The sequence below is a fragment of the Gordonia sp. G4 genome, assembly GCF_057770005.1.
The window spans coordinates 2,639,817-2,755,159 of sequence record NZ_CM173442.1 but is presented as its reverse complement, the minus strand read 5'-3'; the positions used below and the strand labels follow the sequence as shown (position 1 = coordinate 2,755,159).

General features: G+C 68.3%; 90 protein-coding genes, 4 tRNA genes, 1 pseudogene and 1 riboswitch (2 of these 96 cut by a window edge). Of the genes and pseudogenes, 39 read left to right on the top strand and 56 right to left on the bottom strand.

All coding sequences use genetic code 11. The annotated features are described in order from the left end of the window. On the top strand, positions 1-745 hold the 3' portion of the coding sequence (locus AC3B5T_RS12290; RefSeq protein WP_277242508.1) for an alpha/beta fold hydrolase. It extends 236 nt beyond the left edge of the window; the window shows 745 of its 981 coding nt (coding positions 237-981); its start codon lies beyond the left edge, outside the window; the stop codon is at positions 743-745. Positions 746-805: 60 nt separating this feature from the next. Here the strand turns inward: AC3B5T_RS12290 and AC3B5T_RS12285 are convergent, their stop codons facing one another. The 15 genes from AC3B5T_RS12285 to rplJ all read right to left on the bottom strand — a co-directional run bounded on the left by AC3B5T_RS12285 (position 806) and on the right by rplJ (position 22,207). Continuing rightward, complete coding sequence (locus AC3B5T_RS12285) at positions 806-4,762, bottom strand: DNA-directed RNA polymerase subunit beta' (protein ID WP_065629271.1); 3,957 nt, start codon at positions 4,760-4,762, stop codon at positions 806-808. Between the two features lie 64 nt (positions 4,763-4,826). Then, complete coding sequence (gene rpoB, locus AC3B5T_RS12280; RefSeq protein ID WP_247451586.1) at positions 4,827-8,333, bottom strand: DNA-directed RNA polymerase subunit beta; 3,507 nt, start codon at positions 8,331-8,333, stop codon at positions 4,827-4,829. Between the two features lie 342 nt (positions 8,334-8,675). After that, positions 8,676-9,587 carry a hypothetical protein gene (locus tag AC3B5T_RS12275; protein WP_488358733.1) on the bottom strand — a complete coding sequence of 304 codons (912 nt, stop codon included), beginning with the start codon at positions 9,585-9,587 and terminating at the stop codon, positions 8,676-8,678. Continuing rightward, positions 9,587-10,222 carry a lipase chaperone gene (locus AC3B5T_RS12270; protein WP_014925630.1) on the bottom strand — a complete coding sequence of 212 codons (636 nt, stop codon included), beginning with the start codon at positions 10,220-10,222 and terminating at the stop codon, positions 9,587-9,589. Before AC3B5T_RS12270 ends, AC3B5T_RS12275 begins: the two co-directional genes overlap by 1 nt. Positions 10,223-10,321: 99 nt before the next feature. Beyond that, on the bottom strand, positions 10,322-11,563 hold the full coding sequence (locus AC3B5T_RS12265; RefSeq protein WP_010844669.1) for an MCE family protein: 1,242 nt from the start codon (positions 11,561-11,563) through the stop codon (positions 10,322-10,324). Continuing rightward, positions 11,560-12,891 (bottom strand): MCE family protein, encoded by a 1,332-nt coding sequence (locus tag AC3B5T_RS12260; RefSeq protein ID WP_010844670.1) that lies wholly within the window; start codon positions 12,889-12,891, stop codon positions 11,560-11,562. The genes AC3B5T_RS12265 and AC3B5T_RS12260 overlap by 4 nt, the downstream gene beginning before the upstream one ends. Then, positions 12,891-14,219: an MCE family protein gene (locus AC3B5T_RS12255; RefSeq protein ID WP_488358732.1), complete on the bottom strand. Its 1,329-nt coding sequence runs from the start codon at positions 14,217-14,219 to the stop codon at positions 12,891-12,893. The genes AC3B5T_RS12260 and AC3B5T_RS12255 overlap by 1 nt, the downstream gene beginning before the upstream one ends. Then, on the bottom strand, positions 14,219-15,322 hold the full coding sequence (locus AC3B5T_RS12250) for an MCE family protein (protein WP_488358731.1): 1,104 nt from the start codon (positions 15,320-15,322) through the stop codon (positions 14,219-14,221). Before AC3B5T_RS12250 ends, AC3B5T_RS12255 begins: the two co-directional genes overlap by 1 nt. Positions 15,323-15,327: 5 nt before the next feature. Next, positions 15,328-16,410 carry an MCE family protein gene (locus tag AC3B5T_RS12245; protein ID WP_488358730.1) on the bottom strand — a complete coding sequence of 361 codons (1,083 nt, stop codon included), beginning with the start codon at positions 16,408-16,410 and terminating at the stop codon, positions 15,328-15,330. After that, the gene (locus tag AC3B5T_RS12240; RefSeq protein ID WP_055477133.1) at positions 16,407-17,777 is read right to left on the bottom strand and encodes an MCE family protein; all 1,371 of its coding nucleotides are present in this window, start codon (positions 17,775-17,777) and stop codon (positions 16,407-16,409) included. The genes AC3B5T_RS12245 and AC3B5T_RS12240 overlap by 4 nt, the downstream gene beginning before the upstream one ends. A gap of 1 nt (position 17,778) precedes the next feature. Then, positions 17,779-18,606: an MlaE family ABC transporter permease gene (locus AC3B5T_RS12235; protein WP_044507639.1), complete on the bottom strand. Its 828-nt coding sequence runs from the start codon at positions 18,604-18,606 to the stop codon at positions 17,779-17,781. A gap of 56 nt (positions 18,607-18,662) precedes the next feature. Next, on the bottom strand, positions 18,663-19,469 hold the full coding sequence (locus AC3B5T_RS12230) for an MlaE family ABC transporter permease (RefSeq protein ID WP_004023366.1): 807 nt from the start codon (positions 19,467-19,469) through the stop codon (positions 18,663-18,665). Between the two features lie 2 nt (positions 19,470-19,471). Continuing rightward, entirely contained in the window at positions 19,472-20,728 is a 1,257-nt protein-coding gene (locus tag AC3B5T_RS12225) for an ABC transporter ATP-binding protein (RefSeq protein ID WP_044506025.1), read from the bottom strand. A 469-nt stretch (positions 20,729-21,197) separates the two neighbouring features. Then, positions 21,198-21,587 (bottom strand): 50S ribosomal protein L7/L12, encoded by a 390-nt coding sequence (gene rplL, locus AC3B5T_RS12220; protein ID WP_010844580.1) that lies wholly within the window; start codon positions 21,585-21,587, stop codon positions 21,198-21,200. Between the two features lie 89 nt (positions 21,588-21,676). After that, on the bottom strand, positions 21,677-22,207 hold the full coding sequence (rplJ, locus tag AC3B5T_RS12215; protein WP_010844579.1) for a 50S ribosomal protein L10: 531 nt from the start codon (positions 22,205-22,207) through the stop codon (positions 21,677-21,679). A 278-nt stretch (positions 22,208-22,485) separates the two neighbouring features. On the opposite strand from rplJ, the gene AC3B5T_RS12210 reads away from it, so the two are divergent. The 3 genes from AC3B5T_RS12210 (at position 22,486) to AC3B5T_RS12200 (ending at position 27,141) form a co-directional block, all read left to right on the top strand. Then, positions 22,486-23,685, top strand: a complete 1,200-nt coding sequence (locus AC3B5T_RS12210; protein WP_055477034.1) for a glycoside hydrolase family 76 protein — start codon at positions 22,486-22,488, stop codon at positions 23,683-23,685. 214 nt (positions 23,686-23,899) lie between these two features. After that, positions 23,900-25,927 carry a CocE/NonD family hydrolase gene (locus AC3B5T_RS12205; RefSeq protein WP_055477027.1) on the top strand — a complete coding sequence of 676 codons (2,028 nt, stop codon included), beginning with the start codon at positions 23,900-23,902 and terminating at the stop codon, positions 25,925-25,927. 95 nt (positions 25,928-26,022) lie between these two features. Next, positions 26,023-27,141, top strand: a complete 1,119-nt coding sequence (locus tag AC3B5T_RS12200; protein ID WP_055477026.1) for a transporter substrate-binding protein — start codon at positions 26,023-26,025, stop codon at positions 27,139-27,141. Here the strand turns inward: AC3B5T_RS12200 and AC3B5T_RS12195 are convergent. Further along, on the bottom strand, positions 27,082-28,614 hold the full coding sequence (locus AC3B5T_RS12195) for a PucR family transcriptional regulator (protein WP_055477025.1): 1,533 nt from the start codon (positions 28,612-28,614) through the stop codon (positions 27,082-27,084). The two genes, AC3B5T_RS12200 and AC3B5T_RS12195, sit on opposite strands and share 60 nt — an antisense overlap. A gap of 307 nt (positions 28,615-28,921) precedes the next feature. Here AC3B5T_RS12195 and AC3B5T_RS12190 point away from each other — a divergent pair, with 307 nt between their 5' ends. The 4 genes from AC3B5T_RS12190 (at position 28,922) to AC3B5T_RS12175 (ending at position 35,988) form a co-directional block, all read left to right on the top strand. Continuing rightward, positions 28,922-30,973, top strand: coding sequence for a hydantoinase/oxoprolinase family protein (locus AC3B5T_RS12190; protein ID WP_084817342.1), 2,052 nt, complete (start codon positions 28,922-28,924; stop codon positions 30,971-30,973). A 38-nt stretch (positions 30,974-31,011) separates the two neighbouring features. Then, entirely contained in the window at positions 31,012-33,024 is a 2,013-nt protein-coding gene (locus AC3B5T_RS12185) for a hydantoinase B/oxoprolinase family protein (RefSeq protein WP_055477023.1), read from the top strand. A gap of 115 nt (positions 33,025-33,139) precedes the next feature. Then, positions 33,140-34,780, top strand: coding sequence for a purine-cytosine permease family protein (locus tag AC3B5T_RS12180; RefSeq protein ID WP_055477022.1), 1,641 nt, complete (start codon positions 33,140-33,142; stop codon positions 34,778-34,780). Between the two features lie 221 nt (positions 34,781-35,001). Then, positions 35,002-35,988, top strand: coding sequence for an ABC transporter substrate-binding protein (locus AC3B5T_RS12175; RefSeq protein ID WP_055477021.1), 987 nt, complete (start codon positions 35,002-35,004; stop codon positions 35,986-35,988). On the opposite strand, the gene AC3B5T_RS12170 is transcribed toward AC3B5T_RS12175, so the two are convergent. Together AC3B5T_RS12170 and AC3B5T_RS12165 are read right to left on the bottom strand one after the other, a co-directional pair. Further along, positions 35,969-37,204 carry an MFS transporter gene (locus tag AC3B5T_RS12170; RefSeq protein ID WP_231632815.1) on the bottom strand — a complete coding sequence of 412 codons (1,236 nt, stop codon included), beginning with the start codon at positions 37,202-37,204 and terminating at the stop codon, positions 35,969-35,971. The two genes, AC3B5T_RS12175 and AC3B5T_RS12170, sit on opposite strands and share 20 nt — an antisense overlap. 260 nt (positions 37,205-37,464) lie before the next feature. Beyond that, on the bottom strand, positions 37,465-37,983 hold the full coding sequence (locus AC3B5T_RS12165; protein WP_055477032.1) for a TIGR04338 family metallohydrolase: 519 nt from the start codon (positions 37,981-37,983) through the stop codon (positions 37,465-37,467). A gap of 44 nt (positions 37,984-38,027) precedes the next feature. Between AC3B5T_RS12165 and AC3B5T_RS12160 the strand changes: the two genes are divergently transcribed. The 6 genes from AC3B5T_RS12160 to AC3B5T_RS12135 all read left to right on the top strand — a co-directional run bounded on the left by AC3B5T_RS12160 (position 38,028) and on the right by AC3B5T_RS12135 (position 44,330). Beyond that, the gene (locus tag AC3B5T_RS12160; RefSeq protein WP_488358729.1) at positions 38,028-38,996 is read left to right on the top strand and encodes a YhjD/YihY/BrkB family envelope integrity protein; all 969 of its coding nucleotides are present in this window, start codon (positions 38,028-38,030) and stop codon (positions 38,994-38,996) included. A 126-nt stretch (positions 38,997-39,122) separates the two neighbouring features. Further along, positions 39,123-40,250, top strand: coding sequence for an ABC transporter ATP-binding protein (locus AC3B5T_RS12155; protein ID WP_488358728.1), 1,128 nt, complete (start codon positions 39,123-39,125; stop codon positions 40,248-40,250). Continuing rightward, positions 40,247-41,629: an ABC transporter substrate-binding protein gene (locus AC3B5T_RS12150; RefSeq protein WP_488358727.1), complete on the top strand. Its 1,383-nt coding sequence runs from the start codon at positions 40,247-40,249 to the stop codon at positions 41,627-41,629. Before AC3B5T_RS12155 ends, AC3B5T_RS12150 begins: the two co-directional genes overlap by 4 nt. Then, a complete protein-coding gene (locus AC3B5T_RS12145; RefSeq protein ID WP_488358726.1) occupies positions 41,626-42,483 on the top strand; it encodes a metallophosphoesterase in 858 nt (285 codons plus the stop codon). Before AC3B5T_RS12150 ends, AC3B5T_RS12145 begins: the two co-directional genes overlap by 4 nt. A 1-nt stretch (position 42,484) precedes the next feature. Next, positions 42,485-43,462 (top strand): carbohydrate ABC transporter permease, encoded by a 978-nt coding sequence (locus tag AC3B5T_RS12140; RefSeq protein ID WP_488358725.1) that lies wholly within the window; start codon positions 42,485-42,487, stop codon positions 43,460-43,462. Positions 43,463-43,601: 139 nt separating this feature from the next. Continuing rightward, positions 43,602-44,330: a carbohydrate ABC transporter permease gene (locus tag AC3B5T_RS12135; RefSeq protein WP_010844563.1), complete on the top strand. Its 729-nt coding sequence runs from the start codon at positions 43,602-43,604 to the stop codon at positions 44,328-44,330. Between the two features lie 153 nt (positions 44,331-44,483). On the opposite strand, the pseudogene AC3B5T_RS12130 reads toward AC3B5T_RS12135, so the two are convergent. The 6 genes and pseudogenes from AC3B5T_RS12130 to AC3B5T_RS12105 form a co-directional block, all read right to left on the bottom strand. Further along, positions 44,484-45,305, bottom strand: a pseudogene (locus AC3B5T_RS12130) (LysR family transcriptional regulator); the annotation flags it as partial. Between the two features lie 115 nt (positions 45,306-45,420). Beyond that, complete coding sequence (locus AC3B5T_RS12125; protein ID WP_488358724.1) at positions 45,421-46,251, bottom strand: DUF2786 domain-containing protein; 831 nt, start codon at positions 46,249-46,251, stop codon at positions 45,421-45,423. A gap of 10 nt (positions 46,252-46,261) precedes the next feature. Beyond that, on the bottom strand, positions 46,262-46,960 hold the full coding sequence (locus AC3B5T_RS12120) for a YoaK family protein (RefSeq protein WP_488358723.1): 699 nt from the start codon (positions 46,958-46,960) through the stop codon (positions 46,262-46,264). Between the two features lie 52 nt (positions 46,961-47,012). Then, positions 47,013-47,471, bottom strand: coding sequence for a VOC family protein (locus tag AC3B5T_RS12115; protein WP_488358722.1), 459 nt, complete (start codon positions 47,469-47,471; stop codon positions 47,013-47,015). Beyond that, positions 47,468-47,944: a helix-turn-helix domain-containing protein gene (locus AC3B5T_RS12110; RefSeq protein WP_488358721.1), complete on the bottom strand. Its 477-nt coding sequence runs from the start codon at positions 47,942-47,944 to the stop codon at positions 47,468-47,470. Before AC3B5T_RS12110 ends, AC3B5T_RS12115 begins: the two co-directional genes overlap by 4 nt. A 38-nt stretch (positions 47,945-47,982) precedes the next feature. Next, a complete protein-coding gene (locus AC3B5T_RS12105; RefSeq protein ID WP_488358720.1) occupies positions 47,983-48,255 on the bottom strand; it encodes an excalibur calcium-binding domain-containing protein in 273 nt (90 codons plus the stop codon). Between the two features lie 185 nt (positions 48,256-48,440). Here AC3B5T_RS12105 and AC3B5T_RS12100 point away from each other — a divergent pair, with 185 nt between their 5' ends. Continuing rightward, complete coding sequence (locus AC3B5T_RS12100; RefSeq protein WP_488358719.1) at positions 48,441-49,325, top strand: alpha/beta hydrolase; 885 nt, start codon at positions 48,441-48,443, stop codon at positions 49,323-49,325. Between the two features lie 3 nt (positions 49,326-49,328). Here AC3B5T_RS12100 and AC3B5T_RS12095 read toward each other — a convergent pair whose 3' ends face one another. Beyond that, positions 49,329-50,282, bottom strand: coding sequence for an L-lactate dehydrogenase (locus AC3B5T_RS12095; RefSeq protein ID WP_488358718.1), 954 nt, complete (start codon positions 50,280-50,282; stop codon positions 49,329-49,331). 119 nt (positions 50,283-50,401) lie between these two features. Beyond that, a riboswitch (cobalamin riboswitch) is annotated at positions 50,402-50,583 on the top strand. 47 nt (positions 50,584-50,630) lie between these two features. Here AC3B5T_RS12095 and AC3B5T_RS12090 point away from each other — a divergent pair. From AC3B5T_RS12090 to AC3B5T_RS12075, 4 genes are all read left to right on the top strand, one after another. Further along, the gene (locus tag AC3B5T_RS12090; protein ID WP_035718205.1) at positions 50,631-51,710 is read left to right on the top strand and encodes a FecCD family ABC transporter permease; all 1,080 of its coding nucleotides are present in this window, start codon (positions 50,631-50,633) and stop codon (positions 51,708-51,710) included. Next, on the top strand, positions 51,707-52,537 hold the full coding sequence (locus AC3B5T_RS12085; RefSeq protein ID WP_488358717.1) for an ABC transporter ATP-binding protein: 831 nt from the start codon (positions 51,707-51,709) through the stop codon (positions 52,535-52,537). Before AC3B5T_RS12090 ends, AC3B5T_RS12085 begins: the two co-directional genes overlap by 4 nt. Positions 52,538-52,619: 82 nt before the next feature. Then, complete coding sequence (locus tag AC3B5T_RS12080) at positions 52,620-53,645, top strand: ABC transporter substrate-binding protein (protein ID WP_488358767.1); 1,026 nt, start codon at positions 52,620-52,622, stop codon at positions 53,643-53,645. Positions 53,646-53,844: 199 nt separating this feature from the next. After that, positions 53,845-55,500 carry an HNH endonuclease signature motif containing protein gene (locus AC3B5T_RS12075; protein WP_488358716.1) on the top strand — a complete coding sequence of 552 codons (1,656 nt, stop codon included), beginning with the start codon at positions 53,845-53,847 and terminating at the stop codon, positions 55,498-55,500. Between the two features lie 100 nt (positions 55,501-55,600). On the opposite strand, the gene rplA is transcribed toward AC3B5T_RS12075, so the two are convergent. The 10 genes from rplA to AC3B5T_RS12025 all read right to left on the bottom strand — a co-directional run bounded on the left by rplA (position 55,601) and on the right by AC3B5T_RS12025 (position 60,571). Beyond that, complete coding sequence (rplA, locus tag AC3B5T_RS12070; RefSeq protein WP_010841971.1) at positions 55,601-56,317, bottom strand: 50S ribosomal protein L1; 717 nt, start codon at positions 56,315-56,317, stop codon at positions 55,601-55,603. 83 nt (positions 56,318-56,400) lie between these two features. After that, on the bottom strand, positions 56,401-56,835 hold the full coding sequence (gene rplK / locus AC3B5T_RS12065; RefSeq protein WP_004021736.1) for a 50S ribosomal protein L11: 435 nt from the start codon (positions 56,833-56,835) through the stop codon (positions 56,401-56,403). Positions 56,836-56,981: 146 nt separating this feature from the next. Continuing rightward, entirely contained in the window at positions 56,982-57,851 is an 870-nt protein-coding gene (nusG, locus tag AC3B5T_RS12060; RefSeq protein ID WP_488358715.1) for a transcription termination/antitermination protein NusG, read from the bottom strand. 70 nt (positions 57,852-57,921) lie between these two features. Continuing rightward, a complete protein-coding gene (secE, locus tag AC3B5T_RS12055; protein WP_010841973.1) occupies positions 57,922-58,395 on the bottom strand; it encodes a preprotein translocase subunit SecE in 474 nt (157 codons plus the stop codon). Positions 58,396-58,434: 39 nt separating this feature from the next. Next, positions 58,435-58,507: transfer RNA gene (locus AC3B5T_RS12050), tRNA-Trp, on the bottom strand. Positions 58,508-58,749: 242 nt separating this feature from the next. Beyond that, entirely contained in the window at positions 58,750-59,847 is a 1,098-nt protein-coding gene (locus AC3B5T_RS12045; protein ID WP_488358714.1) for a fused (3R)-hydroxyacyl-ACP dehydratase subunits HadA/HadB, read from the bottom strand. A gap of 97 nt (positions 59,848-59,944) precedes the next feature. Continuing rightward, complete coding sequence (gene rpmG / locus AC3B5T_RS12040) at positions 59,945-60,112, bottom strand: 50S ribosomal protein L33 (protein WP_003929651.1); 168 nt, start codon at positions 60,110-60,112, stop codon at positions 59,945-59,947. A 93-nt stretch (positions 60,113-60,205) separates the two neighbouring features. Further along, positions 60,206-60,279: transfer RNA gene (locus AC3B5T_RS12035), tRNA-Met, on the bottom strand. A 21-nt stretch (positions 60,280-60,300) separates the two neighbouring features. After that, positions 60,301-60,373: transfer RNA gene (locus tag AC3B5T_RS12030), tRNA-Thr, on the bottom strand. Positions 60,374-60,490: 117 nt separating this feature from the next. Continuing rightward, a tRNA-Tyr gene (locus AC3B5T_RS12025) sits at positions 60,491-60,571 on the bottom strand. A gap of 127 nt (positions 60,572-60,698) precedes the next feature. Here AC3B5T_RS12025 and AC3B5T_RS12020 point away from each other — a divergent pair. After that, positions 60,699-61,190, top strand: a complete 492-nt coding sequence (locus AC3B5T_RS12020; RefSeq protein WP_044505993.1) for a YajQ family cyclic di-GMP-binding protein — start codon at positions 60,699-60,701, stop codon at positions 61,188-61,190. Positions 61,191-61,349: 159 nt separating this feature from the next. After that, positions 61,350-62,216: a zinc metalloprotease HtpX gene (gene htpX / locus AC3B5T_RS12015; protein ID WP_010841976.1), complete on the top strand. Its 867-nt coding sequence runs from the start codon at positions 61,350-61,352 to the stop codon at positions 62,214-62,216. A gap of 78 nt (positions 62,217-62,294) precedes the next feature. Here the strand turns inward: htpX and AC3B5T_RS12010 are convergent, their stop codons facing one another. After that, positions 62,295-63,311: a polyprenyl synthetase family protein gene (locus AC3B5T_RS12010; protein ID WP_014925596.1), complete on the bottom strand. Its 1,017-nt coding sequence runs from the start codon at positions 63,309-63,311 to the stop codon at positions 62,295-62,297. A gap of 118 nt (positions 63,312-63,429) precedes the next feature. On the opposite strand from AC3B5T_RS12010, the gene AC3B5T_RS12005 reads away from it, so the two are divergent. Next, a complete protein-coding gene (locus tag AC3B5T_RS12005; RefSeq protein WP_488358713.1) occupies positions 63,430-64,689 on the top strand; it encodes a geranylgeranyl reductase family protein in 1,260 nt (419 codons plus the stop codon). Positions 64,690-64,812: 123 nt separating this feature from the next. After that, complete coding sequence (locus AC3B5T_RS12000; RefSeq protein ID WP_488358712.1) at positions 64,813-65,784, top strand: oxygenase MpaB family protein; 972 nt, start codon at positions 64,813-64,815, stop codon at positions 65,782-65,784. On the opposite strand, the gene AC3B5T_RS11995 is transcribed toward AC3B5T_RS12000, so the two are convergent. Beyond that, positions 65,781-66,503, bottom strand: coding sequence for a demethylmenaquinone methyltransferase (locus AC3B5T_RS11995; RefSeq protein WP_035717152.1), 723 nt, complete (start codon positions 66,501-66,503; stop codon positions 65,781-65,783). The genes AC3B5T_RS12000 and AC3B5T_RS11995 overlap by 4 nt on opposite strands. 72 nt (positions 66,504-66,575) lie before the next feature. After that, the gene (locus tag AC3B5T_RS11990) at positions 66,576-67,736 is read right to left on the bottom strand and encodes a glycosyltransferase family 4 protein (protein ID WP_488358711.1); all 1,161 of its coding nucleotides are present in this window, start codon (positions 67,734-67,736) and stop codon (positions 66,576-66,578) included. A gap of 109 nt (positions 67,737-67,845) precedes the next feature. Here AC3B5T_RS11990 and AC3B5T_RS11985 point away from each other — a divergent pair, with 109 nt between their 5' ends. Continuing rightward, a complete protein-coding gene (locus AC3B5T_RS11985) occupies positions 67,846-68,466 on the top strand; it encodes a Type 1 glutamine amidotransferase-like domain-containing protein (protein WP_488358710.1) in 621 nt (206 codons plus the stop codon). Here the strand turns inward: AC3B5T_RS11985 and AC3B5T_RS11980 are convergent. Both AC3B5T_RS11980 and menD read right to left on the bottom strand, forming a co-directional pair. Then, complete coding sequence (locus AC3B5T_RS11980; protein WP_488358709.1) at positions 68,447-68,953, bottom strand: hypothetical protein; 507 nt, start codon at positions 68,951-68,953, stop codon at positions 68,447-68,449. The genes AC3B5T_RS11985 and AC3B5T_RS11980 overlap by 20 nt on opposite strands. Positions 68,954-69,025: 72 nt before the next feature. Continuing rightward, the gene (menD, locus tag AC3B5T_RS11975) at positions 69,026-70,729 is read right to left on the bottom strand and encodes a 2-succinyl-5-enolpyruvyl-6-hydroxy-3-cyclohexene-1-carboxylic-acid synthase (protein WP_488358708.1); all 1,704 of its coding nucleotides are present in this window, start codon (positions 70,727-70,729) and stop codon (positions 69,026-69,028) included. Positions 70,730-70,850: 121 nt separating this feature from the next. Between menD and AC3B5T_RS11970 the strand changes: the two genes are divergently transcribed. From AC3B5T_RS11970 to AC3B5T_RS11955, 4 genes are all read left to right on the top strand, one after another. Continuing rightward, positions 70,851-71,468, top strand: coding sequence for a class I SAM-dependent methyltransferase (locus tag AC3B5T_RS11970; protein ID WP_055475171.1), 618 nt, complete (start codon positions 70,851-70,853; stop codon positions 71,466-71,468). Positions 71,469-71,522: 54 nt separating this feature from the next. Further along, complete coding sequence (locus tag AC3B5T_RS11965; protein ID WP_055475256.1) at positions 71,523-72,608, top strand: AbrB family transcriptional regulator; 1,086 nt, start codon at positions 71,523-71,525, stop codon at positions 72,606-72,608. A gap of 57 nt (positions 72,609-72,665) precedes the next feature. Continuing rightward, positions 72,666-73,973: a saccharopine dehydrogenase family protein gene (locus tag AC3B5T_RS11960; protein WP_055475172.1), complete on the top strand. Its 1,308-nt coding sequence runs from the start codon at positions 72,666-72,668 to the stop codon at positions 73,971-73,973. Between the two features lie 257 nt (positions 73,974-74,230). After that, the gene (locus tag AC3B5T_RS11955; protein WP_055475173.1) at positions 74,231-74,677 is read left to right on the top strand and encodes an Hsp20/alpha crystallin family protein; all 447 of its coding nucleotides are present in this window, start codon (positions 74,231-74,233) and stop codon (positions 74,675-74,677) included. A 123-nt stretch (positions 74,678-74,800) separates the two neighbouring features. Here the strand turns inward: AC3B5T_RS11955 and AC3B5T_RS11950 are convergent, their stop codons facing one another. Further along, a complete protein-coding gene (locus AC3B5T_RS11950; protein ID WP_055475174.1) occupies positions 74,801-76,006 on the bottom strand; it encodes an EAL domain-containing protein in 1,206 nt (401 codons plus the stop codon). Positions 76,007-76,465: 459 nt separating this feature from the next. Between AC3B5T_RS11950 and AC3B5T_RS11945 the strand changes: the two genes are divergently transcribed. After that, a complete protein-coding gene (locus tag AC3B5T_RS11945; protein ID WP_231632658.1) occupies positions 76,466-77,671 on the top strand; it encodes a GGDEF domain-containing protein in 1,206 nt (401 codons plus the stop codon). On the opposite strand, the gene AC3B5T_RS11940 is transcribed toward AC3B5T_RS11945, so the two are convergent. Continuing rightward, complete coding sequence (locus AC3B5T_RS11940) at positions 77,617-78,375, bottom strand: hypothetical protein (protein WP_156354189.1); 759 nt, start codon at positions 78,373-78,375, stop codon at positions 77,617-77,619. The two genes, AC3B5T_RS11945 and AC3B5T_RS11940, sit on opposite strands and share 55 nt — an antisense overlap. Before the next feature lie 170 nt (positions 78,376-78,545). Between AC3B5T_RS11940 and AC3B5T_RS11935 the strand changes: the two genes are divergently transcribed. After that, positions 78,546-80,672: an Rv1355c family protein gene (locus AC3B5T_RS11935; protein ID WP_055475175.1), complete on the top strand. Its 2,127-nt coding sequence runs from the start codon at positions 78,546-78,548 to the stop codon at positions 80,670-80,672. A gap of 10 nt (positions 80,673-80,682) precedes the next feature. Here the strand turns inward: AC3B5T_RS11935 and AC3B5T_RS11930 are convergent, their stop codons facing one another. Further along, positions 80,683-81,333, bottom strand: a complete 651-nt coding sequence (locus tag AC3B5T_RS11930; RefSeq protein WP_010841993.1) for a PaaI family thioesterase — start codon at positions 81,331-81,333, stop codon at positions 80,683-80,685. A 34-nt stretch (positions 81,334-81,367) separates the two neighbouring features. Next, entirely contained in the window at positions 81,368-81,625 is a 258-nt protein-coding gene (locus tag AC3B5T_RS11925) for a hypothetical protein (protein WP_197282752.1), read from the bottom strand. 180 nt (positions 81,626-81,805) lie between these two features. Between AC3B5T_RS11925 and AC3B5T_RS11920 the strand changes: the two genes are divergently transcribed. Beyond that, a complete protein-coding gene (locus AC3B5T_RS11920) occupies positions 81,806-82,780 on the top strand; it encodes a 1,4-dihydroxy-2-naphthoyl-CoA synthase (protein ID WP_010841995.1) in 975 nt (324 codons plus the stop codon). A 21-nt stretch (positions 82,781-82,801) separates the two neighbouring features. On the opposite strand, the gene AC3B5T_RS11915 is transcribed toward AC3B5T_RS11920, so the two are convergent. The 4 genes from AC3B5T_RS11915 to AC3B5T_RS11900 all read right to left on the bottom strand — a co-directional run bounded on the left by AC3B5T_RS11915 (position 82,802) and on the right by AC3B5T_RS11900 (position 101,888). After that, the gene (locus AC3B5T_RS11915; RefSeq protein ID WP_055475176.1) at positions 82,802-84,562 is read right to left on the bottom strand and encodes a DUF4012 domain-containing protein; all 1,761 of its coding nucleotides are present in this window, start codon (positions 84,560-84,562) and stop codon (positions 82,802-82,804) included. Continuing rightward, a complete protein-coding gene (locus AC3B5T_RS11910; RefSeq protein ID WP_055475177.1) occupies positions 84,559-85,146 on the bottom strand; it encodes an arsenate reductase/protein-tyrosine-phosphatase family protein in 588 nt (195 codons plus the stop codon). Before AC3B5T_RS11910 ends, AC3B5T_RS11915 begins: the two co-directional genes overlap by 4 nt. Beyond that, positions 85,140-100,157, bottom strand: a complete 15,018-nt coding sequence (locus AC3B5T_RS11905; protein WP_488358707.1) for an amino acid adenylation domain-containing protein — start codon at positions 100,155-100,157, stop codon at positions 85,140-85,142. Before AC3B5T_RS11905 ends, AC3B5T_RS11910 begins: the two co-directional genes overlap by 7 nt. A gap of 666 nt (positions 100,158-100,823) precedes the next feature. Then, complete coding sequence (locus tag AC3B5T_RS11900; RefSeq protein ID WP_014925574.1) at positions 100,824-101,888, bottom strand: LLM class F420-dependent oxidoreductase; 1,065 nt, start codon at positions 101,886-101,888, stop codon at positions 100,824-100,826. 141 nt (positions 101,889-102,029) lie between these two features. Between AC3B5T_RS11900 and AC3B5T_RS11895 the strand changes: the two genes are divergently transcribed. From AC3B5T_RS11895 to menE, 4 genes are read left to right on the top strand one after another with little or no spacing between them, the layout of a single operon-like run. Beyond that, the gene (locus AC3B5T_RS11895) at positions 102,030-103,325 is read left to right on the top strand and encodes an inorganic phosphate transporter (RefSeq protein WP_488358706.1); all 1,296 of its coding nucleotides are present in this window, start codon (positions 102,030-102,032) and stop codon (positions 103,323-103,325) included. Positions 103,326-103,327: 2 nt separating this feature from the next. Continuing rightward, positions 103,328-103,609 (top strand): hypothetical protein, encoded by a 282-nt coding sequence (locus tag AC3B5T_RS11890; protein WP_488358705.1) that lies wholly within the window; start codon positions 103,328-103,330, stop codon positions 103,607-103,609. A gap of 29 nt (positions 103,610-103,638) precedes the next feature. After that, the gene (locus AC3B5T_RS11885; protein WP_488358704.1) at positions 103,639-104,007 is read left to right on the top strand and encodes a DUF3349 domain-containing protein; all 369 of its coding nucleotides are present in this window, start codon (positions 103,639-103,641) and stop codon (positions 104,005-104,007) included. Continuing rightward, complete coding sequence (gene menE, locus AC3B5T_RS11880; RefSeq protein WP_488358766.1) at positions 104,004-105,170, top strand: o-succinylbenzoate--CoA ligase; 1,167 nt, start codon at positions 104,004-104,006, stop codon at positions 105,168-105,170. Before AC3B5T_RS11885 ends, menE begins: the two co-directional genes overlap by 4 nt. Positions 105,171-105,220: 50 nt before the next feature. Here menE and AC3B5T_RS11875 read toward each other — a convergent pair whose 3' ends face one another. Continuing rightward, on the bottom strand, positions 105,221-106,147 hold the full coding sequence (locus AC3B5T_RS11875) for a DUF559 domain-containing protein (protein WP_488358703.1): 927 nt from the start codon (positions 106,145-106,147) through the stop codon (positions 105,221-105,223). Between the two features lie 74 nt (positions 106,148-106,221). Here AC3B5T_RS11875 and AC3B5T_RS11870 point away from each other — a divergent pair, with 74 nt between their 5' ends. After that, complete coding sequence (locus AC3B5T_RS11870) at positions 106,222-107,091, top strand: 1,4-dihydroxy-2-naphthoate polyprenyltransferase (protein WP_488358765.1); 870 nt, start codon at positions 106,222-106,224, stop codon at positions 107,089-107,091. 18 nt (positions 107,092-107,109) lie between these two features. Here the strand turns inward: AC3B5T_RS11870 and AC3B5T_RS11865 are convergent, their stop codons facing one another. The 6 genes from AC3B5T_RS11865 to AC3B5T_RS11840 form a co-directional block, all read right to left on the bottom strand. Beyond that, complete coding sequence (locus AC3B5T_RS11865; protein ID WP_055475181.1) at positions 107,110-107,991, bottom strand: Clp protease N-terminal domain-containing protein; 882 nt, start codon at positions 107,989-107,991, stop codon at positions 107,110-107,112. Next, positions 107,984-108,265: a hypothetical protein gene (locus AC3B5T_RS11860; protein WP_014925567.1), complete on the bottom strand. Its 282-nt coding sequence runs from the start codon at positions 108,263-108,265 to the stop codon at positions 107,984-107,986. The genes AC3B5T_RS11865 and AC3B5T_RS11860 overlap by 8 nt, the downstream gene beginning before the upstream one ends. A gap of 93 nt (positions 108,266-108,358) precedes the next feature. After that, positions 108,359-110,944 carry an FtsX-like permease family protein gene (locus AC3B5T_RS11855; RefSeq protein WP_084817224.1) on the bottom strand — a complete coding sequence of 862 codons (2,586 nt, stop codon included), beginning with the start codon at positions 110,942-110,944 and terminating at the stop codon, positions 108,359-108,361. Between the two features lie 26 nt (positions 110,945-110,970). Then, positions 110,971-111,672 (bottom strand): ABC transporter ATP-binding protein, encoded by a 702-nt coding sequence (locus AC3B5T_RS11850; protein ID WP_014925565.1) that lies wholly within the window; start codon positions 111,670-111,672, stop codon positions 110,971-110,973. Positions 111,673-111,717: 45 nt separating this feature from the next. After that, the gene (gene cds1 / locus AC3B5T_RS11845) at positions 111,718-112,881 is read right to left on the bottom strand and encodes an L-cysteine desulfhydrase Cds1 (RefSeq protein WP_055475182.1); all 1,164 of its coding nucleotides are present in this window, start codon (positions 112,879-112,881) and stop codon (positions 111,718-111,720) included. Then, the gene (locus tag AC3B5T_RS11840; RefSeq protein ID WP_055475183.1) at positions 112,878-113,291 is read right to left on the bottom strand and encodes a DUF4229 domain-containing protein; all 414 of its coding nucleotides are present in this window, start codon (positions 113,289-113,291) and stop codon (positions 112,878-112,880) included. The genes cds1 and AC3B5T_RS11840 overlap by 4 nt, the downstream gene beginning before the upstream one ends. A 188-nt stretch (positions 113,292-113,479) precedes the next feature. On the opposite strand from AC3B5T_RS11840, the gene AC3B5T_RS11835 reads away from it, so the two are divergent. The 3 genes from AC3B5T_RS11835 (at position 113,480) to AC3B5T_RS11825 (ending at position 114,663) form a co-directional block, all read left to right on the top strand. Beyond that, positions 113,480-113,704 (top strand): BldC family transcriptional regulator, encoded by a 225-nt coding sequence (locus AC3B5T_RS11835; RefSeq protein WP_010842012.1) that lies wholly within the window; start codon positions 113,480-113,482, stop codon positions 113,702-113,704. Positions 113,705-113,844: 140 nt separating this feature from the next. Beyond that, a complete protein-coding gene (locus tag AC3B5T_RS11830; protein ID WP_010842013.1) occupies positions 113,845-114,063 on the top strand; it encodes a hypothetical protein in 219 nt (72 codons plus the stop codon). 123 nt (positions 114,064-114,186) lie between these two features. After that, positions 114,187-114,663, top strand: a complete 477-nt coding sequence (locus AC3B5T_RS11825) for a helix-turn-helix domain-containing protein (RefSeq protein ID WP_010842014.1) — start codon at positions 114,187-114,189, stop codon at positions 114,661-114,663. Between the two features lie 10 nt (positions 114,664-114,673). On the opposite strand, the gene ccsB is transcribed toward AC3B5T_RS11825, so the two are convergent. Beyond that, a protein-coding gene (ccsB, locus tag AC3B5T_RS11820; RefSeq protein WP_055475184.1) for a c-type cytochrome biogenesis protein CcsB crosses the window boundary here: on the bottom strand, positions 114,674-115,343 show its 3' portion. 350 nt of this gene lie beyond the right edge of the window; 670 of the gene's 1,020 nt are visible here — the last part of the coding sequence; the start codon falls outside the window, past its right edge; the stop codon is at positions 114,674-114,676.

Genomic DNA, 115,343 nt, shown 5'->3' with positions numbered 1-115,343 from the left:
CGCATTGGCCCGCGCGTATGCGAAAGCCGGGTTCCTCGTCGTGAGCCCGACGCTGGACTCCGTCAACCTCGGCGGGTGTGCCGTCGCCTACAACATCGCCGACAACGCCGCGTTCGCAAGGACCATCGGCGGGGTCTTCGGTTCCGGCCGGGACACCGGCAGTCCGCTCGCGACAAGCCTTCGCAAAGCACGCGATTCCGCCCACCGCCCCGACGTGACGATGCCGTATCGGATGATCTTCTCCGGACACTCGGCCGGCGGCGAGTTCGTCGTCGTGGCGGCCGACGCACTCCGCCGCGCCGACCCCGTCGCCTACCGACGCCTGGCCGGCCTCATGCTGTTCGACCCCGTCAACTCGTTCTTCGGCGTCAACTTCGCCACCGCCGCAGCATCTCTCGCCGCCGCCGAGCTACCGATCCGGGTCATCGCGTCGCAACCGTCGGTATCCAACAACTTCGGGCAAGGCGTGTCCGTCCTCCAGGAGACAACGCGGCAGGAGTTTGTCGGCTCGCGCCTGGTGACCGGAATCCACATCGACGCCGAAGGCGAGTCGACCGACCTGATCGGCGAACTGTCCGAGCTCGCCGTGCCGCGTCCCCGCAACGGGCGGGTCATCCGCACGCTGGCCACCGGCTGGTCGTCGGACATGGTGGCCGACACCGCGACCCCGACCTACTACCCCGGCGGCCGTTACTACGACCTGCTGCTCGAAACCCGCACCGTCACAACACTGCCCGTTCCCTAGAAACGACGCGGCCCCCGCACTCGCGATGAGTGCGGGGGCCGCGTCGTCTTGTCCTAGCGCCTACCGGTAGTCGTTGGAGAACCCGTAGTCGTCCAGCGGCACCGCAGCGCCGGCCGGAGCACCGAAGGTGCCGTCCGGGCTGTAGTAGGTGTCGTCGTAGGACGGCACCGCGTACGCCGCGGCACGAGCTTCCTCGGTCGGCTGAACCTGGATGTTGCGGTAGCGGTTGATACCGGTACCGGCCGGGATCAACTTACCGATGATCACGTTCTCCTTCAGACCGATCAGCTTGTCGCTGCGGCTGTTGATCGCCGCGTCGGTCAGGACACGCGTGGTCTCCTGGAACGACGCCGCCGACAGCCACGACTCGGTCGCCAGCGAGGCCTTGGTGATACCCATCAGCACCGGACGTCCGGCTGCGGGCTCGCCACCCTCGGTCACGACCTGACGGTTGGCCGCCTCGAACTCGGCACGCTCGACGAGCGAACCGGGCAGGAACTCGGTCGAACCGTGATCGATGATCGTCACGCGACGCAGCATCTGACGCACGATGGTCTCGATGTGCTTGTCGTGGATCGACACACCCTGGCTGCGGTAGACCTCCTGGACCTCGTTGACCAGGTGGATCTGCACCTGACGGGGACCCATGACGCGGAGCACCTCGTGCGGGTTGGCCGAGCCCTCCATGAGCTGCTGGCCGACCTCGACGTGGTCACCGTCGGCGAGGAGCCGCTCGGAACCGTCGTCGTGCTTGAACACGCGCAGACGCTGACGCTTCGAGATCTTGTCGATGACAACCTCTTCCGAACCATCGTCCGGGATGAGAGTGATCTTGTAGAAGCGGTCGTCGTCCTCGAGGCGCACCCGGCCGGAGACCTCCGCGATCGGCGCCACGCCCTTGGGGACGCGGGCCTCGAAGAGCTCCTGGACACGCGGCAGACCACCGGTGATGTCGTCACCGACGCCACCCTGGTGGAACGTACGCATCGTCAGCTGGGTACCGGGCTCACCGATCGACTGGGCCGCGATGATACCGACGGCCTCGCCGATGTCGACGAGCTTGCCGGTGGCCATCGAACGGCCGTAGCACATCGCACACACACCGGTGCCGGTCCCACAGGTCAGGACCGAACGGACCTTCACCTGCGTGATGCCGGCGGCGAGCAGGGCCTCGATGGCCGGGTCGCCCAGGTCGTGACCGCGCTCGACGATGACGTTGCCGTCGGCGTCGACCGCGTCCTGCGCCAGCGTGCGGGCGTAGGTCGAGGTCTCGACGTGCGCGTCACGGATGAGCGTGCCGTCGGCCTGCTTCTCGGCGATGGTCGTGGTGATGCCACGCTCGGTGCCACAGTCGGTCTCGCGCACGATGACGTCCTGCGACACGTCCACCAGACGACGGGTCAGGTAACCCGAGTCGGCGGTACGAAGCGCGGTGTCGGCCAGACCCTTTCGGGCACCGTGCGTGTTGATGAAGTACTCGGCCACGGTCAGGCCCTCGCGGAACGAGGACTTGATCGGACGCGGGATGAACTCACCCTTCGGGTTGGTCACCAGACCCTTCATGCCCGCCAGCGAGCGGATCTGGGTCATGTTGCCCGCCGCACCCGACTTCACGATCATCGGGATCGGGTTGTCGTCCGGGTAGTGCGCCTCCATGGCCGCGCCGACCTCTTCGGTCGCCTGCTTCCAGATCTCCACGAGGGAGTCACGACGCTCGTCCGGGGTGAGGGCACCGCGCTGGAACTTGCGCTCCAGACCGTCGGCCCGCTCCTCGTACTTGTCGAGGATCTCCGCCTTCTGCGGCGGCACCAGCACGTCGGCCATCGAGACCGTGACACCCGAACGGGTGGCCCAGTAGAAGCCGACGTCCTTCAGCTTGTCGACGGTCTGGGCGACCACGATCATCGGGTAGCGCTCGGCGAGATCGTTGATGATCACGGCCTGACGCTTCTTCGGCATCTGCTCGTTGACGAACGGGTACTCGATCGGCAACAGCTCGTTGAACAGCACCCGGCCCAGCGTGGTCTCGATGTCCCACGGCGAGCCGTACTTCCAGCCGTCGGGGAACTGCTCGGCCTCGATGTCGGCCGGCGGACGCTGGTCGGTCAGACGCACCTTGATGCGCGACTGCACGGTCAGCACACCGCGGTCGACGGCCATGATGGCCTCGGCCGGGGTCGAGTACACGCCGCGCTCGACGTCGTCGCCGTTGGCCGCGGTGTACTCGCCTGCCGCACCCTCCTTGAGGGTGGTCAGGTAGTACAGACCGGTCACCATGTCCAGACGCGGCATGGCGAGCGGACGGCCCGACGCCGGCGACAGGATGTTGTTCGACGACAGCATCAGGATGCGCGCCTCGGCCTGCGCCTCCGCCGACAGCGGGAGGTGCACGGCCATCTGGTCACCGTCGAAGTCGGCGTTGAAGGCCTCACACACCAGCGGGTGGAGCTGAATGGCCTTGCCCTCCACCAGCTGCGGCTCGAAGGCCTGGATGCCGAGGCGGTGCAGCGTCGGTGCACGGTTCAGCAGCACCGGATGCTCGGCGATGACCTCTTCGAGGACGTCCCACACCGCGGGGCGCTGACGCTCGACCATGCGCTTGGCCGACTTGATGTTCTGCGCCTGGTTCAGGTCGACCAGACGCTTCATCACGAACGGCTTGAACAGCTCGAGAGCCATCAACTTCGGCAGACCACACTGGTGCAGCTTGAGCTGCGGACCGACGACGATGACCGAACGGCCCGAGTAGTCGACGCGCTTGCCGAGCAGGTTCTGACGGAAACGACCCTGCTTGCCCTTGAGCAGATCGCTCAACGACTTCAGCGGGCGGTTGCCCGGCCCGGTGACCGGACGGCCACGACGACCGTTGTCGAACAGGGCGTCGACCGACTCCTGCAGCATCCGCTTCTCGTTGTTGACGATGATCTCGGGCGCACCCAGATCGATCAGTCGCTTGAGGCGGTTGTTGCGGTTGATGACGCGGCGGTACAGGTCGTTCAGGTCGGAGGTCGCGAAGCGGCCACCGTCAAGCTGAACCATCGGACGCAGCTCCGGCGGGATCACCGGAACGGCGTCGAGAACCATGCCCAGCGGCGAGTTGCCCGACTGCTGGAACGCCGCGACGACCTTGAGCCGCTTGAGCGCGCGCAGCTTCTTCTGGCCCTTGCCGCTGCGGATGGTCTCGCGCAGCGACTCGGCCTCGGCGTCGATGTCGAAGGTCTCCAGGAGCTTCTTGATCGCCTCGGCGCCCATCGAACCCTGGAAGTACTCGCCGTAGCGCTCTTCGAGCTGACGGTAGAGCTTCTCGTCGATGATGAGGTCGCCCGGGGCGAGCTTGACGAACTTGTCCCAGATCTCCTCGAGACCGTCGAGCTCACGCTGAGCGGCGTCGCGCATACGACGCATCTCGCGGTCGGCACCGTCGCGCACCTTGCGGCGCACGTCGGCCTTGGCACCCTCGGCCTCCAGCTCGGCGAGATCCTGCTCGAGCTTCTGCTGACGCTCGTTGAGGTCGACGTCGCGCTGATCGGCGACAGCCTTCTTCTCGACCTCCATCTCGGCCTCGAGCGTCGAGAGCTCGTTGTGACGGAGCTCGTCGTCGACCGCTGTGATCACGTAGGCGGCGAAGTAGATGATCTTCTCGAGATCCTTCGGCGCCAGGTCGAGCAGGTAGCCCAGCCGGCTCGGCACACCCTTGAAGTACCAGATGTGCGTGACCGGGGCGGCCAGCTCGATGTGGCCCATGCGCTCACGGCGCACCTTGGCCTTGGTCACCTCGACGCCGCAGCGCTCACAGATGATGCCCTTGAAGCGGACGCGCTTGTACTTGCCGCAGTAGCACTCCCAGTCGCGGGTCGGGCCGAAGATCTTCTCGCAGAACAGGCCGTCCTTCTCCGGCTTGAGCGTGCGGTAGTTGATCGTCTCCGGCTTCTTGACCTCACCGTATGACCAGTTGTGGATGTCGTCGGCCGTGGCCAGGCCGATCTTCAGTTCGTCGAAAAAGTTGACGTCGAGCACTTGTTACCTTTCCAGAGCTCTGTTGTCAGTGGCCGGGGCGAAACCCGGCCGGGTGAGGGTCAGATCAGTTGGCGAGATCGTCGACGGTGGCCGACTCGTTGCGCGACAGGTTGATGCCGAGGTTGGCAGCGGCGCGCTCCAGGTCCTCGTCGTCGGTGTCGTGCATCTCGATGGCGGCACCGTCGGAGCTGAGCACCTCGACGTTCAGGCACAGCGACTGAAGCTCCTTCAGCAGCACCTTGAACGACTCGGGGATACCCGGCTCCGGGATGTTCTCGCCCTTGACGATCGCCTCGTAGACCTTGACGCGGCCCACCACGTCGTCCGACTTGATGGTCAGCAGTTCCTGCAGCGTGTACGCCGCACCGTAGGCCTGCATGGCCCAGCACTCCATCTCACCGAAGCGCTGACCACCGAACTGCGCCTTACCACCCAGCGGCTGCTGGGTGATCATCGAGTACGGGCCGGTCGAACGAGCGTGGATCTTGTCGTCGACCAGGTGGTGCAGCTTGATGATGTACATGTAGCCGACCGACACCGGGTACGGGAACGGCTCGCCGGAACGACCGTCGAACAGCGTCGCCTTGCCGTCGCCGTTGACCATGACCTCACCGTCGCGGTTCGGCAGCGTCGAGGACAGCAGTCCGGTCAGCTCCTCCTCGCGGGCGCCGTCGAACACCGGGGTGGCGGTGTTGGTGTCGGGCTCGGCCGAGTACATGTCCTCGGGCAGACGCGACGCCCACTCCGGCACACCCTCGGCGACGTTGATGTTCCAGCCGGCCTTGGCCACCCACCCGAGGTGGGTCTCCAGGATCTGGCCGATGTTCATACGCCGCGGCACACCGTGGGTGTTGAGGATGATGTCGACGGGGGTGCCATCGGGCAGGAACGGCATGTCCTCCTGCGGGAGGATCTTGCCGATGACGCCCTTGTTGCCGTGACGACCGGCGAGCTTGTCGCCGTCCTGGATCTTGCGCTTCTGGGCCACGTACACGCGGACCAGCTCGTTGACGCCGGGAGCCAGGTCGTCGTCGTCCTCGCGGCTGAACACGCGCACGCCGATGACCTTGCCGGTCTCGCCGTGCGGCACCTTCAGCGACGTGTCGCGGACCTCACGGGCCTTCTCACCGAAGATGGCACGCAGCAGACGCTCTTCCGGGGTCAGCTCGGTCTCGCCCTTCGGGGTGACCTTGCCGACCAGGATGTCGCCGTCGCGGACCTCGGCACCGATGCGCACGATGCCGCGCTCGTCGAGATCGGCGAGGACCTCGTCGGAGACGTTCGGGATGTCCCGGGTGATCTCCTCGGCACCGAGCTTGGTGTCGCGGGCGTCGATCTCGTGCTCCTCGATGTGGATCGAGGTGAGCACGTCCTCCTCCACGAGCCGCTGGCTCAGGATGATCGCGTCCTCGTAGTTGTGGCCCTCCCACGGCATGATCGCCACGAGCAGGTTCTTGCCGAGCGCCATCTCACCGTTCTCGGTGCAGGGGCCGTCGGCGAGGACCTGGCCGGACTCCACGCGCTGACCCTCGTCCACGATCGGACGCTGGTTGGCGCAGGTGCCGTGGTTGGAGCGCGCGAACTTGCGCATCCGGTACGTGTCGCGGGTGCCGTCGTCGGACATGACGGTGATGTAGTCGGCCGAGACCTCTTCCACCACACCGGTCTTCGACGACACGATGACGTCACCGGCGTCGACGGCGGCACGCAGCTCCATGCCGGTACCGACCAGCGGCGACTCGTTGCGCACCAGCGGCACGGCCTGACGCTGCATGTTCGCACCCATCAGGGCGCGGTTGGCGTCATCGTGCTCGAGGAACGGGATCATCGCGGTCGCGACGGACACCATCTGACGCGGCGAGACGTCGAGGTACTCGACATCGGTCGCGCCGACGAACTCCACCTCGGAGCCCTTCTTGCGCACCAGGACACGCTCGTCGGTGATGCGTCCGCTGCCGTCGAAGTTGGTGTTCGCCTGACCGATGAGGAAGCGGTCCTCCTCGTCGGCGGTCATGTACTCGATGTCATCGGAGACGACGCCGTCGACGACCTTGCGGTACGGGGTCTCGATGAATCCGAACGGGTTGACCCGCGCGTACACCGAGAGCGAACCGATCAGACCGATGTTCGGACCCTCAGGGGTCTCGATCGGGCACATGCGGCCATAGTGCGACGGGTGCACGTCGCGCACCTCGAGGCCGGCACGCTCACGGCTCAGACCACCCGGGCCCAGCGCCGACAGACGACGCTTGTGGGTCAGACCCGACAGCGGGTTGTTCTGGTCCATGAACTGCGACAGCTGGCTGGTCCCGAAGAACTCCTTGATCGCCGCCACGACCGGACGGATGTTGATCAGGGTCTGCGGGGTGATCGCCTCGACGTCCTGGGTGGTCATACGCTCACGCACGACACGCTCCATACGCGAGAGGCCCACGCGGATCTGGTTCTGGATCAGCTCGCCGACGGTACGCAGGCGACGGTTGCCGAAGTGGTCGATGTCGTCGACCTCGACGGGCACCTCGACGCCACCGGGGACGGTCATGTAGGTGGTGGTGTGCGGGTCGGCCTCGTGCAGACGCACCAGGTACTCGACGGTCGCGATGATGTCCTCGCGGGTCAGCGTGGACTCGCCCACCATCGGGTTGCCCGTCAGGCCCAGCTTCTTGTTGACCTTGTAGCGGCCCACGCGGGCGAGGTCGTAACGCTTGTCCTTGAAGAACAGGTTCTCCAGGAGGTTCTCCGCGGACTCCTTGGTCGGCGGCTCACCCGGGCGCAGCTTGCGGTAGACCTCCAGCAGCGCCTCGTCCTGGCTGCCGGTGTTGTCCTTCTCCAGCGTCGACATCATGATCTCGGAGAAACCGAAACGCTCGGTGATCTCCTCGGCGGTGAAGCCCAGCGCCTTGAGCAGCACGGTGACCGGCTGACGGCGCTTGCGGTCGATACGCACACCGACGGTGTCGCGCTTGTCGACGTCGAACTCCAGCCACGCACCGCGACCCGGGATCACCTTGACGGTGTGCAGGGTCTTCTCGGTGGTCTTGTCGATCGAGGCGTCGAAGTACACGCCCGGGCTACGGACCAGCTGGCTCACCACGACACGCTCGGTGCCGTTGATGATGAAGCTGCCCTTTTCGGTCATGATCGGGAAGTCGCCCATGAAGACGGTCTGCGACTTGATCTCGCCGGTGTTGTTGTTGATGAACTCCGCGGTGACGAACAACGGCGCCGCGTAGGTCATGTCCTTGTCCTTGCACTCCTCGACGGAGGCCTTGACCTCGTCGAAGTGCGGCTCGGAGAACGACAGGGACATGGAACCGGAGAAGTCCTCGATCGGGGACAGCTCGTGGAGGATGTCCTCGAGCCCGCCGGTCGGGTTCTCGTCACCGCGGGCGATCGCCTTGGCGCGCCACTCCGGCGAACCGACGAGCCATTCGAATGAATCGAGTTGGAGGTCGAGGAGGCCGGGGACCTCCAGCGGCTCGCTGATCTTTGCAAACGACGCGCGATGCGGCGCGCCGGGGATTGTTGAGGTGGACTGGCGGTTGACTGCCAAGATGCGTCCTTCCAACACGACGTTATTCACAACCTAGATGTGCAGTACGTGGCTTGATGGGCCGTTCGCTGGTGACACCCTGGGATCGGCGATCACCGCAGCACACACGTCTAAGGAGTGGCCGAAGAAGGATCGATAGATGGACAGGAGGCAGCCAGCGCAACGTCCAACTGTAGCAGAAAATAGACGCACTTTGTCAAGCCGTCTGGAAACGATTTCGCGCGGGTGGCTGCCTGCACGTCGATCGCTGGTCACAGCGTGGCCCGACATCGCCTCCACGTCAAGCGCTACGCGCGAAATTCGTGAAGTTGGGTTTTGCCACCGCTGCCGACCTGGTGATCTGCGTGCGCGAGAGGCCGATCAGAAGGGCTCGACAGCCCGAATCCGCCACTGATCACCCTCACGCACCATCGCGAACTGTGCGCGCGGCGCACCGCTGTTGGTGGCCATGCTGTTCTGGGTCTCGCTCACGACGAGGTTCGCGATGACGGTCGCCGTCGCGCCGTCGTCGGCTCCGCTGAGGTCCCGCACGCCGATCGCGTCGACACGACACTCCGCACCCGTCTTGGTCTGCGTGATCAGCTCACGCTGCGCCTTCAGGGTCTCGTCGAACTCGGTACGCGCCTGACCGGTGAGGGCGTCCTGGGCACGCTTCTGCCACTCGTCGAGTTCGGTGTGGTCGTACCCGAACACCGCGCAGATCCGCTCCTGGGCCTGCGAGGTCAGCTGCGCCGTCGACTCCTGGTCCACGAACGCCTTGTTGGGGCCGATCTCGGCACCGGGATGAAACGCCAGGACCGCCGCGACGACGAACAGCCCGACCGCGACCGCGGCGAGCACGCCCGTGCGGATGCCGAGGAAGTTGCGCGCACCGCTCCCCCGCCGGCCCGACCGCTTGCCGGGGCGCCGGCCCGCTGGCCCGTCGGTCGTGCCCGTGCTCGGGGTCCCCGATGCCGCGTCGCCCCGGCGCAGGGTCGAGACCCGCGCGACGGGCTTGGCCTTGGGCTTGGTGAGGTCGGGCTTGGTGGGGTCGGGATTGGTGGGGTCGGGATTGGTGGGGGTCTCGGGCTCGGCCGACTCTGCGTTGGCCGTGGTTGCGTCGCGAGGCTCGTCGCCGGGCCCTTCGAGGCTCGTCGACTTCGACTCGCTGCGCTCGCTCAGCCCGGCGGCTTTCGCTCCTCGCACCTCAGGGGGCAACGAGGTCCGGCCGGCTACCTTCGGGGTCGGACGGCGCTTCGGGGTGGGCTTCTTCTTCGGGCGATCGGTGGCCATCAGTTGCCCCCCTCCGGAGCCGGGGCCGCGGGAGCGGGCGCACCGCCGGCGTCGGTGTAGGCGATGCCCTCGAGTCCGAGGATGTTCTCGGCCTTCCAGGCGTCGCCGTCCTTGGTCATGCTGACGTCGAAGCCGCGCGTCTCGTCGATGCCGGGCTGGCCGGGACGTTCGAGTGTCGTCACGACATAGACCAGCACCTTGGCCTTGTCCTCGTCGGCGTCGACCTCGCTCGGTGCGCTGCGCAGCAGTCGCGCGCTCAACTTGGCGGTGTTGGGACCGGCCGTCCCGAGCATGTCGAGGACGCTGCCGTCCTTGCCGCCGAGCACCTCGGTCTTGGCCTTGCCGGTCAGCGAGGCCTCGGCACGTTCCCGGAAGCCGTCCAGATCGGCCGGGTCGATCGTCGTGATGTTGAGGACGGCCTGCTCGGCCGCCTGCGTCGCGGCGTCACGGGTCTCTTGTGCGGGGTACTCGTCGAAGTAGACGTTGTAGGCGCGCACACCGAACACGGCCACGAGCACCACGCCGACCACGACCGCCACTGCGGCCAGTGCAACCGGTGCGTACTTCGCCGCCCGGCGCACGGCGGGGCGGATGCCGCTGGGCTTCTTCTCTGTCGGTTCTGGGGTGCCAGTCATCGGGAACACACTGTATATATCGCTCCTGAGCGCAAGCCAAGGCCACGAGCCAGACCATGCGGCCTGATCGCGACGGCGTCGCTCGTCGGGTGGTCGGGTCTACCGCGGCCGGACACCGAGCAGCGCTGCGAGCTGCCGGGCGAGCGGGTTGAGGTTGAGCTTGTCGGGATCTTTCTTGGGGGTGTTGTCCCACGGCTGCGGGTAGGCGGGGTTGGCGTATTGGGCGCGTTCGGCGCTGCGCACACCGGTCGGGTTGCCGAACGGCACCGTGCACTTGGCCTCGGTGTTGAACGCGAAGTCGTCGTAGCGCGGATCGAAGTCCGGATTCTGTCGGCGTGCTTCCGCCAGCACCAGATCCGTGCTCTCGTAACCGCGGGTACACGCCGCGGGATTGTTGGTCTCGAGGACGACGCCGAAGTGGATCTGACCGTCGCCCGGAGCGGGTGCGTGGCTACCCGCCGACAACGCGGACAGCATGGCGAACGTCGTCGACGTCGTGTAGGTGGCCGGCTCGATCGTGCGGGCCACCTCGGCGAGATCCTTCACGACCTTGGAGAGGTCGTTGCCGTTCTTCTGGATCAGCTCCGAGATCTGGGTCGCCGACAAGGTGCCCGTCGTCAGCAGTCGCCGAAGGTCGGGATCGGCCGAGGCCAGCGTCGCGGTGACCAGATTCAGGTTGCGCGACCACGTGAGGATCGCGTCGGACTGATCGGCCTGGGTGCCGAGCACGACGTTCGAGTTCTGGATGAGCGCGACGGTCTCACTCAGGTTGTCCACGCCGGCCCGCGACAGCTTGCCGAGCGAGTCGACGAGGCGGGTGAGGTTCTCACCCTGCCCGTTGAATGCGCGGCCGAGTTCGGTGATGACGGTGTTCAGGTCGTCGACCGGGATCGAATCGGTGAAGTCGATCGCCGAGGCGACCACATCTTCGAGCGGCTCGGGAAGCGAGTACTTGGTGATCGTGTCGCCGCCCTTCAGGTACGGCCCTTCCGACGACGTCGGTTGCAGGTCGACGAACTGCTCGCCGATCGCGGACCGGTTCGCGACGACCGCGGTCGCCGACGCCGGGATCTCCGGCCCACCCGAGTCGATGTCGAGCGCGACGTCGACTCCCTCGGACGTGAGCGTCAGCTTGCCGACGCGACCCACGGGCACACCCTGGTAGGTGACCTCGGCGTTGGTGAAGATGCCGCCCGAATCGGGCAGCTTGGCGGTGACCGTGTACATCCCGACGCCGGCGAGCTTGTCCAGGCGGGCGTACTTCGCGCCCACGTACACCAGCGCCACCAGACCGACGATCACGAACACGATCAGCTGTATCTTGACGAGCTTGCCGATCATCGTCCTGCTCCTGACGGGTTCTGGGTGGGCGCCGCCGGTGCGAGTCCCATCGCGGCCAGCGGGCCGTCGAGGATGCCCTGACCCGGGGTCGCGGGAGTCGGCATCGGGCCGGCGCCCTCTGCCGGCCGGGAGAAGGACGCGGGATAGCGCCCACCCGACGGCGGGGTGTTCGGTCCCGGACGCCAGTTCGGACCCGGCGGAAGCAAGGTGATGGTCGGCCACCCGTAGCGCGGTCCGTTGCCGCGGTAGTACGGATTGCGCGGGTCGACCGGCACGCTCACGCGAGCAGGCGGCGAGTACTTCGGGGTCCCCTGGCCGACGCCGAGCGCCTCGAGCTGATTGAGCACGCGGAGGTCGAGCGTCATGAACAGGTTGGTCGAGTCACCGCGGACACCCGGCAACAGCCAGTCCGGGAACGGGTGGGTGAGCATCAACGGCGCCGCGGTGATGAGATCGGGAGCCGCGGCGGCGAGCTGGGTGAGCACCGGCCGCAACGCCTTCAGATCGTTGATCAGCGCCGTGCGCGACTTGCCCAGCACATCGGTACCGACCTGACCGAGCTGATCGAGCTTGGTCAGCAGCTCGACGAACTGGGGTCGCTGCTCCTCCAGCACCTCGACGCCCGCGGGCAGCTGCTTGAGGATGCGGTCGATCTGCGCGGTCTGCGCGGCCGTGCGCGTCGACAACTCGGCCAGACCGTCGATGGCGGTGATGATGTCGTCACGCTGCCGGTTCAGCCCGGCGATGAGGTCCTCGGTCTCGCCGATCAGGTTGCGGACCTTGTCGGTCCGGCCGTCGAGCGCCTTGTTCAGCTCGGTGACGATCGGCTGCAGCTGATTGAGACCACCGCCGTTGAGCAGCAGGGCCAGTGCGCCGAGAACCTGCTCGATGTCGGTGGCGGTGCGTGTCCGCGACACCGGGATCGGCTGGTCGGGGTTCTGGCGCGGCGCGTCGGCACTGCCGTCCGGTTCGGTCAACGCCACGAACTTCTCGCCGAGCAGCGAGGTCTGCTGCACGCTCGCCTCGGCCTCGTCGGAGAGATCGACGTTGTTCTGCACCTCGACGGTGACCTGGGCGAACCACTGGTCGTTCGGCACCTCGACCTTGGTCACGCGCCCGACCGGGATGCCGTCGCGCTTGACCGTCGACTGGGGGACGAGGTCGAGCACGTCGTCGAACTGGATCTTGTACGTGCGCGCGTTGTCCCCGGTGTTCACGCCACCGGGCAGCGGGATCGACTGGATGCCGTTGGACATGCAGCCGGTCACCAGCAGGGTCAGCGACAGTGCTGCGCCGGCCATCGCCGTACGCATCGACGAGCGGTTCATCAGTTGCCTCCCCGGGGTCGCGGGGTGGACGACGGGGCCGGCGACCTCGAGGGCGACGGGTTGCCGATCTCGGGGTCGGGGTTGCCCGGGACGGTGCCCGGCACCGGCGCGCGCTGCAGCTTGTTGTTGCTCATGATGCCGAACGGCAGCACGGGCAGCAGCGGCTCGAGCACACCCTTCTGGATCTGGTCACCGATCTCCTCGCACTGGCTGATCAGCGGACGCAACGTGTCGCTGAACTGATCGGCCGCGGGGTTGCCCGGCAGCAGCTGCCCGAGGTCGAGCAGGCGACACTGCGCTCCGATCAGGTCCTGCAGGTCCGGGATCGTCAGCCGCATGGCCAGCGTGCCCGACTCGGCGTCGTAGGCGTTGATCAGGTTGTTCACCGTGATCGGCAGCACGGTCAGGACCTCTTTGAGGTTGTTCTTCTGGTCGAGCAGCGCCTGGGTCGTCGGCTGCAGGTCCTTCACCGTCTCGCCGATCTGCTCGCGATTGTCGGCGAGGAAGGTCGCCACGTCGCCGAGAGCGATCGACAGCTTGTTCAGCGCGGCGGCGAGCTGCTCGCGCTCACCGGCGAGGAACTGGTTGAACGAGGCCATCTGGGTGTTGAACTGCCGTACCTGCGCATCGTTCTCGCGCAGTGCGCCGACGAACGTGTTCAGGTTCTTCACGGTGTCGAAGAGGTTGCCGCGCGAATCGCTCAGCGTCGTCGAGGCCTTCGACAGTCCCTCGATGGCCGCACCGAGCTTCTCGCCGTTGCCCTCGAGGTTCTCCGCGCCGGTCGTGACGAGTTCACTCACCGCGCCCTGGCGGCCGGTGCCGTCGGTCTTGTTGGCGCCATCGGGTCCGAGGGCGTCGGACAGTTCCTTGACGCTGGCGTAGATCTGGTCGACCTCCACCGGGACCATCGTCTGGTCGACGGAGAGGGTGAGGTCGCGCGGCGCCTTCTCCCCACCCGTGTAGGCGGGGGTGAGCTGCACGTAGCGATCCGCGACGACCGACGGGATGATCTGCACCGCACGGACATCCGCGGGCAGCTCGACCCCGCGGTCGACGGTCATGGTCACCTTCACCGTCTCGCCCTCCGGCGTGACCGAGTCGACCTTGCCGACGGCCACGCCGAGCACTCGGACGTCGGAGCCCTCGTAGATGCCGACCGACCGCTTGAAGGTCGCGGTGATCTTCGTCGTGCCGGTAGAGGAGAACACCCACCAGAGCGCTCCCGCGAGGATGAGCGCGATGATCAGCCCGATCACGATCACCACGATGTGCCGCGGCGTGAACCAGCGGCCGGGACCCGAATTCTGGGTCAGATCCGGTGTGGTCATCAGCCGACTCCCGTCCCGCCCTGGTTCTCCAAGGCCTGCTTGTTCGGCGGACGCGTCGTGTTCTGCTGTGGCAGCGCCGGCGGCAGCAGGTTCACCACCGAGGACTCGAACCAGCGACCGTTGCCGAGCACGTTCGCGTACAGGCGATAGAACGGCGCCATGTACTTGATCGAGTCGCGGATGTTCTGGTTCTGACGCTGGAGCAACTCGTTGACGCCCTTCAGCGCGTCGAGTGCCGGTCCGATCTGCTCCTCGTTGTCGCGCACGATGCCGGTGAGCGAGTCGCTGAGGCTCGTGGTGCTGGCCAGCAGCGCCGAGATGTTGCGTTGGCGGTTGTTCAGCTCGTCGAGCAGCTGGCCCGCGCCGCCGATGAGGCGCACGAACTCCTCGTTGCGATCGGCCAGGATCTTCGAGGTGTCCTTCGTCGCGGCCAGCAGACGCTGAACCTCCTGGTCGCGGCTGGAGATCGTCTGCGACAGGCGGGCGATGCCGTCCAGCGCCGGACCGGTGGTACCCGCGGTCCCCGAGAAGGTGTCCGAGAGCACGCGCATCGACTCGGCCAGCTGGTCGTTGTCGAGTTCGCCGATCTGCTCGGCCGCGCCCGAGAATGCCTCGATGACGTCGTACGGGGCCACCGTGTCGGTCAGCGGGACGTCGGGATCGGCGGGCTCGCTGCCACGCGGGTTCAGCGACAGGAACTTCTGACCGAGGATCGTCTTGATCTGGATGGTCGCCTGCGTCTGGTCGCCGATCCAGGTGTTCTCCACCCGGAAGGTCACGTTGACGCGATCCCCGTCGAGGGTGACGTCGTCGACCTCGCCCACCTTCACGCCCGCGACACGCACCTCGTTGCCCGGCTTCAGACCGGCGGCCTCGGTGAACTTCGCGGTGTAGCGCGCCCCCGCGCCGAGCAGCGGCAGTTCGGCGAGATAGAACGAGCTGAGTCCGAGCATCAGCAGGATCAGGATGCCGATGGCACCGATGCTGACCGGGCTGCGCCGGCCGCCGAAACGCCGGTGCGGATGCTGCACCGGGGCGTCGGTCTCATCGCGGTCGGTCTCGTCGCGGTCGTCGCGCACGTTCGGATCGTTGTTGTCTGCCATCGTGGTCACCCCCCTGGCCGGTCGTCTGCCCAGCAGCGCGTCGCCGCACTGGTGTAGAGCACATGGTTGATGTCGGGCAGCGGGATCAGCGGCTGCGTCAGCACCGGCGACTTGCCGTTGCCCGCCACCACGTCGATGCCGCACAGGTAGAACTGGAACCAGGAACCGAATGTCGCTGCGCGACCGATCTTCTGGAGCTTGATCGGCAGATTGGTCAGCGTCTCCTCGATGTCCTCGTCACGCTTGTTGATCTGGTCGGCCAGCGACTTCAGTCCGGCGATGTCGCCCTGGATGGACGGGCGCGTCGCACCGAGGATGTTCGCCGTGACCGAGGTCAGGTTGGAGACCGAGGTGATCGCCGAACCCACCGAACCGCGTTGTGCCGCAAGGCCGGTCACGAGCTTCTCGGTGTTGTCGAGGAGGGCGGTGAACTGCTCGTCGTTGCGGTTGACCGTGTCGAGGACCTTGGTCAGGTTGGTGATCAGCTCACCGATGACCTTGTCCTTGTCGGCGATCGCGTTCGTCAGATCGGCCGTGTCGCTGACCAGACGGGTGATCGAACCACCCTGCCCGTCGAAGATCGCGATGATCTGCTCGGTCAGCTTGTTCACGTCGGAGGCCGACAGCTGCTGGAACAGCGGCCGGAAACCGTTGAACAGTTCGGTCAGGTTCACCGGAGGGTGGGTGTCCGTGACGCCCGGCGTCAGGCCGAACGTATGACCCTGCGCGACCGTCTGCGACGGGTCGCCCGCCCCGCGCTCGAGGGCGAGGTACCGCAGACCGGTCAGGTTGCGGTAGCGGATGAAGAGCTGGGTGCCGTCCGGCAGACGGTCGCGGTCGACGTTGAACGAGACCTTCGCCTTGTTGCGGTCGTAGACCTCGACGCTCTCCACCTGCCCGACGCGCACGCCCGCGATCCGGACGTCGTCGCCCGGATTGAGCAACGTGGCGTCGGTGAACACGGCGTTGAACTTCGCATCACCGTCACCACCGGCGTTGGCGATGGTCACCGCGAGCAGACTCGTGGTCACCACGGTGACCACGCCGAAGACGATCAGCTTGATCAGCGGTCCGACAATCGACTTCATTTGATGTCGACCTTCGCACCCTGCAGCGCACCGCCGCCGATCATGGTCACCCAGGTCGGCACCTCTTCCGGCGACTTACCCGACGTGGCGCCGTAGATGACCTGCAACTGCTTGCGATACTCCGGGTCGTCGAACGGGTTGGACTCCACCGCCACGGGCTTCGCACCGGCCGGGGCCGACGAGACGGTCCCCGCCGGGACGCCGCTGAACTGGGGCTGCGGGAGCTGCCGGACGTTGCGCGGGCCGGGGTTGCGGGACGGCGGCTGGTAGCTGCCGTCCGCCAGGCCGCCGCCCGGATACTGCGGGAACGGGCGGTCGCCGCCCATCTTCGGGTCGTAACAGACGGCAGGCGGATCGAGGTCCATGAAGCGGGGTTCGTCCTGATTCGGTAGGTAACGGCCACGGGGATTGACGAACTGCAGGTTCACTCGCACACCCGGGTTGTCGGTCCCCTCGCCGACGATCTTGCGCGATTCCGGGATCAGACCCGCGAAGTTGCGGAACGTACACACGAAGGTCGGCGACTGCTTGGCCAGTCCGACGAGCAGTTCCTCGGAGTCGACGGCGAGGTCGATCAGGTCGGTGCGATTGGCGCGCAGCCAGCCGGTCAGGTCGTCGGATGCGACGCCGAGGGTGGCGATGAGCGTCCGGAGATCGTCCTGACGCTCGACGATGGTGTTCGACGTCGTGCGCAGCGAGTCGAGTGCGTCGACCACATCGGGCAGCGCCTGCGAATACGTCTGGGAGAAGCTGGCGAGTCCCTCGAGGGTGCCCTCCAGTTCGGGCAGGTTCTCGTTGATCTCGCCGAAGATCTGGTCGAGTTCCTCCAGCGTCGTGCCCAGCTGCTCACCGCGGCCGGACAGCGCCGACGACAGCGAGGTCAGCGTTGCGTTCAGGTCCTGGGGCGGGATCGCCTCGAGGACCGGCAGCAGCTTGTCGAACAACTGCTGGATCTCCAGGGCGTTGCCGCTGCGATCGGTCTCGATCGTCGCGCCGTTGCTCAGCGTCGGGCCCGAATTGTCCTCGGGCACCTGCAGAGCGACGTACCGCTCACCGAACAGCGTCTTCGGCAAGATGCGCGCGGTGGTCTTGTCCGAGAGCGTCGAGGCCTGATCGGGATTGAGCCCCAACACGACTTCGACGCGACCGTCGGGTCCGGGCTTGACCTCGCGCACCTCGCCGACGGTCATGCCGCGGGCCTTGACGTCGGCGTTGGCCGGCAGCGCGTTGCCGGTCGAGTCGGTCACCAGCGTGACGTCGGTGAACTCGGTGAACGACTTGTTGAACTTGGTGATCGTGAGGGTCAGGAACAACGCGACCACGAGGAAGAACACCAGGCCGAGCAACCGTTTACGCAGCAGCGTCACGCTAACCCCCCACTCGCACGGTCGTCGTGGTACCCCAGATGGCCAGACCGAGGAAGAAGTCCAGGACCGCGATGAGCACCAGCGCCGCTCGGACCGCGTGACCGACGGCCACGCCCACACCTGCGGGACCGCCCGAGGCGTAGTAGCCGTAGTAGCAGTGCACCAGGATGATCACGAACGCGAAGACCAGCACCTTGCCGAACGACCACAGGACGTCGGCCGGTGGCAGGAACAGATTGAAGTAGTGGTCGTAGGACCCGCCGGACTGACCGTTGAAGACCGTCGTCACCACGCGTGAGGCCAGATATGCCGACAACAGGCCGAGCACGTAGAGCGGGATCACGGCGATGAAACCGGCGATGACGCGGGTCGACACGAGGAACGGGATCGACGGCACGGCCATCGTCTCCAGCGCGTCGATCTCCTCCGAGATGCGCATGGCGCCGAGCTGGGCGGTGAAGCCGCAGCCCACGGTCGCCGACAAGGCGAGGCCGGCCACCAGCGGCGCCACCTCACGGGTGTTGACGTAGGCGGAGAGGAAGCCGGTGAGGGCCTGCGAACCGATCTGATCGAGTGCGGCGTAACCCTGGAGGCCGACGACCACGCCGGTGAATCCCGACATCAGCACCATCACGCCGATGGTGCCGCCGATGACCGCGAGTCCGCCCGAGCCGAACGCGACTTCGGCGAGAAGGCGCATGACCTCACGCGTGTAGTGCACCAGCGTCTTCGGGATCCAGGCGAGCGTGCGGCCGTAGAACGACATCTGCTCGCCGGCACCGTCGAGCACCTTGAGCGGCTTGCCCAGCTGCTTGCGGGCCTCGTACATGTAGTACTCGGGCCGGCTCTTGGCGATGGTCACACCGCCCCCACCTTCGGTCACGTCTAGCTTCCCTTCGGTGGGACGACCTGCAGGTAGACCGCAGTGATGATCAGGTTCGCCAGGAACAGCAGCAGGAACGTGATGACGACGCTCTGGTTGACCGCGTCACCCACGCCCTTCGGGCCGCCCTTGGGGTTGAGGCCCTTGTACGACGCCACGACTCCGGCGAGGACGCCGAAGATCGCGGCCTTCAGCGTCGAGACCCAGAGGTCGGGGAGTTGCGCCAGCGCGCCGAACGACGCGAGGTAGGCGCCGGGCGTGCCACCCTGGACGACCACGTTGAAGAAGTAACCACCACCGATGCCGATCACGGCGACCAGACCGTTGAGCAGCATCGCCACCAGCACCATGGCCAGCACACGTGGAACGACCAGGCGCTGGATCGGGTTGATGCCGAGCACCTCCATCGCGTCGATCTCCTCGCGGATGGTGCGCGAGCCGAGGTCGGCGGCGACGGCCGAACCGGCCGCGCCGGCGATCAGCAACGACGTCACCAGCGGCGAACCCTGCTGGATGACGACGAGCACGCTGGCCGCACCGGTGTAGGACTCCGCACCGAGCTGCTTGATGAGCGAACCCGTCTGCAGCGAGACGATTGCGCCGAACGGGATCGCGATCAGCGCGGTCGGCAGGATCGTCACACTGGCGATGAACCAGGCCTGCTGGATGAACTCCCGCCACTGAAACGGGCGCACAAAGGTCTGGCGTGCAACATCGACGAAGAGCTGAACGATATTGCCGGTCTGTGACAGGGCACCTGTCCCGGCTTGCGCGATTCGGTCGACGCCACGCGTGGTGGCACTGCTCATCCTTAGGGAGTCCGCCCTTCGTTCCCATCAGCACGATGGCTGGGCTTGGTCAGTGCATCACCGGGTGTGTGCCACTGCTCGGTCGGGGCATCGCTGCCGCCGTAGTCGATGACGTCGGTGTTGGCCTGATCGGACCGCGCGTGCCCGGCGGTGACGCCGGCGGGGGCGGGGGTCCACTCGTTGTCGCCGCCCCGGCTCTCGCCGCCCCGGCTGTCGCCGGGTTCCCGACCGTTCGCCATGTTGTCGGCGTGGGCGCGGCTCTCCTCGCGGATCTGGTCTTCTTGTTCCTGGCTGCGCCGGATCGCCTCCTGCGCGTTCTCGGGCAGGTCGGGCAGCATCGCGTGCACGCGTTCGCGGTGACGGGCGATCGCCTTGCGTTCGGGCATACCGGGATTGGGCTGCACCTGCGGGATGATCTCGGTGAAGTCCTCCTTGGTACCACCACCGGAGATACCCGCGGCCTGCATCGCCTCTTCCTGCTTCTGGACCGCCTCGTCCTTCTCCTCGGACATACCGATCGGACCGAACCGATCACCGGAGAGGAACTGCTTGACCACCGGCTGCTCCGAGGTCAGCAACTGCTCACGCGGACCGAACATCACCAACTCCTTACGGAACAACATGCCGATGTTGTCCGGAATCGTCCGCGCGATGTTGATGTTGTGCGTCACGATCAAAATCGTCGCATCGATCTGCGCATTGATGTCGATCAACAACTGGCTGATATAGGCCGTACGCACCGGATCCAGACCCGAGTCCGGCTCATCACACAGAATGATCTGCGGATCCAGCACCAACGCCCGCGCCAGACCGGCACGCTTGCGCATACCGCCGGAGATCTCACCGGGAAGCTTGTCCTCGGCACCGGTCAGACCGACCAGGTCGATCTTCTCCATCACGATGTCGCGGACCTCGTTCTCCTTCTTCTTCGTGTGCTCACGAAGCGGGAACGCGATGTTGTCGAACAAACTCATCGACCCGAAGAGCGCACCATCCTGGAACAACACACCGAACAGCTTGCGGATCTCATAGAGCTCCTTGGCCGAACACTGCGTGATGTCGGTGCCATCGATGATCACCGACCCCTGCTCGGGATGCAGCAAACCGATCAACGTCTTCAAAAACACCGACTTACCGGTACCCGAAGGACCCAGCAGCGCCGAGACCTCCCCCTCCGGCAGGGTCAGCGACACATCACGCCAAATGTTCTGCGAACCGAACGACTTCGTGAGCCCCTCGACACTGACCTCAACACCCACAACTTCCTCCAGACGATCGCTGCCCCCGAGGCGGCCACGGTGTGACCGCGCACCAACCGGCGGCATGTGTGGTTGGGGTCACTCTAACCGACCCGACCCTGCCCACGACGCCACCGCGTGGTTCTCAGCATTGGCTGTGAGGAAAGCTACCGCCCGGTAACTCTCTCGCGACGATGACAATATCCGATGGTTCGCGGTGAGGGAAGTGGGGTCACGCCCCCCGATGTGACGGCCACCGCAGACCTGGGCTCGACCTGCGGGACATTGAATCGACGACCTGACCCCGCCCCTCGGTTCGAGGGGCGGCGGTGGTCGAAGTGATGTCTGCTTCTGATTCGGATGAACCGAATCGGCCGTTACGACGTCCGAGTGTGATGACCGATTTTCCTGCAGACCTCTCGGCCACCCCCGGACAGCAACGAGCCCGGAACAGCAATGCTGTCCCGGGCTCGTGAGCGGTAGGTCGGTCCTACTTGACCGAAACCTTGGCGCCGGCCTCTTCGAGCTTGGCCTTGGCAGCCTCGGCGGCGTCCTTGTCGACCTTCTCCAGCAGAGCCTTCGGAGCGCTCTCGACGAGGTCCTTGGCTTCCTTCAGGCCCAGGCCCGAGACGACCTCGCGGACGACCTTGATGACCTGGATCTTCTTGTCGCCGGCACCCTCGAGGATGACGTCGAACTCGTCCTGCTCGGCAGCAGCCTCGGCGCCACCGGCAGCCGGCGCACCGGCAGCGGCAACGGCGACCGGAGCGGCCGCGGTGACCTCGAAGACCTCTTCGAACTTCTTCACGAAATCGCTGAGCTCCAGCAGGGTCAGTTCCTTGAACTGATCGATGAGCTCGTCAGCGGTGAGCTTCGCCATGATTGGCGTCCTTCCTGTCGGTCCCCGTACGGGGGTTGGTGTTCATCCCCGTACGGTTCGGGGATTGTGGTGGTGGTGCGGCGAACGACCTATTCGGTCTCGCCGGCTTCGTTCTTCTTCTCCTGCAGGGCCGCGGCCAGGCGCGCCACCTGCGAAGCCGGCTGGTTGAACAGACCGGCGGCCTTAGCCAAGTTGCCCTTCATGGCACCGGCGAGCTTGGCCAGCAAGACCTCACGGGTCTCAAGGTCGGCGATCTGCTCGATCTCGGCAATGGACAGCGCGCGGCCGTCCATGTACCCGCCCTTGATGACCAGAGCCTTGTTGTCCTTGGCGAACGTCTTGATCGCCTTCGCGGCCACAACCGGCTCACCTTCGATGAAGGCAATCGCGGTCGGACCGGTGAACAGCTCGTCGAGCCCTTCCACGCCCGCCTCAGCAGCGGCACGCTTCACCAGGGTGTTCTTGGCGACGGAGTAGGTTGCACCCTCACCGAGGGAACGTCGCAGCTGGGAGATCTGGGTGACGGACAGACCACGGTATTCCGTGACAACCGTCGCAGTGGAGCCCTTGAACTGCTCTGCGATCTCCGCAACAGCGGCGACCTTTTCGGACTTGGCCATACTTCGCCTCCTCTCCTCGTCACTATGAGTTGGTCGAGTTCAACCAAGAGCGACGGGCGCAGGGAGGCGATCGAGGGCGGAGATGACAAACGCCCCGGCACACAGGCACGGGGCGTGAACGCACACACTGAACGTGTGGAGCGACATTCCTCGTTCATCCTGCGTGGGCCGGCGACCTCGTCGCGCCTTCGTCCGGGAAATCCCGACGACCAACGGTCTCTGGTTGAACCGATACGACACACGGGTGTGCATCACATCGAGGACTAGGCTACGTGGACGTGGACGAACAATCCAAATCGCCCGATCCGCACGCCCCCGATGACCGCGCGCGGGCCGCCGCGGACGCCGTCTACGACCGCCACCTGCAGCGGGCCTTCTGGCTTCCGGGAACACGCGCGGCCGCGGTCGCCTGGCCGATCGGACGCATGCAGGCGCAGTTCGGATCGTGGCACTACTGGTGGCACGCCCACCTCGTCGACCTTCTCGTCGACGCCGCCATCCACCGGGTGGCCGGCTCATCCCACGGCGACCGGTCATACGACCCCGACATCGCCGACGACGTCGACCGGTTGCTGCGCGGCATCCGGATCCGCAACGGCGGCCGCTGGACCAACAACTACTACGACGACATGGCGTGGCTCGGACTCGCGATCGAACGCGCCGATCGCCATCTGCACCTCGACCACGCGGGCGGACTCCGCGTGCTCGCCGGCCAGATGCTCGACGCGTGGGTGCCCGACGACGGGGGCGGGATCCCGTGGCGCAAAGCCGATCAGTTCTTCAACGCGCCCGCCAACGGCCCTGCCGCGATCCTCCTGGCACGCACGGGTCATGTCGAGCGCGCGGTGGCGATGTGCGACTGGATGGACGCCAACCTCGTCGATCCCGACACCCACCTGATCATCGACGGCCTCAAGGGGCTCCCCGACGGTTCGCTGAAGCCCGAGACCGGCACCTATACGTACTGCCAGGGCGTCGTGCTGGGCGCCGAACTGGAGGCCCTGCGCGCGACCGGGGATCGCACGCACCTCGACCGCCTGGCCCGGCTCCTCGACGCCGTCGAACGCCACTCCTGCACCGACGGGGTGATCGACGGAGGGGGCGGCGGCGACGGGGGCCTCTTCCACGGCGTGCTGGCCCGTTACCTGGCGCTCGTCGCCACCGACCTTCCCGACGTCGGCGGTTCGGATGATCTGCGTGCTCGTGCAGCACGGATCGTGACCCGAAGCGCGGACGCCGCGTGGGCCAACCGCACCGAGGTCGCCGGACACCCGGTCTTCTCCAGCGACTGGCGCCGACGTGCCGTGATCCCCACCGATGGTGGGGCAAAAGCCCAGTTCGTGGCGGGTGCGGTCAATCCGTCGGAGGTCCCGGAGCGAGACCTCTCGGTGCAGCTGTCGGCGTGGATGGTGCTCGAAGCCGCGGCGGCGATCGACCTCGGTTTACCTGAATGTGACCAGGAACACACACGCCGATGACCAAAAAGACGCCGCCCGGTTAGCCATCCGATACCGGGCCTGAGTTATTCTTCAACGAATGCGTGAAGTGACCTGGAACACACTGTAATCCGCAGCCAGCGGACGAACCGGGGAACCCACGACCGACACGACGGGGTGTCGGTGTCCACCCGGCCCTCTCGATCCGTGCAACAACCCGCGGGTGCGCCACCTCCCCCAGGCAGGGTGATGCACCATGACGTATCAGCTGGATCCCACACAGTCGCGCGCACGGGTCGTTCCGTCGACACGCACGCGCACCAGCGGTGCGCCGCATTTCGGCACCCTCCCCCTGGGCGATCCCACCGGCGGCGCCGACGGCATCCGCTGGCGTGAACAGGTCGACGGCAAGCAGCTCTACCCGCGCGTGGTCATCGACCGCAACGTCTCCATCACCATGAGCGACGGCGTGGTCCTGCGCGCCACCGTGATCCGCCCCGCCAACAGGTTCGGGCAGACGATCCTCACGCCCTACCCCGCGGTCATCAACATCAACCCGTACAACCGGGCGGCCATCGACTTCATCGACCAGACCCTGCACGCCCCGGTCCTCGGCAAGGCGCTGCACACCGCGTCCCGGTCGATCGACGCCACCGGCACCGCGCTCGAGGGACTCACCACGCTGACGAAGACGCTGTCGGGTGGCGTCTTCGACGTCTTCGGCATCAATCGGAACCTGGTGCGCAGCGGGTACGTACAGGTGGTCGTCGATGTCCGCGGAACCGGTGCGAGCCTGGGCAAGTGGCAGATCCTCGGCCCTCGCGAGCAGCAGGACTCGGTGGAGGTCATCGACTGGGTGACCGAGCAGGAATGGTGTGACGGAAGCGTCGGGATGGCCGGTTGGTCGTACTCGGCCATCAACTCGCTGCAGGCCGCGGACAAGCGGCCCGCCGCGCTCCAGGCCGTCTTCGCGGTCGAGGGGTGCGACGACCTGGTGCGCGACATCTACATCACCGGCGGCATGCCGTCGGCGTTCATCCCGGTGTGGTTGTCGGCGGTCAACATGCTCAAGTGGGTTCCCAACCCCGCCAATGTGATCCGCGACCTCGTGCGTGGCGACGCGGTGCGTTGGGCGATCGACCGGGTGAAGTCCCCCGCCACCGAGATCCCCTCGTTGCTGTGGGGGTTCCTCACCGCACGCGATCCACGTATCTTCGACGACCCGTACTTCGACGACCGCGATCCGGTCGTCGACCGCATCGAGGCGCCCACCTTCACCGTCGGAGCGTGGCATGATCTGTTCGGCCGCAGTGCAACCGGCGTCTACGAGCGGTTGCAGATGGAGCCCGGGCGCAAGCAGATGATCGTCGGCGACGGTTATCACCTCGACGTCGGGTCGGGGTACGGCGGTCAGTTCGCTCCCCCGCGTCTGGACGTCCTCGAACGCGCGTGGTTCGACCGTTGGCTCAAGGGGCACCGCAACGGGATCGAGTACTACGGACCGGTCACGATGCTGCAGCAGGGCGGCGCCTGGACCGCGGGCCAGAGCTTTCCCCGCCCGGGGGTGGCTCCGACGCGGCTCTACCTCACCGCCGAGTCATCGTCGACCGCCGACCATTCCGTCCACGACGGGTCGCTGAGCACCACTCCCGCGCAAGGGGTTTCGTCGTTGCACGTACGTCCGGACAGCCGCGGTCTCCGTTCCCGCGACATGACCCAGGTGACCGCGGGCGCGACCCTGGTCCTCGGCGCCGACTACGCCAAGGACGCGCGTTACCAGGAACGCGGAGCACTGTCGTTCACCACCGAGCCGGTACTCGAGGCCACCCCGATCAGCGGCGCGATGAACCTGCGCCTCAACGTCGCAACCACGGCACACGAGGCGATCTGGGCGGTGACCGTGAACGACGTCGCGCCCGACGGCCCGTCGGTCGTGTTGACCAACGGCGCGCTGTCGGCCTCGAATCGTGCTCTGGACCAGTCGAAGTCGACGTACGCCGACGACGGCAGCCTGCTCTCCGCGCACCACTACCTGTCCCACAAGCGCAAGCTGCCGGTGCCCGCCGACGAACCGATCCGCCTCGACGTCGACCTCGTCCCCACCGATGCGGTCCTGCAGCCGGGTCATCGGCTCCGTGTCGACGTCTACGCCGCGAGCCTGCCGCGCTACCTGACCCTCGTGCCCGACCTCATCAAGGCACGCGGCCGACGCCATCAACGTCTCGTGCTCGACCCCGACCACCCGAGCCACCTGACCCTGCTGGCCGGCGACGGGCTGCGCTGAGGTCGTTCTCCGGACAGGCCGAGGAGCGGCCCAGCTGGCATAGTGGCTGCCATGCACACGGATCGCGCCGATCGGGGACCGACGTGAGACTCGGCATGCTGTATTCCCTCTCGGGCAACCAAGCGGAGATGGAGCAGTCGATCCTGGACGGGGCGATGCTCGCGGTCCACCAGATCAACTCCCGCGGCGGCGTTCTGGGTTCGGACATCCAGGTCGCGATCTACGACGACCACTCCGAGGTGTCGTCGACCGCCCGCGGGGTGGATCATCTGTGCACCACCGAGAACGTCGACGCCATCGTCGGTGGGTACACCTCCGCGGCCCGCCTGGCGCTGACCCCGGCCATCCACGCGAACGCCTCGTTGTTGATGTATCCCACCTACTTCGAAGGTGAGGAGACCGACTCGCGGATCTTCTACTGCGGCGCGGCGCCCAACCAGTACATCGCCGACTATCTGGCGTGGATCGCCGGCACACTCGGCCGGCGCGTGTACGTCGTCGGCTCGGATTACATCTATCCGCGCGTTCTGGCCGAGGCGATCCGACGACTGGCCGGAAGCCTCGGGATCGAGATCGTCGGCGACCGCTACGCACCCCTCGGAGAGACGAGGTTCGAATCGATCATCGACGACATCGATCGCGTGCGTCCCGACGTCGTGGTCTGCAATCTCGTCGGCGCCGACTCGACGACCGCGTTCTACACGCAGTATCACCTCGTCGGACTGACCCCGGACACGGTTCCGATCGCGGCGACCGTCACCACCGAACTGGACCTGGCCCACATGCCGACCGAGGTCAGCGACGGTCACTTCATGGTCGCGACCTACTTCTCCGAGCTGTCGTCGCCGGTGAACGACACGTTCCGGCGCGATCTGGCCCAGGTGCGGGGCCAGCGGTGGAGTCACGCCGCCCAGATCGGGGCGTTCAATGCGGTGCACGCGCTCGCGCTGGCCGCCGAGCAGGCCCAGTCACTCGACGTCGACGCCCTGTCGCGCGCGCTCATCGGCATCCGTTTCGAGGACAATCCCGAGGGCGCGCCGTTCTACTTCCGTGCCAATCACTACAGTTCGCATCCGTCCTACGTCGGCCGTGCCGCGGGCGGGAAGTACGAGGTCATCGCCGACTTCGCCGCACGCCAGCCCGATCCGTGGTGGTCAGGGAGCCGTCCGCCGGCTCCGGTCCCCCCGCCCGCGGGACGTCTCGCCGACGCATAGGGCGAGGTAGTAGTCGGTGCGGTCGACCATCGACTGCAGTCCGCGTCCGGTGAGCTTCTCGATGCGGGACAGGCGGTATCGCAAGGTGTTGATGTGGATGCCCAACTCGTTGGCCGTCGCGCCCGAGTGGCAGTCGAGCGCGAAGAACGTGACGAGAGTCGACACGTAGCTCGTGTCCTTCTCCTTGTCGTAGGCGAGCACGGGGTCGAGCAGCGAACTGCGCAGCGCCGCTGACCGTTCGGAGTCACCGGCGAGCAGCGTCGCGGCGAGCGGCACCGGCAGGGCGATCGTGGCCGACGACTGGTCGTCGGCGCGGGAGTTCCGTTCTGCCATCTGCCGCGCGTTGATGAGCCCCCTCGTCAGGTCGTCGCTGCTGCGGATCACGTAGGAACTGCCGCCGACGGCGAGCTCGGCGTGCCGGGCGACGAAGACGTCGGTGAACATCTGCAGATGTGCCTCGAAGTCGCGTCCCGTCGGGGGCGTCGAGTCCTTCTCGGTGCCGGTCTTGATCAGCGCGTATGCCACCGAGTCATGCGCTGCCGCAACGGTTGCGAGGCCCGCGCAGGCACCCAGGTCGTGCAGCGCGTCGACGACCCTCGCCGCCGAGGTGTCGCTGTGCGGCCCGATGATCACCGCCACCGAGTGGACGCGATCGCCGGTTCCGTAGCCGAAGGACCCCACCCACGGATCCATCGCCGACGACGGGATCCGCGCCTCGATCAGCTCGCGGACGAGGGAACCTTCCAGCGGCCTGCGCATCGTTCGGTTCACCCGCAACAGGTATGCGTCGGCGTCGGCGTCGTTCGCGAGTTTGCGGACCCGGGTCGATTCGAGGGGACGTCGACGCGGATTCGAGAGCACCAGCGCCGCGCCCGACCTCGGCAGGGAGATGTGCAGGGCCGCGGCGGTCCCGGGAATCGCGTGCAGGAGAGCGGGGGGCAGGGCGGTGGACTTTCTCAGGAGATCGGTGTCGACGGTCGCGGACGGCACCGTGAGTACTGCGCCGTCGAGCACCACGGCCCCGCTGATCCCCGATGCGCGGTGAAACGCGCCGAGGGACGCCAGAATCGATGCCACCGGACCGGATTCGTCGATGGAATCGTCGACCATCGCACGCGGCGCGACGACCATCTCGACGTCGCGGAAGCTCCTCTCCCTGGGGAGCATGTAGATCGGCACACCGTGGCTCACGCAGGCGGACACGAACTCGGCGGACAGGTTGTCGTCATCGGTGTCCACCACCACCGCGGCCGCTGCGCACTGCCGCAGGGTCGCCGCGAACGTCTGCGGTGCTCCCGACGCCGGCCACCCCGTCGGGCCCATGAGGACGAGGTCCCCCGCGCCCACCTCCGCGGGTTTGATCCGACCGACCTCGCAGGTTCCGGACACCTCCACGTGTCGCGTCCGCTCGGCGGCCCCCGGAGTGACCGACAGCAGACCCACACCGACGACGACGTCACCCACCGTCGCCATCCGATCGCCTCCTCGCCGCCGCCCTGTTCGTCGATTATCGGTGCTCACAGTCGTTCTCACCACCCGACCGCACACCGCCGTCGTTGTTTCCGTTGTGTGACATCACGTTTCCGGTCCATGTCGGACACATCCGCGTTACGCGCCGCCCCCGACGGTTTGCGCAGGTCGCGCGCTCTCCATCGGTCCGTCGCGTGTCAACGTCCAGCAGTCGGCGCCGTGGTACTGGCTGATGAGCCAATTGTTCGGCGGGCCCGCGCCGGGTTTCGTGATGGGCGTCCCGAGACCGCCGAGCCACGAGGAAGTACCCATGACGAAAGCCATCAGCCGGACCGACAAGGTCCGTACCGCCGTCGACATCGGCGGGACGTTCACCGACGTCTTCATCCAGCACTCCGACGGCACGATCGTCACGGCCAAGTATCCGACGCAGAGCAACCCCATCGAGGGCGTGCTGGCGGGGATGGAGCAGGCCGGCGTCGGATGGGAAGATGTCGAGTTCTTCTCGCACGGAACGACAATCGCGACCAACGCACTCATCACGAGGAAGTTCCCGAAGGTCGCCCTGGTGACGACCGAGGGATTCCGCGATGTGATCGAGATCCGGCGCGGCGACCGTGAGTCCTGGGATCCGTACCAGGAGGTCGCACCTCCGGTGGTCCCACGTCGCCATCGCCTGACCGTCAGCGAACGGATCGGCTACGACGGAGCCGTGCTCGAGCCGCTCGACGAGGACGCTGCCCGCGAGGTCGCACGGGTCCTGCGCCGCCGCGAGATCGAGACCGTGGCAGTGTGTTTCGTCAACTCGTTCACCAATCCCGCACATGAGAACCGGATGGCCGAGATCCTCGCCGAGGAGCTGCCGGGCGTGTCGATCACCACCTCCAGCGATGTCCTGCCGGAGATCTTCGAGTACGAGCGGTTCTCGACGACCGTCGCCAATGCCGCCCTGGTCCCGATCATCGGCCCCTACGCCCGGACGCTCGAGGGCCGGCTCGCGGATGCCGGCTACGACAACGATGTCCTGCTGCTCCATTCGGGCGGCGGAGTCATGACACCGGCCATGGCGGAGAAGTACGGCGCCCGCCTGGCCGCCTCCGGGATCGCGGCGGGGGCGATCGCGAGCCGGCACATCGCCCGCACATGCGGGTTCGAGAATTCGATCGGGTTCGACATGGGCGGCACCTCGACCGACGTCTCGCTCACCGACAACGGCGTGCTGGCGACGACCAACATGTGGAGCGTCGCGTTCGGCCACCCGATCTGCTTCCCCAGCATCGAGGTGCTCACCATCGGCGCCGGTGGTGGTTCGATCGCCTGGCTCGACGACGCCGGTTCGCTGCGCAACGGCCCCCAGTCCGCGGGGTCCGACCCCGGACCGGCCTGCTACGGCGCGTCCGGGGATCTCGCCACCAACACCGACGCCAACCTGATCCTGGGCACCGTCGGCAAGAAGCTGGCCGGCGGCGTCAAGGAGCTCGACGAGTCGATGGCACGGGTCGCCCTGGAAAAGATCTCCGCGCCGCTGGGTCTCGACGTCGAGACGGCGGCGCAGTCGATCATCAAGGTCGCCAACGCCAACATGGCCGACGCGATCCGCCTGATCTCCATCCGCAAGGGCCACGACCCGCGGGACTTCGCGCTGGTCGGTTTCGGCGGAGCCGGCCCCCTGCACGCCGCCTACCTCGCCAAGGATCTGGGCATCCCGACCGTCATCATCCCGCCGCACCCGGGCGTCACCTCGGCCATGGGCTGCATGTTGGTCGACATCCAGCACGACATCACCCGGATGTACCTCGCCGACACCGACGGCGCGGACCTCGACCACCTGGCCGCGACCTTCGCCGAGTTGCAGGAGGAAGGACGCGAACGACTGACGGCCGAGCACGTCGACCCCGCCGACATGCTCTTCGAGTACTACCTCGACATGCGCTACGAGGGACAGTGGCGGGCGATCGCGGTGCCCGTGTCCATGCCGCTGACGAGTCTGGACGAGGTCGTCGCGACCTTCCACGCGACACATCTCAAGGAGCACAACTTCGCGGCGGAGGACACCGGCGTCGAGATCTACCGGATCTCGTTGCGCGCCATCGGACTCACCCCGCGGATGGACGTCACACCCGCCGACCTCATCGATCCGGCGACCTTCTCGCCGGAGCCCCTCGAGGTGCGGGACGTGCTCTTCCCCGACGAGGTCGCCCGGCTGGCGACGCCGGTGTACGACCGCGCCGGCCTGCCTCCCGGAGCCGTGCTGACCGGCCCGTGCATCGTCGACCAGCTCGACTCGACGACCGTCGTCCCGCCGCGGACATCCGCGCGGGTCGACGAGTGGGGCAACCTCCTGCTCACCGCCGCCGAGTGATCTCCCACCCGTCTCAGACAGAACAGGAAACCCCAACCATGGCAACAACACTCGACCCGGTCACGTTCGAGGTGCTGAAGAACGCCTTCATCAACACCGTCGATCAGATGGCCGAACAGATCCTGCGCACCTGCTACTCGTTCGTCATCTACTCCCGTGACTTCTCCTCGGCGCTCTGCGACACCGAGGGCAACACCGTGATGCAGGGCACCGGCGACATCGCGGCCCACGTCGGAACACTGCACTACACCGCGAAGGCGGTCATCCGGCAGTTCGAGGGCGACATCCATCCGGGCGACGTCTTCGTGATCAACGACGTCTACGAAGGCGGAAGCCACTTCAACGACACCCGGATCATCCGGCCCATCTACTACCAGGGCGAGCTGCTCGGCTACGCCCAGGCCAACGGCCACTGGGCCGACGTCGGCGGCGCCACTCCCGGGTCGTTCAACGTCAAAGCGCTCGATCACATGGGCGAGGGACTGCGGATCCCGCCGACCCGCCTGTGGAGCAAGGACCAGTTCCTCGAAGACGTCGCCTACCTCATCGCGAAGAACACCCGCAACCCGCGCGACATCATCGGCGACATGCAGGCACAGGCGGAGGCGACCCGCGTCGCCGAGCGCGAGATCCAGCGTCTGTGCGACAAGTACGGCGTCGAGACCATCAAGACGGCGATGGCCGAGGTGCAGGACTACGTCGAGGATCTCACCCGCGCCAAGATCGCCGAACTTCCCGATGGTGTCTGGTACACCGAGGATTACATCGATCAGGACCCGGCGCGCGGGGAGGGTCTCATCCCCATCAAGACACGGATGACGATCTCCGGAGACACCGTTCACTACGACCTCAGCGAATCACACGCGTCGATCTCGTCGATGCTCAACGCGGGATTCGGCGGGTCGTTCGCCGGCATCGTCGCCGGCACGAAGATGCAATTCCCGGACATCCCACTGAATTCCGGGTTCTACCGCGTCGTGACAGCAGACCTCGGGCCACTCGGGTCGGTGGTCAACGCCGACTGGCCGTCGCCGTGTGCCGGCTTCTGCTCGGGCCCGTTCGAGAAGATCATGAGTTCGGTCTTCGAGATCTGGTCGGACATCCAGCCCGAACGGGCGATGGCGTGCACGTTCAACCTGGAGTACCTCCTGGTGGGCGGCCGAGATCAGCGCGGCGACGGCAATCCGAATTTCATGTGGTACGACTGGATGATGGGTGGCTGGGGCGCCCGCAACGGCGCCGACGGCTACAACGCATCCGCTGCCGTCTTCGGAGTCCAGTACGGCACACAGCCTTTCGAAGGGCAGGAGCGTCTGGCCCCGGTCCTCACATCGTGCCACGACCTGGTGCCCGACTCCGGCGGGCCCGGCAAGTTCCGCGGGGGCCTCGGCGCCGAGAAGGGCGGAAAGCTGTGGGCCAGCGACAACACCGTCATGTCCTACTGCTGTGATCGCGAACGGTCGGTCACCTGGGGACTGTGGGGCGGCCTGCCGTCCATCCCGCACGGGGTCTGGCTCAACAAGGGCACCGAGGACGAGCAGTACCTCGGCTCGATCTTCGCCGCGGTCCCCATCAAGTCGGGAGACGAGTTCACCCGTCCGTCGGCCGGTGGCGGCGGTCTCGGGGACCCGCTCCAGCGCGACGTGGACGCCGTGCTGGAGGACGTCATCGACGGTTACGTCTCGATTGCCCGGGCGGAGAAGGACTACGGCGTCGTCGTCAAGGAGATCGATCCCGAGATCTTCGCATACGAGGTGGATCTCGAAGCCACCCTCACCGCACGCGAGTACATCCGCAGCAATCGGCACGCGTGGATCGAACGCGACCCGCAAGCGGTCTCCGAGGAGTACCGCTCCGGTCTGATCAACGAGATGGACTGTGTCCGCCAGTACGGCGTGATCCTCGACTGGGGCAGCGGTGACGTCCTGACCAACACGACGTCGCAGTTCCGGCAGATGTTGCGGCGGCGCACCGTCATCCACTGGACCGACGACCCCACCGTCGACTTCGTCCCGGGCACGCTGACGGTGTCGGAGCCGGCCACCGTCTGACGTTCCCGGCACCGGGACCCGATTCGTACGACACCCAGCGGCGGGTGATGGCGACGACGCCATCCACCCGCCGCTGCCGGCACATCTGACCACCACTCGAACACCAAGGAATGCAATGACTCTCGACATCTCGTCCTCCAGGGCGGGCGGAGTTCCGCCCCTGGACGTCACATACACCGACGATCCCCAGGTCCTCGCACGCGCCGCGGCCGAGGACTACTCCATGCACATCGTGCCCAACTCGTGGCGGACGTCGCGTTCGTCGGTGTCGATGGCCTGGTTCGGCCTGATGAGCGCGATGTTCTTCGTGGTCGTCGGCGCCACCGTCTCGCTCTCCGTCGGAGCCGCCGACGCCCTCATCGGCATCGGACTCTCGGTCGTGGCCTACGGCGCCATCAACTCCGTCGCCGCCAAGTTCGCCAATCAGACCGGAACCAGCGTCTCGCTGTTCTCCCGCGTCGTGTTCGGCCGTGCCGGATCCGCCTTCGCCGCAGCCCTGTTCGGGATCACCATCGCGTATTACGTGGTGGCCGAGGGCGCGATCGTCGCGTCGGCCCTGCACGCCTACTTCGGTGCACTCCCGATCGCGTTCTGGGCGTTGGTGGTCGTCGCCTATCAGGCGCCGCTGGCGTGGCGCGGTGTCGCCACCTGGCTCGACCGGCTCAACGGAGTGCTGTTGCCGCTCTATGTGGTCGGGCTGATCGGTTCGGTGGTGTGGGCGATCGCCGAATACGGTTACAGCAACGACTGGCTCACCTACGAGCCGGAGGCCGCGGCCGATCTCGGGGTGCCCGGGTGGTGGTACGCCTTCGTCATCTACATGGGCGTCTGGGTCGTCACGATGATGGCCTGGGACTACGCGCGATTCGGCCGCCCGCAGGACGCGACCTTCAACGCACGGGTGTCCTTCGGTACGCCGTTCTACGTCGTCACCCTCTTGATCAACGCGGCGGTCGGTATGTTCCTCGCCCAGACCATCACCATCGCCGGACCGCTCTCCGAGGAGTCGGCGATCCTCGGGATCGTCGGCATGATGGGTATCTGGGGTCTGCTGTGGGTCGTCGTCAGCCAGACACGCGTCAACAGCGGCAACTTCTACCTGGCGTCCACCAACTTCCAGAACTTCTTCGCCCGCACGGTCAAGTTCTCGATGCCCCGCACCTTCTGGGTCGGCGTGGTCGCGGTGATCGTCTACCTGATGATGCTGACCAACGTGCTGTCCTGGATCACCACCTCCCTGCAGTACCAGGGCGTCCTCATCGTGGGATGGGTCGCCATCGCGCTGACGCACATCGCCTGGATGCGGCTGCGTCGGATTCCCGCCGACTCCCTGGAGTTCCGCCCGGGACGCGTGCCCGCGGTCAACCCGGCCGGCGTCGGCGCGTGGGCGGGCGCGTCCGTGATCGGCATCGCTCTCGTCTTGTTCGGCGGTACTTTCGGCGCGGTGTGGGCGTCACCCATCGCCTTCGTCGTCGCCGGCGTCATCTACGCCGTGGCGCTGAAGTTCCGGCGCGAGGGCTGGTTCACCATGCAGCGACCCCACGACCCTCGCGATGAGGTCGACGACATGTGGGAGGCACGCATCCGCTGTCACTGCTGCGATGACAGCTACATCGCCTACGAGATGGACCGCGACCCGGCCGCCGGACATGCGCCGATCTGTCTGGCCTGCGCATCCGACGACGTCGAGTTCCAGCGAGCCGCGGATCGTGAGGCTGCTGCGTCGAAGGCCTCGAGGACACGCGCCGCCAGTTGACCGACCGGATCTCCGGACCGGGTTGCCCTCCGTGGCAACCCGGTCCGGATCGGTCGTCAACGTGGTGGATCGATCGTTCGCGGCGGGCGACCCATGTGGCGGGGCGCCCGCTAGCGCCTGTGATCGATCGCGCAGGGGCCGGTCGGCCCACCGGGTTAGGATCACCTCACTACTGCTGATGAAAGAGGTATCGACTCGTGGTCGTGATGAATCGCCGAAGAATGCTGACGTTGAGCCTGACCGCCGCCGCCGCAGGCGTGCTGGCCGGCTGTGACTCCGAGGGTCGCCCGGCAGAGGGTGCACCTGCTGCGGTGACGCCCGAATCCGACGCATTTCCGGTCACGATCGATCACATGTACGGGTCGACCACCATCGAGCGCGCCCCCTCGCGGATCGCGGTCATCGGTATCGGTGATGCCGACGTGCTGCTGGCACTGGGTGTGATGCCGGTGATGGTGCCGGTGTGGAAGGGCTCGACAGACGACGGCATCGGCGAGTGGGCAGAACCCAGGATCACCGGCGACGATCCCGAAGCCCTGGCCAATGCCACTGCAGACTTCAGCGTGTCCGCGGTCGCCGCCGCCCGGCCCGATCTGATCGTCGCCGTGAACAACGCAATCGACGAGCCCACCTATCGGCTGCTGGCATCGATAGCGCCGACGGTGTTGCACGCGGCAGACCACACCGACTGGGTGCTGCCCTGGCAGGAGGTCACCACGAGGATCGGCACGGCCGTCGGACTTCCCGGTGCAGCACGTGAGTTGGTCTCTTCCACCGAGGATCTGGTGGTCAGCCGACGGCGCGACAACCCACAGTTCAGCGGCCGGACCGCGGCGATGGTCGTTCGGTGGGGGGACGGCAACCTCCGCGTCTACAGCCCGGAGGCCGCGCGTACACAGTTGCTGACCGGTCTGGGATTCGGGGCGCCGCCGGCGCTCGCGGGTGCGTTCAACGGCCAGTTGTTCGTCGAGATCTCACTGGAGAACATCCCGATGATCGACAGCGACGTCATCGTGTTCGACAACTGGCCGAACTCGCGCACCGAGATGGAGTCCCTTCAGTTGTTCTCACAGCTGCCCGCGGTGCGTTCCGGCGCGCTGGTCGGACTGGACCCGATCGTGAGTGACGCGGTGTCCATGCCGAATCCGCTGACGATACCTTTCGTGCTCGACGACCTCGTCGAACAACTCAAGACGAAACCTCTCTGACGCCGTCGCGCCGGCCCAGGCGGATGCGCACCGCCTGGGCACGGTACCAACCGATCAGGCCGGCCACGGCCAGCATGATCACAGCGGTCACGGGAGCCCACACGGCCGCCGTCGACAGATCGCGGGCGTCGGCCACGTCGTAGAGCGCACCCACTCCCGCCGACGCGGCGAGACAACCGAGCCCGGCGACGCTGTTGAGCAACCCGAAATATGCGCCGAGATGTCGTTCTGCAGCCAATCTCGCCACCGTGTCGCGCATCGGGGGGACCATCAACATCTGGCCGAGGTGCAGCAGCGCGACCCACGCCGCGAGCGCGGTGTTGCCGACGGCGACATCGTGTGGCGAGATCTCTGCGAACACCGGTGCGAGGAACGACAACCCGATGATCGCCATCCCTCCGATCACTGCTCGGCGATGGCCGATGCGGTGGGCCACGGCAACCATCGGCCGTTGGCAGACGATGACGAGGACGGCCGCCCCGGCGTAGAACCAGCCGAGGCCGGACTCATCGCCGGTCAAGGACTGCAGTTCCACCGGCAGCATGAGGTACACCAGGCTGAATGCGGCCAGCTGTGTGCCGCACAAGACGGCGTAGGTCATGAACACCTTGTCCGACAGCACCGTTCGCCACACCGCGGACAACGCGGGAGAACCGGGACCCCCGTCCAGGTCGGCCGTGGTGCGCACCGTGGCGGGGAACCACCGCCAGAACGCCACCCACAGCGCCGCGAACAAGGCGGCCGCGCAGCCCGTCGTCCATGCGAACGGCACACCCAGCAGCGACGTGCCGATGATCGGCCCGATCACGGTGCCGATACGGCTGCACATCTGCTCGAGGCCGAACAGTTCGGTCCGCCTCATGATGGCGTCGCGTTCGAGCTGCGCACCCACCGCCGCGTTCGCAGCTTCGACGGCAGGCGCGAACAGCGCTGCCGCTACGCCTATCAGGACCACCCCGGCGATGATCCACGGCAGGGTCGTCACGAAGCCGAGCATCGCGAACCCGGCAACTCGCACAGCGATTCCGAGAAGAATGATCGCCCGGGGACCGAACCTGTCCGCCAGGCTGCCGCCGAAGAAGAACAAGCCCTGCTGAGAGGCCATCCGCAGGCCGAGCACCAGGCCCACCACCGCGGCGGAGAAACCCAGGTCGCTGCTCAGACGCACAGCCAGGAACGGGACCACCAGGTAGAAGCCGACATTGAACAGGGTCATCGACGCCAGCATCAAACGGACCGGTCCGGGCAACGCCCGCAGTTGCGACCACCCGCTCGACGGCGTCACCAGTCCCTCACCACATTTCGTCCGCGAGACCGGGCCCGAAGAGTCCCCGGCCGTGCACCCCGAGGGCACCTGGGAAACCTACCAACGCCGCGGACGCACGCGGCGACCAGAGGCTACGAACGGCTGCTCCGACACCTCGAGGACGTTCCCGGCGAGTGGCCCCGGGCTCCGCGCCCCCGCGACGAGGATGGTCAGCCGATCCCGGAATCGCCGAGCACGACCCGATAGACGAACGCCGTCTCGGGCCCGAGTACGAGCCCGACGAGTTCGATGAGCGTCAGCACGAATCCGCGCCCGTGCGCCGGGCCGGTCGTCCCGTCGAGGTGGTGGGCGAGTTCGTGCAGCACCACCAGTTCGCGGAGCGCCCAGCGCCCCTCGGCCGCCGACGGGATGGCGATCTCGGCGGCGAGCGGCGCGCCGTCGGATCTCCGGACCCGGGCGGCGTAATGGGCGGATCGCTGGCCGCGCCGCTCGCGGACCGACACCGGTTGTGACGACCGCTCGAAGCGCGATCGCACCCCTGGCAACGCCAGCACCCTGGTCACGTAGTCGGCGACGGCGTCGACCGATGCGAACCTCGCCTCGGCCGGCAGAGTGATCTCGGTGCCCGCCAGCTGCACCGTCCGCGACGACGACACGTTGTCGAACAGACGGTGCACGAGGTGCTCGGCCTCGTAGAATCTTGCGCGCCCGGTGTCTCGTTCACTCACGGCATCGCCCATGATGAGAGACCCCGGAGCCGATGGGAGAGTTCATGCGCCGTCCTGATCTCGATGCAGTGCGCGAGCGCGTGATGCGGCTGCCCGGCGCCTCCCTGGTTCTCCGCATCGTCATCGACATCGCACGAGGAAACCTCACCGACCGGTCGATGACCCTGGCAGCGCAGGCCTTCACCTCGATCCTCCCGATCGTGATCCTCGTGCTCTCCCTACCGGGCAGCGACGTCGTCGACGACGCACTCACCGGGCTCGGCATCCCGGTCAGCAGCTTCGACACGCCCACGATCGACGACCCGACGTCGGCCACGACCTTCGGCGTCCTCGGTGCGCTGATGACCATCGCCGGCGCCACCTCCCTGTCACGTGCCCTCGGCCGAATGTATGTGTCGATCTGGGACGTCGCCAAACTGTCGTGGGGCGGCTTCTGGCGGTGGGTTGTCGTCGTCTTTCTCATCCCCGCAGCGGTGACCGCCCAGGGCCTGTCCACGGGATTGCAGGCCACCTCGGTGTTCGGCATACACGTCGGCGACCGCGGCATCCTCGGGATCGTGCTGATCGTCGCCGTGACCCTCCTGATCTGGTCGGCCACATTCACCGCGATCCCCCGGCTGCTGGTGTCGTCACAGGTACCGATGAAGTTGCTACTCCTGAACGGTCTCGGCACCGGCCTCCTCATCACGGTGCTGCTCGCCGGTACCCACGTCGCGCTGCCCACACTCGCCGCAGGAACGATCCGCAGCTACGGCACGCTCGGCGTCGTCTTCGTCGCGATCAGCTGGCTGTTCGTCTTCGCACTGATCCTCGTGGTCACCGCCATCGTCGTACACGCCACGGCGACCGACGAGGGTCGCGTCGGCCGGTGGGTGCGGCGTTGGGCGGGCACCCCGGCGCCGTTCGTCCCGCAACCGTCGATGGCCTGGTACGACCGTCCCACCCGATCCCCGGGGGCGTCCGCGATCGACGACAGCGCACCCGGCGATCGGCATCGCCTATCCAACCCCTGAGTGCGCCGACGGCGACCGACACTGGCTGAGCAAGTCGAGCCACGTGAGAGGGGCCGGAGTGAAGCGCCATGAGTCATCCCCCAACCGCACCCAAATCGGGTCGCCTCGATCGCGAGCGTCTCGCCGGTGAGCCGGATCGAACTGAGTGGACTGACGATGGAGTTCGGCTCGACCCGCGCACTCGACGCGGTCGACCTCGACATCGCCGACGGAGAATTCATCGTCTTCCTCGGACCAAGTGGTTGTGGCAAGTCGACGCTGCTGCGGCTGATCGCCGGCCTGCTCGAGCCGAGCGCCGGCGCGGTCCGGATCGACGGCCGCGATGTCACCGGCCTGCCACCCCGGGAACGCCGGCTCGCGATGGTCTTCCAGAGCTACGCACTGTATCCGCATCTGACGGTCGCCAAGAACATCGCATTTCCACTGAGGGCACGCCGGATGCGACGCAAGGACATCGCGGAGCGGGTCACTCGTATCGCCGGGACCGTGCAACTGCGCGAACTCCTCGAGCGTCGACCAGCCGATCTGTCCGGTGGTCAGCGCCAGCGCGTCGCACTCGCTCGGGCCATGGTGCAGGAGCCGGGTGCATATCTGATGGACGAACCCCTGTCGAACCTCGATGCGCAGTTGCGTGCGGCCACCAGGACAGAACTCATCGATCTGCACCGCCGGATCGGATCGACGTTCCTCTACGTCACACATGACCAGGTCGAGGCCATGTCGATGGCCACGCGCATCGTTCTGCTCAACCGCGGCGGCATCGAGCAGGTCGGCACTCCCGACGAACTCTACGACCGTCCCGAGACGACCTTCGTCGCAGCATTCCTCGGGGCACCGCCCATGTGTCTGTTCGACGCAACCACCACCGCCCGTGCCGGTGAGATCGTCCTGCGCGCAGAAGGACTCGACATCCCACTCGGCCTGGCCGCACCGCCCGGCTACGCCGATCAGGTGGTCACCGCGGGGATTCGACCCGAGAAGCTGCGATTCGATCCCGCCGGAGCCATCGGCGCACTGGTCCACGCCGTGGAGAACCACGGCAGCGACGAGATCGTCCACCTCCGCGCCGGCACCATCGCCCTGCAGGCGCGAATCGCCCGCCCCGGCCGAATGCGGGAGGGCGACCACGTCCGGGTGACCGTCCCCGTCGACGACGTCCATCTCTTCGACTCCCCCTCGGGGCGCCGGCTGCGCTGGTCGGAGACGCTCGAACCCCTTGACCACCATCTGAGCCTTCAAGGAGCACCGTCATGAGACCCACGAACTTCGTCCGCCGCGCCTGGACCGTCGCGGCCCTCGGCACAACGGTCCTTGTCGCGCTGTCCGCGTGCGGCATGGGAGCCTCATCCGAGAGCAACTCATCCGCGCGCGTCCCTGAACTCGCCCCCGGCCAGCAGGTCACGATCGTCTTCGAGAGCTACAACTACGGCCTCGCCGGCGCATGGACGGACACCTTCAACACACTCATCGCCGACTTCGGCGAAAAGTATCCCAACATCACCGTCAAGGCGCAGAAGCCACAGGGCAACAGCCCCAACCCCGCACGCGACGCCATCTCGAGCGTGCAGAAGCAGTCGGTCGCCGGCAGCCCGCCCGACGTCGCGCAGCTCGGGTTCGGCGACTTCGGTTTCGTCGTCGACCAGCTCGGCGCGCAACCCCTGTCGACCCTCTTCGGTCCCGACGCCATCGAGCAGGCATTCGGCGGCGAGCACCCGTACGCGGAAAGCGTCCGAAACCTCGCGGTGTCCGACGACATCACGTTCGGTATCCCATTCGTCATGTCGACGCCCGTCTTCTACTACAACGCGGACCTCTTCCGCCGTGCCGGTCTGGATCCGGAGAAGCCGCCCCGCACCTGGGACGAGGTGCGGACGGCTGCGGCGGCGATAGCCGACAGGACCGGCGCGGGCGGCGTCTACATCGACTGTCTGACGAAATCAGCCACCGACTGGTGTTATCAGGCGCTCGTGGGATCGGCAGGAGGACAGGTCATCTCCGATGACCGGAGCACCCTGTCATTCGCCGACCCGGCCGCGGTCGAGGCCACCGGGATGGCACAGCAACTCGTCGAGATCGGGGCCACACCGGCGTACACCCAGCAGCAGGGATACGAGGCGTTCACGCGCGGCGACATGGGCATGATCCTGGAGAGCAGCTCGATGCAGTCGACGTTCCTCAAGGGCGCATCCGGCAAGTGGGAGCTGCGCGCAGCGCCGATGCCCGCCTTCGGAGGGCAACCCACGGTCCCGACGAATTCCGGTGTGGCCCTCTACGCTTTCGCCAAGGATCCCGCCAAGCAGCGCGCTGCCTGGCAGCTGATCCAGTACCTGACCGGCAACGAGGCCTTCACCACGATCGCCAAGGGCATCGGCTACCTACCGTTGCGCACGGGACTGGTCGACGACCCTGCCTATCTCGCCGGCTGGGCCGAACAGAACCGCGACCTACTCGAGCCGAATCTCGAACAGCTGCAACGTCTCGAGCCCTGGGTCTCGATGCCGGGCAACAGCTACAAGCAGATCCAGGGAAATCTGATGACGGCAGTGGAGAAGATCGTCTACCAGGGCGCCGACCCGCACACTGCCCTGAGCGAAGCCCAGCGGTTGTCGACGAGTCTGATGCCGGCGCAATGAGCACACCGACCTGCACCATCGTGCAACTGACCGACACCCACATCGTGGCACCGGGAGAGCTGGTCCGAGGCGTCGTCGACACCGCGGACAACGTGCGCGCCGTGCTCGAGCAGATCGTCGGATCGGGCAGGAACGTCGACGCATTGCTGCTGTCCGGTGATCTGACCGACGACGGCGACATCCGGGCCTACCGGAGGCTGCGCGATCTCGTCGAACCGGCGGCCGCCGCACTCGACGCCGAGATCATCTACGCCATGGGGAATCATGATGTGCGAGAGAGCTTCCGAGCCGGACTGTTCGATGATCGCGGTGATCCCGATCGACCGCATGACACGGTGCACCTCCTCGGCAGCACTCGCGTCATCACCATGGACAGCACCCGACCGGGCCGTCACGAGGGCTGGCTCGACGACGACCAGTTGTCATGGCTGCGTTCGGAGTTGGCGCACGCCGCACCGGCCGGTTGCACAGTGCTCGTGCTGCATCATCCACCACTGAGATCGGCCCTCCCGCCGATCGACGGGTTGCGTCTACAGCATGCCGCCCGACTGGGCGACATCCTCCTAGGGTCGGACGTCAAGATGATCGTGTGCGGACACTCTCATCTGACCGGCAGCGGTTCCCTCGCCGGGATACCGGTATGGGTCGGACCCGCGTTGTCCTACCGCCTCGACACCTTCGCCCCCATCGGCAGACACCGCGGCGTCTTCGGATTCGGTTTCAGCCGTATCGATATCGTGGACGGTACCGTCGTCGCAACGGCCGTCGAGGCGACCCCGTCCCAACCGGTGTACGACGTGTCGGAGAGCGAAATACTGGCCAGACTCCGCGATGTCGCCCGCCAGGGGACGTGACGTGTTCGTGCTCGATTCGGAGGTTGCACCCCCAGTACGGGTCGATCCGGCTCCCGCATCGGCGATCACCGAGACCGGCAGACAGCGCCACAGCCGACGCCGGCGGCGACTCGGGCGGTCGGCATTGCCGTATCTGTATCTGTTGCCGGCGATCGCGATGCTCGCGGTCTGGATCTACCGCCCGCTGGGCCAGGCCGTCCAGTTGTCATTTCATTCGTGGAATCTGCTGCCCACCAGTGAAATGGTCGGTGTAGGTGGAGCAAACTATCGGCGGCTCGCCGAGATACCGGCGGTCGGTGACTCGCTGCTGCGCACCGGCGAGGTGATACTCGGACTGCTTCCGTTTTCGGTCGTCGTCCCGGTCATGGTCGCTTTCGCGGCCCGAGGGATCACCGGCCGGATACGCACCGTGTACCAGGCCGTCATCTTCGCGCCGTTCCTCGTGGCCCCCGTGGCGTCGGCGGCGGCATGGCGCTGGCTCGCGGAACCCGAAGCCGGCGTGATCAACCGCACCCTCGGCCTCGAGGTCAACTGGATCAACGACACCCGCACCGCCCAGCTCGCCATCATCGTGATCACCGGTTGGCACATCATCGGGTTCGCGGTCCTGGTCGTGTCCGCCGGAATCGCCAACGTGAACCCCGATTACGACGAGGCCGCACGCGTCGACGGAGCGACGCGGGGCCAGATCGATCGGTGGATCACTCTGCCGCTGCTGTCCCCTTCCCTGCTTCTGCTCACCCTGCTGACGGTGATACTCAGCGCCCAGTGGACGTTCCCTCTCATCGACACCCTCACGCAGGGCGGCCCGTCCGGCTCGACCACCAATGTCTACTACTTGCTGTGGGAGTACGGTTTCCAGACTTTCGACGCCGGTATGAGCGCGGCGGTCGGCGTGGTCGCGTTCGTCCTGTTCGGACTGCTCGCCGCCGGCTTGATGCGCCTCACCGAGAAAGTGACCTTTCATGACGACCGATGAGCTGCGGGCACCCGACTCCCCTGTTTCCCGGTCCGCCACAGGGGTACGCCCCACCACCGCATCGACCCGCCTGGCTACGGTTCGAGGCCACCTCACACTGGCTGCCATCGCCTTCACCTGCGGGTTCCCCATCTACTGGATGGTCGCGACGTCGCTACGTCACCCCGACGACCAATACTCGCTGGCCCCGCTGCCATGGCCGTTGTCGATCCAGAACTATGCCGACGCGGCGGCTCAGACCGACGTCCTCCGCCTGCTGTTCAACACGTTCGCGGTCGCCACCGGATCCACGGTCGCGCAACTGCTCATCGCGTTACTCGCCGCCTACGCGTTCGCGATGTTCGATTTCCCGTTCAAACGCGTGTTGTATCTGGGATTCGTCGGCACCTGGCTGGTGCCGTTCCAGGTCACCATGCTCCCGAACTACGTCCTTCTCCAACAGCTCGGCCTCCTCAACACGCTTGCGGGCGTGGTGATGCCGACGCTGTGCTCGGCGCTGGCCGTGCTCATGCTGCGCCAGCACATGGACTCGTTTCCCAAGGAACTCGTCGCCGCCGCCGAGATGGACGGCCGTTCATCGTGGTCGATTCTCTGGAGAGTGGTGGTCCCCAACCTGCGGCCCGCACTGGCCGCGTTGGGTCTGTTGCTGTTCATCAACGCCTGGAACGAATACTTCTGGCCGGCGGTGGTCCTACAGCGCACGAGTTCGGTCGTGCAGCTCGGACTGCGCAGTTTCATGACCGCCGAGGGCACCAACTGGGGCGCGATGATGGCGTTGGCCGGGATGACCTGTCTGCCGGTGTTCGTACTGTACCTGGCCCTGCAGCGGCACATCGTGAACGCGTTCGTCCGGTCCGGACTGAAGTAGGGCGACACCTGTGAGAAGAGAGGTGGATTCGGCACGGCGGCCGTCCATCACGGTGCTCCGGACGCGGTGGGCGCCAGAGTCGGTGTCGGGGTCGAGGCAGTCCAGGAAGTTGACGAGCGCGGGACTGGTGTCATCGGCGCGCCACACCGCATAAAGGTCGACGACCGGAACGGGATCGAACAGCTTCACCGCAACCGGATCCGAGCCGGAGACCCCACGTCCGACGACCACTGCGCGCGGCAGCGACGCGAACCCGACCAGGTTCTTCACCGAGACCATGTGCGCGGTGGCACCCGGATCATCCGCGTTCTGTGCGATGGTCATCTCGATCCCGGCGTCGTCCGCCGCGCCGAAGATCGAGTCGTACATCGCCGGTGTCTGGGCTCGCTGGAAGAGCAGACAGCGCTCGGAAGCGAGTTCGGCGAAACGGACACTCGGACGCCCTGCCCACCTGTGCCTGCGGCCGACGATCGCCACGATCGGAATGTTCGCGATGAGCCTCCGCGAACGGAACTCGTGCGTGTGCGGTCGGCCGTACATCAGCGCGAGATCGAGGGTGCCGTCGGACAACCCCGTCAGTTGCGGACCGGTCCGCTTCTCCCACAACGAGATCGAGATGTCGGGATACGCCTCGCTCATCCTCGCCATGGCACGGGGCAGGACGTGATGATCGGCCGGCAGGTTGTAGCCGACGTTCAGCGAGCCCGAGATACCATCCGCGGTCGACTTGGCACTGGTCGCCGCCTTCTGCAGCTGTTGCAAGATGAGTCTGGCGTGCTCCTCGAAGGCCACCCCCGCCGATGTCAGCCGCACCTCGTGCGAACTACGTGCCACGAGCTGGACACCCACGGTCCGCTCCAGCTTCTGGAGCTGGGCGCTCAGCGACGGTTGTGTGAGATGGAGCCGCGCCGCAGCCCGACCGAAATGGAGTTCCTCCGCGATCGCGATGAAGGAGACCAGGTGCCTGAATTCCACGGTTTCCCCCGAAGGTCACGTTCACGACGATTCTCTGTCGCCCACGCTAGCGGTGACACCTAATACCCGGTGAACAGCATGTGAATGCCTGCGGGCGACATCGAGCACCGTTGGTTCAACCCTCCAGCGCGCCTCGGGCGCCGCCGAACTCGCGGTCGGCACCGATCTTCGCCCGGCGTCCCGCATGGTCACCGGCCCGGCGTGCGGCCTCGGAGTAGCCGGCGGACGCACTCGACGGACGCCAGGTGCCGCGGGCGCTCGACTCCGTCCGGTAGAAGTCGGTCACCTCGATCTCCTTGTTGCGCAATGCGACCGCCGTGGAACGGGTCGACTCACCGGAATCGCGTTCGGCGGCGATGGCCTCGTCGCGCGCCGCGTCGCGGGCCTCGACGAGGCGCTTGCCGATGCGCTCGGCGAACGCCGACTGGAAGTTGAGCCGGGCGGTGATCGGTGACAACGGCTTCTCTTCGACGACGCGGCGGGCACGCCACCCGCTTCCCCGGGTGACGACCCGCGCGAACGTCTCGCCCTTGTAGGCGCCCGACCGCAGGTAGGCGTCACTGGCCGCGACCATCTGCACGATCAGCGACGTGTAGAGGGCTTCGCAGGCGTCGATGTCGGCTTCGTAGCCGTAGGCGAGCACGAAGGTCGAATTGCTCGCGACGTCGACCGTCACGTCGTTGGCGGCGGTGATCGCGACGAAGAGCTGGACGTAGGTGCGCAGGCCGCGTTTACCCGGTTCGCCGATGGCGATCTGGCGGCTGACCGGGGTGACCTTCTTGCGCGCGGCGGGGTCGTGGGCCCGCGCCACGGCCAGGTCGATCGACGATGCGGTGGCAAGCCGCTGGGCAGCCTGCATGAAGGTCTCCGCCTCGTGCTCGTTGTCGGTGTTCTCCGCCTGACGGAGAAGTGCGGAGATCCGGGTGAGCAGCTTGTCGTCGCGCATATGTTTCAGACTATCCAGCGGCCCGTTCGGTTCCATCCGAGCGCGAATTGCCTCGAGACGACGTCTCGGCGACGCGAAGTGCCAGGGCACCCACGGAGATCAGGACCCCGACCCACAACCCGGCCACTCCCCACTGCCGTTCCGCGAATCCACCGCACACCGCGCCGAGCACGAACACCGGCCACATCCAGAACACCGACAGCCACGCCCACGGCCGATCGGTGCCCAGCGACGCGACCAGTTCGTGCGCGGACTTCACCAGCGTGCCGGTGACGTAGGTCAATCCGCCCTGGACGGTCGACGTGTGCGACAGCGCGGAGTTGATCGCACCGGTCGCCACCGCCACGACGATCATCCCGGCGGTCGGCGATGCGGTGAGCGCGACGACGGTGCCGACGAGGAGCGCGACGGTCACGGCCACGAGAACCCAGACCGGCGAGCGCGCGACCCAGCGACTGATCGCGGCACCGCCCACGGCGCCGCCGAAGAACGCCGCGACGAGTCCGGCGACGAGAGCGATCGTCGACCATCGGCCCGCCGACGTCGACTCACCCAGGATGGTGGAGTTGCCGGACATGAAGGCGACGAAGCTGCCCTTCAGCACGACGAACGCGATGGCGTCGACCAGTCCGGCCACGAACAGCAAGGCCGCGGCGATCGCGACGTCCGGGTGTCTGCTGCTCAGGTACCTGTCGAGTCGGGCCGCCATGGGCACGAATCTAACGCCCGCGCGTCCGGTCAGGCTGTTCGACGGCCCCTGGTCACCTGCCCGGCGCCCACCGCGCGATGTCCTCGTCCCCCACGGGCCGATCCTCGACAGCCCGCTGGGTCATCCGCAGCGGATTCCCGAATGGATCCCGAAACGCGCAGTCGGTGCCGTAGGGCTGGTCTTCGGGGTCCTGGGTGAACTCGACGCCGCGTGCGACGAGGGCCGCGTGGGTGCCGCGGCAGTCGTCGGTGGACAGGATCGTCACCGGCATCGCCCCCTGCGTCACGAGGTCGCGGACCTTGTCGGCCGTCTCGCCGGACAGCGCGGGCGGCCCGGGCTTCTCGAGGAGGATGAGCCTGTCGGGCTGCCCGGGCGGCGCGACCGTCAGCCATCGCATGAACCCCATGTCGACGTCGGTGTCGACCGTGAAACCGAGTGTCCCCACGTAGAAGTCGAGCGCGACATCCTGGTCGAGGACGTAGATGGAGTGGATGCCGATGCCGTTGATCACGGTTCCGACGATACGACCGCCCGTGCCGCCCGCGCTTCTCCGAAATCGCTCACTTCCGACGACGTCGGGACATCGGCGACCGCATCGGCCGGCCGGGTCCAGCGGCGCACATGACACCCGGGCACGGGAAGTGGCACCACATTCGCCCGGTAGGTGGTGGGACTGCAGCCGACGACCCGGGTGAACGTCCGGCCGAAGGTGCCGGGACTGTCGTAGCCGACGCTCAGCGCAATCTCGAGCACCGGGCTGTCGGTGGTCCGCAGCAACGCGCAGGCTCGCTCGATGCGCCTGCGCTGCAGGTAGCGGTGCGGCGTCTCGCCGAACACGGCCCGGAACCGGCGGATGAAATGCGACGACGACATCACCGCGATGCGGGCGAGCGTGGCCACGTCGAGATCGTCGGCATAAGCGCGGTCGATGGCGTCGCGCGCGCTCAGCAACCGTCGGTTCTCGGCCTCGCGCGGGGTGAACATGTCACCCAGTGTCGCCGATGTTCGGCGCTGACGGTTGATCAGCGTTTCTCGCAGGCGATCCCGTCCTTGTCGCGATCGCTCTCGCTGTTGGCGTCGTAGAGAGCGTCGTCGACGGTGAACGTCGTGACCGGGGTGCCCGACGTCGAGTCGACGGCACCCGTCTGGCCCACACCATGCGGATGATCGGCGTTGAGTGCTGAGCAGTTGGCGTAATCGGTCGCCGCCGACGCGGGTGCCACCACCATCAGCGGGGCGGCCGTCATCGACGCCGCGGCCAGGAATCCGAGGACCATCTTTCGCGAGCAACGCATCGTGCTTGACCTTCTTCTGTGTGTCCCCCGACACCTCATCGTGACGAGGTGACCTTACGGGGTCACGTTGTCGACAAGCGCGCTCATGGCGAAGATTGGTCCGGCCGACGGACAGGCGGGCTGTTGTCTGACAACGCGTGTTGATACAGTCCGCCCGAGAAACGCACACGACCAGCGGGGGAACAATGATCAGGAACGACGTCGAGTTCGATTCGTCGGGGACGACGTGCCGGGCCTGGTGGTACCGCCCCGACGGCTCCGCCCCCGCACCGGTGATCGTGATGGCACACGGCCTCGGCGGGGTCCGGCAGATGCGGCTCGACGCATTCGCCGAACGGTTCACCGAGGCCGGATACTCCTGTCTGGTCTTCGACTACCGCCACTTCGGTGACAGCGACGGCGAACCGCGTCAGCTCCTGTCCATCCGCCGCCAGCTCGACGACTGGGCCGCGGCGATCGCCTTCGCGCGACGCCTCGACGGCGTCGACTCGTCACGAATCGTGTTGTGGGGCACCTCCTTCGGCGGCGGCCATGTCCTCGTGGCTGGTCGCCGCGACGGTCGGGTCGCCGCAGTGATCTCCCAGTGCCCGTTCACCAGCGGGATCGCGTCGACCGCCGCGCTGGGTGTGGTGTCCGGCGCGAAGGTGACCGTGCGCGCGCTCGCCGACATCGTCGGGTCGGCATTCGGCCGGCCGCCGGTGACCGTGGGGCTCGCGGGCGAACCGCGAACCGCGGCGCTGATGACGGCCCCGGACGCGGTGTCGGGATATCTGCCGCTCATCCCCGAGGGCCTCGAACTGCCCAACGAGGTCGCCGCCCGTGTCGGCCTGACGATTCCGTTGCACTCCCCCGGCCGGGCGCTCAAAGACCTCGACTGCCCGACCCTGCTGTGCGTGTGCGACGGGGACACCGTGGCTCCCGCGCGCCCGACGGTCGAATACGCGCGGCGCGCGCCGCGGGCCCGGGTGATCCGGTATCCGGTGGGCCACTTCGACATCTACATCGGCGACGACTTCGAGCAGGTCGTCGGCGACCAGCTCGAGTTCCTGCGCGCAACCGTGCCCGTCTAGGTCCTACAACCCGAATCGCGCCTGCATCGCTCGCAGCGTCTCCGCCGACGCCAGCAGTCCCGCGCGTTCCGAGTCCGACAGCGGGACGTCGAGCCGGGTCTGCGCACCGCCTCGGTCGACGACGGTCGGCAACGACAGGCACACACCCTCGAGCCCCTCGATGCCGTCGGCGCGTGTCGACACCGGCAGCACCCGGTGCTCGTTGTTCACGATGGCTTCGACGATCCGCGTCGTGGCGAGCCCGATGGCATAGTTCGTGGCACCCTTGCCCTCGATGATGGTGTAGGCGGCGTGCACGACCTCGTGGTGGATGCGTTCGCGCGCAACGGCATCCAGCGCCGGCCGGCCGGGCAGCGGTTTCCACGACGTCAGCGGCACCCCACCGATCGTCGCCGAACTCCACAGCGGGATCTCGGTGTCGCCGTGCTCGCCGGCGATGTAGGAGTGCACGCTCTGCACCGCCACGCCGCAGTGCTGTGCGAGGAGGAAGCGCAACCGCGACGAGTCGAGCACGGTGCCCGAACCGAAGACCTGGCTGGGTGAGAGACCGCTGATCTCCTGGGCGGCGTAGGTGACGATGTCGACCGGATTCGTGACCATCACATAGATGGCGTTCGGGGCCACCTCCAGGACACCCGGGAGGATGGCGCGGGTCAGACCGATTGTCGCCTCGGCCAATTCGAGGCGGGACTGACCGGGCTTCTGCTTCGCACCCGCGGTGAACACCACGACGTCGGCGTCCGCGCACACCGACACGTCGTCGGATCCGATGATGTCCGCCCGCGGGACGAACTCGAGTCCGTGGGACATGTCGAGCACTTCGGCGGTCACCTTGGCCGCGTTGATGTCGAGGAGCGCGATCGTCCGCGCCACCCCGCGGATGAGGGATGAGTAGGCGATCGCGGTACCCACCGCACCCGCCCCGATGATGGCCAGTTTCGTGTCTCGTGCATCCATCGGTTCACCGTTTCCGCCGTCACGTCGCCAGGTCGTCGCGTCCAGCCTAGGCGGTGACACCCGGGATGTCCGGGCACGGCGACCGACCCGCGCCGCGCCCGGCTCGGGTGGATGTTGATAGCCTCACGACCGAGAACGGTCGCACCTGCACGCGCGGGTGCCGGGGAACCTGGTGCGAATCCAGGACTGGCGCGCAGCGGTATGGGGGACGGAACCGGCACGAAGCCACTGGGGAGACCCGGGAAGGCGCCGGTTCCGAACGAACCCGAGTCCGAATACCCACCGCTCTCGCTCGAGTCCACCGTGTATCTCGCGCACAGATACCCAGACCGTAAGGCCGTACCCGCCGTGTCCCGTCGTACCGTCGGCACGACCGAGATCGCCACCGCTCCGCCGGTTCGGCGACTCCGTTCGACGCCGCTAGCCGCAGTTCTGCTCGTCCTCACCCTCCTCAGCATCGCCCTGGCCACGGCGTTCGGCGCCGAGACCATTCCCGTCGCCGACGTGTGGCAGACCGTCGTCGGTCGCCTCACCGGTGCGGAACCCGACACCGCGCATGCCGTGATCATCTGGGATCTCCGTCTCCCCCGGTCCGTCCTGGCCGCGCTCGTCGGCGCCGGCCTCGCACTGGCCGGCGCTCTCATGCAGGCCCTGGTCCGCAACCCGCTGGCCGAGCCCTACCTGCTGGGCGTGTCGGCAGGTGCGGCGGTCGGGGCCACCGCCGTCATGACCCTCGGTGTGCTGGCCGGCCTCGGGGTGTGGTCGCTGTCCGGCGGGGCGCTTCTCGGCGCACTCGCGGCCACCGTCACGGTGTACCTGGTCGCCCGCGCGCAGGGCGGGTTGACCGCGCTGCGACTCATCCTCTCCGGCGTGGTGTTGTCGTCGGCCTTCATGGCGCTCTCGTCGCTGCTCGTGTTCACCGCCGCCGATCCGCACGCCGCCGACAACGTGATGTTCTGGATGCTGGGCAGCGTCGCCGGCGCCACGTGGGCGAAGGTGCAGATCGCGGGGGTGGTCGTGCTGGTCACCGTGATGGCGATGCTCGCGATCCATTCGTGGCTCGACGCCTATGCGGCCGGCACGGACACCGCGACGTCACTGGGGGTACCGGTCCGCGCGATGCGCAACGCGCTGTTCGGGATTCAAGGCGTCCTCGTCGGCGTCCTCGTCGCGGTGGCGGGCGGGATCGGTTTCGTCGGGCTCATCGTTCCCCACGCCGCCCGGTTGCTCGTCGGCGCCACCCACCGCGCGATGCTGCCGGTGGCGGTCTGCGGCGGGGCGCTGTTCCTGGTGTGGGTCGACGTCATCTCCCGGGTCGCCGCCGCGCCTCGGGAGATGCCTCTCGGTATCGTGACCGGGCTGATCGGCGCACCGATCTTCCTGTTCCTCATGGGTCGACGCCAGTACGTGTTCGGCGGGGGCTCATGACCGACGCACCCCGACACCCGTCGATGGCGTTGCGCGCGAACGCACTCGCGTGCCGGCGAGGCGGGCGCGTCATCCTGCGCGATGTCCACCTCGACGTCCCGGCGGGCACCCGACTGGCGATCGTGGGTCCCAACGGCTCGGGCAAGACCACCCTGCTGCGCACGCTGTGCGGTCTCGAACGCCCGGTCGCCGGCACCATCGACGTGGGCGGCGACGATCTGCACCGCATCCCGTCACGGCAACGCGCGCGGTCGATCGCGGTGGTCGGTCAGGAAGAACAGCCCTCCGCCGAACTGACCGTCGCCGAAGCGGTCGGACTCGGCCGGACCCCGTACCGGTCGGCCTGGTCCACGGGGAGTTCCGACGACTCGACGGTGGTCGCCGACGTGCTGGCGCGGGTCGGCCTCGACGGCTGGGGCACCCGCTCGTGCACCACCCTGTCCGGCGGCGAACGGCATCGCGTCGTCCTCGCCCGTGCACTCGCACAGCAGACCCCGATCCTGGTGCTCGACGAACCCACCAATCACCTGGACGCCGCCTGGCGCCTCCGGCTGATGGACATCCTCGACGAACTCGACGCCACCGTCCTCGCGGCGATGCACGACCTCGACCTCGTGCTACGCCACTTCGATTCCGTCGCAGTGGTTTCCGATGGCGGCGTGGTCGCCCACGGCCGACCTGTCGAGGTCTTGACGCCGGATCTGCTGGCCAACGTCTTCGAGGTGTCCGGGACTGTCGTCACGCACCCGTCGACGGGTCTGCCGCACCTGCTGCTCGACACCCCGACCTCATCTGTGCCCCGAACCCGCTTGTCCCCCGAGCTCTGACGAAAGTCACCCCGTGAGAGGAAAACCCTTGAGTACACGTACCTTCCGAATCCACCCGACCGCAGGCGTCCTGGTCGCCGCGTTGACCCTGGGCGCTGTCACCGCCTGCGGAACCGACAGCACCGCCGCGTCGGAAAACACTGTGACCGTGACCAATTGCGGAACCGACGTCGCATTCCCCCAGCCCCTCGATCGACTGTTCGTCAACGACGGCGGCATGATCGCGATCGCACTGGCGGCGGGCGCCCGGGACAGCATGGTGGCGGTCAGTGCGCTCGCCCGCGACAAAGACGTCCTGCGGCTCGAGTACGGACCTCAGGTGGACACGCTCAACGAGGTCGCGGCCGAACGCCCCACTCTCGAGAACATCGTCGCGGCCGAACCCCAGGTGCTCTACGCCGGATACAACTACGGTATGAGCGAGTCCCGCGGGATCACGCCGGAGATCCTCGCCTCCCACGGCATCGACGTGTACCAGCTGTCCGAGGCATGCCGGCAGGTGGAAGGCGAGGCCCAGCGCGGCACCATGGACCCGTGGGTCGCGCTCGACACCGATCTCCGCAACATCGGCACCATCACCGGCAACCCGGATCAGGGCGCCGCTGCGGCCGACGAAGTGTCCGATCGCCTCGAAAAGCTCCGCGCCGCTCCGCAACCGGCCGACAAGCCCACGGTCTTCGTCTTCGACAGCGTCTCCGACACCATCTTCTCCTCGGGGTCCTACGGCGGCCCGCAGGGCATTCTCGACGCCGCCGGCGCCCGCAACGCGACGGAGGACATCCAGGACACCTGGACCGCCGTCAGCTGGGAACGCCTCACCACCGCCGACCCCGACGTCATCGTGTTCGTCGACTATCCCGGCCAGTCGGTCGACGAGAAGATCGCCGCGCTCCGGTCGAACCCGGCGAGCCGAAACCTCAAGGCGGTGCGCGAGAACCGATTCGTGAACCTGCCGTACGCGATGTGGGTGTCGAGCCCACTCAACATCGACGCCGCCGAGATCATGCGCAACGTCCTCGAGAACCACGGTCTCGCACCGGAATCCGAGATCACCCCGACCCTCGACGTCGCGCAACTGGACCTCGGGGGCAACAACTGGCTGGAGTGAGGCCGACGTCGGGCTTGCGGCCCCGTGGACCACGCAGCCTTCGTGGATACGGGCCTCGTCAGCAGCCCTATCATAAGCCACCGACAGACCGCCGTCGCTCAATAGCTTTGCACAACAGAGATTTTGGCGTGGTGGTGCGTCTACTTCGGTGTACACTCGAACGTACATTCGCAGCTACGGTTCTCGGGGGGTGACCGTCATGGCCGACACCACGCACATCGACGGTTCGCTGCCCACGTCGCGGGCGCCCGAACTCCTCGCCGAACTGCACCGGCTGATCGGTGAACTACAGACCGTCGACCTGAGCGCGTGTTCGGATACCGAACTCGTCGACGTCGCCGCCGACACCGAGAAAGCGATCGCCCGCCTCACCTACGCCGGTGACCGGCAGATGGTCACCATCGCCGACCGCGACCTACCCCATCGCACCGGATACCGCTCCATCACCGCGTTCATCACCCACCGACTGAGGGTGTCCGACCCGATGCGCCGCAACAACCAGCGTGAGGCGACCGCCACCCACCTCACCCACACCGGCGAAGCACTGCCACCCGAACACCCCACCCTCGCCGAGGCGTTGGCCGACGGCCGGGTCGGCACCGCCCACGTCCGGGCCGTCATCGATGTCCTCGACCAGATCCCTCATGGTGTCGACCACGATGTGAAAGTGGCTGCCGAACGACAGATGGCCGAGATCGCCGAAGCCCACACCCCCGCCGACATCACCCAACTCGGCGCGCGCCTGCTCGCCCACCTCGACCCCGACGGCACCCTGGCCGACGACACCGAACGCAAACGACGCCGCAACCTGTGGATCGGCCGACAACGTGCCGACGGCACCGCCAAGATATCGGGCACCCTGACCCCCGAACTCGTCGCCCGACTCACGATGATGTTCGCGGTCTGGGGCAAACCCGGACTCAACAACCCCGACGACCCCGCCTCACCGCGCGGACCGGCCGGCACCGCCAACCCCGACGCCCTGGCCACCGCAGCCGACCGCGACCAACGCACCCCCGCCCAGACAAACCACGACGCCCTCGACGCCGCACTCACCGCCGGTTTCGCCGACGGCACACTCGGCACATCGCACCGCGGCCTGCCCGTGCAGCTGATCATCAAAGCCGACCTCGGCGACCTTGTCCGCGAAGCCGGCCTCGCGACCACTGCCACCGGAACCCTGCTACCCATCCCCGATGTCATCGCGCTCGCCGCCGACGCGCAACCATGGCTGGCGGTGTTCAAAGACGCCACCACCGTCCCGCTGCATTTCGGGCGCGGCAAGCGTCTGGCCACCCGCGAACAACGCCTCGTCTCCTTCGCCCGCCCCGACGGCGAAGTGTGCTCGGCACCCGGGTGCGATCAACCCGCCACGCACGTGGAACTCCATCACGCCCACAAGGATTGGGCCAAGGGTGGTCTCACCGACATCGACGACCTCGCCCCGGCCTGCCCGCGGCACAACCGCATGGTCGGTGACCAGCCCGGCCAGTACACCACCCGGATCGCACGGTCCGGGCCCGACGAAGGCCGCTGCGTCTGGCGATTGAACACCGAACCCGGCGCGCCACCCAACCCCGAACACATCAACCGCCGACCCGACATACCCCGGCGGTTCACGACACATTTGAACACCGTGCGCGACGAGATTCACGGACCGACCACCCGGCCCGGCGACCAGGCGCGCCCAGACCAGTCGCGCCCCGACGCCATCGGCCACGGCGACCGCGGCCGACGCCTCGAACTCGCCTACCGACAACTCGTCCACCCACCGGCACCGCCGGAGCACCTCACCACCCAACCCCTGACCCCAGTCGAAGCAGCCCTCACACGCATACTCGCCGACCACGCGTGAGTGCCACCCAACGCTGCGAGCGGACCACGCAGACACAACACGAGGGGCCCGGCATCGGAATGCCGGGCCCCTCGTGGGTGTCAGTGCGCCTGATGCGAGATCAGGCCTGCGGTGCCTCCGCGAAGTTGCGGGCGACCGCCGGGTCAACCGGGATGCCCGGGCCCGTGGTGGTCGAGACGGTGACCTTCTTGATGTAGCGGCCCTTGGCTGCCGACGGCTTGGCGCGCATGATCTCGTCGTAGGCGGCGCCGTAGTTCTCGGCCAGCTTGGCCGGATCGAACGAGGCCTTGCCGATGACGAAGTGCAGGTTGGCTGCCTTGTCGACGCGGAAGTTGATCTTGCCGCCCTTGATGTCGTTGACGGCCTTGGTGACGTCGGTGGTCACGGTGCCCGTCTTCGGGTTCGGCATCAGGCCGCGCGGTCCGAGGACACGCGCGATGCGGCCGACCTTGGCCATCTGATCCGGGGTGGCGATCGCGGCGTCGAAGTCCAGCCAACCGCCCTGGATGCGCTCGATCAGGTCCTCGGCACCGACCTCGTCGGCACCGGCGGCGGTGGCCTCGGCGGCCTTGTCGCCGGCGGCGAACACGATCACGCGGGCAGTCTTACCCGTGCCGTGCGGCAGATTGACGGTGCCTCGAACCATCTGGTCTGCCTTACGGGGGTCGACGCCCAGGCGAATCGCGACCTCGACGGTCGCGTCGGTGTTCTTCGACGACGTGTCCTTGGCGAGCTCCACAGCCTCCAGCGGGCTGTACAGCTTGGTCTTGTCGACCTTCTCGGCCGCGGCCGCGTAGGCCTTGCTCTTCTTGCTCATTGCTCTGTTCCTTCTCCGCACTCGAACGGCGGGGTGTGTGGTGCGGGCCGAGCCGGCCCTCCCACGGGGATGACTTGGGTGTGTCAGCCTTCGACGGTGATGCCCATGGACCGAGCAGTGCCGGCGATGATCTTCGCGGCCTGATCGATGTCATTGGCATTGAGGTCTTCGGCCTTGGTCTTGGCGATCTCACGGACCTGGTCCATGCTCACCTTGCCGACCTTGTTGGTGTGGGGCTCGCCGGAGCCCTTCTGCAGCCCGGCGGCCTTGAGGAGGAGCTTCGCAGCCGGCGGGGTCTTCAACTTGAAGTCGAAGGAGCGATCTTCGTACACGAAGATCTCGACCGGGATGACGTTGCCACGCTGCGACTCGGTCGCCGCGTTGTACGCCTTGCAGAACTCCATGATGTTCACGCCGTGCTGACCGAGCGCCGGACCCACGGGCGGGGCCGGGTTGGCCTGGCCTGCCGAGATCTGGAGCTTGATGATCCCGGCGAGCTTCTTCTTCTTGGGAGGCATCTTCTGTTCCTTGCTTGTTTCCTTGCGAATTCACGCCCGCTGGAGACGTGAAAGTCTGTGTTTGTCTGCTTCTCCCGCTCCCTGAGGTGCGAGCGAAGCTCTCCCCCTCCGCCCCCTGAGGTGCGAGCGAAGCGAGCCTCGAAGGGTCAGATCTTCTCGACCTGATTGAACCCGAGCTCGACCGGCGTCTCACGACCGAAGATCGACACGAGCACCTTGACCTTGCGCTGCTCGGCGTTGACCTCGCTGATCGACGCGGGAAGCGTGGCGAACGGGCCGTCCATGACGGTGACCGACTCGCCGACCTCGAAGTCGACCTCGATGACGTTCGACGCGGCGGCGGCTGCGGCCTCGACACCCTCGGCGGCAGAACCCCGCGAGGAGGCCGGCTTCTTCGCCTCGGTGCGCGGCATCAGGAACTGCAGCACCTCGTTGAGCGATAGCGGCGACGGCTTGCTGGTCATCCCGACGAAGCCGGTGACACCCGGCGTGTTGCGCACGGCGCCCCACGACTCGTCGTTGAGTTCCATGCGAACCAGGATGTAGCCCGGCAGCACCTTGCGGTTGACCTTCTTGGGCTGGCCGTTCTTGATCTCGGTGACCTCTTCGGTCGGCACCTCGACCTGGAAGATGTAGTCGCCGACATCGAGATTCTGCACGCGGGTCTCAAGGTTGGCCTTCACCTTGTTCTCGTAACCGGCGTAGCTGTGGATCACGTACCAGTCGCCGGGCGCCCGCCGGAGCTGCTTGCGCAGTTCCTCGACCGGATCGACCTCGGCTTCTTCGGCCGGGGCTTCCTCGGCAGGAGCCTCGGCGTCATCCGCCTCGGCCTCACCCGCGTCGGGGGCATCCTCGGAGTCCGTGTCCTCGGCCGCGGCCTCGTCACCCTCGACGACGGTGTCGTCGGCAACCGCTTCACCCTCGGTGTCCACCGCGTCGGCCACGGCCGCGTCGACATCGGCGTCAGCCACGTCGACGGAATCGGTCGAGGCGAGTTCGTTCTCCGGGGTGCTCACTGCAGCCCACGCTCCTTATGGTTCATCTGGCGGTCGTACTCCTCGTCGCCGGCCGAGCCCACCGCGTGGGTCAGCCGAACAACCAGAGAACGCCCTTGGCGAAGGCGAGGTCGAGGCCGGAGATGAACGCGGTCATCACGATGACGAACACGAGCACGACGATCGTGTACGTGATCATCTCGCGCCGCGTAGGCCAGATGACCTTCTTCAGCTCGGCGACGACCTGCGTCAGGAACAGCCAGATCCGAACGAACGGATTCCGGCTCTCCCCCGCAGACGCCTTCTTCTTCGTCTTGCGTTCCTTGACGGCGACGGACCCCGAACCGGAGTCGGTGTCACCGTCGTTTGCACCCGCCGACGAGCGACGCCCGCGAGCAGAGCGTTTACCGGACGGACGCAGCTCCTTGGCGGTGCCGGTCGACGTCTCGTCGCCCGTTCCCGCGTCGGTGGCCTCGTCGCGACCGTCGAGCTCAGCCGCAGCCGAATCGGCCGCAGAACCTTCTGCGGCGTCTTTGGCGCGGGCGGCCCGGTCTCGCTTGCTCAACTTCGCGGTCCTCTCGTCAGCGTGTGCCCTTCACCAGGGCAGGGGCGACAGGACTTGAACCTGCAACCTGCGGTTTTGGAGACCGCTGCTCTGCCAATTGAGCTACGCCCCTTTGCGACGCCCTCCACCGGAGTGGTCGGCGTTGCCGTCTTATCGACCCGGCCTCACGACCCGCCGGCGATTCGTCGCCGACAAAACCAACGCGCCACCCTATGGGTAGCGCGCAAGCCTGAATCAATCAGACACTTCAGTGTAGATCACCGGGGCGGTGGACCCAAAACGGGCTCGCCTCCGACCCCTCGACGACCGTACACGTCGGTCCCTCGGCCTGCCGTCGGCATGCCCCGTGACCAGTCAGTTGAACTGGATGACCGCCTGCGCGCGTCCGAAGATGCGGCGGTCGCCCTGCTTGGCGGTGATCGCGATGGTTCCGCGGCGGGTCGCGGGATCGAGCGACTTGACCTTGCCCGTGAAGTCGACGGCCGCACTGTCGTCCGCGGGCACGTAGACCGGGCTGGTGAAGCGCACGTTGTACTCGCAGAAGGCCGCCGGGTCACCGATGAACTCCGAGACGAAGCTCGCGCCGAGCCCCATGGTCTGCATGCCGTGGGCGACCACGTCGTCCATCCCGGCCGCGCTCACGACATGGTCGGAGAAGTGGATCGGGTTGGGGTCGCCGGCGACGCCCGCATAGTTCGCGAGGTTCCCGCGCGTCAGCAGGTAGCGCTTCGGGGTCAGTTCCTGCCCCACCGCGAGGGTGTCGAAATCGATGGCACCGAAGGCGCCGGGCGACTGCGTCGGATCGGGGAGGTCGTAACGACCTGCCTTCGGCTCCACGGTGTGCCCGGATTCACCGATGGCGCCGACCTTGATCATCACGTGATCGAGGGACGCCTCCAGCTCGGGGTCGACGTCCATGCCGGGGCGCGCCGCCAGCGACGTCCAGGTGGTCATGACCGGCTCGTCGTGCTGGTTCCAGATGACGTTCTTGGTGACCATCAGGTCGATCATCTCGGGACTGCTGACGTGACGGAACGACTCGAGAGAGACGTCGCAGATCAGGCGGTCGCCGACCTTCATCGGCTGGTGGTAGATCAGCCGCTGATCGGTCTGCATGATCTGCCACATGTCGTAGCCGGTGATGACGTCCTCGAAAAGCTTGCGCTGGGCGATGATCCCCAGCACGGACACGTAGGTGGGCGCGGCGATCAGGCGGTCGTGACCGAAGGCCCGTGCGCCCTCCTCGCTCCAGTGGGTCGGGTGCGCATCCTGCACGGCCATCGCGTGCTTACGGATCTCCTCGCGGCCGATCTCGTAGTAGTCGTCGACGGTGTAGTGGAAGCCGACGAGGCTCTGGGTGTGGGCGGCGATCTCCTCGGGGGTCGGCTTCGCACCACCGTTCGACGCCTCGTCCGCACGATCCTGGATCTCGGCTTCGTTTACCTGTGACATTGAGCACTACTCCCTTCGGGCCCGACACAGCAAGACGGGCCGCCTCTCCGAGAGGCGACCCGCTGCTGGATGTACTTCGAAAAGGCCGACGACAGCGTCAGCGCGATTCCTTGTGCGCCTGATGCTTGCCGCAGTTCGGGCAGAACTTCTTGATCTCGAGGCGATCGGGATCGTTGCGGCGGTTCTTCTTGGTGATGTAGTTACGGTGCTTGCACACCTCGCAGGCCAAGGTGATCTTGGGGCGAACATCTGTTGAGGAGGCCACTTGATTGCCTTCTTTCGGGTGGTACGTGGTCGGGTTCGGAAGTTCCCTCAGGGCTTGCGACCCTTGCGCTCGGTTCCGGTCGGACCCGATGTGTAGCGGTGGAGGGACTCGATCCCTCGACCTCACGATTATGAGTCGTGCGCTCTAACCAGCTGAGCTACACCGCCCCGCGGACTTCTCGTCCAGCGAGCCCCCTGACGGAATCGAACCGTCGACCTTTTCCTTACCATGGAAACGCTCTGCCGACTGAGCTAAGGGGGCGTGCCCCGGGCAATTGCGCCCGAGAGCCTTAACGAGGTTACACACTCGAGTCTGCGCTAGACAAATCGCTGGTCGGAGACCGTCTGTAGTGCAGTTTCGCGAAGATGAACCACGCTGTGGCAGGTATAGGATTCGAACCTATGTAGCTTGCGCGACGGATTTACAATCCGCTCCCTTTGGCCGCTCGGGCAACCTGCCGTGCCGCTCTCCCAGGCCGTCGCGACAGCCGTTCGAACAACGCCGTGAAGAATACAACGAACACCACGTCCGCGCGCAAACCGGCTGGTCAACTCCACTCCGATCGCCATGACATACCCTGTCGGACATGGCTGATTCATCGTTCGACGTGGTGAGCAAGATCGACCGCCAGGAGGTCGACAACGCCCTCAACCAGGCTGCCAAGGAGTTGTCCCAGCGGTACGACTTCCGGGGCACCAACACCGGCATCGAGTGGTCCGGCGAGGAGAACATCGTGATCACCTCCGACGCCGAGGAGCGCGCTCAGGCAGGCCTCGAGGTGTTCAAGGAGAAGCTGATCCGTCGCGACATCTCCCTGAAGGCGTTCGACGCCGGCGAGGTCGTCGGCTCCGGCAAGACCTTCAAGATCACCGGCACCCTGGTGCAGGGCATCGACTCCGAGCACGCCAAGAAGATCTCCAAGAAGATCCGCGACGAGGGACCCAAGGGCGTCAAGGCGCAGATCCAGGGCGACGAGCTGCGCGTGTCGAGCAAGAAGCGCGACGACCTGCAGGCCGTCATCGCGCTGCTCAAGGGCGAGGACTTCGGTATCGCCCTGCAGTTCGTCAACTACCGCTGACCGCCGCCACCGCGCCCGCACCGACATCGGTATGTGGAAACCGATTCGGGTTCTGCGTCGTTTGACCGGATGAAGGCGCCAGCACTCCTCGGCCGTCCGGGTTCGCCTGGACCGGCCCGAGGACACCGAGACCCGCGGCGCCGGACAGACGAGGACCCGATGCATCTCAACGGATTGAAGACGGCGGCTCTGCTGGGCCTGATGTCGGCGATCATCGTCGGCATCGGCGCGCTGTTCCAGAGCCCGCTGATCCTGTGGGGATCGGTGGTCGTCGCCGTCGGCATGAACGCCTACGTCTACTTCAACAGCGCGAAGATGTCGCTGAAGGCGATGCACGCGCAGCCGGTGACCGAACTGCAGGCGCCGGTCATGTACCGGATCGTGCGTGAACTGGCGACGACGGCGCACCAGCCGATGCCCGCGCTCTACATCTCCCCCACCGAGTCACCCAACGCGTTCGCCACGGGCCGCAACCCCAAGAACGCCGCGGTGTGCTGCACCACCGGCATCCTGCACCTGCTCGACGAGCGTGAGCTGCGGGCCGTGCTGGGCCACGAGCTGTCGCACGTGTACAACCGCGACATCCTCATCAGCTCGATCGCAGGTGCGATGGCGGCGGTCATCAGCGGGCTCGCCAACTTCGCGATGTTCATGGGCGCCTTCGGCGGCCGCGACAACGCGCCCAACCCGCTGGCGATGCTGCTGATCGCCGTGCTGGGACCGATCGCGGCGACCCTGGTGAAGCTGGCGGTCTCCCGGTCGCGCGAGTTCCAGGCCGACCAGTCCGGCGCAGAACTCACCGGCGATCCGCTCGCGCTCGCCTCGGCGCTGGCGAAGATCTCCGGCGGCGTGCAGGCCGCGCCGCTGCCGCCGCAACCCGACATCGCGGCTCAGTCACATCTGATGATCGAGAGCCCGTTCCGCGCCACCGATCGGATGGCCCGGATGTTCGCCACCCACCCGCCGACCGCGGAACGCATCCGCCGGCTGCAGGAGATGGCCCGCGACGACCGTTCCGCCGGTTGAGCGAGTTTGCTGCCGGTTGAGCGGAGTCCCCTGCCGGTTGAGCGAGTTCCCTGCCGGTTGAGCGGAGTCGAAACCCCCTCAGCCGACGCGTTCGATCGTGTAGTCCACGAGCGATGCCAGGGCCCGGTGGGCCGGTGACTCGGGAAGCTCGGCCAGCATCGCGTGCGCCTCGTCGGCGAACTCCTGCAACTTGGCCCGGGCGGCGGTCATGCCCGCCGACGAGCCGAGCAGCTCGATCGCCTCGGCGACCTCGGCGTCGTCGGTGAGCGGCCTGGCCGTACCGTCGGCGGCGACGAGGAGCTCGCGTAACCGGGCCGACGTCGCGTCGTCCCCGGCGACGGCGTAGAGCACCGGCAGCGTGTGCACGCCTTCGCGGAGGTCGGTTCCCGGCGTCTTGCCCGACTCCACCGACACCGAGCTGATGTCGATGATGTCGTCGGACACCTGGAAGGCGACGCCGACGATGTCGCCGATGCGCGAGAGCCGCTCGATGTCGTCGGCGGTCGCCCCCGAGGCCATGGCCCCGAAACGGGCGGCGGCGGCGATCAGCGACCCGGTCTTCTCCCAGACGACCCGCAGATAGTGCTCGACGGGGTCGGCGCCGGGCTTGACGCCGACCGTCTCCCGCATCTGGCCGGTGACGAGTTCGGCGAAGGTCTCGGCGATGATGCGTACCGCTTCGGGACCCAGCGTCGAGACGAGTCGCGAGGCGCGCGCGAACAGGAAGTCACCGGAGAGGATGGCCACGCTGTTGGTCCATCGAGCGTTGGCGCTCGCCGCACCGCGCCGCATGGCGGCCTCGTCCATGACGTCGTCGTGGTAGAGGGTGGCGAGGTGGATCATCTCCACCACCGTCGCCGAGGTGATGACGTCGTCGGAGTCCGGGCGCGGACCGAACTGGGCGGCCAGGATCGCGAACATCGGGCGGAATCGCTTTCCCCCGGCCTTCGCGAGGTGGGTCGCCGCCTCCGTCATGACCTCGTCGCCCGACGAGAGCTCGGCGAGGAGTAGATCCTCGACCCGCTGTAGCGAGGAGCGCACCGTATCGGCGAACTCATCCGACACCAGGTCAACCCCGGCGAATGTGGACTTCACGGAAACGCGGCCCCATCTCGTCTGATCCGGCAATTCTCGTCGGTGCGACACGCGATCGCCGCGTCAACCCCACCTGCTGCTGAGCCTAACCCGTCGGGGGTCCGGACATACTGGTCGGGTGAGCACGGACACGACCCCTCTTTTCCCCGATTCCGCCGACGTCCTCGTCGTCGGCGCCGGACCGGGTGGATCCGCGGCGGCCGCCCATGCCGTCGCCGCCGGCCGGGACGTGGTCCTCGCCGACGCCGCGGTGTTCCCGCGCGACAAGACGTGTGGTGACGGACTCACGCCGCGCGCCGTCGCCGAACTCGACGCGCTCGGGTTGGGCGCGCTGCTCGCCGACCGTCCGCGCATCGACGGACTCCTGCTCAACGGTTGGGGTGCCCGCCAACAGGTCCGGTGGCCGTCCGGCCGTTTCCCGTCGTACGGGAGCGCGGTGGCACGAACCGAGTTCGACGAGGCCATCCGCGCCCACGCGGTGTCGGCCGGAGCGCGAATGATGCAGGGCGTCAAGGCTGTTGACGTCGAAATGGACGGCGACCGGGTGGGCGCGGTGACCTTCGCGACCCCCACGGGCTCGCACACGATGCGGGTGACCGACCTCGTCGTCGCCGACGGGGTCCGGTCGGGAGTCGGCAAAGCACTTGGGCGGCAATGGCATCGAGACACCGCCTACGGTGTGGCCGCACGCGCATACGCACCCTCCGCGCGCGCCGATGCGCACTGGATGGGGTCGCACCTCGAGCTCCGCGGACCCGACGGCGGACTGCTGCCGGGGTACGGCTGGGTCTTCCCCCTCGGCGCGGCGGGCGGCGGCCAGGTCAACGTCGGCGTCGGCGCGCTCGCCACGTCGAAACGGCCGGCGCACATGGCGCTTCGGCCGATCCTCGAGCACTATGCCGCGATGGTGCACGACGAGTGGGCACTCGACGGCCCGCCCGTCCGCATCACCTCGGCCCTGCTGCCGATGGGCGGTGCGGTGTCCGGCGTCGCCGGCCGGAACTGGATGCTGATCGGCGACGCCGCGGCATGCGTCAATCCGCTCAACGGCGAGGGCATCGACTACGCCCTGGAGACCGCGAGGCTCGCCGTCGAACTCCTCGGCACCGACGACTACACGGACCGGTGGCGTGATGTCCTGGTGGAGCACTACGGGCTCGCGTTCTCCGCCGCCCGCCGCCTCGCCGGCCTGCTCACCATGCCGAAGACCGTCCCCACGCTGGGACGTCCCGGCATCCGGTCCCCGCACCTGATGTCCATGGTCGTGCGGGTGATGGGCAACCTGATCACCGCCGAGGACGCCGACCTCGTCGCCCGTGCCTGGCGCACCGCCGGACGCGTCTCCCGGCAGATCGACCCGCGTCCGCCGTTCTCCTGAGGTCCGGCCGTCGACACCGTCGTCTGGCGCATTGAGACGGCAGGGCTGTAGTGTTCCAACCGGTGTGGTCGCCGCCACACCCTGTGACACAATCAGGCCACCCGTCGACCCAGGAGATGCACGATGTCCGCCGCATCCACTCTCGCCACCCGAGCCAAGCACGCCCTCCAGAACCGGCTGGCACAGCGCTATCACCTGCGCGGCGAGATCGACCACATGGATGCGGTCGGAGACCCCACCGCCGTCGCGCGCGCCCTCGCCACGCGAGAGTTCCCGTGGGGCATCACGCAGGCCTTGAGTTTCGCCCTGTTCCGGACGTACGCGGTGCCGTCGATCGGCGACCTCCTCTACAAGACCGGTCAGTTCACGGAGTCGACGCAGAAGCGCTACGACGACACGGTGCTGCTGCTCGACGCCCCGATCGAGCACGGGGTCGACAGCCCGGCCGGGCGGGCGGGCATCCGCCGCATCAACCAGATGCACGGCATGTACGACATCCCGAACGACGACTTCCGCTACGTGCTCGCCACCTTCGTCGTCTGCCCGGTGGAGTGGGTGAACGCCTACGAATGGCGCTCACTGACCAACCACGAGATCCTCGGTCTCACCAACTACTACCGCCGGCTCGGCCAGGTGATGGGCATCAAGGACATCCCCGAGACCTACGACGATTTCAAGAAGTTCTACGACGAGTACGAGACCGCCCATTTCGCCTTCAGTCCCGACTCGCTCGCCGTCGCCGACGCCACCCTGGATCTGCTGGGCACGTTCATGCCGTACAAGCTGCTGCCGCGTGCGGTGGTGCGCCGGATGTCGTTCGCGCTCATGGACGATCGGCTCCTCGACGCATTCGGCTATCCGAAACCGACCGCGGTCGAGCGGGTGCTGGTCCGCGGCGGACTCAAGGCTCGTGGACTCGCCATCCGGTTCTTCGCACCGCCGCGGACAGAACCGCTCTTCGGACGGCAGACGAAGCAGGTTCGCAGCTACCCCAAGGGTTTCCGCATCGACGACCTCGGCACCTTCGCGCCGGGGTGCCCGGTGTCGCACGACACCGTTTCCGGCGTCGAGACACCGCGGGCCGCGAACTCCTAGGCCCGCGCCGAGTGGATCGCGGCGATACCACCGGTCATGTTCTCCCACCGCACCCCGGAGAACCCGGCGTCGCGGATCAGGTCGCCAAGGGCGAACTGATCCGGCCAGGCCCGGATCGACTCGGCGAGATAGACATACGCGGCCGGGCTGCTCGACACCTTCGTCGCGACCGCGGGTAGCGCCTTCATCAGGTACTCCATGTACACCGTCCGGAACGGCTTCAGCGTCGGCGTCGAGAATTCGCAGATCACCAGCCGCCCACCGGGTTTCAGCACTCGTCGGAGTTCGGCGAGTGCCGTCGGCACGTCGTTGACGTTGCGCAGGCCGAACGAGATGGTCGCGGCGTCGAAGGAATCGTCGGCGAACGGGAGCGACAGGGCGTCCGCGGCGACCTTCGGCACGGCCCGGTGCGCCCCGGCCTTGAGCATGCCGAGCGAGAAGTCGGCGGCGATGCAGTGCGCACCCGACGACGCCAGCTCGACGGTCGACACCGCGGTACCGGCCGCGAGGTCCAGGACGACGTCGCCCGGGTGCAGGTCGAGTGCCCGACGGGTCTTCTTGCGCCAGCCACGATCCCGACCGAATGACAGGACCGTGTTGGTGAGGTCGTAGCGCCGAGCGACGCCGTCGAACATCGCCGCGACCTCGGCCGGGTCCTTCGCCAGGCTCGCCCGGCCCAGACTCGCTCGTTCCGGTGGTGTCGCGCCCGTCGATGACATGCCGATCACGCTACCGGGCGGCGCGGGTCGGACTGCCGTGAGGTTCGTCGCCGAAGGAGCGGCCCCCGCACCTCAGGCCGGCCGCCCCACCTCGGTCACGACCCCACCACCGGTCACGGCGGCGTAGTGGTTCACCAGCTCCGCGCACACCGACGGCCACGTGCGGGCGCGCACGGCCTGCACCGCCGCGCGGCCGAAGGCCGCCCGCACCGACTCGTCGTGCAGTGACTCGACGATCGAGGGGAGCGTGTCGGCGAAGCTCGCGACCTCCAGCAGGTATCCGGTCCGGAAGGCCGAGACCAGGTCGCGCGGGCCGCCCGCGTCGGGACCGATCACCGGCAGCCCGCTGGCCATCGCCTCCTGGATGGCCTGGCAGAACGTCTCGTGTTCGCCCGCGTGCACGAACACGTCGAAGCCGGCATACGCGCGCGCCAGGGCCTCACCGCGCAGTTCACCGGTGAACACCGCATCGGGCATGACACGTTCGAGCCGGTCCCGCTCGGGACCGTCGCCGACGATCACCAGCTGGACTCGCGGGTTCCCGGACAGCCCGGCGAGCCGCTCCACGTGCTTCTCCGGAGCGAGCCGTCCCACGAACCCGACGATCAGGGCGTCGTCGTGTGCTCTCGACCCCAGCCACTCCGCGCGCAGCGACGCGTCGCGCTTGTCCGGCGAGAAGAGCCCCACATCCACCCCGCGGCCCCACCGCGCGAGCCGCGGCACGCCGTGTGCGGCGAGTACCTCCAACGTCGCCGTCGACGGCGCGAGGGTGAGGTCGCACATCTCGTGCAACCGGCGCGTGTATCGCCACGCGAGCTTCTCCACCGCACCCAGCCGGTAGGACGCGGCGAATCCGGCGACATCGGTCTGGAACACGGCCACCACGGGCACGCCGAGCGCTCGGGCGGCGAGCGCGCCGGCGGCACCCACCACGAACGGCGACGCCAGGTGCACCACGTCCGGTTCGAAGTCGCGCAGGGTGCGGTACAGCAGCGGCGACGGCACTCCCACCGGGAGCGAGGTCACCCGCGGCACCTGCACGGCCGGCAGCAGGTGCACCGGGGTCCGGCGGCCGACCAGCCGCGGCCCGCCCGGCTCGCCGCGCGGGGTGTCGGGTGCGATGACGACGGCGGTGTGCCCGGTGGACTCGAGATGGTCGACAACCCGGAGGACGGAGTTGACCACCCCGTTCATCTGGGGCAGGAAGCTCTCGGCGACGATCGCGACGCGCATGAGCACGATGGTCGACCGTGGACGTGACCGGCCCGCACTCCAGGACGTGTCGGCCCGCCCAATTCGGGGTGAACACCTCCTTGCCCGCGCACCAGGGCACAGTGGAGAGGTGGCCGACACCCACCTGCTCCTGCTGAGCCGCTGGCTCACCCCCGTGCCGGGGTTCCTCACGCCGCTCACCGGACCGGGTTGCCGCATCGGCTACCTGCCCACCGCGTCGTCGATCTATCCCGATCACGCGTGGCTCGACCTCGAGCGGGACACGCTACGTCAGCAGGGATACGAGGTGACCGAGCTCGACCCGGAAACATCCGGCACGACTGCCTTCGCCCGGCGACTCGGGGAGGTCGATGCCGTCTTCGTCGCCGGCGGCAACACCTTCCACCTGCTCGGCGCGCTGCGGACGGCCGGCGCCGACCGTGTGCTCGTCGACGCGGTACGAGCCGGCCTGCCCTACATCGGGGTCAGTGCCGGCGCCGCGGTGGTGGGCCCCGACATCGCGCCGCTGGCACTTCTCGACGATCCCGCCGAAGCAGCTCCCCTGACCTCGACCGAAGGTCTCGGGCTCGTCGGGGTCACGGTGATCCCGCACGCGGAGGGCACGGTCGGGGGTCGCGGCCCGGTCGAGGCGACGCGGAGACGATTCGGTGCCGGCCACCGGCTGCAGTTCCTGCGTGACGACGAGGCGATCGTCGCCACCGGCGAAACCCTCAGGGTGATCCCGGGCTGACCGTCGCGTCGCGCTCGGCCGTGTCTCCCTCGGCCGCAACGGCATCCGGCTCGTCCGGCTCGTCGCGTCGCGCCCAGCGCCGGCTGAACTCCGCGACCGCGACCATCAGCAGGCCGACGACCAGCCACGCCCCGACCACCACGGACAGGGCCGGGATGATCGACAGCACCGCGGTGCGACCGGTCGGGCGTGCGAGATCGGGGTTGTAGACCGCGTAGTCCACGCTGATGCGCTGCCCCTCACTCAGCTCCGTCGGATACAGCAACCCGAAGCGCGGGCTGTGGAACGAACCGTCGGGCGTCTGGAAGTTCACCGCGGCATGCAGGCTGTCCACGGAGACGACCTCGGCCATCACGGTCGCCTTGCTCGCCTCGATCGTCGAGTCGTTCTTGAAGCACCCGGCGATCAGGGTCAGCGCCATGAAGGTGATCGTGACGCCGACGACGAGCAGACCGAGCTGCACGCGTCGCTGGATCACCGGATTCATGCCGTTCAGCCTAGCGGGCACCGATCGGGCGGTTCGTGCCCCGACCACAGCTGCCGTGTCACCGCCGCCGCGCTACCGCAGACGTGCCGCGATCGCCGCGTGCACGGCTCGCAGCCGCTCCCGGTCGGTGGCGACCTCGACGACCTCGATACCGCCCGACACCGGGTCCTGCGCCAGCACCGCACCCAGTTCGCCGACGGTGACCCGCCGATGCGGGATGTGGAAACCCGCGCACATCGACGCGATGTCGGTGCGGTGAGGTGTGCCGAAGACCCGTTCGTATGCTCCCGCGTAGACCCCGGAGTTGTACCGCGGATCGCCCTGTTCCAGCAGGCCGAAGATGCCGCCGCCGTCGTCGTTGGCGACCACGATCCGCAGCGACGACGGGCGCGGCTCCCCGGGTCCGACAACCAGACCGGTCGCGTCGTGCACGAACGTCAGGTCACCCATCAGCGCGATGGTCCGCGCGCCGGCCCGGTCCCGGTCGAGCGCCATCGCGGCACCGATCGCCGTCGAGTTGGTGCCGTCGATACCCGCGACGCCGCGGTTGGACAGGACCCGCACGCCGTCGGCGATCCGACCGGCCAGGGCGATGTCGCGGATCGGGTTGCTGGCCCCGACGACGAGTTGGTCACCCGCGGCCATGGCGTCGCCGACCGCACGTGCGACGTGGAGTCCGGTCGCCGGCCCCGGTTCGTCGAGTTCGGCGGTCACGGCGAACGCCACGCGTTCCTGGACCGCCGCGCACTCCTTGAGCCAGTCCTCACGCGGTTCGCCGACGACCTCGATGCGCGTCCCGGTCGCGTAGACGTTGCCGGAGACGTCCGGCCAGCGCGGCCCGGTGGTCAGTGCGTAGACCCGGACCTCGGGGTCGGCGAGCAGGCGGGACACCCCGCGATGCAGCGTCGGCCGGCCGCAGATGATCGCCTGCTGGGGCCGCACCGAGCCGAGGCCCAGCGGATGCAGCGGCGTCGTCGCACGCGGAGCCGTCGGCTCGGCGACCGTCGGGACCCCCGCCAGACCCGGATGGACGCCCGATCCGTGCCCCGACACGACCACGGTGTCCAGGGACAGGTCGATGGGCAGCGGGACATCGAGTCGGCCGACGGGCGCCTGCGTCCAGGGCAGTCCCCCGGGCCGGCCGGAGAAAGTGCCGAGGTCACTCGTCGGGTCGGCGCCGGTGAGCTCGTCCGGGTCGGGGACCAACGGTTCGCGCAGCGGGATGTCGAACTGAACCGGGCCGGCGTTGCCGGTACGGGCGCCACGCGCGGCGGCCAGCACGCGGCCGACCGCCGACCGCCACTGACTGTTGGTGTCGAGATCCTGTTCGGCGAGACCGAGACTGATCGCCGCGCGCACCTGGGTCCCGAAGATGCCGAACTGTTCGACGGTCTGATTGGCGCCGGAGCCGAGGAGCTCATAGGGACGGTTGGCACTGACGACGACGAGCGGCACCCGCGCGTAGTTCGCCTCGAAGACGGCCGGTCCCATGTTCGCGACGGCGGTGCCGCTGGTCATCACGATGGGCACGGGCTGCCCCGACGACACCGCGAGCCCGAGCGCCAGATACCCCGCCGACCGCTCGTCGATCCGCACATGCAGACGGAGACGTCCGGTGGCATCGGCGGCGTGCAGAGCGAAGGCGAGCGGCGCATTGCGCGATCCCGGGCACAGGACGGCCTCGCGGACACCGCCGCGGATCATCTCGTCGACGATGACCCGGGCCTGCAGCGTGGACGGGTTGGGCCCCGGGGCGTTCTGGGCCGGTCGGTTCATCCCACAAGCGTAGTGGTGGGTCTCAGAGAGAGGTGGCCGACCTGTCGCCTGTCTCTGGGACGCACCACTGGGTACTCCCGAGTCCCGACATCGCGGCGGGGAGCGGCGTTACCCTCGTCACGTGGGCTTTTACGACGACCGAGTCCTGCCGCACCTCATCGAACGCACCTGCGGCATGGCCGCATTGACACCGCTGCGAGCGCGGGCCTGCGCCCCGTTGTCCGGCCGGATGGTCGAGATCGGATTCGGTTCGGGCCTCAACGTCGGCGTCTACCCGGTCGCGCTCAGCGAGGTCGCGGCGGTCGAACCGTCCGCGGTCGGCTGGTCGATGGCCGCCGAACGCGTCGCCGCCTCACCGGTGCCCATCGAACGCGCCGGGCTCGACGGCCAACGACTCCCCTTCGACGACGACTCCTTCGACTCCGCACTCACCACCTTCACCCTGTGCACAATCCCCGATGTGAGGGCGGCGCTCGGCGAGCTCCGACGCGTGTTGCGCCCCGACGGCCGGCTTGCATTCCTCGAACACGGCCGCGCACCGGACTCCCGCGTCCGCCGATGGCAGCGGCGACTCGAGCCGATCCAGAAGCGCGTCGCGGGCGGCTGCCATCTCACCCGCGACGTGCGAGCCGAACTGACCGCCGCCGGCTTCACACTCGGACCCGTCGACGAGTTCTATCAGCCGGGCGTCCCGAAGCCGTTCGGCGCGTTGAGCCTCGGGACCGCCCGACCCGCCTGAGCTTCGACCCGCTCGATTCGCCCCGCTCCCGGCGGCGGGCCTAGGGTGGACCCAGTGCGTCGCTGGACAGTGCTGGTACTCCTCACCGCGGTCGCGACGCTGGTGCTCGAGGTGTTCGACGTCGACGCCGCGGCCCTGTTCGCAGGCCTCGTGGTCGCAGGTGCCCTCGCGATCGCCGGCCGGGCACCCGGACCGACGCATTCCGGTTCCGACGACTCCGACGACCCGATCGTCCCGCGGTGGGCGTTCGTGGCGTCGCAAGGCGTCCTCGGGGTCTTCATCGGCACGATGGCCGAGCCGGAGACGATCAGCGGCCTCGGATCGTCGTGGTTCCCGGTCCTCGTCATCGGTCTGGGCACGCTCGTCATCTCCATCGCATGCGGCGCCCTTCTCGGACTGCGCCGCGACGTCGATCCGCTGACCGGCTCCCTGGCGCTCGTCGCCGGCGGGGCGTCCGGACTGGTGGCGCTGACCCGCGAATTCGGCGGCGACGAGCGGATGGTCGCGGTCATCCAGTACCTGCGCGTCGCGCTGGTGACCGTCACCATCCCGCTGGTCGCCTCCCTTGTGTTCGGCGCCGACGGCGACGCGGTCACGCCGGGCGCCGACGCGTGGTCGGCGGAAAGCCTGCAGGGTCAGGCCTGGGGCCTGCTGCTGCTCGCGGTGTGCCTCGGCGTGGGGATTCCGCTCGGCCGGTTGCTGCGCATGCCCGCCGCCGGTCTGCTCGGTCCGCTGGCGCTGGCGACCGTGGCCGAGCTGACCGGGATCGCCGGTCCCGCGGAGGTCTCCCCCGCCCTGCTCGCCGTCGCCTACGCGGTGATCGGATGGCAGGCGGGTCTGGGTTTCACGATGCCGCGCCTGCGTGCGATCGGCCGCGTCCTGCCCCTCGCGCTGGTGCTGATCCTCGCCATCGGGGCCGGCTGCGCACTTCTGGGCGTGGTGCTCTCGGCATGGACCGGCGAGTCGATGTTCGACTGCTATCTGGCGACGACACCGGGCGGCATCTACGCGGTGCTCGCCGCCGCCACCGGGGCCGGCGGGAACGTCGCCTTCGTCGTCGCCGCCCAGATCCTGCGCGTGCTGCTCATGCTGTTCGTGGCGCCCTTCGCGGCCCGTCTCGCCGCGCGGCGTTCGCCGTGAGCGTTCCGGACCGGTCGGCGGTTACGTGTGACCCGCGTCCCACGTAAAGTCGGGGAGATGAGCGGGGAATCGAACATCGACAGCACATCCACTCCCGACAACCGATCCACCGGGCACGGTCGCGAATTCGACGTCGTGGTCTACGGCGCCACCGGCTTCGTCGGTGAACTCACGGCGCGGTATCTGGCCGATCACGCGCCCATCGGCACGAAGATCGCACTCGCGGGACGCAACGAGTCGAAGCTGACCGACGCCCGCAAACGACTGCCGCTGCGAGCGCACGACTGGCCGCTGATCATCGCCGACGCGGAGTCGCCCGCGGCGCTCGACGCCATGGTCGCGCGCACCCAGGTCGTCTGCACCACCGTGGGTCCCTACCTCAAGTACGGCGAGGCCCTCGTGGTGGCGGCGGCCACCGCCGGCACCGACTACGTCGATCTGACCGGCGAGGTCCCGTTCGTCCGCTACTCCATCGACAAGGTCCACGAGGTCGCCGCCGCCTCCGGGGCACGCATCGTCCACTCCTGCGGCTTCGACTCCGTACCGTCCGACATCACCACCTACGCGCTGTACAAGAAGGTCTCCGACGACGCCGCCGGCGAGATGACCGACACCACCCTCGTGGTGGCGTCGATGCGCGGCGGGATCTCCGGCGGCACGATCGACTCCATGCGGGTCATCGCCGAGGAGGCACGTAACGCGCAGTCGCGGCGGCTCATGCTCAACCCGCAGGCATTGTCGAGCGGCCCGGGCGACGTGCCGCGGGTCAGCCTGTCCGACGAACCGAGCGACCTGTCCATCATCAACGCCAAGAAGGTCGACCCGTCGCTGCGCGGCACGCTCGCCCCCTTCTTCATGGCCGCGCACAACACCCGGATCGTCCGACGGTCGAATGCGTTGCTGGACAACGCCTATGGCAAGAACTTCCACTACGCGGAGACAATGAGCGTGGGCAGCGTCCCCGCGGTGTCGACCCTGCTCGCCGGCGCGGTCGCGGTCGGCACCGGCGCGTTCATGGGGGCGATGAGCTTCGGCCCCACGCGTCGGGTCCTCGACCGCGTGCTGCCGAAACCCGGTGACGGACCGAGCGAAAAGGCCCGTGACAGCGGATATTTCGTGGTCGACACATTCACGCGGACCACCACCGGCCGTCGTTACCGGGCCCGGATGCGCGCCCAGGGCGACCCCGGATACAAGGCCACCGCGGTGATGCTCGCCGAGAGCGCATTGGCATTGGCCCTCGACCGCGACCGGCTCCCCAAACGCTCCGGGGTCCTGACCACGGCGGTGGCGATGGGCGACGCCCTCGTCGACCGCCTGCGCAATGCCGGCTTCACCATCGACGCCACCGAGCTCACGGACTGATCAAACCCTCATCCGACGATGCCCGACCGCGCCGTTCGACCCCGCTCCGGGTTGTCCCTGCCATTCCGGGACCACTACCGGCACAGTCGAACTCGCGGCCGGGCGGTGTCGTTTCCGCGGTCTGAAATTTTCTGGCACTCTCACCCCTGGAGTGCTAGACGAGCCCGGGATCCGGTGCTATCTTCGTTGGCAGTACAGCGATGAACTGCTCGTCTGACGGGTGGCGAGCAGCCTTGTAGAACAGGAGGTGAACTGCTGTGCTTCGTTTCGATCCCTTTTCCGACATGGATGCCTGGACCCGAGGCATGATGACCGGTTCAGCGGCCGGAACCGCCCGCACTCCCCGTTTCATGCCTCTGGACCTGTACAAGGTCGAGGATCACTATCTGCTCGTCGCGGATCTGCCGGGCGCCGATCCCGGCTCCATCGACGTGAGTGTCGACAACGGCGTCCTGACGTTGTCCGCCCAGCGGAGTACGCCATCCGACGACGGCGTGCAGTGGCTGACCAGCGAACGATTCTCCGGAACCTACCGCCGCCAGCTGACTCTCGGCGACGCCATCGACAGCTCGGCGATCTCGGCGCGCTACGACAACGGCGTCCTCACCGTGACGATCCCGGTCGCCGAGAAGGCCAAGCCGCGGCGGATCGAGGTGGAGAGTTCCGGCCGGCCACAAGCGATCGAGACCGGGACGGTCACGTGACCGCCGCCCGCTGAACGCGGGTGATCCCTTCCCCCTTGAGGTGTGAGCGAAGCGAGCCATCGCTCCTCACACCTCAGGGTGCGGTGCGGCTCGCTCACAACGCATTCCGGCCGGGAGCGACCCTCAGGAAGCAGATCCGAACAGGTCCGCGAGGGGCGCGGGCCGACCGAACAGGTAGCCCTGGGCATAGTCGAAGCCGAACTCCTCCAGTATCGGGAGCACCTCTTCGGACTCGATGCCCTCGGCCACCATCTTCACCCCGGTGGCCGCGGCCATCTCGCCGATCGCCCGGACAACGGCGCGGTCCGGGGAGCTGTCGGCCAGTTGCGCGATGAGGGTCCGGTCGACCTTCAGCACATCCACCGGGAGGTCCCGGACGTAACGGAGCGCCGAAAACCCGGCGCCCAGGTCGTCGATGCAGATCGTGCAGCCGAGATCGTGCAGTGCGTCGATCGCCCGCGAGGCGGATGTGTCCACCCGGATCGCCTGATCCTCGCGCACCTCGACCCACACCCTCGACGGGTCCACGCCATGTCCGTCGATCAGACCGGCGACGTAGGAGACGAGCCCGTCGTCCCACAGCTGCTGGCCGGACAGGTTGAGCGAGACGAACGTCGTCGCGCCGACTTTCCGGGTGATCTCACCCGACAGATCCCGGATGGCCTCGCCTATCGCATGCCGTCCGATGGGCGCCAGCAGCGAGATTCCTTCGGCCACAGAGAGAAACGCGTCCGGAGCGAGGACACCGAGTTCGGTGTGCCACCGGAGCAGGGACTCATACCCGACGACCCGGCGGTCGCCGACTGCGACGATCGGCTGATAGAAGACGGAGAAGTCACGCTCGACCGACCTGGTCAGCCACCCGGCGAGATCGACCTCGGCCCGGATGTGACGCTGCATCGTGGGGGAGGCGAACACGACGGCCCGCCGGCTGCTGAGCGCGATGCACAGCGCGGCGTCGGCATGGCGGACCAGATCGTCCTCGGAACTCGCCTCGAGCTGCTCGTCGCCGACGGCGACACCCATGCACACGTCGAGGAACCAGCTGCGATCGCCATCGCTCACGGTGTGGGCGCCGAGTTTGGTGCGGGCCGCCTCGATCAGTGCGTTGCGTCCGAGTTCGTCGTCACCGGCGCCGGTCCACGGGAGGTAGATGAGCCAGTAGAAGTCCGATCGCCGGTGGAATCGAGCCCGCGGACTGATGGGCATCAGCACCTGCTCGATGAACCGTTCAGAGGCCGCGGCCGACGCCTCGTAGCCATACGCGACCACTGCTCGGTGATACGGGTCGACCGACACGGCGATGACCGAGGTGCCGACCGTCAACACGACGTCATTCGCTCAATCCGATCCCCCCAGGCGGCGCGGGCGCCGCAGTTCTCCATCGGCTGATTCTACTCAGCCGGCCTGTTCTCCGGAAGGCGGGCGAGTCGACCCGGGTCGGGGGTCCGGTCCGGGCGATATGACTGTTCTCACAAGCGCCGGGCAGTGGCGACGAAACCGTCGGCGGGTTTTTCCGACCCGGGCCGGCGAGGGGACACATTGCTTTCTTATGTGATGTTCGAGAGGGCCCGGACCGGCGCGCGCGCCGTTTCGCGACTATTCTCGGCAGGTCTGCTAACGATTTCGGGAGCGACCGCAAAACTGCTGGTAAGGTGCTTTCATTGCCTATGCGTAGGACAGGAAAGATTGCGCGATTTCCGCCAATGCGGTCGCAGTGGCTTTAATGCGAATCTCGGCGAACAAGCGGCTGCCCCCACAGCCGCCGACGGAAAGCGGTCGTGGTTGATGGCGTTGATCAGAAGGGTGCTCCGTCGCTACGACGCCCGGTCGATGGCGACGCTGATCAGCACCGGTGGTGTCATCCCGCTACCGGTCATCAGCGTGCTCGCTCCGGAGACCCTCTACCCGGGCGGGATGCCGATCCTGTTGACCATCTGGTCGTTCATCGCCGTCGTCTTCGCGGTGACGGCCATCCGCGCACGGCTGACCGATCTCGAATTCGCGTTCCTCGGCGGCCTGGGCATCGTCGGGATCTGTGGGACGTCGATGATCCTCGCCTCGCCGCGTTCGTCGGCGCTCGTCCTCGCGATCGTCGCGGTCATCCCGGCGATCGGCGCCATCTCGGCGACGACCCGGCTCATCCTGTCCCATCTGGCACTCGCGGTCGTGTGCGCCGCCTTCGTCCTGGCGGTCACCTCTCCCTCGCTGCCCGCCTACCTGATCAGTTTCGGCGCGATGCTCGGTCTGATCGTGGTGCCGGTCTTCCTTGTGGTCGCACTGCGCAAGTCGATGGAGGCCGTGCTCGATCAGCAGACCCGTCTGGTCGGAATCGATCCCCTGACCGGCCTGCTCAACCGTCGCGGTTTCCTGATCCGCGCCTCACAACTCCTCTCGGCCGCACGCTCGTCCACCGGGTGGATCGGCATCCTGCTGCTCGATGTCGACCACTTCAAGAAGATCAACGACCAGTACGGCCACCTCGCCGGCGACGGCGTACTGCTGGCGGCCTCGGCGGCCATCCGTGAGCACGCGCCCGTCGGTTCGGAGGTCTGCCGCTACGGCGGCGAGGAATTCCTCATGTTCCACGTGGTCCACGACGCCGACGAACTCTGGCTCAGCGCCGAACGTCTTCGGGCAGCGGTGGCCGCCGCCGCGCCGGTGACGATCAGCGTCGGTGGTGTCTGCGCGCCGTTGCGCCTCGCGGGTGACGATCTCGTCTCCGGCCGCTACGAGACCGCCTCGTCCACCGACGACGTGATCGGCAACCTCCTGGGTCAGGCAGATGCCTGCGTGTACCAGGCCAAGGAGAACGGCCGGGACACCACGGTGATCGAGTCCATCGACGCGGTGATCTGGGACGATGGCGCACCCAGTGCGCATGCGGCCGACGCCGAGCGGACGGTGTCACCGCCGTCGGCGAGCCTGTACGAGGTCTTCTACCGGCGCCCGGCCGACTTCGTCGACATCGACAGCCGGACCAGCGGACGCTGAGTCGTGACCGCCTGCAGGGCGTCGGCCTCCCGGCGCATCCGCTGCCAGGTCTCCGGGCTGGTGAGGCTGTTCAGGCGGGCACGATCCCACCACATGAGCCGGGTGCGGTAGCGATCGTCCGGGAACGGGGTGGCCGGCACCGACTCGTCGACACGCCCGCCACCGGACTGCCAGCGCCGCAGGACGTGGTCGGCCGCGGTCGCCATCATGGCATCGACTCCGGACATCTCCATGATGACCAGTCCCAGCCGCGACAACTGACCGGCAACCGAGCCCGCGATCGACGAGCGCTCGTCCACCCAGGCCGTCTTGACCTCGACGATGCCGCCGTGCAGACGTTCCTCGATGGCATTGACGAGCTGGACCTGACCGGGTTGGCCGGCCCATTCGACCAGCGCATGCGACTGCGCGGCCGCCTCGAACCGGGGCTGGACCCGCAGTCCGCCGACGACCTTGCCCTCGGCGTCGAGCACCGCGAAGAACATCGCCGTGCCCTCGCCGCCGGCGACCTCGTCGTATTCGAGCGCGGCGGCGCACCCGTGACGGTGGTATGAGGCGTCCGCGCCGGCGAGGTACTCGTGCCAGAGGGCGGGTTCGGACCGCGGGCTGGCCACGACCACCGAGTACTCCGTCCCGGTTTCGGGCGCGACCGATCGCAGCATGCCGGTGCGGACCACATCATTGGTAGTTGTCATCTTATTCATCGCAGTATTCCCTTCCAGGAATTAGGAAATTTAGAGACGAGATCTCCCCCGACCCCGCGTGTAATGCTGCCACAGGGGGGCATTTATGCACTCCCACAAGCGCACTTCTTTTAACCGAACCGCCTCATTGGCGGTTGGCGTCGCGCAATCTCCTGCGACACCATGGGCGTATGCACACTCCGCCGGACGCCGCCGCCACCCTCTACTCGCCGGATGAACTACCCGCCGAGTTGACCGCCGAACCCTCGCTGATTGTGTCCGATATCACCGAACGCACGGGCCGCGCACTCGACGAACTCCTCCCACCCGCGGAGCCCGCGCTGTGGGACGAGGCGCCGCGTTTCGTGCACTTCCCCTGGCGTAATGCCCTCGTCAAGATCCCCGGTCCGCGCACGTTCCGACGACTCCGGCTCGACCGCAACCGACACAAGCTGACCGCCGCACAGCAGAGCGCCGCCGGCGACCTCCGGATCGGCATCGTCGGTTTGAGTGTGGGACATGCGATATCGCTCACCCTCGCACTCGAAGGACTTGCCGGCGAATTACGCCTGGCCGATTTCGACGAACTCGAACTGACAAATATGAATCGAATTCCGGCCACGCTCATGGATATTCATGACAACAAGGCGGTGATTGCCGCGCGGCGGATTTCTGAGATCGATCCCTATCTCACCACCGCCGTATACTCCGACGGAATAACAACCGAGAACATCGATGAATTCCTCGACGGCCTCGATCTCGTCGTCGAAGAATGTGATTCCTTCGATGTGAAGGTGCTCATCCGCGAGAAGTGCCGTTCGCGCGGAATCCCCGTCCTGATGGAAACCAGTGACGGCGGCACTCTCGATGTCGAGAGGTTCGACCTCGAACCCGATCGGCCTCTTTTCCACGGTCTGGCGGGCGATCTGCGGATCGAGGATCTCGTCGGACTCGACCGCGCGTCCTTGACCCCACTGGCCGTTCGGGTGCTCGAGCCGACGAAGGTCACCGCGCCGATGGCGGCGTCGGCCATCGAGCTCGGCCACACAGTCACCGCCTGGCCGCAACTCGGCGGCGATGTCCTGCTGGGCGGTGCCACGGTGGCCGCGGCGGTCCGGCGCCTCGTCCAGGGCAAGCCCCTGCGCTCGGGACGGGTCCGATTCGATCGCGACTCGTGGCTCGACGGTCTCGAGGACCCGATCGGGACAGCTCTTCCGGACGGTGGTCGGCAGGCGGCGGCCGCATCCGAACCGCTGCCACCGCAGGAGCAACCGCCCGTCGAGGCGATGTCCGACCGCGAGCTCGTCCTGCACGCCGCGAGGCGCGCGCCGTCGGCGGGCAACCAGCAGCCGTGGCAGATCACCGCCGACGAGGATGCCGTCACCATCACTCTGGACCGCACGCGTACCTCGACCCTGGATGTCGAACACCGGGCGTCGGCGGTGGCGGTGGGCGCGGCGCTGTACAACGCACGGATCGCGGCGACCGCGCGTGGTGTGCTCGACGACATCGAGATCGTCGACGCCGCCGAGACCCTCGCCGGGCGGGCCCGGTTGAAGGGCCTCGACACCGGTTCACGGTCGCCTGAGGCGGAGGCGGAACTCAGCGCGCTGCTCGCTCGCGGAACCCGACGCGGTGTCGGGGACGGGTCCCCGCCGTCGGACGACGACCTCGCCCGGTTGCGCGACGCCGCCACGAGCGACCGGACCCGCCTGCTGGCCCTCGCCGACCGCGCGGACATCGATCGCTATGCATCGATCATCTCCCGCTCGGATCGTGCCCGGTTCCTGACGCCGGAGCTGCACGGCGAGATGTTCGAGGAGCTGACCGACGACCCGGCCGCCGCCGAGGGCATCGACGTCGCCTCGCTCGACCTGCCACCGGCCATGGCGGGCATGTTCGACGTGCTGCGCCGCGCCGACGTGATGGCCCTGCTCGATGAATGGGGTGGCGGCACCGCGCTCGGCGCCGACGCCGGGTCCCGGGTCGCGTCGTCGTCCGCGGTGCTGGTGCTGGTGCAGCGGGGCACATCCGCCGGGGACTATCTGCGCGGCGGGATCGTGGCGGAGCAGTTGTGGGTGGCCGCCGAGCGGCTCGGCTACGACGTGCATCCGATGACGCCGACGTTCCTGTATGCCGGCGACGACGAGACCGCGCGCGGGTTGTCGAGCAATCACGGCGACGAACTGGCCGCCCTGCGCCGCGAAATGCTCGACACGTGGCCGCTCGACGCCGACGAGGCGCCCACCATCGTGCTGCGGCTGTCGCGCGCGGATTCGCCGTCGGTGGTGAGCCGGCGCCTGCCCACGGGCTCGTGAAAGGGCGGGACTAGGGCTGGCCGGGGTTGAGCTTGATGAACAGCGCGTCCATCTCGGCGCAGAGGCGATCGCCGTGGTGCAGGGTGCCCCTGACGAAGACCTTGCGGCCCTCGACACGCTCCGCCCAGGCGTGGATGCGCAGCGGGGTGTTCAGGGGCGTGATGGACCGGTATTGCACGTTCAGGTAGGCGGTCCGGCTGACGTGCTGGATCGCGACCGCCGACGCGAAGCCGCCCACGTCGTCGAAGGCGACGGCCACCTGTCCCCCGTGCGCGGCGTTGTTCCCGCCGAGATGGAAGTCGCGGAACGTCAGCTCGGCGACGACCCCGGTGTCGCCGACCTCGGTGACGACGTAGGGCGGCAGGGTGATGTTGCCCCGGGAGGGCAGGTCGATGCGGGTGCCGGCCGGCGAATGCCATTCGTCGATCCGGACTTCGGCGAGCCGTTCGTTGACGGCGGCCAGCCGGTCGATGAGTTCGTCGACCAGCGCGTCGTCCGGGCAGGCGTAGCGAGCGTTGTCCATGAGCAGGCGGACCTGCTCGCTGAACTCACCGTAGCGGGGCCCGCCACGCTCGGTGGTGATGGCCGTATGAGCCCGGAAGCCACCTTCGTGGGGATCCTCTTCGACGGTCTCGACGGCGCGATCGTTCGCTTCGGTCACCGGTCAACCGTATAAGAGGCAGCGGTGCCGCGACCTAGTCGGTGTCGGTCTGCCGGTGGTGGAACGACCCGCTCGCCGCACTCCCGGCGCCGCGACGATGTTCGGCGAGATCGACGCAGACCTTTCCACGAGCCAGCCGCCGCGTGGACTCCGGTATGTAATCCGGCACCCCACGCGGCCCGCGTTCCTTCTCGTCTCGGATCCGGACCGCCCTCCCGACGATCACCGCGACCGCCGCGGACACGACACACCACGCGCCCCCGATGATCAGAATCCACCCCCATACAGCCATACGTACAGCTAATCACCCCAAACTGAGATTTCGGTGATGTTCGACCCGAAGGCGGACCGCCATCCAATACTTGAATGCAATCCGCGTCGAAGCTGTGTCGACTTCGTGACCTCCGCCCACCAATCCGTACGGCGTCGGGCACGGTGGGTTCGGCGGAGGCGGCGTCGTTAGGCTGACCCCATGACTGCGACGTCAGAAACCCAGGGACCCGCCGACCAGCCGTTCGACCCGTCATCGTGGGCGGCGGTGCCCGGCTTCGACGATCTGACCGACATCACCTATCACCGCCATGTCGGCGAGGGGCGCGAGCACGGCATCGTGCGCGTCGCATTCGACCGCCCCGAGGTCCGCAACGCCTTCCGTCCGCACACCGTCGACGAGCTGTACCGCGTCCTCGATCACGCGCGGCGTTCGCCCGACGTCGGCACCATCCTGCTCACCGGCAACGGACCGAGCCCCAAGGACGGCGGGTGGGCCTTCTGCAGCGGCGGCGATCAGCGCATCCGCGGACGTTCCGGTTACCAGTACGCCACGTCGCACGACGACGACGTCGCAGCGGCCGGCGCCGACACCGTCGACGCGGCACGGGTGAAGGCCGAGGGCGGGCGCCTGCACATCCTCGAGGTCCAGCGCCTCATCCGGACGATGCCCAAGGTCGTCATCGCGGTCGTCAACGGCTGGGCGGCCGGCGGCGGGCATTCCCTGCACGTCGTCTGCGACCTGACCCTCGCGTCGGCCGAGCACGCCCGGTTCAAGCAGACCGACGCCGATGTGGGTTCCTTCGACGCGGGCTACGGAAGCGCGTATCTCGCCAAGCAGGTCGGGCAGAAGTTCGCGCGCGAGATCTTCTTCCTCGGGGAGGCCTACGACGCCGAGACCATGCACCGGATGGGCGCGGTCAACCGCGTCGCCCCGCACGCCGACCTCGAGGCCACCGCCATCGAATGGGCGCGCCGGATCAACAGCAAGTCCCCCACTGCCCAGCGCATGCTGAAGTTCGCGTTCAACCTCACCGACGACGGCCTCATGGGTCAGCAGGTCTTCGCCGGCGAGGCCACCCGCCTGGCCTACATGACCGACGAGGCGGTCGAGGGGCGCGACGCCTTCCTCGAGAAGCGCGACCCGCGCTGGGACGACTACCCGTACTACTACTGATCGGCCCCGCACGCGGGGACCCTACTGATCAGCCCCGCACGCGGGGACGTCGACCTTCACGGTCGGGTCGTCGACGAGCGGCTGGATCGGCACCTCGGCGTCGCCGTGGGCCGAGGTGGGCTCGTCGATCTTGAGGACGATCGTGGCGGTCTGCCCCGGCGCGATGCCCACGCGGGTCGAGTAGTACGGGCGGCCGTGCAGCGTCTGCTCGACGTAGAAGGCGCCGCCGTCGCCGAGGGTCATCTCCTTCAGCACCGCGCCCTTGGTCGCCAGGAACTCCACGTTGGCGAGGTTGGTGCCCTTCTTCACCGACAGTTCGGTGCCGAGGTTCCCGGCGACGTAGTCGGTGGTGTCGGTGGTGTCGAGCGTGTTGGTGAGTTTCACCGTGATCGTCGACTCCCGCGTGTCACCGTCACATCCACCCGAGGAGTAACTGATCTCACGCCGGAGGTAGTAATCCAGTTTCGTCCCCGACGCGTTGCCGACGGCCACCTGCAGGTAGGGCGAGGAGGTGTCGGAGATCTGGTGCCCGAGCTTGGTCGACTCCAGGATCCGCTGGTTGTCGGCGTCGGTGCTGTAGATCATGATCCGCCGCTCGTGGACACCGCGGCCGAGTGCCTCCAGCAGATCCCGGGTACTCCCGCCGGACGTGACGAGCTTGTTCACGACGGCCTGGGAGATGGACTGCAAGTAGTCTTTTCGCGCCGCGTTGTCGTCGGCGAAGCGCTGATAGGCCGTGGACAGGGTGATCGGGACGACGTTGTCGGCGGTGATCTTCTCGCGGCCCACCGACACCGGCCCGACGACCTCGAGGACGTACTTCAGCGCGATCGGGTCCAGCGCGATCGCCCCGTCGAGCTGCCGGCCGGTCTGTGCCCGCCAGTTCGCGAGCCAGATCTGCGCGGCGTCGGGGAAGTGGGCGCTGAGGTTGCCGTTCCGGAAGTCGGTGTAGGGCCGGTAGTACGAGTAGACGGCGTCGTACTCGGGTCCCAGGTTGATCTGCGGGGTCGCCGGGTCCCGGAACTCCGAATTGGCGCCGAGCTCGGGTATCGTCACGCGGCCCCCGGTCGCGTTCAGCACCGCGAAACCGCCGACGAGACCACCGGTTCCGCGCGCCTCGGACGGCGTCTGGAACGCCATGAAGTAGTTGCGGGGACCGTCGGCGCCCAGCATCGACGGGACGAGTTGGGCGGCGATGTTCGTCGCCTGCACCGTCGAATCGGCGGCATCGACCTGCTCGGCGAGCTGATCCCGGGCATCGGCCACCACGCCGAGCCAGCTCGGCTCGATCGCCGAGACCTGCGCGGCCACCTCCGCCGACTTCTCGGCGACCGACTGCAGGGCCGGCTGGGCCTCGCGCAACAGAGCCAGGTTCACGGTGTTCCCGGAACGCAGACGATTCGGGTCGAGCACGGTCGCGAGATCGGCGGCCGGCACCAGCACGTCACCCGAGAGCGCGGCCACCGCGTCGCTCATCTCCTGCACCGACTTCAGCGGCGAGCCGACGACCGGCACGGCCGCGGCCGCCGACCACAGAAAGCCGGAGCTCCGGTCCTCGGCGTCCTGGGCGCGCGCGGTCGCCGCCTCGGCGGCCTGCCGGGCACCGGCCTGATCACCGTCGAGCATCAGGGCCCGGGCCCGGCTCGCATCCGCCCGCACCGACTCCAGGTCGTCACGGACCTGGAACGCCGAGTACGCCAGCCACACCATGGCCGCCGCGACCAGCACCAGCAGGACCGCGACGATCTGGACCACGCGGTTGCCCGCCACCCGCCGGATCATCGGCCCTCCCCCGCGACCCGCTCGGTCGCGGATGAGGTGGCCTGTGCCGCCAGCCACGCGACCACCGCCGCCACCTTCGGCTCGACCTCGGCGAACACGCGGTCGAAGTCCTCGCGCGGCCGGCCCATCGGGTCCACGATGTCGAGCAGGTCGGAGTTGGGGTCGAGGCGCCCGCGACCGGCGATGATCTCCGGCAGCGCGCCGAGGTCGCACAGTGCGGCGAACTCGGTCAGCGTGAACACCCGCTTCCACCGCGCCGGCGCCATCTGCTGCGCCGCGGCACGGTGTTCGCGACTCATGCACAGCACCAGGTCGGACTCCACGAGCATCGGCGGACGGAGATACCGAGACTCGAATCCTGCGGCGTCGTAACCGTTCTCGACCAACACGGCCGAAGCGTGCGGATGGATGGGCTGGCCGTTGAGCGCTCCGACGCCGGCACTCGTCGACGTCACGGGGACACCCGCCCGGCCGGCGAGACCGGTCAGCACGCGTTCGCCGATCGGCGAACGGCAGATGTTCCCCGTACACACGAACAGGATCGACAACGGCGGCGCCGCCGTGTGATCGGATCCGGTCACCATTCCTCCTCGATTCTGCGGGCCACCCGCGCCATCACTTCCGACTGCCCCAACTGCGCATGCGTTGCGGCGGCGGACATCACGTCGACGACACCCACTCTGCCCGGATCGACCACCCGTACCCAGTTCTCCGGATCCGGGTTGTCCTGCGCCGCGACGTAGACGACCTTGCCGACATCGACGGGACGCAGGTCATAGCTGCGGGCCGCGGCGGCCAGGCGCCTCGTCCGGCCCTCGAAACGCCGCACCGCCTCGGGGTCGTGCCGCTCGGCCAGCTCCCGCAGCGGGTGGTCGGCGGCGCGCAGCTCCTCGTCGTCCACGGTCCCGAGTTCGGCCGGGGTACGGGAGTCCAGCAGCACCAGCAGCGCCACCTCCTCACCGAGTTCGACGAGCCGGCGGGCGATCTCGTGGGCGATCACACCACCGACCGACCATCCGACGAGCCGGTACGGTCCCTGCGGCTGGGTCGCCCGGATGGCCTCGACGTGCAGCTCCGCGATGCCCTCGACCGTCGGCGGGAGTTCCCGGCCGGGGAGTACGAGTTCGGGCAGTTGCAGGCCGAACACCGAGGCCGATCGCAGGGAGTCGCCCAGCACCCGGAACGGTTCGACGATGCCGGCCGCGGTGTGCACACACCAGACCTCCGGGCGCCGGGCCGAGGAGTCCGGTGACAGGGACACGACGCGTTGCGCCGGAAGCTCCACCCCGGCAGGCCCGTCCAATAGTCGGGCGACCTCGGCCGGTGTGCGGTGGCTGAACAGGTCCGCCGCGTCGAGGATGCGCCCGGTCCGGGCGGCGAGCTCGTCACGCAACTGCAGCAGGGCGAGCGAATGCCCGCCGGCGGCGAAGAAGTCGTCGTCCATCCCGACGTGTATCCCGGCACCGCCGTCGGCCGCGTCGAGACCCGCCGCATCGCGACCGAGTGCGGGCTGACCGAGGACGGTTCGGAAGGCCTCGAGAACCGCTGCCTCGGTGTCGTTCTCGGGGTCGCGCCGGGACTCCGACCAGATCGGCTCGGGTAGCCGTCTCGTGTCGATCTTGCCCGCACCGCTGAGCGGCAGGTCATCGAGTGCGACGATCCGGCTCGGCACCATGTGCCGCGGCAACGACGACCGGCACACGGCCTGGAGCTCGGCGAAAGGCACCGACGGCGACACCACGTAGGACACGAGGGCCGGCCCCACCGGGCCCTGCCGCAACACCGTCGCCGAACGTTCGGCGCCCGCCCGCACGAGCACCGCATCGATCTCGGCGGGCTCCACCCGCTGCCCGCGGATCTTGACCTGACGGTCCGCCCGGCCGACGTAGACCAGCTCACCGGTGTCGCGGTCCCACCGCACGAGGTCGCCGGTCCGGTAGCGCCGACCGCCGCCGGGGCCGGCGACGAAGTTCGCGGCGGTGAGCGCCGGGTCGCCGAGATAGCCCCGGGCGACTCCGGTTCCACCGATGTACAGCTCGCCCACGACGCCCGGCGGGACGTGGCGCAGCTGCGCATCGAGCACCTCGGCACCGATGCCGGGGCGCGGATGCCCCAGCCGGATCGGGTCGCCCCGGCGGTGGGCGCTGGTGGACACCGTCACCGTCGTCTCGGTGGGGCCGTAGATGTTGAGGACCTGCGCGTGTTCCGACCACGTCGTGGCGAGATCGGCCGACAGGGCCTCGCCGCCGATGTACACCAGTCGCAGCGCACCGATGGCCGCCGGGCGGAGGGTACGGATCACCGACGGTGTGGCGGTGAAGACGCTGACGCGCGTGTCGTCGAGGAACCGGGTGAGATCGTCCCCACCGGCGATCCCCGCGGGAACCACCACGAGGGTCGCGCCCGCCGCGAGCGGCAGCAACATGTCGTGGAACGTCGCGTCGAAGCCGGGACTGATGGCCATCCCGACCCGGTCGGTCGGTTCGACGTCTCCGAGCGAGGCCACCCGGTGGACTCCCCGATGGGTCACGCCGACGACGTTCGGGGTGCCGGTGGTACCCGATGTGGTGATGATGTAGGCCAGCGCGTCCGGTGACACCGGCGTGACCGGTTCGGACACCACCGGTTCCGTCGGTTGTCCGGGTATGTCGGCGGGCGTGAGCACACTCGCGCCCGCACCGGAGACCACATGATCGATCCGGGCCGCGGGGTAGGTGACATCGACCGGTACGCACACGCCGCCGATTCGGCTGACCGCCCAGATCGCGACCACCGACTCGATCGACCGCGGCACCACCACCGCCACCGCGTCGCCGGCGCCGAGGCCCCGCTGCCGCAACGCGCGCGCGGTCACCGACACCCAGCCGTCGAGCTCGCGGTAGGTGAGCGACCTGCTCTCGTCGGCGATCGCGGGACGGTCCGGGAACGTCGCGACGGCTTCGGTGAGGAGCTCGGCGAGCAGCGGTTCGGCCCCCGTCACCGATGACGACCGCGCACGGCTGGCGACGAAGCGCCGCTCCGCGCCGGTGAGCGGTTCGATCGACGCGAGGCGGCGCGCGGGCTCCCCGACCACCGCGGCGACCGCCGCGACCAGGCGCTCGCCGAGGGCGCGTATCGCGCTCTCGTCGAACAGTTCCCGGCCGTGGTCGACACGCAACCGCCAGCCGCCCGCGTCGGGTACCGCCACGACGTGGATGTCGAACTCGCTGCGCGGCAGCGTCCACGCGTCGGCCGAATCGGCGTCCGCGGGAACCGAATCCGACATCGGCGGCTCCGGCGCGCCGGCCGGGTCCGCGAGCGAGAACGCGACCTGCACCAGCGGATGGCGTCCGGGGACGCGCGGCGGATCGATCAGTGCGACAACATCGTCGAACGCGATGGCCGCGTGATCGAGGGCCGCGAGGTCGTCGTCGCGGACGCGTGCGATCAGCTCGCCGACCGTCATGCCGGGGACGACCCGGGTGCGCAGCACGACGGTGGAGATGAGCATGCCCACCGTTCCGGCGGTGCCGGAGTCGCGACGCATGGACGCCGGTGTGGCCAGGGCGATGTCGTCGGACCCCGACTGAACCGCGAGGGCCAGCACCACGGCCGCGTGCAGGATGTGGAACTCGCTCGCGTGCGCCCGCCGCGCAGCCGACGACACCGCCTGCCCGACATCGCCGTCCAGCGGATACTCGATGGTCGAGGTCCGGAGGTCACGAACGGCGGGCCGTCGCTGCGCGAGATCGAGTTCCCCGCTGTGCCCCTCGAGTGCACGACGCCAGAAGTCCAGCAGATCGGCCCGGGACCGCTCTTCGTCGGCCACCATCTGTCGGGCGACCGTCGCGAATCCGGTCGGTGCCGGACCGAGTTCGAGGCCGGCGAGGAGGAGTCCGAGCTCGCGCTGCACGATGGCGGCGGACTCGCCGTCCATCGCGATGTGGTGCGCGATCATCACGACCGCCACCGGGGTGAGCTGGTCGTCGCCGGTGACCAGCCACACCCGAACCGGCGGCTCGCCGGTGAGATCGAAGGGCTCCCCGAGCATCCCGATGCCCGCGGCGGTCGCGAGCTCGGTCGTACTCACCCGCTGCAGGGACGGTCGCCATGCCCCGAGAACCCGCTGACGGGGTCCGTCCGGGGTCGCGAGATACCGGGTACGCAGCGCCGGATGGCGGTCGACGAGCGTCTCGACGGCGGTGATCACCGCAGGTTCACCGGTACCCGCGGGGGTGGGCACCACCACGGGCACCGCGTAGATCGGCACGGCGCCCAGCATCTGCGCGCCCACCCACATCCGACGCTGCGTCGGGGCGAGCGGCAGGTCGCCGAGGTCGGTCTCGGGCACGGCCGTGTCCGTCCGGTGCGACACCGTCGCGTCCATCGGCGCCGATGCCGAGGCAACCCGGGTGGATTCCTCGTCGGGAAGGTCCGACACCGCCTGCGCGAGGGCGACCGGGGTGGGGTTCTCGAAGAGCAACCGGGTGGGCACGCGGACGCCGAGACGACGCCCCAGAGCGGAGGTCACCCGGGTGGCCGACAGCGAGGTCCCGCCGAGCGTGAAGAAGTCGTCGGTGTCCCCCACCGACCCCGGCGTCACCTCCAGCACCTCGGACATCACCTCGGTGATCGCCACGACGAGCGAGGTCGGGGACGCTCCGCGCGAGGACGGAAGCGACGACGCGGATACCGACCTGCCGGCGTTCGACGTTCCCGGCAACCGTTGCGCCACAGATGCTTCGGTCAGCGGACCGGTGGCCCCCGGGAACGGTTGCTCGGCGTCGCCGGCGGCGGCGAGCACGAATCTGCGGAAGTCGTCGAGCAGGGTGCGGGCGACGTCGGCCGGGACGGCTGCGGAGTGCACGACGGTGATGTGCAACTCGTCGTCCCGTTCGGCGAGGACGACCTCGATGTCGAACTTGGCGTCGACCGTGGCCGTGAACTCCGGGATCAGGGTGGCCACCACGGAATCCGCCCCGGTTCCCGGATGATTCGACGACGGACCGGCGAGCACGACCTCGCCCGACGACTGGGGCACGACGTCCTGGTTGACCAGCAGCACCGAGATCAGCGGATCCCCCGCGGCCCGACCGTCGGGGCGGACCGTGCGGGCGACGTCCTCGTAGGGGACCTCGCTGTGGGGCTGGGCGGCGAGGGCGGCATCGCGTGCCCGCTCGACGGCCTCGCGGATCGTCAGGTCCGGATGCAGGCCGGTCCGCAGTGCGACGGTGTTCACGAACATGCCGACCACCGACTCCCACTCTGGCGCAAGCCGGCCGTGCACCGGTACGCCGATCAGCAGGTCCCACTCACCGGTCCACTGCCCCAGCACCGTCGCGAGCGCGGCGTGGGCGACCTGGAAGATGCTCGCCGACAACGTCTTCGCGGTCTGGTGCAGGGCATCGGTCCCCACGATGGTGGTCGACAGTCGCCCGGTGGCGCCGCCTCGTACCGCCTCGTGGAGATCGGGGTCGTCACCGTCGAGGTCGACGCTGCCCGGCAACCGGAGGGGCCCGGGGGCATCGGCGAGAGTCGAGGCCCAGAACCGCAGCTCCCGCGCGTATCTGCTGTGCGGATCGGACGGATCGCCGAGCCGTGCGATCTGCCATTGAGTGAAATCTGCGTACGTGAACGCCTCGTCGGCGGGCACCGACAGCCGCTGGCCGTCGTACGCGCGGAGGAGGTCGGTGAGCAGCACCCGGATCGACCACCCGTCGATCGCGATGTGGTGCAACACCGCCGCCAGATGCGTGTGGGGGTCCTCGGCCGAGTCGAGTTCGAAGACCGCGGCCCGGAACCCCGACTCGGACTCGAGGTCGAAAGGCCTGCGCAGGAAGTCGTCGATCTGTCGGCGGAGCCCCTCGGGACCCGCCTCGGCCGCGACGAGGCGATGTCGCAGCACCGGACTCCGGTGCTCGATCCGGCGTTGCCGCGGACCCGACGGCGAATCGGGATAGACGGTCCGGAGGACGGCGTGCGCCGCCACCACCTCGTCGACCGCCTTCCGCAGGCGGGCGAGGTCGACGCGGCCACGGATCCGGAGCACGACGGGAACGTGGTAGGCAGTCGAACGCGGATCGAAATGGTGGTGGATCCACATGCGCCGCTGCGGATATGCCAACGGCAACAGCTCCGGCACCGGCAACCTCGCGGGCGCCGGCTCGGACGCCGATCCCCCTGCGGTGTCGCGGATATCGTCGACGCGCCGGGCGACCCCGGACAGCGTGCGCGCCTCGAAGATCACGCGGACCCCGATGTCCGCGCCGGTCGCCGCGGTCAGCCTCGACGTCACCTGCGTGGCCGACAGCGAGGTGCCCCCCTCGGCGAAGAAGTCGGAATCGGCGTCCAGGGACTGCACGGGACGTCCGAGGACCTCCGCCCACACCGTGGACACCAGCTCTTCGGTGACCCCCGACGGCTGACGCCCCGCACGGGCCGTCGGACTCCCTGTGGTGCCGGCGAAGTCAGGATCGGGCAACGCGGCCACGTCGACCTTGCCGTTACGCCCGATCGGCAGCGCGGACGCCGGCACGAAAGCACTCGGTATCATGCTGCGCGGCAACAGGTGTGCCAGTTGCCGTGGCAGGTCCGCGACCTGGCCGCCGTCCTCGGCCACCACCCACGACACCAGGATCTTCTCCCCCGACGGGCTGGTCCTCGTCGCGGTCACCGACGTCGCGACACCGGGCAGCCCCGACAACGCCGCGTCGACCTCGCCCGGTTCCAGACGCACGCCGCGGATCTTCACCTGGTCGTCGGTGCGACCGTGGATCACGAAGGTGCCGTCGGGACGGCGATGGACGAGGTCGCCGGTCCGGTACATCCGCCCGCCGTCGACGCGGGGATCGGCGACGAACCCGCGCGCCGTGGCGGCCGGATCGTCGAGATACCCACGCGCCAGGCAGTTCCCGGCGAGGTAGAGCTCACCGACCGTGTGATCGGGAACCGGCCGCAGCGCATGATCGAGCACGTACATGCCGACGCCCTGCAGAGGCACCCCGATGTGTACCGGCCCGCTCGCCGCGCTCCCGTATCGCGCGCTGCTCACCGCGACCGTGGCCTCGGTGGGGCCGTACTCGTTGCTCAGCGTGTGCTCGACCGTCCAGTCCCGGACCAGCCCGGCGCCGAGCGCCTCACCGCCGACCGCCACGTGCCGGACGCCGGGCAGTTCGTCCGGGCTCAGGGTCGCCAGCACCGACGGCGTGGTCAGCAGGACGCTCACGCGTTCGGCGTCCACGAACTCGGCGAGCTCGTCGGCTGCGATGACGCCGGGCGGGCACACGACGATGGCCGCGCCGGCGACCCGAGGCGGCACGAGACCCATCAGGTGCGCGTCGAATCCGGTTGCGTACGTGTGCAATACCCGGTCGGACTCGTCGAGTCGGAGACGGGCCACGGTGTCCCGCGCCCAGTCGGAGAGACCCCGATGGGTCACCTGGACCCCCTTGGGCAGTCCGGTGGTTCCCGACGTGAAGGTGATGTAGGCGACGTCGTCCACCGACAGCGGCCGCACCCGCTCGGCGGTGTCGAACGGCGCCGGGTCCGAGGCGTCCGTGCCGGAATCGACTGCATCGGCGAGCAACTCGTCGAGCACGAGAACCGGCACGCTCGCGGGTACCGACTCTGCCGTCGCCGCGAGGGTGAGGACCGCGCGGGGCCGGCACCGCTCGATGATCATCTGCCGCCGCCCCGCGGGGTCCGCGGGATCGACGTTGACGAAAGCCGCACCCGCTCGGGCCACCGCGGTGGTCGCGATGACGCCGAAGGACGAGCGAGGCAGCAGTGCGACGACCACGTCACCCGGGCCGATCCCCGAATCGATCAGCGCGCGTGCGGCGAGCGTCGTCAAGCGGTCCAGCTCGGCGTTGGTGAGCGCGGAACCGGATCCGGGGACACGATGACGGCGATCGACGATCGCGATCGCCTGCGGATCACCGACGAGTCCCGCGGTCAGCAGCTCGTCGAGCGTCTCGGGACCGCGAGACGCGTTCTGGGCGTCGAGATCCGGCAGGGACGGGGCCGACCGGGCGGGGGCGAGCAACTCGGCGACCGGGCTGAGCGGCTCGCGCACCCCGCGCCGGATCGTCTCGACCACGAGGTCGCACAACGCATCCAGCCGCGCCGCGCTCGCCACCGCACCCGTGCACGCCATCGTCAGATGGAGTGCGCCGTCGCGGCGGAACATCGACACGTCCACCCCGAACAGCGGGACACCACCGAAGGGGATGCCGCCAGAAGCACTGTCCCCGGACGAGATGACCCCGGGTGAGATGACCTCGACCCCCGACGGGCTCACCGCCACGAGCTCGTCCGGGACGCTGCCGAACGAGACCTCGAACAGCGGCGTACCCGCCTTGACGCGTTCGGGGTCGGCGATCTCGGTGATCTCGGTGAGCGGGAGATCCGCGTGCGCGAACGCGCCGAGGTCGACCGCGGTGACCGCGGCCAGGAGGTCGACGAACCGAAGGTCGAGGTCGATCGGGGTGTGCAGCGGAACGGCACGGGCGAACAGTCCCGGTACGTCGAGCAGCTGCGGATCGATGCGCCCGGACAGTGCCGTGCCGATCGTGACGACGTCGGTGCCGGCCTGTCTCGCCAGAACCGCCGACAGCGCGGTGTGCACGACGATGAAGGGCGTGCTCTGTCTCGTCACGGCGAGCCCGTCGAGTACCTCGGTCTCGGTGCGGTCGAGGGTCCGGAGCGCGCGGTGCACCACCATCTTCTGGTCCGGGGAGGACGGGTGAGTGGCCCCGGGGTCGAGCTCCGGCAGGCGCAGCGGTTCGACGGCACGATCGAACGCGGAGACCCAGTGCGCGACGAGCTCGTTCCGCCGCGCGGCCAATGTCCCGGCCCGCCACGCCGAGTACTCCCGGTAGTCGACTCCGCCGGCGGCCGGGAGTGTCCCGGCCAGTGCCGACTCGAGTTCTGCGAACAGGATCGGAAACGACTCACCGTCGACCGCGATGTGATGCGCGACGACGAGAAGCCAGGTCTGGCCGGCCATCTCGCAGATGCGCACCCGCCAGGGCAGCTCGGCGGCCAGGTCGATCGGGGCGTGCAGTGCACCCAGCGTCGCGGCCAATGACTCGTCGTCCGCGACCGGGACCGTCGTCGCCAGTTCGGCTTCCAGGACATCGAGGACGTCCTCGTCGCGGAGGCGGTGCTGCACCGGCCCGTCGACACCGACCGGGAACACGGTGCACAACGCGTCGTGTCGCGTCACGATCTCGACGAGGGCGCGGCGGAGAGCGTCCGGGCGTGCGTCGACCGGGAGCGCGAGCGGCATCAGGTTCCCGGTGAAGTCCGGTTGGGTGCGCCACCGGAGCCACAGGTCCATCTGTTCGGGGGTGAGCGGCAGATCCGCACCGGCCACCGGAGTCACGAAGCCGGCGAGACCGGAGCGGACACCGTCGACGGCGCGGCCGGTCTGCGCCGCGGTCTCGAGGTGCGCGGCGAGCGCGGCGACCGTCGGGTGCGCGAAGACGTCGGCGACGGTGACGTGATTGCCTGCTCCGGCCAGGGCGGCCGCGAGCCGCGCCGCCGACAGCGAGGTACCCCCGGCCGCAAAGAAGTTGGTGTCCGCGGCGACGTCGGCATCGGTCCCGATCACCGCGCGCATGGCGTCCGCGATGGACTGCTCGACCGGCGTCAGCGCCCGCGACGACCTCGCGGCGGCCTCGGGGAGCATGCCGGTGAGGCGGCGGCGGTCGAGCTTGCCGGTCGGCGTCATCGGCCAGCCGTCGACGATCGCGACCCTGGCCGGAACCATGTGGCCGGGAAGGATGTTCGCGCAGAACCCGAGGATCTGTTCCTCGTTCAGGGCGTCCAGGACGTCGAAGTCGGCGAGACCGTCCTCGGTGACGAACGCGAGAAGCCGTTCGTCACCGTTCCGGTTCCCCGGATCCACCAGCACACGCGCGTCGCCGACGCCGGGCACGTCACGAAGCGCGGACACGATCTCGCCGAGTTCGATGCGGTGACCGCGGATCTGGACCTGGTCGTCGGTGCGGTCGAGATAGACCATGCGGCCACCGGCGATCTCGCGCACGCGGTCTCCGGTTCGGTACATCCGTCGTCCGGTACCACTCGGATCCGCGACGAATCTCGATGCGGTGGTCCCCGGTGCGTTGTGGTAGCCGAGGGTGACCTGATCGCCGCTGACGTACAGTTCGCCGACGGCGCCGACCGGGACCGGGCGGAGGTCGCGGCCCAGGATCGTCATCGCGACACCGTCGAGCGGGACGCCGATGTCGCTGCGATCGTCGTCGACGTCGACCTCGGTGGCCGTCAGGTGCACGGTCGTCTCGGTGATGCCGTACATGTTGACCAGCGCGACCTCGGGATGGGCGGCCGCCCAGTTCCGTAACAGGGCCGGCGACAACGGTTCCCCGCCGAAGACGACGGTCCGCAGCGCCGTCGGTCGAGAGTGCGGGACGGTGGCGGCCACCGACGGGTCGATGAGGTTGCCGAACGCCGTCGGGGTCTGTGAGCAGACGGTGACCCCGTACCGGTCCATCGCCGAGCCCAGCAGCCGTGGGTCGAGGACCGTCTCGCGCTCCAGCACGACGACGGAGCCGCCGGAGGCCAACGGGCCCAGGATCTCCCAGACCGAGAAGTCGAACGCATAGGAGTGGACCCAGCTCCACACGTCGTGATCGGTCGCCGCGATCGTGTCCAATGCGGCGCCGAGCATCGCCGCCAGGTTCGTCCGGGTCACCATCACGGCCTTCGGGGCACCGGTGGACCCGGAGGTGTGGATCACATAGGCCCCGCCCGGGACAGGTAGTGCTCGCACCTCTTCCGCGGCCGGGCGGACCTCGACCCCGGTCTCGATGAACGCGGCGGGGGCGGTGGCGGCCACGATCAGTTCGGTCCGGGACGGTGGGTCGCCGGGTTCGATCGGCACGTACACCGCGTCGGCCATCAGCACCGCGACGATGGCGATCACGGTGTCGGCACTCCGCGGGAGGATCAGGGCCACCCGATCCCCCGGCCGCACACCGTTCTCGCGCAACCTGTTCGCGACGGTCTCGGCGCGGTCGAGCAGTTCCTGGTAGGTCAGGGTCGTGTCACCGGCGATCACCGCCGTGGCCTCCGGCCGGGTCTCCGCCCGGCGCCGCAGTGCGTCGATCGGGTCGACGGGTGTGGTCCGCCGGGCCGCCCGGTCGGGTCGCGCCCGACCGGCCGGGGCCGGCACGCATCGGGCGACGACCGACTCCGGCGGCGCGATGCCGATCGCCACGACCGTCTCGACGAAACGATCCAGCAGATGCTCGGCGACGACAGTGTCGACTCGGCCGCCGGCGACGGTCAGCACGACCGACAGGCCATCCGGTTCTTCGAAGACGGTGAATTCCAGGGCGGTTCGTGCCTGCCCGCTCGGCAGCGTCTCGACATCGGCGAAGACGGCTGCCCCGGGGAGATCCGGCCGGGAGGCGTGGTAGGCGAAGATGACATCGGCGAGCCCGGTCGGCGCCGCGTCGGCGTGCGTGATCGCCGCGGTGAGGTCCGCTCCGACGCGGGCGAGGGCCTCCGCGACACCGCTGTGCCGCACGCCGGTGGTCCGCACCGGAACAGTCTCGACGAACATGCCCACCGGACGGAGTTCCTCGGTGGTGAACCGCCCCGCCACCGGCACCGACATCACGAGATCGTCGGAGTCCGTGTACTCCGCCACGGTGGCCGAGAGGGCCACGCACAGCAGGGTGTTCAGCGTCGTCCCGGCGTCCCGTGCACGAGTGGCGGCACTCTCGCGGGCGGCGAGACCGATGGTGCGGCGCAGGATGGTCGCCGGACCGGAGGTGAGCCCCGCCGGCAGCGTCCGCGCCGGTTCGGGCAACGCGATGCGGGCGGGGGCCTCACGCATCACCTTCGCCCAGTGGACTTCTGCCGCCGGATCGGTCACGTGCGGCCGTGCCTCGAGTACGGCGCCGAAACCCACGGCATCCTCGGCCCACACCGGCTCCGCGCCGTCGAGACGGGCGCGCAGCGCGTGCGCGAAGTCATCGACGACGATGTGCAGTGACCACTCGTCGATCGCGATGTGGTGGGCGACCAGGACGAGCTCGGTGCGTCCGCCGGTCTCGTCGACGATCGCGCGCCAGGGCAGATCCACCGTCAGGTCGAACGGGGCCGAGACCGCGAGTTCGACGCCCGCGGCGTCGAGTGTGGCCGCACTGATCGGCACGGCGGCACGTGCTTCGTCGACCGTGCGGACGACCGCGACCGGCTCCCCGCCGGCGTCGGGATACACCGTCCGCAGCGCCTCGTGCCGGGCCGCGACATCGACGAGGGCGGCCCGCACGACGTCGGCCGCGATGTTCTCGGCGAGGACGAGGCGCACCGGGAGGTGATAGACGGTTGCGTGCATGTCGGCGCGGTTGAGCAGCCAGATCTCCTGCTGCGCACGGGTCGGGCGGTAGCCGTCGGCACCCGGGGTTCCCGGTGACTCCCCCGGTCCGATGCGGCGCGGCGCGGAGGCCTCGAGGACCGCGGCGAGTTCGGCGAGAGTCGTGACATCACCGAGATCGCGCACGCTCACGACGACCCGGAGCGTGTCGCCGAGGTACGTCGCCAGCTGCATGAACCCCAGCGAGGTGGCGCCGAGCTGGACGAGTTCGTCGTCCATCGACGGATCGGGTACGCCGAGAACGTCCGTCACCGCCTCGGCGACGGCGATCTCGATCGGTGTCGACGGACGACGCTGCGCGGCACGCGGTTCCGGAACCGCCGCGATCAGCGGGGCGGCGGCGGATCGATCGACGACGCCGTTCCGGTCGAGGGGCACCGAATCCAGGATGGCCACCCGGCGCAACCACTGCACGGCCGGCAGCTCGGCATTGACCCGGCGCCGTACCGCGGCCCGAACCCGTTGCGGGTCGCGACTTTCCGCTGCCCCCGTCACGCCGGGTCCGGTCTGCGCAAGGCGCACCGCGATCCCGACACCGTCGTCGAGTACCGCCGCGGTCGCCGCCGCGACACCGGGAACCTCGGTGGCAGCACGCTCGAGGAGCGCGAGATCGACGCGGACGCCGTCGATCTCGACGACATCGCCGGATCGGTGATCGATGACGAGGTCACCCGTCCCCGGTTCCCGGTGGCCCTTGTCCCCGGTGGCCACCATGCGCCGACCGGGCTGCCACGGACAGGCGACGATCATCGTCGCGGTACGCGCCGGATCGCCGGCGAAGTACTGCGGCGCACCGCTTCCCACGACGTAGACGTCACCGGTGATCCCGGGGGGAAGGGGACGAAGCCGGTGGTCGAGGATCGCGACGTCGACCCCTGGCCGCGGCCGCCCACTCGGCAACGGCCGATCGATCGGCTGATCCGGCCGGATGCGTTCCGTCGCGGTGAAGGGCCCCAGCATGCCCCCCGGACCGTAGGTGCTCCGCAGGTCCCGTCCGAAAGCGTGCCGGACGGTCGGGGCAGGCGCGGTGCCGGAGTCGACGACCAGCACGGTCGTCGCATTGCCCGGCACCCCGTCGGCGAAAATCCCGGAGGGGACGATTCCGTGCGTCGCCAGGTCGGCGTCCGGGTCGACGAGTCGCAGCCCGTGCGCGGCACACGCGACGATCTCGAGATGCGCCGCCCAGGAGGCCTTCGGTGCCGTGCACGCGAGTCGCCCATAGCCCGGGTCGGATGCGGCCGAGGCGAACACGCCGTCGGCGATGAGCCGCGCAACCGCCCGCTGTGTCATGGCGGCGACTCCCGCCGCCCCGACCACGAAGCACGCGGTGTCGTCCGGACGGGGCGCCGGGTATCCGGCCGCCGGCGCGACGCCGGACAGTCCGGCGAGCGTGTGCACGTCGCCCGCGCGGACACCGACCGGCGGGTCGGCGTCGTCGTCACCGATCACCAGCACCGAGCCGGCGGATGCGCCGATCGCATCCGGGATAGGTTGCGGCGCTGAAGGATCGAGCAGGAGTGCCGCGGCACCCGAGGCGGCGACGGCCCACCAGGCCAGCAGCCGGTCGGCATCCGACGCGACCGCGATGGCGACCGTGGCCCCGGGACGCGCACCGAGGGTGCGCAGCTGTGCGCCGAGTCGGCGCGCACGGGCGTGCAGTTGCTCGAAGGTGAGCAGCGCCGGTGACGACGTTCCGGGGAACTCGACAGCAGGCTCGTGCCGGCGACGGGCAGCGACGTCGGAGACGGCGTCCCAGACCGTGTCCGGGGCCTGGTCGAGTACCTCGCCCTCCGACGACACCCGGTACGAACCGTCATCGGGGAATCGCAGCGGGAGGTCGTCGACCCGGGTGTCCGGGGCGTGGAGGAATGCGTCGGCGAAAGTGTCGAGCATCGACAGGAATTGAGCATGGTGTTCGGCGACCTCGGCGTCGTCGTACCGGTTGGGATTCGCCTCGACGCCGATCATCAGCGAGGAGTCCTGGTCCTCGCCGGGTACCGGGTAGATGTTGATCGTCAGATCGTCGGCCGGGCCCACGGTCAGGATGTGGAACGTGGCCCGCGCCTGCCCGCAAGGGAATTCGCGCTCGAACAGCATCAGGTTGAGCATCGGACCAGAACGTTCCTGGGCCGCCGTCCGCGGCGTCGCCCCGGAGGACTCGTCGCCGGCGACGTCGGCCCAGATGTCCTCGCCACGGTAACGCTGATGCCGCAGCGCACCCATGAGTGCGGCCTGGGTGGTCTGTAGCGCGTCGGCGACCGTGCCCGCTCCGGTGACCCCGGTCCGCAGCGGCACGATGTTGGCCACCGGCAGCGGTGTGGCCCGCAGCGCCGCGGTCGTCCGCGCGGCGACCGGGAACTGGAAGATGACCTCGTCGCCCTGTGCGGCCGCCCGGCCGAGGTAGGCGGCGAAAGCGGCGACGAGCACGTTCGGCAACATCGTCGAACCACGGTGCGCGGCCTCCCGCAGCCTCGCCATGGTGGCGGGCGGCACCGCGGACGCGACGCGTCGGGCCACCGCGGTCGGACGCCCCGGACGGTGTGCCAGCGTCGCGGCGATGCCGACGCCCGCCATGTTCTCCCGCCAGTACGCGCGGTCGGTGCCGAAACGCTTCGACCCGCGATACTCGGCGTCGGCCCGGGCCGGCAGATCCAGATCGACCGGCTTCTGAGGCGGAGCGGGCTCGCCGGTCACCGCCGCGTGATAGGCCGCCAGGGCCTCGACCATCCGGTCCTTGCCGCCCATCCCGTCCGAGAGCAGGTGATGGCCACGGTTGTAGACCAGCGACTTGTCGTCGGACAGCCGGAACAGGCACCCGCGCGCAGTCCGGTCCACGCGCGGATCGAGCGGACGTGAATAGTCCTGCGCCATCATCTCCTCGGCGACGGCACGCGGATCCGGTCGGTCACGGAGATCGATGATGTCCGCCCAGTAATGCAGGCCGGGGTCGTACACGCCGACCAGACCGTCGTCGGTGTCGACGAACCGGAGCTGGGTGAACTGCGCCCGCTGCACCACCTCGCTGGTCGCGCGCACGAACAAGTCGGCGTCGATGGGACCGTCGATCTCGACGTACTGGGCGACGTTGATCGGCACATCGAGCGCCGCCTGCTGGGTGAACCACAGCGATCGCTGGGCGGCGCTGAGCGCGAAGGGCCGCGGAGAGTTCGGTGCCGCCGTCTCGGGATCGGGCGAGTTGTTCATGCGACGTCCCGGCGTTCGCACCTACGGCCGGAAAGACCCGGGCTCACGGCCCGGGCCGACCGTCTGATCCCCCCGGTCCCTGAACTGCCATGGTCGGCGCCGTGCTCAATAGGCCCGCTAGGCCCGCTCGCTGCGCCGAACGAAAGTGATCGCGCACGCCGCCACACCCCGACGTACACGAAAAAGACATGCGTCGGCCACGAGATCGAAACACGGGCGCCGTCGAATTCAACGCCTTGCCTCACCACTCACCATGTGCCGCCCTCTTGTCACGCCGCCCGCCGGTCGCGTCGTGAATTCTCACATCGACGCCTCACCGGGACGAACGGTCATTTCCCGACACCGTCATCACATCAGCCGCGTCGACCGAAACCGACGCGCGCCGAGCGGATGACAAGAGCCTATGGGACGGGTAGTCGGCTCACAACTCGGGGGCGAGCACCGTTGCGGGCATTATTCGGCACAGCGGGAATAGCATTTCCTGCGAGCTGGGTGGATCTGTCGATAACGCATTAATCAGCCCGGTGAATTCACGTTCACGGACCATCGTCGAAGTGTGGTGAAATGTCGCGGAATTGCACCCGAACAGCGAATGGCCCGAGAAACGAATACGACGACCTGTGACAACAGGCCGCCGCATTCGGATCAACTCCACGAGGAACGAGATCAGCCCCCGAAGACGTCGCGCAGCTGCTCGACCTCGGCGACACGCTCGGCGTGGGTCGGCGCGGTGGGCGAGGCGAGGATGCACGTGACGCCGGCCTCGCGGAACGCCGCGACGCGCTCGGCCACCTGGGCCTTGGAACCGATCAGCGACATCGACGTGACGAGGTCCTCGGGAACCGCGGCCGCGGCCTCCGCCTTCTTGCCGTCCAGGTAGAGGTCCTGGATCAGCTTCGCCTCGTCGACGTAGCCGTAACGGACGGCGAGCTGGTTGTAGAAGTTCTTGCCGCGCGCGCCCATCCCGCCGATGTACAGGGCGGCGTGATGACGCACGAGCTGCTTGGCGTTGTCGATCTGCTCGGCGTCGTCGGAGATGCGCGCGGTGGCCTGCACGACGATGCCCAGATCGCCCAGCGACGCATCCCGCTTGGCCTTGCCCGCCGCGAGCGACTCACCGAAGGCCGCGTCGATCTGCTCCGGGTGGAACAGGATCGGCTGCAGCTCGTCGAACATCTCGGCGGCGAGTTCGATGTTCTTGGGGCCGATGGCGGCGAGGAGCAGCGGGATGTTGTCCCGCACCGGGTGGTTGATGATCTTCAGCGGCTTGCCCAGCCCCGAACCGCCGTGCTCCTCGTCGAGCGGCAGCGTGTAGTGCTTGCCCTGGTAGTTCAGCTTCTCGCGGCGCCAGACCATCCGGCAGATCTCCGCGTGCTCGCGGGCGCGACCCAGCGGATAGTCGTACTTGACCCCGTGGAATCCCTCGATCACCTGCGGACCCGACGCGCCGATACCGAGCACCGCCCGGCCGCCGCTGATGTAGTCGAGGCCGGCCGCGGTCATCGCCAGGTTGGTGGGCGTACGCGAGTACATCGGGAGGATCGCGGTCTGCAGTTCCATCGTCTCGGTCTTGGCCGCGATGTAGCCGAGCTGGGAGACGGCGTCGAAGCTGTAGGCCTCCGGGACCGCGATGCGCTGCACGCCCGCCGCTTCGAAGTCCGCGAGGTTGTTGATGGTCTCGCGGAAGTCCCCCGCGTAGTTGATCGGCATGCCCAGCTTCATCGATGTCATGCCGTCGGATTCTTCCACAGGGACGCCCGGTTTCCGAGAGTCTGTTGAACGTCCGATAGGTAGGCCCCGCCCGGGTCCCGTTCGGCGGAACTGTGCCGGGATTTTAGGAAAATGGGGGCGGTAGGTCCCACAATCATCACCATGAGCGGCGAGATGCTGATCCTGGTGCTGTTGGTGATCACAGCCCTCGGCTTCGATTTCACCAACGGCTTCCACGACACCGGCAACGCCATGGCGACGTCGATCGCCACCGGCGCTCTCAAGCCGAAGGTCGCGGTCGGGCTGTCGGCGGTGCTCAACCTGGTCGGCGCCTTCCTGTCCGTGGAGGTCGCCGCGACCATCACCAAGGACGTGCTGGAGATCCAGCAGACATCCGGCCCCGACGCCGGCGAGCTGGTGGCCGGCCTGTCGGCGACGACGGCACTGCTCATCATCTTCGCCGGGCTCATCGGCGGCATCCTGTGGAATCTCTTCACCTGGCTGTTCGGGCTGCCCTCGAGTTCGTCCCACGCCCTGTTCGGCGGACTGATCGGTTCGGGGCTGGCCGCGATCGGGGTCAGCGGCATCAACTGGTCCGGGATCACCTCCAAGATCCTGATCCCCGCGCTCTTCGCTCCCGTCATCGCATGTCTGGTCGCAGGCTGCGGCACCTGGCTGGTCTTCGCGATCACCCGCCGGATCGCCGACCGGGAGAAGGAGACCGGCTTCCGCTACGGACAGGTCGCCACCGCATCGCTCGTCTCGCTGGCCCACGGCACCGGTGACGCCCAGAAGACGATGGGCGTCATCGCCATGGCGCTGATCGCGACCGGGCACCTCGAGGCGTCCAGCGTCAGCCACGGCCTCCCGTTCTGGGTGGTCCTCAGCTGCGCGGCCGCCATCGCGATCGGCACGTATCTCGGTGGCTGGCGGATCATCCGCACCCTCGGCAAGGGTCTCGTGGAGATCACCTCGCCGCAGGGCATGGCCGCCGAGGCCTCGTCGGCCGCCATCATCCTCACCTCGAGCGCGGCGGGTATGGCGCTGTCGACCACACAGGTGGCCACGGGCTCGATCCTGGGCTCGGGGGTGGGCCGCAAGGGCGCCCAGGTCCGCTGGTCGGTCGCCGGCCGGATGGCCGTCGCCTGGGTGACCACCCTGCCGGCCGCCGGCGCGGTCGGCGCCGCCTGCTACTTCATCGCGCACCTCTTCGGCGACGTCACCGGCGCGCTCATCATCTTCGCGGTGCTGGTCGCGGCGTCGGGCTACATGTACTGGCGCGCGCAGGAGAACAAGGTCGACCACGAGAACGTCAACGACGCCTGGGAGGGCGACGCCCGCGTCGGCGAGGAGTGGGAGGAGGCGGTCGCGACCGAGGAGAACGACACCAGCCTCCCGCTACCCCCGGTCATCCCGGCCGAGATCATTGTCCAGCACGACCCGGAGAGGAGCTCCTGAGAGTGGACACCTTCGAGGCCATCGGCAAAGTACTCGTCGTCGGACTGGCGTTCGGGGCAGGCCTACCCGCTCTGTTCGCCATCGGACTGCGGGTGCAGTCCGTCGCCAACGGTGCCGTCGACGCCGACGGGACCACCTCCGGCCCGCATCCTGCGCTGAAGCCCCTGGCGTATGTGATCTTTGCCATCGTCATCCTGGTGATCGTCGTCGGGATCCTCTGGATCACCCGGCAGACGATCTACTACTACACCGGAATCAAGCTCTTCCCGTTCGGCTACAAGTGATCGTCCCCGCTTCTGATCGGAGACACGCCGTGGACCGCCCGACGCTTCTGCAGAAGGTCGTGGAGTGGTTGCGCGCCGGATACCCCGACGGCGTCCCGCACAACGACTACATCCCGCTCGTCGCGCTGCTACGACGACAACTGACCGACGACGAGGTGACCCAGGTGTCGGCCGAGCTCGTCCGCGAGTCGCCGCCGCCACCCGAGCCGATCTCCCGGATCGACACCGCAGTGAAGATCACCCACTACACCCGTGACCTGCCCCACGAGGACGACATCTCGCGGGTGCGTGCACACCTCATCTCCCGCGGATGGCCGTTCAGCGACGACCCCGACGGGGACGATCCAGACAGCGCCGATCCCGACGGGAACGATCCGACCGACGGGGATCCGTCCTGAGAACACTGCGCCCGCTTCTGCTGCCCGCCACGCCGGCGGTCCTCGACCGGGTGGACGACCTGCGTGCCGTCCTCGACGGCTCGACGGCCGTGCTGCCCGTGCCCGACGACGCCCGCGCCGCGGCCGAACTCGGTTCCGCGCTGGACGTAGGGGCTCCGATCGACGACCGGGTGTCCCTGGTCGTCTCGACGTCGGGGTCGACGGGCACGCCGAAGGGTGCGCAGCACTCCCCCGCGACCCTCGCCGCGTCGTCGCGGGCCACTGCCGATCGCCTGGGGGGACACGGCAACTGGTTGCTGGCGCTCGCGCCCCATCACATCGCCGGCCTGCAGGTCATCCTCCGCGCGCTGACCGCCGGCCAGACCCCGGCGATCCTGGACTTACGTACCGGTTTCGATCCCGACGTGTACGCCCGTGCCGTGAGCGAGCTCGACGGTCCGCGGCGGTACACCTCGCTGGTTCCCACCCAGCTCGTCAAGGTCCTCGACCATCCCGGCGCGACGGCCGCCTCGCGTGCACTCGACGCGATCCTCGTCGGCGGGGCGGCGACTCCGAAGCCGTTGTGGGACAGAGCAGTCGCCGAGGGCCTCCCGGTTGTCGCGACGTACGGGATGAGCGAGACGGCCGGTGGTTGCGTCTACGACGGGCGGCCTCTCGACGGTGTCGTGGTCCGGATCGCCGACCCCGCGCCCGACGGCGTGGGCCGCGTCCTGCTCGGCGGCCCGGTCGTCGCCTCCGGATATCGCAATCTACCCGACCATCCGGCGTTCGCCGAGCCGGGCTGGTTTCGTACCGACGACCTCGGGGTCGTCGACGACGCCGGGCTGCTCAGCATCGTCGGCCGCGCCGACGAGGCCATCTCGACCGGCGGGCTGACCGTGGTACCGCAGGTCGTCGAGGCCGTGATCGCCGACGACGCGGCGGTCGCCGAATGCGTCGTCGTCGGGCTCCCCGACGACCGGCTCGGCGAGGTGGTGACCGCGTTCATCGTGGTCCGTCCCGGAGAACGCCTCGACGCCAACCGCATTCGCGGATCGGTCACCGACCGGCTCGACCGCTACGCGGCACCCCGGCGGATCGTCGAACTCGACGCACTCCCCCTGCGCGGCCCCGGCAAGTACGACCGCCGCGCGCTGCGGACGCAATTCGGTTCGCAGATGTAGTGCGCCGTTGCCCATGGCGCCCCGTTCTGCGACACCTGCCCGCAGCCAACTCATGCGGCCGCGGCCAAAGCATGTCGAACCGACGACACCACGTACTCGGGACGATCCCGAAGGTCACCCCACGTGAAGTTCAGCACCGTCCAGCCGGCCGCGATGAGCGCGTTGCGTCGGGTCCGGTCCCGCTGAAAAGTCGCGGCATCGCGGTGGAACGCCAACCCGTCGATCTCCACCGCGACCATACGGTCGTCGAAAGCGAGGTCGATCTCGTATCCACAGCTCGGATGGTTCGCCTTCCAGCCCGAAAGACCGGCGTCCTGCAGGATCGTCACTGCGAGCCGCTCAGCGGCCGACCGCGCACCCGATTCCACCAGTGCGATCAGCGGACCCATGTCGGCCGCGCCGATGCATCCACGGCGACGCTCATATGCCTCGACGAGACGCTCTACCGTGGTACGCCGTTGCTGCAGCGCGGCATCAATGACCTCGACACCGCCTTCCACCGCTCCCTCCAACGCCGACAACGCGATCCCGGTGACCGGCAGCCCGTCCCGAGACAGCACGTCGGCGTCAGCCAGAGCCCGATTGAGGATCCGCACTCCCGTGACCGGGTTGCCGTGACGGCCACGCAGCGCGGTGACCGTCGGTGTCGGGGGCGGCGCGTCGACCATCCCGTGCCACCACGCAGCGGCGAGCCCCGACAACACCCCGTGCGCGCCCGCCGCCAGCGTCGCGATCCGTATCCGCGTGCGGTCGGTCTCTGGATGATCGGCGAGCCGGTAGACACGAGGATGCACGGCAACCCACTCACCCGCCCGCACCCGGCGCTGCACCGCCCACCGGTCGACGCCGTGCTCGCGGGCGTCGGCCGCGGTGATCACGCCATCGTGGCCGAGGGCCAGGGTCCGCAATTCCGCCGGAAGACGCACAGAACTCAGACGCAACTGCACCGCAACCGGTTCCATCGTCCGGCCGGTCACGCAGACGTAGTGTGTCGTCGCGCATGGCACCCCGTTATGCGACACCTGCCGGGCAGCCTGACACGATGAACTCCGTGGCTACCCCTTCGCAGTGGATTCAGGGCGCTCGTCCGCGCACGCTCCCCAACGCCATCGCGCCGGTCGTGGCCGGCGTCGGCGCGGCCCTGCACGCCGGCGACGTGACGTGGTGGAAGTCCGTACTCGCGCTCGCGGTGGCCGTCGCGTTCATCATCGGCGTGAACTTCGCCAACGACTACTCCGACGGTGTGCGCGGAACCGACGACGACCGCGTCGGCCCGATGCGCCTGGTCGGATCGGGTGTCGCCTCGCCGAAGGCCGTGAAGACCGCCGCGTTCCTGTGCTTCGGGATCGGCGCGGTCTGCGGGCTCGTACTCGCGATCGCGACCGCGTGGTGGCTCGTGCTGGTCGGGGCGATCTGCATCGCCGGCGCCTGGTTCTACACCGGCGGCAAGCGCCCCTACGGGTACGCCGGTTGGGGCGAGGTCGCGGTGTTCACCTTCTTCGGACTCGTCGCCGTCCTGGGCACCCAGTACGTCTCCTCGGGCCGCATCGACTGGGTCGGGCTGGCCTGCGCGGTCGGTGTCGGCGCGATCTCGAGCAGCGTGCTGGTGGTCAACAACCTGCGAGACATCCCCAGCGACACCGAGTCCGGCAAGATCACGCTCGCCGTGCGCCTCGGCGACGCCCGGACCCGGATCCTCTTCGCGGTGCTGCTCCTGACCCCGCTCGCGATGAGCGTGGTGCTGGCCTTCGCGACCCCATGGGCGCTGGTCGGGCTGGTGACGTTCCCGCTGCTGTGGCAGGCCTACACGCCGGTGAGGACGGGTGCGGCCGGCCCCGGTCTGATCCCGTCGATCGGTACCACCGGCAAGGCGATGCTCGCGTGGGCGGTCGTCACGGCGGTCACACTCGCACTGACCTGAGGCCGGCCGCTCCCGGGATCAGACCTGGGCCTCGACGTCGGGCAGGATCGCCACCACGGCCGCGCGGAGTTCGGGTGCGGTGGTGGCGGATTCGATCAGTGCCCGCGACGCGTCGTCGGCGGTGTCGATGATCCCGAGCAGCAGGTACTCGGCGCGCAGCCGTCGGTCGCCCCGTTCCCGCGCGATCTCCATGGCCCGGCCGAAGGCGTCCCGGGTATCGCTCGCGAAGCGCGGCCGGGAACCCCGGCCCCGCGGTCCGCGCCGGCCGCGTCCCGGCTCCCACGGCCCCTCCCCGGCGAACGGTCCGCCCGGACCGGGGCCGAAACCCTGGCCCCAGGGACCCGGGCCGAAGGCGCCCGGTCCGAAGGCGCCCGGACCGAAGGGACCCGGGCCGAAGCCCTCGGGACCGCAGTCGGGCCGGGGGCCGCGACCACGGCCGTGGCGGTGACCATGGTCCACTCGTCCTTCCCCGCGACGTCCGTCCCCACGTCTCCCGCGACCACGACCTCGGGGTCCGCGCTCGGCGCGCTCGCCCCACCCGTCGGACAGGTCCTCACCGAACCGCCCGCGCACCGCCTCGCGGACCTTGTCGAGGTCGATCCCGATCGTGCGCAGTGCTTCTCGGTCCCCCTCATAGCGTTCGCGGAACGACTCGTCGTCGGCGGTCTCCGCGGTGTCGGACCGATCCGCGTGCTCGTCATGGTACCGACGTACCGCCTCCCGGGCCGACGACAGCGTCAGGCCATGGTCGGCGAGCAGCGCGAACAGCGGGCTGCGGGCATTGCAGAGCATGCCCAGGATCAGGTGGTCGTTACCGAGTTGCCGGTGACCCAGGTCGCCGGCCTCCTGCGTGGCGAAAGCCAGCAGCATCTTGTCATCGCGACTGATTCGCTCAAACATCTGAATCTCCTTCTGGCCCGCTCGCACGGGCCTCACGTTGTGAGTGCTTCTGATGCACGGCCTGTCGGCTGATCTGCAGTACTTCTGCGATCGCCTGCCAGCTCCACCCGTTGGCACGGGCGTTGGCCACCTGCACGTCCTCGAGTCGGTCGGCCAGGGTGCGCAGTGCGCGTACCGCGGCCAGGCCCCTCGCCGGGTCGCCGCTCGCGGCGTCCCCGGCCAGCTCGGCGCTCGATGCGTCGGGTGCGGTGTCGGTGCTGTGGTCGTCGTGCATGATGTCAGGTTATGTTGACACGACTGCCTTGTCAATAATTGTTGACGAGCGGGGTGTGCGACATCTCGCCCGGTCGCGGGTTCGCAGACCGTACTACTCGTTCTGGATCGACTCGCTGATGTTCATCCGACCGGCACGGACCGCGGGTATGAACGCCCCGACCAGGCACAACGCGACCGCGATGGTCACGAAGAGCAGGGCCGACGGCCGCGGCGAGTAGAGCACGGTCAGCGACGTCGTGATGGTCAGGATCTGGTTGCTGAGCAGATGCATCGCAGCACCGAGGACGACGCCGACCACCGACCCGACCAGGGCGACCGCACCCGCCTCGGCGAGCACCGTGCGGGAGACGAACCTGCGCGAGGCGCCCATGGCCCGCAGGACGCCGAGCTCGCGCCGGCGTTCGAGAACCGACAGCAGCAGCGTGTTGAGGAGTGCGATCGCGGCCGCACCGGCGACGATCCACTGGATGGCGACCGCGAACGCGCCGGCCTGCTCGACGGTGGCCTGGGTCGCGGCGAGGGCCTCCGCGCCGCTGTAGACGCTGATCGGTTTGTTGCCCGTCGTCGGGACGTTCTGGACCAGCGCATCGAGGTCCCGGCGGACCTGAACCGGGTCGGCGTCGGGCGAGGTGATCACCTGCAGGTAGGTGTCACCGTCGCGATCGAACCAGTCGGCCAGCAACTCCTGCGACATGGCCGCCACCCCGGAATCGAGAGAGACGTAGTCGACCGTGTCACGCACCACCGTCTGCCGTGGGCCGTTGGGAGTCGCGAGTTCCACCGTGCTGCCGGTGTCCACGTCCAGCGCCCGCGCGAGGACATTCGACATCAGGATGCCGTCCCCGGCGAGCACGCTCGCCACCGCCTCCGGCGAGGCCTTGCGCATGAACGGAGCCCGCGAACCTGGCTCGAGCCCTTGCACATTCGCCTTGCTCTCGCCGATGTTCACCGCGGCCCACTGGCCACCGACCACCTCGGTGACGCCGGGAACCGCGGTGACGCGCTCGGCCACCGACGCCGGCAGGATCGGCCCCAGGGGCAGGGTCGCGGCCGACGTCGACGACACGTAGAAGTCCGGATCACCCAGCCCGTCGAGGGATTTCGACATCGAGGAGACCAGATTGTCCAGCGCGCCCGATGTCCCCATCCCGACCGCGATGGCCACCGCGACCGTCATCAACGTCGCCCACGCGCGCCGCGGGGCTCGCTCGGTGTTCACCGACGCGAGCTGCCCGGGACCGCCGAACCAGCGCGCCACCCGAACCACCGCCCAGGCCAACGGCTTCGACAGCGCGAAACACAGGAGCAGCGCGCCGACCAGATAGAAGACACCGGCGAGGATGGCCGGCCGGCCCGGCACCGTCGACACGATGACCCACGACGCGATGAGGCCGGCGACGCCGAGTACGGCGGCGACCACCACCGCGGGACCACGCCGGGACGCGGAGTCCGACACCTCCACGGGAGCCATCGCCTCCACCGGCGAGACCGCGAACACCGCCCGCGCCGCCAGCGTCGTCGCCGCGACACACGCCACCACGCAGGCGATCACCGCGGCCGCGGGCGCATAGGCCGGCAGGTGGTAGTTGATGACGGTGCCGACCGAGTCGGCCGGTGGTTCGGGCAGGCTGCCGATCACGGCCCGCCCGGCCAGGATCCCGAGCGGGATGCCGAGCGCGCCGCCGACCAGACCCATCAACGCGGCCTCGCCGAGCATGTCACCGACGAGGTGGGACCGCTTGGCGCCCAACGCACGGATCATCGCGAGCGACCTGCGCCGCGAGGCCACCGCCATGTTCATCGTGTTGAACACCAGGAAGGCGGCGATCACCAGCGACACCAGCGACACCAGCAGGGTCGCGTCGCGGGTCACCGAACTGGCTACCTCGGCCTGTTTGGCGCGGAAGTCCGGGTCGACCACCACCGCGCGGCCGTCTACGATGCCCTTCACCTGCGCGCGAACCGCGGACACGTCGGCGCCCGGTTCGGTCACGACGAGGATCGAGTCGAGGCGGCCCTCGAGTCCGACGAGCCGTTGCGCGAGGTCGACATAGGCGAAGACGAAGCGGCCGTTGTTGAGGCCCGCGGCCTGCGCGTTGCCGAGGACTTCGAGGACCTCTACGTCGATCCCGTTGACCGACAGGCGGTCTCCGCGCTCGAGCCCGAGACCCGGACCGACGAACACGCCGGTGCGCAGGCGATCGAGATCGACGGTCGCCGACTGCGGACCACCCGCCTGCTCCTGCTGCACGGCGGCTCGCAGACTGCCCGACAGCTGGGTGACGCGCTGGTCGGAGCCGAGCAGCGGCACGGCCGAACCTTCGACGACGACCGACCCGCGGATCATCGGCACGACGGCCGCCGCCGCATCGACGTCGCGACGGATCTCGCCGGCCAGGGACTCGTCGACCCCGGTGTCGGTGATGCCCGCGACCTCGATGTCGGCGACACCCGACACCGCGTTGTTGAACTCGCGCACCGATTCCGACGCCGACCCGTAGGTCCCGAGTACCGCGATCAGCAACGCCGACGACACGACCACCACCGCCAGCGACGTGAGCAGGCGCAACCGATGGGTACGGATCTCGCGCAGATTCAGCAGCCGGATGCGCGTGAGACCGGCGAGCAGGGCTTCGACACGGGTCGTCGCTACGCTCCTCCCCTGCTCAGCCGACAGGGGGGCGCGAGTACCCCGGCTCGGCACTAGGCGATCTTCCCGTCGCGGACCGTGATGGTGGTGTCGGCGACCGCGGCGGCCTTCGGATCGTGGGTCACCATCACCACCAGCCGGTCGGGCGTGTCGTGGGCGACCTCCGAGAGCAGTTCGAGTACCGACTCACCCGTCTTGGAGTCCAGATTCCCGGTCGGTTCGTCGGCGAGCAGGATCGTCGGGTCCATGATGAGCGAGCGGGCGATCGCGACGCGCTGCATCTGGCCGCCGGACAGCTCCGACGGCCGATGATCGACCCGGTCGCCGAGTCCGACCCGCCGAAGCAGTTCCACCGCACGGGGTTTCGCCTTGCGCAGGGACTGGTTGTCCAGGAGGCGCGGTAGTGCGACGTTCTCCCACGCCGACATCGTCGGGACGAGATTGAAGAATTGGAAGATGAATCCGACGCGATTGCGCCGGAATTCGGAGGCGGCGGTGTCGTCGAGCGCGCCGAGATCGACCCCGTCGATGCTGATCCGCCCGGACGTCGGGGTGTCGAGAGCCCCGAGCACGTGCAGCAGGGTGCTCTTGCCTGCTCCCGACGGACCGACCACCGACACGAACTGCCCGCCGTCGATCGAGAGGTTCAGACCGTCCAGGGCGCGGACCCGTTCGTCGCCCATCTGGTACTCGCGCACCAGATCGACCGCCTCCACCAGGGCACTTCCGGTGCCGGGCGTCCGCCCGGGTTCCATCGACACTCCCGGATCGTAACCCACCGGTGGTATCCGGCCCGGGTCTCAGGCGGTCCAGCGACCGGTGGCGAGGAACTCGTCGAGCACCGTCTCGGCGGGGCCGAGGTCGAACGAGCCGGCGGCCAGCCAGTCGTCGTCGAAATAGGTGGTCGCGTACCGATCCCCCGAGTCACAGAGCAACGTGACGATGCTGCCGGGCGTCCGCGCGGCGACCATCTCGGCGACGAGCGAGAAGGCCCCCCACATGTTGGTGCCGGTGGACCCGCCCACGCGGCGGCCGAGGAGATCGCTCACGCGGCGCGCGGTCGCGATAGACGCCTCGTCGGGCACGCCGATCATGCGGTCGATGACCTGTGAGATGAACGACGGCTCGACCCGCGGGCGGCCGATCCCCTCGATACGGGAGCCGGTCTCGGCGGTCAGCGTCCCGTCCGCCGACTCGTACGCGGGCAAGAACACCGAGTTCTCCGGGTCGACGACCGCCAGCCAGGTGTCGTGGCGCCGGTATCGCACGTATCGCCCCAGGGTCGCCGACGTACCACCCGTACCGGCCCCGACGACGATCCACGTGGGTATCGGATGGTCTTCCTCGGCCAGCTGCGCGAAGATCGACTCGGCGATGTTGTTGTTGCCGCGCCAGTCGGTCGCGCGTTCGGCCATCGTGAACTGGTCGATGAAATGGCCGCCGAGCTCGGCCTCGAGACGCAGCGCCTCGGCGTAGACCTCGCCGGGGTGATCGACGAAATGACACCGCCCGCCGTGGCGTTCGATCAGCGCCGTCTTGGCCGGGGACGTGCTCTTGGCCATCACCGCGATGAACGGGACGCCGATCAGCTCGGCGAAGTAGGCCTCGCTCACCGCCGTCGACCCCGACGACGCCTCGATGACCGGTGTGCCCTCGACGACCCACCCGTTGCACAGGGCGTAGAGGAACAGTGAACGCGCCAGCCGGTGCTTCAACGATCCAGTCGGGTGGGTCGACTCGTCCTTGACGTAGAGGTCCACACCGACCTCGCGAGCCCCGAGCCCGTCGAGTGGATCCCCGCCTGGTCCGTTGCCGGCGGGTTCGGTCCAGCGCGACCACGCGGGCAGTGCGACGCGCAGCAGGTGGGTGTCGGCACTGCGTCGGCCGTCGGCCTCGATGAGGCGGATGGCGTTCTGGGTCCAGGCGCGGTCGGCGCGACGGTCGACGAGCCGCGTCGGCTTCACTTCTCGCCGCGGAGCCGTGCCTGCAGATCGTCGTGCTTGGACCGGCGACCGGCCTCCAGGGCCGCGATCTCGCTGTTGACCTTCAGGCGCAGCGTCTTGAACAGAACCATGCCGAGCGGGAGTGCGATCAGCACACCGAACACCGCCGCGACGAGGAACGGCACCTCGACGTCGACGAGGCGTCCGCCGACCATGATGATCACGACCACCGCGGCGACGAGCAGCAGCCGCGCGAACGTGTAGGCGAACAGGGCAACCGCCAGGGTCATCGGGCGTCCACCGGCCTGCGGCGCGGTGTCCGCGGCGGTCGTCTGGCGGGCGGCGTCGCCGGGCGCGGCCTTCTCGCCGGGGGCGGGTTTGCCGGGGGCCGGTGTGCCGGGGACGGGGGTGGGGTCGTGCGGTTCACTCACCCCTCCAGCCTACTGGGCGGTCCTCACGCTCCCGCAGGTCGCAGGGCTTTGCACGCTCTTTACCTCCCGCTGACGGTTCGAGTACCTGGGCGATTTGCGTGTATTCATGAAGAACTCGTCCACCACGTGCAGAGCCGCTTCGCCACCTCCGGCGCGCCGACCGAGCACTCCACCACGCAGGGGGAACCATGACCAGCATCGAGACAGCACCGCCCGCGACCTACATCACGCCTGGACTCGCCAGCCAGCACACGCTGACCCCCGGCCAGGTCGCCGCGATGTTCAACGTCAATCCGAAGACGGTCGCCCGCTGGGCGAGCTCGGGCATCCTCGGCTCGATCCGCACCCCGGGGGGCCATCGGCGCTTCCGCGAGGAAGACGTCGTCGCCCTGCTCAACCGTCGCACGCACTGACCCGCGTCGGGCCCTCCCCTGTCGCCGGCGGCCCGACCAGCCGGCCGGGACTCATCCGATCGGCCGAGATGTGCGGGTCCGGCCCGCGTTCACCCTGGCCTCTGAGGCATCTCACGTACGCTGGACTGCGGGAGGTTGTCATGATCTATCTGTTCGCCGTTCTGGGTCTTCTCGCCATCGGTTTCCTCATGTGGCGCGCCTTCGGACCCCATGCCGACGAGTCCGGCGACACCCCCTCGTCCGGCCCTCGTCGCGCCCGGCCGCGCGGCCCGCTCGGTCCCGACGACGACCCCGATTTCCTCCGCGACCTGGACAATCGCACCCGCGGTACCAACGGCACCGACGGTGACGAGATCTGAGGCGTGGGGCCCGGCAGAAAAGCTGAGACCAGGTTCAGAACGTCTCTACGGAACATACCCAGGGGTAGGGTATCGTCCACTTCACCATCGATTCCACGATGGCTGATCCGAGAGAAGGCGCCGTTGAACCCGGGACGATCTCCGCGAGGGACGTCAACCGATGACGACCTGAGCTTCGCCGAGAAGATCGGTTATCTCTTCGAACACAGTCGTGACGAGAACGGCATCCGATATACCGGCAAGAAGATCGCCGAGAAGGCCAACCGGCTCGGCTACTCGCTGTCTGACGCGTACATCTCCCAGCTACGCACCGGCAAGGCCCGGACGCCGTCGTTCCGTACGGTCGAAGCCATCGCCCGCGCCTTCGACGTCAGCGTGACCTACTTCCTGTCCAACCCCGACGAGGATCTCGAACGCGTTCGGCAACAACAGAATTACGTCGAGATGCTCCAGGTGACCGGCAGCCATCTGTCCGGGATCGACATGGGTTCGCTGTGCCCGGACACGATCGACGCGCTCATCGACCTGCTCAAGCTGGTCAAGGCGCAGGCGCTCGCCAAGAAGGCCGAGGAGAACTCCCCGAGCGAGGCTTCCAGCTGACGCCTGCCGCTCACAGACCTGCGTAGGAGTGCAGGCCGGAGACGACCAGGTTGATGATGAACAGGTTGAACAGCATCGCCACGAATCCGGCGACGTTGATCCAGGCCGCGGCATTGCTGCGCCAGCCCGCCGTCGCTCGTGCGTGCAGGTAGGCCGCGTAGATCACCCAGGCGATGAAGGACACCGTCTCCTTGGGATCCCAGCCCCAGAACCGGCCCCACGCCGCCTCGGCCCAGATGGCACCGCAGATGACGCCGAGACCGAACAGCGGGAAGCCGATCACGACGCACTTGTAGGCCAGGCGATCGAGCTGATCGGCCGACGGCAGGTGCTCGACGATGCGGCGGACCGAGCCGGCGAAGCCCGGGCGGCTCGCGGCCGCGGCGGAACCGTCGGGCGAGGTCGCCGCCCAGCGCATCTTGACCAGGTAGAGGATGCTCGCGACGCCCGAGACCAGCAGAATGCCCGAGGACACCGAGATGATCGACACGTGCACGGCGAGCCAGTAGGACTTCAGCGCGGGGACGACCGGCGCGGCCTGGGTGTAGAGCCAGCGGCCGGCGATGAACATCAGCAGGATGACGGGGAGCAGCACGAAGGAGAGCAGCGGACGGTGTTCGCGCTTGCGCAGGATGATCAGTCCCGCGAGCACGCCCGCGGCGCACGTCATCGAGATGAAC

What these genes read in the sequence shown, in the direction of transcription:
- AC3B5T_RS12275 (WP_488358733.1), bottom strand. Translation starts at nt 9,587, where the DNA reads ATGGCCACCGATCGCCCGAAGAAGAAGCCCACCCCGAAGCGCCGTCCG.
- AC3B5T_RS12270 (WP_014925630.1), bottom strand. Translation starts at nt 10,222, where the DNA reads ATGACTGGCACCCCAGAACCGACAGAGAAGAAGCCCAGCGGCATCCGC.
- AC3B5T_RS12265 (WP_010844669.1), bottom strand. Translation starts at nt 11,563, where the DNA reads ATGATCGGCAAGCTCGTCAAGATACAGCTGATCGTGTTCGTGATCGTC.
- AC3B5T_RS12260 (WP_010844670.1), bottom strand. Translation starts at nt 12,891, where the DNA reads ATGAACCGCTCGTCGATGCGTACGGCGATGGCCGGCGCAGCACTGTCG.
- AC3B5T_RS12255 (WP_488358732.1), bottom strand. Translation starts at nt 14,219, where the DNA reads ATGACCACACCGGATCTGACCCAGAATTCGGGTCCCGGCCGCTGGTTC.
- AC3B5T_RS12250 (WP_488358731.1), bottom strand. Translation starts at nt 15,322, where the DNA reads ATGGCAGACAACAACGATCCGAACGTGCGCGACGACCGCGACGAGACC.
- AC3B5T_RS12245 (WP_488358730.1), bottom strand. Translation starts at nt 16,410, where the DNA reads ATGAAGTCGATTGTCGGACCGCTGATCAAGCTGATCGTCTTCGGCGTG.
- AC3B5T_RS12235 (WP_044507639.1), bottom strand. Translation starts at nt 18,606, where the DNA reads ATGTACGAGGCCCGCAAGCAGCTGGGCAAGCCGCTCAAGGTGCTCGAC.
- AC3B5T_RS12230 (WP_004023366.1), bottom strand. Translation starts at nt 19,469, where the DNA reads ATGAGCAGTGCCACCACGCGTGGCGTCGACCGAATCGCGCAAGCCGGG.
- rplL (WP_010844580.1), bottom strand. Translation starts at nt 21,587, where the DNA reads ATGGCGAAGCTCACCGCTGACGAGCTCATCGATCAGTTCAAGGAACTG.
- rplJ (WP_010844579.1), bottom strand. Translation starts at nt 22,207, where the DNA reads ATGGCCAAGTCCGAAAAGGTCGCCGCTGTTGCGGAGATCGCAGAGCAG.
- AC3B5T_RS12205 (WP_055477027.1), top strand. Translation starts at nt 23,900, where the DNA reads ATGACGTATCAGCTGGATCCCACACAGTCGCGCGCACGGGTCGTTCCG.
- AC3B5T_RS12200 (WP_055477026.1), top strand. Translation starts at nt 26,023, where the DNA reads ATGCTGTATTCCCTCTCGGGCAACCAAGCGGAGATGGAGCAGTCGATC.
- AC3B5T_RS12195 (WP_055477025.1), bottom strand. Translation starts at nt 28,614, where the DNA reads ATGGCGACGGTGGGTGACGTCGTCGTCGGTGTGGGTCTGCTGTCGGTC.
- AC3B5T_RS12190 (WP_084817342.1), top strand. Translation starts at nt 28,922, where the DNA reads ATGACGAAAGCCATCAGCCGGACCGACAAGGTCCGTACCGCCGTCGAC.
- AC3B5T_RS12185 (WP_055477023.1), top strand. Translation starts at nt 31,012, where the DNA reads ATGGCAACAACACTCGACCCGGTCACGTTCGAGGTGCTGAAGAACGCC.
- AC3B5T_RS12180 (WP_055477022.1), top strand. Translation starts at nt 33,140, where the DNA reads ATGACTCTCGACATCTCGTCCTCCAGGGCGGGCGGAGTTCCGCCCCTG.
- AC3B5T_RS12175 (WP_055477021.1), top strand. Translation starts at nt 35,002, where the DNA reads ATGCTGACGTTGAGCCTGACCGCCGCCGCCGCAGGCGTGCTGGCCGGC.
- AC3B5T_RS12170 (WP_231632815.1), bottom strand. Translation starts at nt 37,204, where the DNA reads ATGACCCTGTTCAATGTCGGCTTCTACCTGGTGGTCCCGTTCCTGGCT.
- AC3B5T_RS12160 (WP_488358729.1), top strand. Translation starts at nt 38,028, where the DNA reads ATGCGCCGTCCTGATCTCGATGCAGTGCGCGAGCGCGTGATGCGGCTG.
- AC3B5T_RS12150 (WP_488358727.1), top strand. Translation starts at nt 40,247, where the DNA reads ATGAGACCCACGAACTTCGTCCGCCGCGCCTGGACCGTCGCGGCCCTC.
- AC3B5T_RS12145 (WP_488358726.1), top strand. Translation starts at nt 41,626, where the DNA reads ATGAGCACACCGACCTGCACCATCGTGCAACTGACCGACACCCACATC.
- AC3B5T_RS12135 (WP_010844563.1), top strand. Translation starts at nt 43,602, where the DNA reads ATGGTCGCGACGTCGCTACGTCACCCCGACGACCAATACTCGCTGGCC.
- AC3B5T_RS12125 (WP_488358724.1), bottom strand. Translation starts at nt 46,251, where the DNA reads ATGCGCGACGACAAGCTGCTCACCCGGATCTCCGCACTTCTCCGTCAG.
- AC3B5T_RS12120 (WP_488358723.1), bottom strand. Translation starts at nt 46,960, where the DNA reads ATGGCGGCCCGACTCGACAGGTACCTGAGCAGCAGACACCCGGACGTC.
- AC3B5T_RS12110 (WP_488358721.1), bottom strand. Translation starts at nt 47,944, where the DNA reads ATGTTCACCCCGCGCGAGGCCGAGAACCGACGGTTGCTGAGCGCGCGC.
- AC3B5T_RS12105 (WP_488358720.1), bottom strand. Translation starts at nt 48,255, where the DNA reads ATGCGTTGCTCGCGAAAGATGGTCCTCGGATTCCTGGCCGCGGCGTCG.
- AC3B5T_RS12100 (WP_488358719.1), top strand. Translation starts at nt 48,441, where the DNA reads ATGATCAGGAACGACGTCGAGTTCGATTCGTCGGGGACGACGTGCCGG.
- AC3B5T_RS12095 (WP_488358718.1), bottom strand. Translation starts at nt 50,282, where the DNA reads ATGGATGCACGAGACACGAAACTGGCCATCATCGGGGCGGGTGCGGTG.
- AC3B5T_RS12085 (WP_488358717.1), top strand. Translation starts at nt 51,707, where the DNA reads ATGACCGACGCACCCCGACACCCGTCGATGGCGTTGCGCGCGAACGCA.
- AC3B5T_RS12075 (WP_488358716.1), top strand. Translation starts at nt 53,845, where the DNA reads ATGGCCGACACCACGCACATCGACGGTTCGCTGCCCACGTCGCGGGCG.
- rplA (WP_010841971.1), bottom strand. Translation starts at nt 56,317, where the DNA reads ATGAGCAAGAAGAGCAAGGCCTACGCGGCCGCGGCCGAGAAGGTCGAC.
- rplK (WP_004021736.1), bottom strand. Translation starts at nt 56,835, where the DNA reads ATGCCTCCCAAGAAGAAGAAGCTCGCCGGGATCATCAAGCTCCAGATC.
- AC3B5T_RS12045 (WP_488358714.1), bottom strand. Translation starts at nt 59,847, where the DNA reads ATGTCACAGGTAAACGAAGCCGAGATCCAGGATCGTGCGGACGAGGCG.
- AC3B5T_RS12020 (WP_044505993.1), top strand. Translation starts at nt 60,699, where the DNA reads ATGGCTGATTCATCGTTCGACGTGGTGAGCAAGATCGACCGCCAGGAG.
- htpX (WP_010841976.1), top strand. Translation starts at nt 61,350, where the DNA reads ATGCATCTCAACGGATTGAAGACGGCGGCTCTGCTGGGCCTGATGTCG.
- AC3B5T_RS12000 (WP_488358712.1), top strand. Translation starts at nt 64,813, where the DNA reads ATGTCCGCCGCATCCACTCTCGCCACCCGAGCCAAGCACGCCCTCCAG.
- AC3B5T_RS11995 (WP_035717152.1), bottom strand. Translation starts at nt 66,503, where the DNA reads ATGTCATCGACGGGCGCGACACCACCGGAACGAGCGAGTCTGGGCCGG.
- AC3B5T_RS11990 (WP_488358711.1), bottom strand. Translation starts at nt 67,736, where the DNA reads ATGCGCGTCGCGATCGTCGCCGAGAGCTTCCTGCCCCAGATGAACGGG.
- AC3B5T_RS11980 (WP_488358709.1), bottom strand. Translation starts at nt 68,953, where the DNA reads ATGAATCCGGTGATCCAGCGACGCGTGCAGCTCGGTCTGCTCGTCGTC.
- menD (WP_488358708.1), bottom strand. Translation starts at nt 70,729, where the DNA reads ATGAACCGACCGGCCCAGAACGCCCCGGGGCCCAACCCGTCCACGCTG.
- AC3B5T_RS11960 (WP_055475172.1), top strand. Translation starts at nt 72,666, where the DNA reads ATGAGCGGGGAATCGAACATCGACAGCACATCCACTCCCGACAACCGA.
- AC3B5T_RS11945 (WP_231632658.1), top strand. Translation starts at nt 76,466, where the DNA reads ATGGCGTTGATCAGAAGGGTGCTCCGTCGCTACGACGCCCGGTCGATG.
- AC3B5T_RS11940 (WP_156354189.1), bottom strand. Translation starts at nt 78,375, where the DNA reads ATGAATAAGATGACAACTACCAATGATGTGGTCCGCACCGGCATGCTG.
- AC3B5T_RS11935 (WP_055475175.1), top strand. Translation starts at nt 78,546, where the DNA reads ATGCACACTCCGCCGGACGCCGCCGCCACCCTCTACTCGCCGGATGAA.
- AC3B5T_RS11925 (WP_197282752.1), bottom strand. Translation starts at nt 81,625, where the DNA reads ATGGCTGTATGGGGGTGGATTCTGATCATCGGGGGCGCGTGGTGTGTC.
- AC3B5T_RS11920 (WP_010841995.1), top strand. Translation starts at nt 81,806, where the DNA reads ATGACTGCGACGTCAGAAACCCAGGGACCCGCCGACCAGCCGTTCGAC.
- AC3B5T_RS11915 (WP_055475176.1), bottom strand. Translation starts at nt 84,562, where the DNA reads ATGATCCGGCGGGTGGCGGGCAACCGCGTGGTCCAGATCGTCGCGGTC.
- AC3B5T_RS11910 (WP_055475177.1), bottom strand. Translation starts at nt 85,146, where the DNA reads ATGGTGACCGGATCCGATCACACGGCGGCGCCGCCGTTGTCGATCCTG.
- AC3B5T_RS11905 (WP_488358707.1), bottom strand. Translation starts at nt 100,157, where the DNA reads ATGAACAACTCGCCCGATCCCGAGACGGCGGCACCGAACTCTCCGCGG.
- AC3B5T_RS11900 (WP_014925574.1), bottom strand. Translation starts at nt 101,888, where the DNA reads ATGACATCGATGAAGCTGGGCATGCCGATCAACTACGCGGGGGACTTC.
- AC3B5T_RS11895 (WP_488358706.1), top strand. Translation starts at nt 102,030, where the DNA reads ATGAGCGGCGAGATGCTGATCCTGGTGCTGTTGGTGATCACAGCCCTC.
- AC3B5T_RS11865 (WP_055475181.1), bottom strand. Translation starts at nt 107,991, where the DNA reads ATGTTTGAGCGAATCAGTCGCGATGACAAGATGCTGCTGGCTTTCGCC.
- AC3B5T_RS11860 (WP_014925567.1), bottom strand. Translation starts at nt 108,265, where the DNA reads ATGCACGACGACCACAGCACCGACACCGCACCCGACGCATCGAGCGCC.
- AC3B5T_RS11850 (WP_014925565.1), bottom strand. Translation starts at nt 111,672, where the DNA reads ATGGAACCCGGGCGGACGCCCGGCACCGGAAGTGCCCTGGTGGAGGCG.
- AC3B5T_RS11835 (WP_010842012.1), top strand. Translation starts at nt 113,480, where the DNA reads ATGACCAGCATCGAGACAGCACCGCCCGCGACCTACATCACGCCTGGA.
- AC3B5T_RS11830 (WP_010842013.1), top strand. Translation starts at nt 113,845, where the DNA reads ATGATCTATCTGTTCGCCGTTCTGGGTCTTCTCGCCATCGGTTTCCTC.